We start from the raw sequence: 113,298 nt of genomic DNA, 5'->3' as shown, positions 1-113,298 counted from the left end.
GCCACGCGGATGGTGGTCGACGAGGGCAAGTACACCGGCGACATCGCCTTCTACTGCTACGGCGAGGGCAAGGTCGAGGCCATCCGCGCCCTCGCCGATCGAGAGGGTTACGCGCTCGAGCATTGCTACGCCTACTCGGATTCGATCACCGATCTGCCGATGCTCGAACTGGTCGGGCATCCGACCGTGGTGAACCCCGACCGGGCGCTGCGCAAAGAAGCGGCCGCCCGTGGGTGGCCGGTGCGCACGTTCTCCAAACCGGTGTCGCTGCGCGACCGGATCCCCGCGCCGTCCGGGGCGGCCGTCGCGACCACCGCCGCGGTAGGGGTGAGCGCACTGGCTGCGGGCGCCCTGACGTACTCGCTGTTGCGCCGATTCGCGTTCTGAGGCAAGCCACCTGCACCGACACACCGGTTGCTGGACCGGGAGAGTAACGATCCGGGTTCGCACCCTGATTGGCACTTGATGTGACCGTGGTCACGGAGTACAAAGGAACGCAAGGCAGCCGGGTGAGGCCAAGGCCGAGCCGGAAGAGAAGGCTCGATCTCCCGATCTCGGCTCCTAGCACGGGTCCCGGAACCCACGCGGCGCACGCACCGCGGGAGAGGTGAAGGCGTTGCGGGCCTGCGTGATTGCGAAGATCTGACGGCCATTGCAGCCCTTTGGGTTGGGCTGCAGCCGTAGCGGAGCGCAATTACGCCGAGGCCACCCACGCAACCCGATATTGCACGCTTGGTAACCGGTGACCCGTGCTAGCGGGCGGTGAGCCGACTCGGTCGCAAGACCGATCGGAGCACCGCCCGCTTCGTGTTGCTGGAGGGTGCGGACGGCGGGGTCAGGACGTCGCGGCCTGCGCGATCGAGAGCGCTTCGCGCGCGCCCGCGTGCAGCGCCTCGCTGCTGAGCACCAGCCATGCCGCCAGACCATCCGGCGTTCCGGAGGCGAATCCCCGTGCCGCAGCGCGGTAGTCACCGGATCGCCGCATCCAGTGCACCTCGGGCACACCGAGCCCGTGCGGGTCCAGACCGGTGGCGATCGTGATGAGCCGCGAGACCGCCCGGGCGACCACACCGTCGGCGGTGCCGAACGGTTCCAGCGTCAGCAGTTCCCCGTGCGCGACCGCGGCCAGCACGGTCGCAGGCACCCGGGTTCCGCCGGTGGCGAGGTCGGCGAGCAGCTCCAGCCGGCGCCCCACCCCTTCCCGCGGGCGGCCCAGCGCCTCGTCGCCGACCAGGTCGGCCGCGGCCAACGCGTGCAGTCTGGCGATGGCCTGCAGCGGGGCGCGCCGCCACACTCCGACCAGTGCCCCCTCACCGCCTTCGAGCGCCTCGGCGACCCGTAGCGCGCCGGCGAGCACCGGGTCGCGGTCTCCGTCCGGCGCGAACTGCAGTGGCCCGCCGTCGAGCACGGACGACGCGCGCGCGGCCCGCAGGGACGCCTCGGCGGCGTTCTTGGGCCAGCCGCGCAGGTTCGTACGGTGCCGGTGAGCCCTGCCCAGCGCTTCCCGGGCCTCGTCGCCGGCCTGCGCGACCCCGGGTAACGTCGTCAGCGGCGCCAACGGATCGCCGGCGGTCGGGCTCATCGAAGGGCACCAGGGGTCACGCGTGGACACGGTAGTCGACCAGTGACCGCGTGCGCCGTGACGCTCGTCGCGGCGAAAGCGCCGCCCACAGCCGCAGAAGTGAGTTGCCAACCTCTTTGCAACGTTGGGTGACTACCCTCACACACATGACCGAGACGCATGTGGACGCGATTGCGTCCTACCCCCCGGCTCCTGAGTTCGCCGCGAACGCCAACGCCACCGAGGCGCTCTACGAGGAGGCCGAGGCCGACCGCTTGGCGTTCTGGGCGAAGCAGGCCGACCGGCTGAGTTGGGAGACCCCGTTCACCGAGGTGCTGGACTGGTCGGACGCGCCGTTCGCGAAGTGGTTCGTCGGCGGCAAGCTCAACGTCGCCTACAACTGCGTCGACCGCCACGTCGAGGCCGGCAACGGCGACCGCGTCGCGATCCACTGGGAGGGCGAGCCGGTCGGCGACGCCCGCGACATCACCTACGCACAGCTCAAGGACGAGGTGTGCCAGGCCGCGAACGCGTTCGCCGAACTCGGCCTGCGGGCCGGCGACCGCGTTGCCATCTACATGCCGATGGTGCCGGAGGCGATCATCGCGATGCTGGCGTGCGCGCGTCTGGGCGCGATGCACAGCGTGGTCTTCGCGGGCTTCTCCGCCAGCGCCCTCAAGGCCCGCATCGATGATGCGCAGGCCAAGCTGGTCATCACGACCGACGGACAATATCGCCGCGGGAAGGCGGTTTCGCTGAAGGAGGGTGTCGACGAGGCCATCGACGGGCTCGGTGACGACAGCCCGGTCGAGCACGTCGTGGTGGTGCGCCGCACCGGCATCGACACCCCGTGGACCGAGGGCCGCGACCTGTGGTGGGACGAGGTCGTCCCGAAGGCCTCGACCGAGCACACGCCTGAGGCTTTCGACTCCGAGCAACCGCTGTTCCTGCTGTACACCTCGGGCACCACCGGCAAGCCCAAGGGCATCATGCACACCTCGGGGGGCTACCTCACCCAGGCCGCCTACACGCACTTCAACGTGTTCGATCTCAAACCCGAGAGCGACGTGTACTGGTGCACCGCCGACATCGGCTGGGTCACCGGGCACACCTACATCGTGTACGGCCCGCTGGCCAACGGCGCCACTCAGGTGGTCTACGAGGGCACCCCGGCCTCGCCCGATGAGCATCGCCACTACCAGGTCATCGAAAAGTACGGCGTCACCATCTATTACACCGCTCCGACGCTGGTCCGCACGTTCATGAAGTGGGGCCGTCAGCTGCCCGCCGAGCACGACCTGTCGAGTCTGCGTCTGCTCGGGTCAGTCGGCGAGCCGATCAACCCGGAGGCGTGGCGCTGGTACCGGATGGCGTTCGGCGGGGACAAGACCCCGGTCGTGGACACCTGGTGGCAGACCGAGACCGGCGCGATCATGATCTCGCCGCTGCCCGGCGTGACGGCGTGCAAGCCGGGATCGGCGATGCGCGCGCTGCCCGGCATCTCGGCCAAGATCGTCGACGATGACGGCAACGAGCTCGAGCCGTCCGCTGACTTCGGCGAGCACGTCACCGGCTACCTGGTGCTCGACAAGCCGTGGCCGGCGATGCTGCGCGGCATCTGGGGCGATGAGGAGCGGTTCAAGGAGACCTACTGGTCTCGCTTCGCCGAGCAGGGCTGGTACTTCGCCGGCGACGGCGCCCGGTACGGCAGCGACGGCGAGATCTGGGTGCTGGGCCGCATCGACGACGTCATGAACATCTCCGGGCACCGGATCTCCACCGCCGAGGTGGAATCCGCGCTCGTCGGGCACTCGGGAGTGGCCGAGGCGGCGGTCGTCGGCGCCACCGACGAGCACACCGGCCAGGCCATCTGCGCGTTCGTCATCCTCAAGTCCAGCGCGCACGGCGGGCAGGAGGACATGATCGACGAGCTGCGCGCCGAGGTGGCCCGGGAGATCTCCCCGATAGCGAAACCGCGAGAGATCCACGTCGTGCCGGAGCTGCCCAAGACCCGCAGCGGCAAGATCATGCGGCGCCTGCTGCGTGACGTCGCCGAGGGCCGCGAGCTCGGCGACACCTCGACGCTGGTGGATCCGAGCGTGTTCGAGGCGATCCGGGCGAGCAAGTAGGCCGGGGCTAACCCGCCCCGACGGGTACGAAACCGCTGCCGGGCCGGCCCTTGGCGGTGATGTCGGCCAGCTGCGTGTTGAACGACATGGTCACCGCCGGGGTGTGCAGCGGGATGAACTTGATCACGCACGTCGGCAGGTCCTCGGAGAACGCGCCGTGGATCATGCCGACGAGCCGGTTGTTGACGGTGACGGGTGCGCCGGAGTCACCCGGCTGCCCGCACACCTGGTTGACGATGGTCCCCGGCTGTTCTCCGGGGCCCCAGGTGACTCCGCACGAATATCCGGTGGTGCGACCGAGTTTGCAGGCCACGTCGCCGAAGCGGGGATCTGGCGCCAGGCCGTCGATGCGGAAGCCGTTGACCGTGTTGACGGGTGTGACCTTGGCCGGGTCGAACTTGATGACGGCGTAGTCGAGGATGTCGTTGCCCGCGACCATCGTCCCGACGGGGCCCGCGTCCTGATCGGCCTCCGCGGCGACGACGGCGCCCGGGCCGCCGCAGTGCGCCGAGGTGAACCCGATCAGGCTGCCCTGGCTGTCGGTGCCGATGGCGGTCAGCGTGCACAGCGTCTCGCCGTCGACGACGAGCCCGGAGCCGCCACCGAGGGCCACCGGCGGTGCGGCGTGGGCGGGAACGGTGGCGAGGGTCAGCAGGGCGACCAGAGCCAGGAGCGCCGCGCGGACCGGCACAAAGCGCCCGCTCGTGTTCAAATGTCAATCCCCTATCGAGGTGCCCGACCCGCCCAGCAAGGAACTCGCGCAGTCTATCCTCGGGCGGAATCGTTTAGTGGGACGCCACGTGGCAACATGAACGCGACCGAGAAGAGTGGCCGGAAGGAAGCCCCGCGTGAGCGATCGCAGAAACGGCGTGCCGAACACCGTGACGTCGATACCGCTGGTGGACCCTCACGCACCGAAACCCGACCCGTCGATCGGGGATCTGGTCAAGGACGCGACCGCGCAGGTGTCGACGCTGGTGCGGGCCGAGGTCGAGCTGGCCAAGGCCGAGATCACCCGGGACGTCAAGAAAGGGCTCACCGGCAGCGTCTTCTTCATCGCCGCGCTGGTCGTGCTGTTCTATTCGACCTTCTTCTTCTTCTTCTTCCTGGCCGAGCTGCTCGACAACTGGCTGTGGAAATGGGCGGCCTATCTGATCGTCTTCGGCATCATGGTCGTTCTCACCGGGCTGCTCGCGCTGTTCGGTTACCTGAAGGTGCGCCGTATTCGGGGCCCCCAGAAGACCATCGAGACGGTCAAGGAGATCCCGGAGGCGTTCACCCCCGGCCCGGACAAGAGGACCGTAGCGACCACCAACGGCGATCCGTCGACGCAAAAAGACCCCTCAGGCTGGTAATGAACCCACCCGATCCGTCGGTGGTGCGCATCGGCGGGCCGTGGCGGCATCTGGACGTGCACGCCAACGGGATTCGTTTCCACGTGGTGGAAGCCCAGCGCCCAGCCGAGCTCGACGACCGGTCACGCCCGTTGACGGACCGCCCGCTGGTCATCCTGCTGCACGGATTCGGGTCATTCTGGTGGTCGTGGCGCCATCAGCTCACCGGTCTGACCGGTGCCCGCGTCGTGGCCGTGGACCTGCGCGGCTACGGCGGCAGCGACAAGCCGCCGCGCGGATACGACGGGTGGACGCTGGCCGGGGACACCGCGGGCTTGGTCCGGGCACTGGGCCACAACAGCGCCACCCTGGTCGGCCACGCTGACGGCGGCCTGGTCTGCTGGGCCACCTCGGTGCTGCATCCACGAGCCGTGCGGGCGATCGCGGTGGTCAGCTCCCCGCACCCGGCCGCACTGCGCACCTCGACCCTGACCCGGCGCGATCAGGGTCGGGCCCTGCTGCCGTGGATGTTGCGCTATCAGCTGCCGATGTGGCCCGAGCGCGCGCTGACCCGCCACGACGGCGCCGAAATCGAGCGGCTGGTGCGCAGCCGGTCCACGGCGAAATGGCACGCCAGCGAGGATTTCGCGGAGACCGTCGGCCATCTTCGGCGCGCCATCCAGATCCCGTCGGCGGCGCACTGCGCCCTGGAGTACCAGCGCTGGGCGGTGCGCAGCCAGCTGCGCGGTGAGGGGCGCCGCTTCATGGGTTCGATGAAGCGGCCGCTGGGGGTGCCGGTGTTGCACCTGCGTGGGGACGCCGACCCGTATGTGCTGGCCGATCCGGTGCAGCGCACCCAGCGCTACGCCCCGCACGGCCGGTACGTCTCGATCGACGGCGCCGGTCACTACAGCCATGAGGAAGCACCGGAAGCGGTCAACGAACAGCTGCGCCGCTTCCTGGGCCAGGTGTACGGCTGACGGGTCAGCCCGCGTTGATGCAGGTGCCGGTCGGGACGCGTTCGACGTTGCCGACCTTGGCCATCTGCCGGGCCACCTCGTCGGCGGTGAGCACGAACCCGGTGTCGACGTCGTCGACGGCCGCGCCGAACACCACACCGAGCACCTTGCCCTGCCGGTTGATCATCGGCCCGCCGGAGTTGCCCTGGCGCACAGTGCCTCTGATGGTGTAGACCTCGCGGGTGACGGTGGTGGACCGGTAGATGTCCGGCCCGTTGAGCTCGATGACCTCGCGCACCCGCGCCGGGGTCGCGGTGAAGGCGCCGCCGCCGGGATAGCCCATCACGATGCCGTCGGTGCCCGGCTGCGCCTCCGCGTCGACGAACTGCAGCGGGGCGGACGGCAGGTTGGGCACGTCGAGGATCGAGATGTCGGCGTTGGGGTCGTAGGAGACCACCCCCGCGTCGTAGGTCTGTCCGTCCACCTCGACGGTGACACTGTTCGACCCGGCCACCACGTGCGCGTTGGACATCACCCGGTTGGGGGCGATGACGAAACCGGTCCCCTCCAGCACTTTCTGGCAGCTCTGCGCGACTCCGCGCACCTTCACCACGCTCGACCGGGTCGTGTTGACCACCGGTGAGGTGGCCAGCGACGGGTCCGGCGGGTCGATCTCGGCGACCGGTGTCGGTCCGAACGGTTTGAGCACGTCGTGCAGTCCGGCGGTCTCCCACAGCGCCGAAAGCCGGTTGGGTACCGATCGCAGCCAGCTGGGAGCGACGGAGTCGACCTCGGCGATGACCTTGGAACCCTGCACCGCGGCGACCAGATTGGGTTGCGGCGAGGACACCAGCGCGGTGCCCAGCAGCCAGGCCGCCGTCAGCACCAGCACCAGCTGCAACGCGACCCCGACGACCGAGTCGACCACCCGCAGCCCGGGACTGCGGATCGCCCCGCGTACGGCTCTGCCGAGCACCACCCCCGCGATCTCGCCTATCACGACCAGCGCCAGAATCAGGAACAGGGTGACGAAGAGCTTGGTGCGCGGGCCGCTGATGTGGTCGACGACGTAGGGGGCCAGCAGGATTCCCGCCGCGGCGCCCAGCGCCACCCCGACAAGAGCCAGCAAGGAGCCCGGCGCGCCCGATCGCCAGCCGGAGATGGCGGCGATCAGGGCTAACGCCAGGATGCTGATATCAAGCCACTGAGACGAGTTCATCGTTGCGCATCACCGTAACTGCCCTGGGCGTCCAGCAACGCCATTGCGTCGTCGAGTTCGTACACGTTGTCGCTTTCCCACGGCACCGCCCAGCCCGCCACCTCCAGCAGAGCGGCGATCACCTGCCCGGTGAACCCCCACACCATCATCTCGTTGAGCAGGAATGCCGGGCCGGCCGTGCGGCGGGTGTTCTGCTTGCGGTACACCGAGATCCGATTCTGGGGATTGACGAAGGCGCGCACCGGGACCCGGGCCACGACGGCCGTCTCGGCCGCGTCGACCACCGCGACCGGTCCCGGATCCGGTGAGTACGCCAGCACCGGCACGACATGGAAGCCCGACGGCGGGATGAACATCTTGTCCAGCACGGCCAGCGGCTGCACTCGGCCGGTGTCGATGCCGGTCTCTTCGGTGGCCTCCCGCAGCGCGGTGTGCACCGGGCTGCGGTCCTGTGGGTCGGCGGCCCCGCCGGGGAAGGCAGCCTGGCCGGCGTGATGGCGCAGGGTGGAGGCCCGCACGGTCACCAGCAGGTCGGCGTCGTCGGGCAGGACACCCGGCGCCCCGTCCCGGGGGCCGGAGAACAGCACCAGCACCGCAGCGTCCCGGCGGGTGCCGGTCACCGCGGCCGTGGTGTTGGCCGCAGCGAGCCCCGCCAGCACCTCGGGCGCAACTCTGCGGCGGTAGGCGTTCTTGACCGCGCCGGGGTCTTCGACGAGCGGGACCAGCCAGGGCGGAGCGGCGGACGGGATCAGCTCGTCGTGTCTGCTGTCCCAGCTCACGCGACTCCAATCTTCGGGTCGACCGCGGCGGCGATCTCGTCAACGGTCGCAAATGACCGGGGCAGGATCTCGGCAACGCTACCGTCCGGGCGCAGCACCACCGTGGCCGGCATCACGTTGGGCACCTGCAGCGCTGCGGCGATGGTCCTGCGCCCGTCCTGCACGGTCGGCAGGTGCACCCCCAACTCAGCCAGCCGCAGCAACGCCGCGCTCTCGTTCTCGTCCTGGTGCACCGTCAGCACGGTGACCGCCGGGCCGGCGCGGCGCTGATACTCGGCCATCGCGGGCAGCTCGTCGGCGCAGGGTCCGCACCAGTACGCCCACAGGTTGAGCACGACGGCCTTGCCGGCCAGCGCTTTCGCGACGTCGACACGCGATCCGTCCCCGGCGCACTCGAGCACGATGCCGCGCAGCGCCTCCGGGCCGGGACCGGGACCCGGCGACGGGCACGGCGCCAGATCGGCGCGGGCACGCGGACCGGTCAGCGCCTCCGGGGTGTCGGCGTCGCGCCGGTCCCGCGCAGACGGCACGTCGCGTCGCGCGCCCGGTTCGGAGTCGCCGGCACCTAGTTCGGTCCACAGCGCGACACCGAGGGCGATCAGGATGACCAGCGCCACGATGCTCCACCGGGTCGACGCACTGACGGACAAGACCTGCGCCTACAGCCCCGCCAGCGCCAGCAGGTGCTCGGTCTCGGGCCCCTTGACCAGCGGCGCGGCGATGAGCGGGTCGGTGGGGCCGGTCCCGTAAGACGGGCAGTCGTTGGCGAGCACGCACACCCCGCAGGCGGGCTTACGGGCGTGGCACACGCGCCGGCCGTGGAAGATCACCCGGTGGCTGAGCAGTGTCCACTCGCGGCGCTCGATGAGCTCGCCGACGGCGTGCTCGACCTTGACGGGGTCCTCCTCGGCGGTCCAGCGCCACCGACGGACCAACCGCCCGAAGTGGGTGTCGACGGTGATTCCCGGGACGTCGAACGCGTTGCCCAGGATGACGTTGGCGGTCTTGCGGCCGACGCCGGGCAGCGTGACCAGTTCGTCGAGGGTGGCCGGAACCTTCCCATCGAAGCGTTCCACCAACGCCTGGCCCAGCCCGATCAGCGAGTTGGCCTTGTTGCGGTAGAACCCGGTGGGCCGGATCAGCTCCTCGAGCTCGGTACGGTCGGCGGTCGCGTAGTCCACGGCAGTCCGGTACTTCTTGAACAGGGCCGGGGTGGTGAGGTTGACGCGCTTGTCGGTGCTCTGCGCGGACAGAATGGTTGCGACGGTGAGCTCCAGCGGATTGGTGAAGTCCAATTCGCAGTACACGTGCGGAAACGCTTCTGCCAGAGCGCGGTTCATCCGGCGGGCGCGGCGGACCAGGCCGAGCCGGGTCTCTTTGTCCCATTTCGCGGCGCGCGGGGCCCTGCCGGCCGGTTTCACGGTCACCAGGCCAGGGTACTGACGACGACCGACACACCCGGTGGTGGATAGGTCCTTAACGTGGACTTTTCGTGATCCCGCCGAGACCTTCACCGTGTTTACTTCTGCGTTGTGTCGTGGTTGCTCGTCGCGCTGATCCCTGGGTTGCTGATGTTGGCGACCTTCGGTCTGGAGCGCGTCGAGGCCGGCCTGCGTCGCGACGCGTTCTCCCCGGCCGACGTCGACGAGTTCCTGCGCCGGGCCGACACCGACCGCGCCGAGACTCCGGCATCGGCGAACGCCGACAGGGCGCCGCGCACACCGCCCCGGCGCGTCGAGCAGCGGGACACTCCGACGGACGGGTTTCTCGAACCTGTGTCGGCGCCGGGACTGACCGCCGGCGGGTACTTCGCTACGCTCGCGAATACTGAGTTTCGGCAGACCCGACATGCCGATCGTGTGTAGCGTGGGCAGGTCACACAGGGCTTGCCTCTAGACTGACGTCACGACTTTCGAGGTCGGCTCGCGCATTTTTTGATCATCGAACGCACAAACATCGAACGCACAAAGGGGCAACGTGGACGAGATCCTGGCCAGGGCCGGAATCTTCCAGGGTGTAGAACCGAGCGCCGTTTCCGCGCTGACCAAGCAGTTGCAGCCCGTCGACTTCCCGCGCGGACACACGGTGTTCGCCGAGGGTGAGCCCGGCGACCGCCTGTACATCATCATCTCCGGGAAGGTGAAGATCGGTCGCCGTTCCCCGGACGGTCGCGAGAACCTGCTGACGATCATGGGCCCGTCGGACATGTTCGGTGAGCTGTCGATCTTCGACCCGGGTCCGCGGACCTCGAGCGCCACCACCATCACCGAGGTGCGCGCGGTGTCGATGGACCGTGAAGCGCTGAGGGCGTGGATCGCCGACCGGCCCGAGATCGCCGAGCAGCTGCTGCGCGTGCTGGCCCGCCGTCTTCGCCGCACCAACAACAACCTCGCCGACCTGATCTTCACCGACGTCCCCGGCCGCGTCGCCAAGCAGCTGCTGCAGCTTGCGCAGCGCTTCGGCACGCAGGAGGGCGGCGCGCTGCGCGTCACGCACGATCTGACCCAGGAGGAGATCGCCCAGCTGGTCGGCGCGTCCCGCGAGACCGTCAACAAGGCGCTCGCAGACTTCGCCCACCGCGGCTGGATCCGCCTGGAGGGCAAGAGTGTGCTGATCAGCGACTCGGAGCGGCTGGCCCGCCGAGCGAGGTAGACCCTTTCCGCGGTTACTTCCGCAGGAAGTTCAGCTGCGCTTGCACCGACCATTCGGCGGCGTCCCACAGCTTCTCATCGACATCGGTGTACACGTGCTCGACGATTTGCCGGGCCGTGGCGTCCTCCCCCAATGCGCGTAGCGCGGCCCGGACCTGGTCGAGTCGCTCTTCGCGATGCGTCAGATACATCTGGCTGACGGCGACCATGTCGTCGAGTTCGGGTCCGTGCCCGGGCAGCACCCTACGGTGCCCGAGACCGCGCAGCCGGCGCAGCGACTCCAGGTAGTCCCCGAGGTCGCCGTCCTCGTCGTCGATGACGGTGGTGCCCCGCCCCAGGATCGTGTCCGCGGTCAGCACCAAATCGTCATCGACGAGGAAGGACACGGAATCGGCGGTGTGGCCGGGGGTCGCCATCACGGTGATCTTGAGACCGGCCGCGTCGATCACCTCACCGTCGGTCAGCGAGCCGCCGAGACCGCGCTGGAAACCGCTGCCCACCGACCGCACCACCGCTCCGGTCAGGTCGACCAGTCGGTCGATGCCGCCCGTGTGGTCGCCGTGGCGGTGACTGATCAGCACCAGCGGAATCGGGCCGAGCGCGGCAAGCCGCTCGATGTGCTCGTCCTTGTCGTCGGGGCCGGGATCGATTACGACCATCTCGTCGCTGCCCGGTCCGCGCAGCACCCAGGTGTTGGTCCCGTCGAGCGTCATCAGCCCCGGGTTCTCGCACAGCAGCACCGACGCGGTGTCGGTCACCGGTCGCAGCACGTTGTACGCGGGGTGCTCCACCTACGCGACCTCAGCCCGATCGTCGCTCACGCGACCTCCACGATCACTTCCACTTCCACCGGCGCGTTTCGCGGCAGCTCGGACACCCCGACCGCGGAGCGGGCATGGGCGCCGGCCTCGCCGAATATCTCGCCGAACAACTCGGAGGCCCCGTTGATGACACCGGGCTGCCCGCCGAAGCCGGGCGCGGAGGCGACGAAGCCCACGACCTTGACCACCTTGACCACAGCGTCGATGCCGACCAGCGCGTCGACGGCGGCCAGCGCGTTGAGCGCGCACCGGCGGGCCAGCGCGTGCGCATCCTCGGCCGACACCTCGGCGCCCACCTTGCCGGTCACGGTCAGCTCACCGCCGGCGATCGGCAGCTGTCCGGCGGTGTAGACGAGGTTGCCGGTGCGCACCGCCGGGACGTAGGCCGCCAGCGGCGCGACCACCTCGGGCAGCGCGATGCCCAGCTCGTCCAGTCGGGCCGACCAGGCGCTCACTTGGGTCGCTTGAGGTAGGCCACGTGCTGCTCGCCGGTGGGTCCGGGCAGCACCGAGACCAGTTCCCAGCCGTCTTCACCCCACTGGTCGAGGATCTGTTTGGTGGCGTGCGTCAACAGCGGGACGGTCGCGTACTCCCATTTGGTCGCTTCGCTCACGCCGCCCACCTCTTCTGTTCGCTCATGCGGCTGAGCTTATCCGGGATCGGACAGGCCTTGGCTAGCATGCTTGGGTGGCTACCACCCCTTCCGGGTCTTCCGGTTCTTCCGGATCGTCCCGCACCAAGCAGCCCGGCTGGCCTTCGCGCCTGACCAAGGCGCGGCTGCACTTCGTCTCCGGCAAAGGCGGCACGGGCAAGTCGACCATCGCCGCGGCGCTGGCGCTGGCGCTGGCCGCGGGTGGCCGCAAGGTGCTCCTCGTCGAAGTCGAAGGGCGCCAAGGGATCGCGCAGCTCTTCGACGTCCCGCCACTGCCCTATGAAGAGGTCAAGATCGCGACCGCCGAAGGCGGGGGCCAGGTCAACGCGCTGGCCATCGACACCGAGGCGGCGTTCCTCGAATACCTGGACATGTTCTACAACCTCGGCCTGGCCGGACGGGCGATGCGCCGGATCGGCGCCGTCGAGTTCGCGACGACGATCGCTCCCGGCCTGCGGGACGTGTTGTTGACCGGCAAGATCAAAGAGATCGTCACGCGTAACGAGAAGGATCAGCCGCGGGGCAAGGGCGCCGTGTACGACGCGGTCGTCGTCGACTCGCCGCCCACCGGACGTATCGCACGCTTCCTCGACGTCACCAAGGCCGTGTCGGACCTGGCCAAGGGCGGGCCCGTGCATTCGCAGGCCGAAGGTGTGGTCAAGCTGCTGCACTCGGATCTGACGGCGATCCACCTCGTCACGCTGCTTGAAGCGCTGCCGATCCAGGAGACGCTGGAGGCGATCGAGGAGCTGCGGGAGATGGGTCTGCCCATCGGCAGCGTCATCGTCAACCGCAACATCCCCGCCTACCTCGCTCCCGACGACCTGGCCAAGGCCGCCGAGGGCGTCATCGACGCCGATGCGGTGCGGGCCGGTCTGGCGAACGCGGGCATCACGCTCTCCGACGACGATTTCGCCGGCCTGCTCACCGAAACCATCCAGCACGCCACCCGCATCGCGGCGCGCAACGAGAGTGCCGAGCAGCTCGCCGAACTCGATGTGGCCCGGCTGGACCTGCCCTCGCTGCCCGACGGGGTCGACCTCGGCAGCCTCTACGAACTAGCCGAAGAGCTCGCCCACCAGGGCGTGCGGTGAGCGGGAGAGACACGATGAGCCACACCCCACCGGCCCTCGACATGGCGTCGATTCTGCACGACACCTCCAACCGGGTCGTGGTCTGCTGCGGGGCGGGCGGCGTCGGCAAGACCACCACCGCGGCCGCGATGGCTCTACGGGCCGCCGAATACGGACGCACCGTGGTCGTGCTGACCATCGACCCGGCCAAGCGGCTGGCCCAGGCGCTCGGGATCCGGGATCTGGGCAACACCCCGCAGCGGGTGCCGCTCGCGCCGGAGGTGCCCGGCGAACTGCACGCGATGATGCTCGACATGCGTCGCACGTTCGACGAGATGGTGATTCAGTACTCCGGACCCGGCACGGCGGACGCCATACTGGACAACCAGTTCTACCAAACTGTGGCCACCTCGCTTGCCGGCACACAGGAGTACATGGCCATGGAGAAGTTGGGACAGCTTCTGGCAGAAGACAAGTGGGATCTGATCGTCGTCGACACCCCGCCGTCGCGCAATGCGCTGGACTTCCTCGACGCCCCCAAACGCCTGGGCAGCTTCATGGACAGCAGGTTGTGGCGGATGCTACTGGCACCGGGCCGCGGCATCGGCCGGTTGGTCACCGGCGCGGTCGGCCTGGCGATGAAGGGCATGTCGACGATTCTCGGTTCCCAAATGCTATCGGACGCAGCCTCTTTCGTGCAGTCCCTGGACGCGACGTTCGGCGGATTCCGGGAGAAGGCCGACCGTACCTACGATCTGCTCAAACGGCGGGGCACACAGTTCGTGGTGGTGTCGGCCGCCGAGCCCGACGCGCTACGGGAGGCGTCGTTCTTCGTCGACAGGCTCTCCTCCGAGCACATGCCGCTGGCCGGGCTGATCCTCAACCGGACCCATCCGACGTTGTGTCAACTGCACGCCGAGAAAGCGGCCGAGGCCGCCGACGATCTGGCCGAGACCGACCCGGACTCGGTGGCGGTGGCGGCGTTGCGTATTCATGCCGACCGGGCCTCGACGGCCAAGCGGGAGGTGAGGCTGCTGTCGCGTTTCACCGGCGCGAACCCGCACGTGGCGCTCGTGGGTGTGCCGTCACTGCCGTTCGACGTATCCGACCTCGAGGCGCTGCGAGCGATCGCCGATCAGATCACCGGCGGGCCAGCCGCGGCGTAGACCGCGAATTTCGCCCCAATGCAGTAGCCGCGCCCCGGAGGGCGCGGCTTCCGCGTGTCCGATCGGCTGGGCCGACCCGCGAATCAGGCAATCGCGGCTCAGCTGTGCGAGGTGTTAGCCAGCAGTACGGTGTTTGCGCTGAGCGGCAAAGAAGTCGGCCCAGGAGACGACCTCGGGATGCTGCTTGAGCAGGGCGCGGCGCTGACGCTCGGTCATGCCTCCCCAGACGCCGAACTCCACTCGATTGTCCAGCGCGTCAGCGCCGCACTCGGCGATGACGGGGCAATGCCGGCAGATCACCGCGGCTTTGCGCTGGGCAGCGCCGCGGACGAACAGTTCATCCGGATCCGTCTGGCGACACCGGGCTTGTGAGACCCAGGCAATGCGGGCCTCGGCCTCTGCGCTGTGCGGAATGGACTGGCCGGATGGGTCCACGGAGGTCTTACGAGCCGCAGGCTTGATTGTTGACACCGGCGATCCCCTTATCGTTCTGGCCGCGCCCCGACAACGCAGACGATGATTAACCCACGCGTCGATTGCTGATGCGATCTACGCCACACTGCGAGGACCAGGTGTGACCTGCATCGCACTGTCAGCTCAACTTAGGTGGTCAGGGACAGTTTGCGCAATACATCCGTGACCACTTTTTTGGGACGACCGTGCCGTCATCCGGGTATCGTGCTGGACCTCAGCGGGCTCGTCCGCACATAACCGCGTCCGAATGGCGTTTGACATGGCCTGTCACGACCGTATCCGGGCTGCTCGTGACCGGGGGCCCGGAATTCGTCGCTAGTCTGTACGCATGCCGGAGCACCCCTCGGGCCGTCCGCCGCGCGCGGTGACGGTCATCAAGCTCGCCTGGTGTGTGTTGCTCGCCAGTGTGGTGGCCGCCGGATTGATGTTCCCGATCGTCGGCGGTTTCGGGCTGGTGTCCAACCGCGCATCCGACGTCGTGGCCAACGGCTCGGCGCAGTTGGTCGAGGGCGAGGTCCCTCAGGTGTCGACCATGACGGACTCCAAGGGCAACATCATCGCGTGGCTGTATAACCAGCGGCGCTTCGAGGTGCCCAGCGATCAGATCGCCAACACGATGAAGCTGGCGATCGTTTCTATCGAAGACAAAAGGTTTGCCGACCACAACGGTGTCGATTGGCAGGGCACGCTCACGGGCCTGTCGGGTTACCTGTCGGGCAACCTCGACACCCGCGGTGGTTCGACGATCGAACAGCAGTATGTGAAGAACTACCAGCTGTTGGTGATCGCGCAGACCGACGCCGAGAAGCGGGCCGCGATCGAGACCACCCCGGCCCGCAAGCTGCGCGAGATCCGCATGGCGTTGACGCTGAACGAGACGCTCACCAAGCCGGAGATCCTGACCCGCTACCTGAACCTGGTGTCGTTCGGCAACAACGCGTTCGGCGTGCAGGACGCCGCGCAGACCTATTTCGGTGTCAACGCCTCGGAGCTGAATTGGCAGCAGGCCGCACTGCTGGCCGGCATGGTGCAGTCCACGAGCACGCTCAATCCGTACACCAACCCCGACGGTGCGCTGGCGCGCCGCAACGTGGTGCTCGACACCATGATCGACAACCTGCCCGAGTACGCCGACGAGCTGCGCGCGGCCCGGGAGGAGCCCCTCGGGATACTGCCCCAGCCGAAGGAACTGCCGCGCGGCTGCATCGCCGCAGGCGACCGCGCGTTCTTCTGCGACTACGTGCTGGAGTACCTGGCCCGCGCCGGGATCAGCAAGGATCAGGTGGCCAAGGGTGGCTACATGATCAAGACGACGCTGGATCCGGACGTGCAGGCCACCGTCAAGAACGCGATCACCCAGTACGCCAGCCCGGATCTACCCGGCGTCGCGAGTGTGATGAGCGTGATCCGGCCAGGTAAGGAGTCGCACCCGGTGCTGGCGATGGCCAGTAACCGTACCTACGGCCTGAATCTGGACGCCGGGGAGACGATGCAGCCGCAGCCGTTCTCGCTGGTGGGCAATGGCGCCGGGTCGGTGTTCAAGGTCTTCACCACGGCCGCGGCGATGGAGATGGGCATGGGCATCAACGCCCAGCTCGATGCGCCCAGCCGCTTCGAGGCCAAGGGGTTGGGCAGCGGCGGTGCGCGGGGCTGCCCGCCCGCGACCTGGTGCGTACAGAACGCCGGCAACTACCGCGGCCAGATGAGCGTCACCGATGCACTGGCCACCTCCCCCAACACGGCGTTCGCGAAGCTGATCGCCCAGGTCGGGGTGCAGCGCACCGTGGACATGGCGGTGCGGCTGGGCCTGCGCTCCTACGCGCTGCCGGGCACCGCGCGCGACTACGACCCGGAAAGCAACGAGAGCCTCGCCGACTTCGTGAAGCGGCAGAACATCGGTTCGTTCACCCTCGGCCCGATCGAGGTCAACGCACTCGAGCTGTCCAACGTGGCCGCGACGCTGGCCTCCGGCGGCACGTGGTGCCCGCCCAACCCGATCGCCGAGGTGTACGACCGCTACGGCGAGCCGGTGTCGGTGACGACCGAGACGTGTGAGCAGGTCGTCCCGGAGGGGCTGGCCAACACACTGGCCGTCGCGATGAGCAAGGACGACACCGGCGCGGGAACCGCCGCCGGTGCGGCGGGCTCGGCGGGCTGGACCCTGCCGATGTCCGGCAAGACGGGCACCACCGAGGCCAACCGTTCGTCGGCGTTCCTGGGCTTCACCAACCAGTACGCCGCGGCCAGCTACATCTACGACGACTCGACGGCGCCCACCGAGCTGTGCTCGTTCCCGTTGCGGCAGTGCGGCTCCGGCAACCTGTTCGGCGGCAATGAGCCGGCCCGCACCTGGTTCACCGCGATGACTCCCATCGCCACCGCGTTCGGTGACGTCACGCTCCCGCCCACGGATCCGCGCTACGTGGACGGGGCGCCGGGTTCGAAGGTGCCCAGCGTGGCGGGTCTGACCCAGGACGCCGCGCGGCAACGTCTGCGCGAGGCCGGATTCCAGGTCGCCGATCAGCCCTCGCCGGTCAACAGTTCGTCGTCGTACGGCACCGTGGTGGGCACGTCCCCCACCGGGCAGACGGTTCCGGGATCGATCATCACCATCCAGATCTCGAACGGCATCGCCCCCGCTCCGCCACCGCCGCCGGCCGGTGCGCCGCCGCCGGGCGGGCCGCCACCGCCGGTCGGCCAGCAGGTGATCCAGATTCCGGGCTTGCCGCCGATCACGGTGCCGGTCCTCGGCCCGCCGCCGCCACCGCCGCCGGGCTGACCCCCCGGGAACCTGTGAGGCACGGGAAGTAGCGATAGGCTGGGCGAATGCACGTCGCTTCACCGGGATCGATCCTGAAGACCACCGCCGCCGCGTCGGTCGGCACGCTCGTCGCCGGCATCGGGTACGCGTCGCTGATCGAGCGCAACGCCTTCGTGGTCCGCGAGGCGACGATGCCGGTGCTGACCCCCGGGTCGTCCCCGCTGAAGGTGCTGCATATCAGCGACATCCACATGCGGCCCACTCAGCGGCGCAAGCAGGCGTGGCTGCGCGAGCTCGCGGGCTGGGAACCCGATCTCGTCGTGAACACCGGCGACAACCTGGCGCACCCGAAAGCGGTGCCGGCCGTGGTGCAGGGCCTCGGCGACCTGCTGTCGGTACCCGGTGTTTTCGTGTTCGGCAGCAACGACTATTTCGCGCCGAAGCTGAAGAACCCCGCCAACTATCTGACCAAGCCCACCCACCGGATCCACGGTGAGCCGCTGCCCTGGCAGGACCTGCGGGCGGCGTTCACCGAGCGCGGCTGGCTGGACATGACCCATACCCGGCGCGAGTTCGAGGTGGCCGGCCTGCACGTCGCCGCGGCCGGCGTGGACGACCCGCACCTGACCCGGGACCGCTACGACACCATCGCCGGGCCGGCCAGCCCGTCGGCGAACCTGACGCTGGGGTTGACGCACTCCCCCGAGCCGCGGGTGCTGGACCGCTTCGCCGCCGACGGCTACCAACTGGTGATGGCCGGCCACACCCACGGCGGTCAGCTGTGCCTGCCGTTCTACGGTGCGATCGTCACCAACTGCGACCTCGACCGGTCGCGGGCCAAGGGCCCGTCGCGCTGGGGCGCCCGCACCCAGCTGCACGTGTCGGCCGGCATCGGCACCTCGCCGTTCGCGCCGCTGCGGTTCTGCTGCCGCCCCGAGGCGACATTGCTGACGCTGGTGGCGGCTCCGACCGGGGGTTCCGACGCGGGATCGAAGGCCGGACAGTCGAGCCCCTCCGTATCGGCGCGGTGAGCCCGCCGGGCCCGTGTCAGCGGCAATCGCGGGCATGGGTGGACAACGCGGTCCGGCTGATCGAGGCCGACGCGCACCGCAGCGCTGACACGCACCTGCTGCGCTACCCGTTGCCGTCGAGTTGGTCGGCGGGCGTCTCGCTGTATCTGAAGGACGAGACCACCCACATCACCGGAAGCCTCAAGCACCGGCTGGCGCGGTCGCTGTTCCTGTACGCGCTGTGCAACGGCTGGATCGGTGAGGATACGACGGTCATCGAGGCGTCGTCAGGCTCCACGGCGGTGTCGGAGGCGTACTTCGCGGCGATGCTGGGGTTGCCGTTCATCGCGGTGATGACGGCCTCGACGAGTGCCTCGAAGATCGCGCTGATCGAATCCCAGGGCGGGCGTTGCCATTTCGTCGAGGAGGCGGCGCAGGTGTACGAGGAGGCGCACCGGCTGGCCGACGAGACCGGCGGGCATTATCTCGACCAGTTCACCAACGCCGAGCGCGCGACGGACTGGCGGGGCAACAACAACATCGCCGAGTCGATCTTCTCGCAGATGGGTCAGGAGACCCACCCGGTGCCCGACTGGATCGTCGTCGGCGCCGGCACCGGCGGCACCAGCGCCACCATCGGGCGCTACATCCGCTACCGGCGCCACCCCACCCGGCTGTGCGTGGTGGACCCGGAGAACTCCGCGTTCTACCCGTCGTACATGAGTGGGGAGGATGTGGTCACCGGCGCGTCGTCACGCATCGAGGGGATCGGGCGTCCGCGGGTCGAGCCGTCGTTCGTGCCGGGAGTGGTGGACCGGATGATCTCGGTGCCCGACTGCGCGTCCGTGGCGGCGGCGCACCACGTGGGCCGGGTGCTCGGGCGGCGGGTGGGCCCCTCCACGGGGACCAACATCTGGGGGGCGTTCTGCCTGCTCGCCGAAATGGTGGCCGAGGGCTGCAGCGGGTCGGTGGTGACGTTGCTCGCCGACAGCGGCGACCGCTACTCCGACACCTACTTCTGCGACGAGTGGCTGACCAGCCACGGCATCGACCCGGCCGAATCGTCCGGGGTGCTGGCCGAGTTCGAGCGGTCCGGGCGCTGGCCCTGATCGTCGGCGCGCCGCGTTAGCGGGCCGTCGGAAGTCAGGAACAGCCACAGCGCGGCCAGCAAGAAGAAGCCCAGGTAGATCGATGCGCCCAACCCGGTCATGGCTCGCCTCGTTTCGTCGGTCTGTGTCTGTCAGTGTGCATAACGCCACCGACAGCTCCGTTCCTTCCCCGGGGTGTGTCGCGTCACGGATGGGCGTTTGGCGTCTTCGGCGCCCGGTGCGATACGCTGTCGTGGCTTCACTCGGGGTGTGGCGCAGCTTGGTAGCGTGCTTCGTTCGGGACGAAGAGGTCGTGGGTTCGAATCCCGCCACCCCGACTCGTGTGTTCGCAGGTGAGAGGCCCTGACTGGTTATCCAGTTCAGGGCCTTCTTGCTGTCGCACCAGGCCGTCCCCGGGCCCGGAAATTGGTGACCTGACCCCCTCTGAGCCGCAACTAATCTCCTAGCTGACCCTGCGTGTCGATCGGTCGGAGGGAGACTGCTGTGGAAGTTGACCCGGACGTGCTGCGTGCCTTCGCCGGGCAGGCGGACATCGCATCGGGCCGGATTCATGAAGCCGACGTCGGGGGCAAAGTCTCCTCGGCCGCCGACGGCCTGGACAGATCGACCACGCAGTGGGCGGCCGGACTCGTCGGCGCCCACGTCGACCAGCTCGCCGGCCAAATCGCGGCCAACGTCGCCGAGATGGGTACGGCGGTGCGCGGAGCAGGCAACACCTATGAGGTGACGGACCAGGGTCTGGCGGAACGCTTCGTCGGGATCTTCTGATCCGTGTTGCCCTCACGTTCCCGGCTGGAACGCTGGAACCCTGACACGCTGACGTTCGCCGGCCGGTCCATCACCGACACCGGCACGGCGATCGAAGACGCGGTGACGGCGGTCGGCACCAACATCGCCACGATGCCGGACACCAGGGCCTGGTCGGGCGACGCGCACACGGCAGCCGCGTCGATGTTCGAGCGGGCGGCGAAGCAGACGAGTGCGTTCTCGGCGTACACCACCGCCGTCGGTCAAGCCCTGACACACGGCGCCGGCACCATCGGCGCGGCCCGAACCTCGCTGTTGGACAAAGCCGATCACCTCGATATGAGCGGCGAGCTGCACGTCAGTGACCAGTGGGTGGTGCTGATCACCGGCGCTCAGCTTTCCGCCGAACAGACCGCGGCGCTGGAACGGCGGGCCCAGTCCGAGCAGGCCGCGGTCAACCGGCTGCTGCTGGCGGTCGGAGCCGCCGATGACGAGACCGCCGCCGCCGTCACCGACGCCGCACAGCCGTACGGATTCGAGGCGCCCAACCAGGCCGATCTCGGCGGCCTGCTGCTCCCGGGAACAGAGCGGCCCGGTGACGACGTGCCCGATCCGTCGACCGCCCTGGGTCTCCTTCAGCAGGCCACCATCCGGGACGCGGACATGGCGCAGACGATCCGGGATACCAAGGTGGACAAGCAGTTCCACTCTGAGGCCGGAGAAGAGATCGCCACCGTCACGACGATGTTCATGCAGGACGGTAGTAAACACGTCAGGACTGCCGATGCCGAACCGCAGTTCTCCGACCGTGGGCCGCTGACCACCGAAGTGCATTTCGACAAGGACGGCAACACGATCTCGGAGACGACCTCGGTCGTCTTCGAGGACTGGGCGCACCACAGCCTGGCCGGCTCGAAATCGACCACGACACAACTCGCCGACGGCACGGTCATCCTTTTCCTGGAGCGCCCCAACGGCCAGAAGGTCGGCACCATCACGACGCCGGACGGCCGCCAGGCCGATGTGCCGCTCGACCTCTACAACCATCCGATTCTGACCGCCGCCGGCGCTGCTCTGAGTGGACTGGAAAACCAAGCCGGACGAGGTATCCCGATGCTCACCGATGACGCTGCGGAGAAGGTGCGGTTCGGGGCGAAGTACGGCGGACCGGCACTGGGTATCGGCACTGCGTTGTGGGATATCGCAGTGGCGGACACAGGTTTCGAGAAGTGCGTCGCAGCGGCCGAAGGCGCCACCTCGGTGGCTGCGGGCACCCTCGGGGGCATCGCCACTGCTACGTTCAGCCCACCGATCACCGCTGTCGCAGTGTTCGGCGCGTCCGGTGCCGGTCAGGCGTTGGGCAACTGGATCGGCAACACGTTCTGTCCGCGATGAGATCCCCCGGCCGGCTGATCGTGGGCATCGTATGCGTGGCGGTCTTGTCCGTCTTCCTCGTGGGATGGTCTGTCACTTGGCTTCTACGCGGCAGTTACCTCACCGCGGTCATCATGCTCGGTGCCGGCATCATGTGCTCCACTGCGACTTTCCAGGCGGGGTACGCGCTGTCGGGAGCGGCCCGACCACGGACGGAATATGGTTCCGCCGGCACGGTGATCCGGCCGGCGAAGTGGCTCGACCCGGTGAGCATCGTCGGATTCACGTGCGGTGTCCTCGCGGCGGGCTTGTACCTGGTGTTCGCCCCTCAGGGCATGGTCGATTACGTTCCGAGAGGCACTCTCCGAGTGGGGATTTTCTCGCTGTGCATCTTCGTCCTGACGTTCGGGGTCGCGGTCCTCTACCGGATGTTCCAGCACGGCGACAGCCACCTGCGCCTCCACCCCGGCGGCTTTGAGATCTGGAACGGCCACTGGAACGTCTTCAAGCGCGGAGAATGGGACGAGATCGAACAGATCCTGGACCGTCAGCCCCGTGGCCGAAGCATCGGGCGCGAGATGATCGTTGTGAAGCTGCCCCGCCGCAGCGCAATGCTGGTGACCGACACCATGACAAACAACAGTGACGCGCTCCGCGAGTGGGTCCGCTTCTACTGGCAGCACCCCGAATACCGAGACGAGCTTGTCGACCGCCGCGCCCTGCAACGTCTGCACGACGAAAGGTTCATCCCCGAATGATCAGCTGATCCACGCAGGCATTGAGCAACTCGGCGTCCAGCGGTTCGGCGCAGCCGGTGTCGTCCGGTTCGTACAGGTAGTCGCCGTCGTCACGGACCTGCACCCACTGCAGGAGCGGACTGTCGGGATCGACGCCCCACTGCCGCGCCACGTCATGCCGCACCTGCACGGTCCCGGTCGCCACGACATCACGACCTTCGACGACGCACACCTCGGGTTCTTCGGCGGCGGGGGTCATCGTGAGGCCGAGGTCGTCGTACCGGTCCAACGTTTCCGGCGGCTCCGGCAACCGATCCTCCATGCCGGCCACCGCGATCCGTGGATGGGTCCCGGGACCGACCAGCCCGGCCGCGCCGGTGACCACCACAGCCAGGCTCTCCGGGGACACCGCGTAGATGTCGACGACGTCCACTCCGTCGCGATCTCGACGCTGCATCGCGACGAACCCGTCCCCGCCGGCCCGCAACCCGTGCAGCCGGAGGTCGGGGGTGTCCTCGTCGACGTGATGAACCCGGCATTCGACGCACACCTCCGCCCGCACAAGGGTTTCCACCCAGGGCCGGATACCGCGCAGATCCCCGTCGCTCAGCCGCTCCTCCGCCGGTCCCACCTCGCGGCAGGCCAGCCACACCGACCCCACCGGCCGGGTCCGTCCCAACGGGTACGGCAGCAGGTCACGGCCGTACAGTTCGCAGGCCGACTCCAGATCGACCACCGCGACCGTGCCCACCAGTTCCGACCACACCTTCTCCGAGAGACCGCCCGCCATGGCTCCATTCTGCTGCCCGCGCGTCATCACGAGTCACACGAACCCACTCTTTGCAGAGGTCTTCTCGCACTTTCACTGAGAAAAGCGGATACGTGAGGCCACCGGGACGAATGGGACCCGGGACAGAAAACCGTACTCCGCGTTGACGTCCGACGGGTGCACGGCCAGCGGCGTGACGTGGATCTTCATGTACGGAAACAGCGGCAGGCCCGAAAGAATGTGGTGCAGTTCGTCATTGGAGTCGACGTCGAAGATCGAGTAGTTGGCGTACTCGCCGACGATCCGCCAGATGTGCGGCCACTTGCCGTCCCGCTGCAACTGCTGCGAGTACAGCTTTTCGTGGTGCACCAAATCGGCCCGCTGCTGCGGGTCCATGTCCGGCGGGATCGCGTCGTCCATGCGGACGTGGAACATCATCGGCGGATCAGCTCGGGCTTCACCGCGCCGGCGATGTCGTCCTTATTGAGCGGGTCACCGAGGAAGTACAGCTGGGCGGTCAGCAGCTCGTGGCCGGGTGCGGACACCTTGACGTGCATGTGGGCCGGACGCCAGGCGTGCCAGCCCGCCGCGGCGATCAGCTTGCCGCAGGAGCCGTGGGTGGGGACCTGGTACGGCGGGGGAGGATCGTGCTGGTCTCGAACGCGCCGTCGGGACCGGTGCTGAAACTGCCGCGCAGGTTCCACTCGGGCAGGTTGGGCGCGAACTGCGAGTAGAAGCCGTCGGCATCGGCGTGCCACAGCTCGACCTTACCCTCCGGCGGGGTGCCGTCGGTGGAGGTGATGGCGCCCGCCCACACCAGTGGGCTGCCATGCTCTCCGTTGCGCATCGGATCGTGCCTCGTGCACCGCATTCCGGCGAGTCGGGCACGTGATAAGGGCCGGGAGCGGGGCGAGATGCTGGGCGGTCCAGCTGGCCGGCTCAGGACGCGCCGGCGACCTGGGTCATCGGCTGCCCACAGCAGACCTCCCGGTGTTCCATCTCGGGTGGACACGGGCACGGTTTCTCGTAGACGAGGGCCGCCCCGCACTCCGTGCACTCATACCGATCGCCGATGCTGCGTGCCATCGCTGTCCTCCTGCCGTGCCGATGTGGGCATGGTATTTCCGGCGGCGGGCCGCCGGGTACGGCCGAAAGTCCTCTCGTGGTCGGCACCGACCCATCCCTGAGCCCGTCCGCCGAGGTCGGCGGGTCAGCGGGGTTCTGTCGGTGCCCTGCGGCACGATATCGGCATGCTCATCGGTGACAGAGGAGACCACGCCTCGCTGCGCAAGGCGCGTGGGGCGTTCTTCACCCCTGTACCGGTGGCGCGTTTCCTGGTGGAGTGGGCGGTCCGCGATCCCGCGCACGCTGTACTCGAACCCTCCTGCGGCGAGGCCGTTTTCCTGCACGAGATCGGGCGGCGCGGTGGCCACACCGGCCCGCTGGTGGGCGTCGAGATTCACGCCGATTCGGCCGCCGAATCGCAGCGCGGGCTGCGCGCGCACGGCATCGACGCAGTCATTCACACGCAGGACTTCTTCTCCCACAACCAGTTCGGCCACTACGACGTGGTGGTCGGCAACCCGCCGTATGTCCGCTACCAGGACTTCGCCGGGGAGCCCCGGGCCCGAGCACGTCAGGCCGCGCTGCGCGCGGGCGTCACACTGTCCAACCTTGCGTCATCCTGGGCGGCCTTCACGGTGCACTCGGCGCTGCACCTGCGACCCGGCGGCCGGCTGGCGCTCGTGCTGCCCGCCGAGCTGCTGAGCGTGAACTACGCCGCGGGCGTGCGTCAGTACCTGATGGACCACTTCACCTCGGTCGGCCTGGTGCTGTTCGACGAACGCGTGTTCCCCGGCGTGCTCGAAGAGGTCGTGCTACTGCTGGCCGACGGCTACCACCCCGACGGCGGCACGGGCGCCGACCACATGCAGCTGTTCCAGGTCCGCGACGCCGACGGTCTGGCCCGGGTGCCGGTGCCCCGGCGGTGGAGTCCGCCAGGCAACGGCGCCAAGTGGTCGGCCGGGCTGATGTCGGCGGCGGGCCTTTCGGCGTTCGACACGGCGGTGCGCAGCGACGCCTTCACATTCCTGGAGACCTGGGGTGACACCACCCTGGGCATGGTGACCGGCAGCAACCGGTTCTTCACGCTGTCACCGGCCAAGGCCGACGCGCTCGGCTTGACCCCATCAGACCTGCTTGCGCTATCCCCGCCGGGATCGCGCCACCTGCGCGGTTTGGCGCTCACCCCGGGCGCGCTGCGCACCCTCGGCGCGGAAGGTCGCTCGACCTACCTGTTCCGACCCGCCGGACAACCCTCCCCCGCGGCCCGGCACTACATCGCCTCCGGCGAGGACCTCGACGTGCACCGGGCCTACAAGTGCCGGGTGCGCACGCCGTGGTGGCGGGTGCCCTACCTGCGCCCGGCGGACCTGTTCCTGACCTACATGAACGCCGACACCCCGCGCCTGTGCGGCAACCGGGCCCGCGCGCACCACCTCAACTCGGTGCACGGGGTGTATCTGCGCGACGAGCTGCGCCGGCTGGGCACGAGCCTGCTGCCGCTGGCGTCGCTGAACTCGGTGACCCTGCTCGGCGCCGAGACGGTGGGCCGCGCTTACGGTGGGGGGATGCTGAAGATCGAACCGCGGGAGGCCGACGTGCTGCCGGTGCCGTCACCGGAGCTGGTGCGCCGCAACGCCGACGACCTTCGCCGTATCCGTCCGGCGGTGGCCGCCTGCCTGCGCGACGGACGGTTGCTCGACGCGGTGGCCCTGGTCGACGACGTGCTGCTGCTCGGTTCCTCGACACTGTCCGAGCGCGGCCTGCGCGCAGTCCGCCGTGACCACGCGGCCCTCACCGCGCGTCGGGTCGCCCGCGGAAAAGGCAACGGTGGCAAGTAAACCCAGTGCCAAATCGCTGGCGTGGCCGTTGTTCGACGCCCTGGTCGAGAATTCCGAGTTCAAGACCGTCAACCCGTGGAAGGCCGACGGCACCTTCGCCCCCGACTACGGCACGCTGCGCAAGTTGCTCGCGGTGCCGATCATGCTGGGCGCCGAGAGCCGATCCGGGGTGCCCGCGCTGGCCCTCGATGTGTGGGTGGCCTACGAGCTGCGCCGCGCCGGCCTGGACCCGGACGCAGTGTGGCCGCGGGCCGAGGCCCCGCGGGTGGTGGACCGGGACGTGCTGAGCTTTCTGAAGTCGATCCCGAAGGCGGCGGGCCGCGACGAGTTGCTGGCGCGGCTGCGCACCGGCGCCGCCACCGGCGGTGCGGCCTCGGCCAACATCGCCGGCAAGAACTACTTCAAACAGGTCGACGTGATCATGTCGTCCTGGCAGACGGGGCCGGAGCTGCTGATCTCGACCAAGCGGATGGATTCGTCGTTCGGCAAGAATGCCGCCAACCGCGTCGAGGAGTCCTACGGCGACGCCAAGAACCTGGCGCTGCGTCATCCGCTGGCGGCGCTGGGGTTCATGTACTCGCTGCGGTCGACCGCCCACACCGAGGAGCGCAGGCAGTTCGACTGGATCGTCGATCTGCTGATCAAACTCGGCAGGGAGGCCGACGCCTACGACGCGTGTGCTCTCGTGGTGCCCGAGTGGGAAGGGGCCGGGCCGGTCGACGAGCCGCCCGGCGCCGACGACGCCGTGATCGAGCCGTACCTCTTCGAGCTCGACGACGACGCCGCGGAGCCGGCGCCGATCGACGTGGCCGCGCAGATCGCCGTGCTGCCCGAGGTGACCCTGCGCACCGACCTGGTGCCCGACGAGCTCAGCCCGGCCCGGTTCTTCGCGGTGATGCTGACGATCGTGCTGGAGAACTCGAACATCACCCAGCACGAGGAGGCGCGGCTGCGGCGCAGTCGAGCACGCGGCTGACCGGCATGAGAGGATCGTGGCCCCGTGCAGACCGATCTTCTCGCCCAGGACGAAACGCGTCGCCGACTCACGCGTGCGCACCGTCGGTGGACCGTGATCCTGCTGTGCGCCTTGCTGTTCCTCGCAGCCGTCTATTGGCTGGCGGTGCGCACCACCACCGGCCAGGAGGTCGAGAACGCCGCACTGTACGGCGCCGACCAGGTCGATCTGCGGGCGTTCCTGGCGGCCAGCAGACTGCTCGACACCATCACGGTGACGTCGCTGGCGTCGGCGACACTGCTGGTCGGCGCCATCGGGCTGCTGCGGCGTCAGGTCAACCTCGCCGTCGCCGCGATGGCGGTGATCCTGGGCAGCCAGGCCGTCACACAGGTCCTGAAGTTCTTTGTGCTGCAACGGCCCAACCTGACCGGCAACGAGGACTACCTGTCCAACACGCTGCCCAGCGGCCACACCACCGCGGCGATGTCGGTGTTGTTCGCCACCCTGATCGTGATGCCGTACCGGTTCCGCGGGGTGGCCATGTTCTTCGCGCTGACCTGGGCCGTGGGCATCGGCGCCTACACGGTGATCGCGCAGTGGCACCGGCTTTCGGACACGCTGGCCGCCGACGCGGTGACGCTCGCGGTGGCCTGCGCGGCTTCGCATTTCCTGGCCAGCACCGGACGGATCCGCGCCGTCGTCACCCCGGGGGCGGCGCGGTACACGCTGAGGACGGTGTTCGTCGCGATCGTCACCGTGGTCGGCGCGGTGAGCGCGGCGCTGGGCGCGGTGGCGCTGCTGGCCGCACTGCATCAGGACATTGACACCGCCGCCGAGTGGCGGCTCTTCCTCAGCGCCCAATGGCTTGCGGCGGCCGGGTCGATCGCCGCCGCGCTGCTGTTCTGGTGGTCGTGGCACCGATTGGAGACCAAGCGCCGCGGGGACACCAGCGCGGTGCGCTGAATGAAACCGGGCCGCGGTGCGCTGAATGAATCCGGGCCGCGGTGCGCTAAGCCGTCGGCTCCTCGGTGTCCTTGTCCACGTCCGGGGTGTCCCGGTCCGGGTCCTTCTCGGAGTCGACGGATTTCGACGCCGCCGAGTCGTCTTCGTCGTCGTAGATCCCTTTACCGCGGGTCATCGAGAGCCTCTCAGTGGGATGCGGAACGGAGCTTGTCCAGCAGCGGCGCCGCTGCCTCCTTCAAGAACGCTTCCTGACTGTCGCCGCCGATCTGGATCAGCGCGATGTCGGTGAAGCCCGCTTCCCAGTATTCACGCACCGATTCGACGATGGCGTCGAGGTCCGGCCCGCAGGGAATGGACCCGGCGACGTCTTCCTTGCGCACGAACTGTGTGGCGCCTTCGAAGCCGGCGGTCGTCGGCAGATCGGAGTTCACCGCCCACCCGCCGGCGAACCAGCGGAACTGGTCATGGGCGCGGTCGATCGCCGCGTCGCGGTCGGGGTCCCAGCAGATCGGGATCTGGCCGATCACCCGCACGTCGCCGGGCAGCCCGGTAGCCCGTCGTGCCTCATGCCACGAGTCGACGAGATGCTTGTCGGGCTGGACCGCGACGAGGTGGTCGGCCAGCGGCGCGAACTGCCGCACCGACCGGTCTCCGGAAACCGCCGTCGCGATCGGCACCGGCACCTCGGGCACGTCCCAGAGTCGCGCCGAGTCGACCTCGAAGTACTCCCCCTTCCAGTCGACCATGTCGCCGGTGAACAGCTCACGGATGATCTGGATGGCTTCGGAGAGCATGTCCTGGCGGCGCGCCACCGTGGGCCAGCCCTTGCCTACGACGTGCTCGTTGAGGTTCTCCCCGCTACCCAGGCCCAGTGTGAACCGGCCGTCGGCGAGCAACTGCAGGGTCGCGGCTTTCTGCGCGACGATCGCGGGGTGGTAGCGCAGGGTCGGGCAGGTCACGTACGTCATCAGCTCGACGCGTTCGGTGGCGTGGGCGACGGCGCCCAGCACCGACCAGGCGTATGGCGCGTGGCCCTGGGAGGACAGCCAGGGAAAGTAGTGGTCGCTGGACACCTCGAAGTCGAAACCGACCTGCTCTGCCGACACCGCATAGCTCACAAGGTCTTTGGGTCCACTCTGCTCGGTCATCAGGGTGTAGCCGAAACGAGTCATGCGCCCCGGAGTACCCCGACGTGCGTATGCAAAACGATCACCGACTCTGGCCCTCGCCTGAACGGGCCTATACCGTCTTGACCAGCATCAACCACCCAGTTACCCGAGCCGGGAGGCCAAGGTGGAGCTCATCGGCCGCCGCGCGGAGCTGAGCGCCCTCGATGCTCTGCTGTCCGCGGTACGAGACGGACACAGCAGGGTGCTGGTGCTCAGCGGTGAGGCGGGGATCGGCAAGACCGCGCTGCTCGACGTCGTGACTTCGCGCGTACCGGACTGGCAGATCACCCGCGTCGCCGGAATCGAGGCGGAGATGGATTTCGCCTACGCCGCGCTGCACCAACTCTGTCTGCCGCTTTCGGAACACGTCGACCGTCTCCCGGCGCCCCAACAGACCGCGTTGGCAACGGCGTTCGGACAGCAACCGGGCGCCACATGCGATCCGTTTCTCGTGGGTCTGGCCATGCTGAACGTCGTGTCCGAATCGGCCCAGCACGGACCCGTGTTGTTAGTTATCGACGACCAGCAGTGGCTCGACCGCGCCTCGTCCCTGGCCGCCGCCTTCGTCGCCCGCCGCCTCGCCGCGGAGCCGGTGGGGGTGGTGTTCGCAGCACGCACGACCGGCCCGGAACTGCGAGGGCTCGCCGAACTGCCGATCAGCCGGTTGCCCGAAACAGCACTCACGGACTCTGCTGGCTCGCAGCCTGGACGGCCCGCTCGACGTCCGGGTCCGCGACCGGATCGTCGCCGAAGCCCGCGGCAACCCGCTGGCCTTGCTCGAAATCCCTCGGGCTCTGGCCCGAACCGCGCTGGCAGGCGGCTTCGGTGAGCCCACGATGCCGTTGACGCACAGTCTGGAGGGCGCGCTGCGGAAGCGCCTGCACGACCTGCCCCTGCCCACGCGCAGACTCCTGGCACTGGCGGCGGCGGAACCGGCCGGCGACGCATTGGTGCTGTGGCGCGCCGCCGAGGTGCTCGGCATCCACTCCGAGGCGGCGGTGTCTGCGTCGGAAGCTCGACTGGCCGAGTTCGGTAGTCGAATCACTTTCCGGCACCCACTGTTTCGATCCACGGCGTACCGGTCTGTACCGCTGTCCGATCGCCAGAAGATCCACAGCGCGCTGGCGGCGGTGATCGATCCTGCGCTGGACCCCTACCGTCACGCCTGGCACCTCGGCCATGCGGCCGTCGGCCCCGACGAGGAGGTGGCCAACGAACTGGAACGCTGCGCGAGGGGCGTCCGTACGCGAGGCGGGATCTCCGCCGCGGCGGCGTTCCTCGAGCGCGCCTATGCGTTGACAGCTGATCCGGCCCACCGCGGGGGCCGCGCTGTCGCCGCCGCTGCCGCGAAAGCCCAGGCGGGCGTGTTGGACGAGGCCACGGACCTGCTCCGGCTCGCCGACGCCGGCCCGCTGACCGAAAGGCAGCGCGCCGAGGCAGATCTCGTTCGCGCTGAACTCGCCTACATCAGGAGCCACGGCAGTGACGCCGCGCCACTGCTGCTGGCAGCCGCGCGTCGGTGGGAAGCCATCGACGCCTGTCGCGCCCGCGAGACATATCTCGATGCCATGTCCGCGGCGCTCTTCGCGGGACGGCTCGCCACCGAGGGCGACATGCTGGAGGTGTCCGAGGCCGCCTGCGCTGCTCTGCGGGCGCAGCGCTTGTCCACACCGGCCGACCTGTTGCTCGACGGACTGGCCACCCAGTACAGCAGCGGATTCCAGAAGGGCCTGCGCGCCGTGAAGAAGGCGCTCTCATGCTACGGCCGCGGGATGACCGTCGATCAGGAGCTCCGGTGGATGCTCGTGGCGTGTCTGGCGGCGTCTCGCGTGTGGGATATCGATCGTCTTGAATCGCTATCGCTCCGCTACCTCGGGCTGGCCCGCGAAACCGGAGCCGTCAGCCACCTCCCGCTGGCCTTGAGTAGCCGATTCCTCCCGCTGCTGTATACCGGCGACTTCGAGTCCGCCGATCAGGTGACCCAGGAAATGTGCGTCGCCATCGAAGCCATGGGCAACAATCTCAGCCCCTACTGCGCCATCGTGCTGGCGGCATGGCGAGGGCGACGGGATGAGCTGCGATCGCTGTGCACGGTAACGCGCCGGGACGCCGAGGGCCGCGGCGAAGGACACGGACTCACCGTCATCGCCTGGGCGCAGGCCGTCATGGCGGTCGGCGGATGCGACTATCGGGCCGCGCGCGACGCAGCTGCCTACGCGTCTTCCTACCGCGGCGACGGCGGAGCGTCATGGTGGGCTCTCGCCGAGCTGGTGGAGTCGTGTGCACGCCTCGACGACCTCGCGACCGCGGGCGCCGCCCTCGACCGGCTGACGGAGATGACCACTCCGAGCGCCACCGACTGGAGCCTCGGTATCGAAGCCCGCTGCCGCGCACTGGTCAGCGGCGGCCCAACTGCCGAAAAGCTGTACTGCGAGGCCATCGACCGCCTGGACGCGGCCGGATTGCGTCCCGACGCCGCCAGGGCTCGGCTGCTCTACGGTGAATGGCTGCGCAGGCAGAGGCGGCGGCTGGACGCCCGCGGCCAGTTGCGGGCCGCCCGCGAGAACTTCGACGCCATCGGAATGCACGCGTTCGCCCAGCGCGACGGTCGGGAGCTGCTCGCGACCGGAGAAACCGCGCGGCGACGCACTGCTGCCCCGGCCGTTGCCGCCCTCACCCCGCAGGAAACTCAGATCGCCCGCCTGGCGCGCGAAGGTCTGTCCAACCCCGAAATCGGTGCGCGACTGTTCATCAGTGCGCGGACGGTGCAGTACACCTGGGGAAGGTCTTCACCAAGCTCGGGATCCGCTCCCGTAGCCAGCTCGACAGCGTCCTCGCCGAACGTGAGAACCGCTGATCCGGACTGGCCACTGGCCGATGCGAACGGCCCCGCGTCCCGGTGACGATTCCTTGTGCCCACCGACGCAAGGAGTGTCCATGAAGATGCGGGCCGCGCGAATGTACGGCTACAAGCAACCGCTGCGTCTCGAAGAAGTCGAGGTGCCCGCCCCCGGCCCCGAGGAGGTACTCGTCCGGGTGGGCGGCGCGGGTATGTGCCGCACCGACTTCCAGCTGGTCGACGGCTACTTCGACAACGGTCTGGCGATGGACTTCCCCATCACCCCGGGGCATGAGGTGGCGGGCTGGGTCGATGGTGTCGGTTCGGGGGTGCCGAGAGCAGCCGGCCTGGCCGAAGGGGATCAGGTGGTGGTGTTCGGCAGCTGGGGTGACGGCGCCTGCCGGCAGTGCCACGAAGGCAACGAGCAACTGTGCGCGCACGGCGTCTGGGCGGGGTTCGGCCGCCACGGGGGGTATCAGGAGTACCTTCCGGTCAACTACCGGTATCTGATCCGGATCCCGAGCCGGGGCGAACTGTCGCCGGACAACCTGGCGCCGTTGACCGATGCGGGATTGACGCCCTACCGGGGCTTGAAGAAACTTTGTCGCGCCGGGCATCTCGGGCCGGGACGCACGGTGGCGGTGTCCGGTGTCGGCGGGCTGGGCAGCTATGCCACCCAGTACGCGAAGTTGTTGGGCGGCGGGGCGCAGGTGGTCGCGTTCGCACGCAGCGACGAGAAGCTCAAAATCGCGCACGACAACGGCGCCGACCACGTCATCAACGTCCGGGACAAGGACACCGATGCCGTCCGCACCGAACTCGAATCTGCCACTGGGCGAGCAGAACTGGATGCGATCATCGAATGCGCCGGCGCCGAGGAATCGATCCGTCTCGCGTTCGCATTGCTCGCGTCCGGGGGCGCCGTCGCGTCCGTCGGACTCATCGGTAACCGCATCGACATTCCTTTGTTTCCCTTGGTAGCAAGGGAATACACGTATTTCGGGTCGTTCTGGGGTAACTACAACGACCTCACCGAGGTGCTGGCGTTGGCGCAGGAAGGACAGATCAAGCACTCGGTCACCAGGGTCCGCTTCGACGACGTCAACGAGACCTTGGAGGCGATCGCCCGCGGTGACGTTCTCGGGCGCGCGGTCATCGTCTACGACTGACGGGGCCGAGGATGCTGACCCGATTGACGGCTGCCGCGCTGTTGACGACGACATTGTTCATGGCACACCCGGGAGCCGCGATGGCACAACCCCATGATCGGACCGAGGCCCACAATCTGGCCACGGTACGCGCGGGTTTCGAAGCATGGGCTGCCGGCACCGGCAGCCCCTACGACATGCTCGCCGAGAACGCGACTTGGGAAATCGTCGGCAACTCCGCGGCGTCGCGGGTCTACCACGGTAGAGAGGACTTCCTGGCCAATGTGATACGGCCGTTCAACGTGCGCATGGCCCAACCCCTTATCCCGGACGTCCGCGACATCTACGCCGACGGCGGCACAGTCATAGTGTTCTTCGACGCCGAAGGGACAGCACGCGACGGCGTCCCCTACCGGAACACCTATGCCTGGATACTGACCCTCACCGACGGCGAGATCGAGAAGGGCACCGCGTTCTTCGACGCGATCGCGTTCGACGACCTCTGGCGGCGCGTACCTGCCTGACGGCGCGCCCGGACAGCCCACATTGTCAATTTCGCCGGTGATCGACAGGATGGTGGGCATGACCTACAACGCCGGCGGATACGGTCCCCCCGGACCACCGGCCCCCGGCGCGGCAGGCCCCGGTTATCCCCCACCTGGATACCAGGGGTATCCGCCGCCACCCCACTGGCAATCCCCTGGCTACCCGTCCGGCTACGCACCGGGTTACCCCGGCCCGCACTACGGCGCCCCCGGGTATCCCCCGCCGTACGGGCCGCCGGTTCTCAAACCCGGCGTGGTACCGCTGCGCCCGTTGACGCTGTCGGACATCTTCAACGGCGCGGTGGCCTATATCCGGGCCAACCCCAAAGCCACGTTGGGTCTGACGACGATCGTGGTGGTCGCCTCCCAGGTGATCGCGCTGCTGCTGTCGCTGTGGCCGTTCGCGCTGACCGGGCAGTTCGCTGAGTCCCTCGACGGTGACGAGGCCTCCACCGAGGTGCTGGTCAGCTGGATGGCCTCCAGCCTGGCCGCCGCGATCACCACTGCCCTGTCGACGACGCTGCTCAGCGGGCTGCTCACGGTGGTGATCGGCCGTTCGGTGTTCGGCTCCGGTATCACGATCGGCGAGGCGTGGCGTCGACTGCGGCCCAGGCTGTGGACGCTGATCGGGTTCACCGTGCTCAAGACCCTCGCGCTGATCGTGTGGTTCGGTGTGGTGTTGCTGGTGGTCGTGCTGGCGGTGGCCGTGGTGGACGGACCGGCCGCGTTCCTGATCGCCGCTCCGCTGGTGCTGGCAGCCGTTCTCGCCGCGGTCTGGGCGTCGGTGATGCTCACGTTCGCGCCGGCGGCCATCGTGCTGGAACGCCGCGACATACTGACCGCCGTCAAACGGTCCTTCGCGTTGATCAAGGGTGACTTCTGGCGCGTGTTCGGCATCTGGCTGCTCGCCGCGATCGTGGCTCAGTTCATCGCCGCAGCGGTGTCGATCCCGTTCAGCATCGGCGGACAGGTGGTGTTGACCGCGTCCGCCACCACCACCGCGGCGATGATCGCGATGGTGCTGTTCTCGGTCGGCGGCGCCGTCGGGCAGATCATCACCGGGCCGTTCAGCGCCGGTGTGACGGTGCTGCAGTACACCGACCGCAGAATCCGCGCCGAGGCGTTCGACCTGGTGCTGCAGACCGGCGCCGCGGCGGGGCCGCAGGCCGCGGCCGACTCCACCGACCATCTCTGGCTGACCGGCGGCCCACGCTGACGTGTCGACCATAGACATCGACCGCGACGCGGCGCGTGAGGCGGCACAGAACGAGCTCGCCAAGAACATCTATCCCAAACCCTCGGCGACGGACATGCTGCTCGACTGGATCGAGGAGTTGTTGTACCGGTTGACCGCGTCGGCGTCGCAGTTCCCCGGCGGCTGGTACACCGTGACCGTGCTGGCGGCGCTGCTCATCGTCGCGGTGGTGGTCGCGGTTCGCATCGCTCGCCGGGCCATGCGCAGCGACCGCAGCGCCGCGCCGCCGCTGTTCGGGGATCGGGTGCTCAGCGCTGCCGAGCACCGCGCCACCGCCGAACGGTATGCGGCCGAGGGTGATTGGGGGCCCGCCATCAGGCATCGGGTCCGCGCGCTGGCCCGCCGGCTGGAGGAGGACGGCGTCCTGGATCCGGTGCCGGGCCGCACCGCCACCGAACTCGCCGGCGCCGCCGGCCGCGCGCTGCCCGCGTTGGCCGGTGAACTCTTCACCGCCGCAGAGATTTTCAACGACGTCACCTACGGTGAGCGACCCAGCAGCGAGCCGCAATACCGGACCATCGCGGCGCTCGACGACCGGCTGGGCAGCCGGATGCCGAGTGCGGTTGCCGCCCAGAGCGAATTGACCCACCAGCCGTGGGCCGAGGTGCGATGAGCACCGCAGTCGGGTCCACCTTCACCCAGCGGTGGTCGGTGCTGCGCTGGGTGCTGCTGGGGCTGGCCGCGATCGTCGGCGTCGCCGCGCTGACGACCTGGCTGACCGCGCCGCGCCCCGGTGGGCACCTCGACCCGGCGTCCACCTCCGCCGACGGTGTGCACGCGCTGATCACCCTGCTGCGTGAGCGCGGCATCACCGTCGTGGAGGCCGCCTCGGTCGCCGACGTCGAACGCGAGGCACGCGCCGACACCCTGGTGGTCGCCGCGCAGACCTACCACCTGTTCGACGACGAACAGCTGCGCCGTCTCTCCGAGGTGCCGGGCGACCGGCTGCTCATCGCGCCTCTCGGCAAGACCCGCGAGGCACTGGCTCCCGAGTTGGGCAAGGCCGAAAGCACGGAGTTCGGCGGTCGCTCTCCGGATTGCGACCTGCGCGAGGCCACCCGCGCCGGCGCCGTGCAATTCGGCATCGCCGAGACGTTCGAGGCCGAGGGCTCGCTGCCGGTGACCCGCTGCTACGACGGCGTGTTGGCCCGCTACAGCAAGGAGGGCCGCACCGTCACGGCGGTCGGCAGCGACCAGTTCGTGATGAACGGCGGACTGGCCGAAGAGGGCAACGCGGCGCTGGCCATGAACTTGACCGGATCCCACCCGCGGATGATCTGGTACGCGCCGCAAAGCAGTGAGGGCGACGACTCCGACGGCGCTGCCTCGCTCACCGATCTCATTCCGCCACAGGTCGATTGGCTGGTGCTTCAGCTGATCGTGGCGGTCGCGCTGCTGGCCTGGTGGAAGGGGCGCCGTGTCGGACCGCTGGTCGCCGAGCAGTTGCCGGTGGTGGTGCGGGCCTCCGAGACCGTCGAGGGCCGCGGCCGGCTGTACCGGTCCCGCCGCACCCGCGACGTCGCCGCCGAGTCGCTGCGCACGGCGGCGCGCCAGCGCATGCTGCCCCGACTCGGCCTCACCGCGGCGGCGGCACCGCACGACCTCAGCCTGGCCGTCGCCGCCCGGTGCGGGCTGGATTCGGCATCGGTCGCCCATATTCTGTACGGGCCGGCGCCGGCCACCGACGCCGAACTGGTCAACCTCGTTCGCGCACTCGACGACATCGAAAGGCAGGTCGCACAGTCGTGACACAGCCCACCCAGCACGAGGGTGCCCGCAATGCGCTGATGGCTCTGCGCAGCGAGATCGGCAAGGTGGTGGTCGGGCAGGACGCCGTCGTCAGTGGCCTGGTGATCGCGCTGCTGTGCCGGGGGCACGTGCTGCTCGAGGGTGTTCCCGGTGTCGCCAAGACACTGCTGGTGCGCACGCTGGCCGCGGCGCTGCAGCTGGACTTCAAGCGGGTGCAGTTCACCCCCGACCTGATGCCGGGCGACGTGACGGGATCGCTGGTGTACGACGCACGCACCGCCGAGTTCGAGTTCCGGGCCGGGCCCGTGTTCACGAATCTGATGCTGGCCGACGAGATCAACCGCACCCCGCCCAAGACGCAGGCCGCGCTGCTGGAGGCGATGGAGGAACGTCAGGTCAGCGTGGACGGGAAGCCACGGGCCCTGCCCGACCCGTTCATCGTCGCCGCCACCCAGAACCCGATCGAGTACGAGGGCACCTACCAGCTGCCGGAGGCGCAGCTGGACCGTTTCCTGCTGAAGCTGAATGTGCCACTGCCGCCGCGGGATCAGGAGATCGCGATCCTGAACCGGCACGCCCACGGATTCGACCCCCGCGATCTGTCGTTCGTGAGGCCGGTCGCCGGACCCGCCGAACTGGCCGCGGGCCGCGACGCGGTCCGTCAGGTGCTCGTCGCCGACGAGGTGCTCGGATACATCGTCGACATCGTCGGCGCCACAAGGAATTCCCCGTCGCTGCAGTTGGGCGTGTCTCCGCGTGGCGCGACGGCGCTGCTGTCCACCGCGAGGTCGTGGGCGTGGCTGTCGGGCCGCGGCTATGTCACCCCCGACGATGTCAAGGCGATGGCCCGGCCCACCCTGCGGCACCGGGTGGCGCTGCGGCCCGAAGCCGAGCTCGAAGGCGCCACCGCCGACGGGGTGATCGAGGGCATCCTGTCCGCGGTGCCTGTGCCGAGATAGCCGGCGTTTCGTGGTTCTCACCGGTCGCGTCGGGCTGATCGCGCTGTTGTGCGCGCTCCCGGTTGTGCTGTCGCCCTACCCCGCAGCGACTTTCGCGGTTCTGGCGGCGCTGCTCGCGGCCGCGGTGGTGCTCGACGCGGTGCTCGCGGGCAGTCCCCGCGCACTCGAACTGAGCCGCGGGGGTCCGACGTCGGCGCGGCTCGGTCAGCCGGTGACCGCGGAGTTGACGGTGCGCAACACCGGCCGCGCGCGGTTCCGCGGCGTGATCCGCGACGCGTGGGCTCCCAGCGCGCGGGCCGAACCGCGAGTGCAGCCGGTGAACATCGCTGCCGGGCAACGGGTCACGCTGCGATCGGAGTTACGGCCGGTCCGTCGCGGGGACCAGGTGTCGGCGCTGGTGACCGCCCGGTCGATCGGCCCGCTCGGGCTGGCCGGCCGCCAAGGTTCGCATCGGGTGCCGTGGCGGATCCGCATCCTGCCTCCGTTCCTGTCCCGCAAGCATCTGCCGTCGCGGCTGGCCCGGCTGCGGGAGCTGGAGGGCATGACGCCGGCGCTGATCCGCGGCCAGGGCACCGAATTCGACTCGCTGCGGGAGTACGTGGTCGGCGACGACGTGCGTTCGATCGACTGGCGGGCCACCGCCCGGCGCGCCGACGTCGTGGTGCGCACCTGGCGACCCGAACGCGACCGGCGGGTGCTGATCGTGCTCGACACCGGACGCACGTCGGCGGGCCGGGTCGGGGTGGACCCCACCGGATCAGACCCCGCCACGGGCTGGCCCCGCCTGGATTGGTCCATGGACGCCGCGCTGTTGCTGGCCGCGCTGGCCGCGCGTGCGGGCGATCACGTCGACTTCCTGGCGCATGACCGCGAGACCCGCGCGGCCGTGGTCAATGCGTCCCGCACCGACCTGCTGGCCCAGCTGGTCGCCGCGATGGCGCCGCTGGAACCCGCGCTCGTGGAATCCGACGCGCGCGCGATGGTCTCTGCGGTGCAGCGCCGGGTGCGGCGCCAGGCGCTGGTGGTGCTGCTGACCGACCTCAACGCGTCAGCGATCGACGAGGGCCTGCTGAGCGTGCTCCCGCAACTGACCGCCAGGCACCGCGTGATCGTCGCCGCGGTGGCCGACCCGCGGGTGGACAGGCTCGCCGCGGGGCGGGCCGACGCGGTCGAGGTGTACGACGCCGCCGCTGCCGAACGGTCCCGCAACGACCGCCGCGCGGTGGCCTCCCGGCTGCGCGGGATGGGCGTGGAGGTGGTCGACGCGCCGCCGGAGGACCTCGCGCCGGAGCTGGCCGACCACTACCTGGCGATGAAGGCCGCCGGCCGCCTGTAGCCCCCTGCCCGGTTCTCACCGCGAGCAGACACAAACTCGCACGGATTCGACCCTTTCAGTGCGAGTTTGTGTCTGCTCGACGGAATATCCCCGTCCACAATCCGAGTTTCATCCACAGCGACGCAGGTGAGTCGGCTGCCCGGTGGGCTGCACGGTATGAGGATTCGGGGGTGCAGGATGCCGTTCGACAACTCTTCCTGACCGGTGGCGGGTATGCGACGACGGCGGCGCTGCTGCAGGTGCTGACCCGGCAGCAGCTCGACGTACAGGTGCGGCGCGGCACCTTGATCCGCGTATGGCACGGGGTCTACGCACCTGCCGAGCCTGATCGCTTCGGCAGGCTGGTGTCCCTGGACAAATACCTCGGCCTGCCCGCGGTCGCCTGTATGGGCACTGCAGCCGCACTGTACGGATTCGACACCGAGGGCACTGCCGCGGTGCACATCCTCGACCCCGGCCGCCGGATTCGTCCCGCCCCGGGTCTAGTGGTGCACCAGCGCCTCGGTGCGCCACTGCAGCGTGTGAATGGCCGGTTGGCGACATCACCCGCATGGACCGCAGTCGAGATCGCGCGCACCTTGCGGCGGCCTCGCGCGCTCGCGACGCTCGACGCGGCCCTGCACGCCGGGTCGTGCACGCCGACCGATCTCGGTGAGGCGATCGCGGAGCAGCGCGGTCGGCGGGGCATCGTGGCCGTACGTGAACTTCTCCCCCTCGCCGACGACCGCGCCGAATCTCCGATGGAGAGCGAGGCAAGACTGGCAATGCACGAGCACGACGTGCCCCGCCCCGAACTTCAGTATCTGATTCACGGCCGGTGGGAAAGCTGGCGCGTGGACTTCGCCTGGCCCGATTACCAGGTTGCGGCCGAGTACGAGAGCGTCGACTGGCACGCCGGCCGTGACGCGATGCTGAGGGACAAGGCGCGATTCGCGGGCATCCAGCACGCGCGTTGGACGGTCATTCCCATCACCGTCACCGACGTTCGCTTCCATCCGGAGCGGATGGCTGAACGGATTCGGGAGCACCTATGGCGAGCTGCCGCGGCCAGCTGAGACCGCGACTGTGGACCGCGAGCAGGCGCAAACTCGCACGGTTGACCCCAGATTCGTGCGAGTTTCTGTCTGCTCGCCGAAACCCGGAACGCTCAGCTGGTCGGCACCACGTCCGGCACATCCTCGATATCGCCGGTCTCGCCGGCCAGCGCGGCCTTGCGGCCGAAGTGGAACACATAGCCGAAGAAGCCCACCACCGCGGCCACCCCGATCGCGACCCGCTCGAACGTCGGCAGCGACGACGGCGTCACGAATCCCTCGATCGCGCCGGCGAGCATCAGCACCACCGCCAGGCCGATCGCGACGGCGACCACGGCGCGGCCTTGTTCGGCCAGCACCTGCCCGCGGGGACGGTCCCCCGGCGAGATCACCGACCAGCCCAGCCGCATACCGACCCCGGCCGCGACGAACACCGCGGTCAGCTCGATGAGTCCGTGCGGGGTGATCAGGCCGAGGAAGACGTCACCCTTGCCTGCCTGAAACATCAGTCCGGCGTTGACCCCGAGGTTCGCCGAGTTCTGGAACAGGATGTACGGAATCGGGATTCCCAGCAGCACCGACATGCCGATGCACTGGGCGGTCACCCACGCGTTGTTCACCCACACCTGCAGCGCGAACGACCCGGCCGGGTGCTCGCTGTAATAGTTCGCGAACTCGTGGTTGACCAGCTGCTCGATCTCGCCGGGCGTGCCGATCGAGGCCTGCACCTCCGGCGAGTGCGCCACCCACACCGCGATCACGGCCGCGACCGCGTAGAACACCACCCCCGAGGCCACCCACCACCGCCACGACCGGTAGACGACGACGGGGAAGGACACCGTCCAGAACCGGACGAACTCGCGCCACAGCGGCGCGTGAGCGCCGGTGACCACCGCCCGCGCCCGGGCGACTAGGCCGGAGAGTTTGCCGATCAGCACCGCATCCGAGGACGCCGAGCGCACGATCGACAGGTGGGTCGACACCCGCTGGTACAGGTCGACCAGCTCGTCGACCTCCGCACCGGTGAGTGTGCGGCGCTTTTTCACCAGATGTTCGAGGCGCTCCCACGTCGGCCGGTTCGCCAGGACAAACGCATCGACATCCACTCCAGGGATTTTAGTAGCGTGGCTGATTATGGTTGGCCAGCAACAGCCCGTGGTGACCGGTGACGCCGTCGTCCTCGACGTGCAGATCGCCCAGCTGCCGGTCCGCGCGCTGTCGGCGCTGATCGACGTCGTCGTCGTCTTCGTCGTGTACGTGCTCGGTGTGATCCTGTGGGCGGTGACGCTGTCGCAGTTCGATTCGGCGTTCTCGGGTGCGGTGCTGATCATCTTCACCGTGCTGGCGCTGGTCGGTTATCCGACGATCTTCGAGACCGCCACCCGCGGCAAGACGCTGGGCAAGATGGCGCTGGGGCTGCGCGTGGTGTCCGAGGACGGCAGTCCGGAGCGCTTCCGTCAGGCGCTGTTCCGTGCGCTGGCCGGGTCGATCGAACTGTGGATGCTCACCGGCGGCCCCGCCGTGCTGTGCAGCATGCTGTCGCCCAAAGGCAAGCGCATCGGCGACGTCTTCGCCGGCACCGTGGTCATCAGCGAGCGTGCGCCCCGCCAGGCCCCGCCACCGGCGATGCCGCCGCAGCTGGCCTGGTGGGCCACCACGCTGCAGCTGTCGGGCCTGAACCCGGCGCAGACCGAGATGGCACGCCAGTTCCTTTCTCGCGCAGCACAGTTGGATCCACAGGTGCGCGATCAAATGGCCTACCGGATCGCCACTGATGTCGCCGCACAGATCTCGCCGCCGCCACCACCGGGCACCCCGCCGGCGATGGTACTGGCCGCCGTCCTTGCCGAGCGGCACCGCCGTGAACTGGGTCGCATGCAGCACGCGCCGGCACCGACGCCCACCTGGACCGCCCCGCCCCCGCCGAGTGCACCGGCACCGCAGCCCCCTGCGGGCAACGGGTTCGCACCGCCGTCGTAGACGGCAATCGAGCAGAAGCCGTCGTAGACGGCAATCGAGCAGAAGCCGTCGTGAGGGCTACCCGGCGATCCAGTTCCCGTGGAAGCCATACGGAACTCGCTGCGGGAGTTTGATCCTCGCCACCGGTGCGCCGGAGAAGTCCGAGGCGTCGATGATCACCAGATCGCTGCCGTCGCGTGCAGGGTCGTACACGTAACCCAGATACCATCCGCTGCTCTCGTCTGCGGGCCCGGACGTCGACGGCACGAAGACCGCTTCTCCCGGTCCACCCGGCGAAGTGTCGGTGCCGAACCGGTGCTCGACGGCCGAGCCGGTGACCAGATCGTGGCGGATCAGGCTGGCCTCGCCGACCGAGACCGCATACCGGGCCGGCAGCGTGGCCAGCCGGTCGTCGATCCGCGGGAACTCGACCACCCGGTCGTCGAGCTGGCTTTCGTGCACCGCCCCGGTCGTCAGGTCGATCGTCCAGGTCCACATCACCCCGTCGGCGTCGAATCCACCGTTGCCACGCCATAATTCGGGATAGCGAACGCCCTGCACCACAAGCGTCCGGCCGTCATCGTGTGCGTTGGCGACGTGGAAGACGTAGCAGGGGTCGATGTCGAACCAGCGCACCTCGCCGAACGGGTCGTCGCGGCGCAGCACCCCGAACCGGGCGCCGTAGGTGTCGTCCCAGCGGTAGGGCATGTCCCGGCCGCCACCGACCGCGATGTCGATGTTGAACACGATCGGCAGGTCCATGAACACCACGTAGTTCGCCGTCAGCGCGAAGTCGTGCATCATCGTCAACGCGGGCACGTCGAGCGGACGGTCGATCACCAACTCGCCGTTGGCATCTGCGCGGTGGTAGGTGACGTGGGGGGTGAAGATGTTGCCGTAGCCGAAGAAGTGAAGTTCACCGGTGGTCGGGCAGATCTTCGGATGCGCGGTCATCGAGTCCGCCAGCCTGCCGCCGAAGTCAAAGGCCCCTACAGTCTCCAGGTCGTCGGTGATCTCATACGGCAGAGATGATTCGACCAGTGCCAGGGTCCTGCCGGCGTGATTGACCACGTGGGTGTTGGCGACGCTGGCGCGCAGGTTGCGGGTGCCGTCGGAGTTGTACAGCGGGAACGGGTCGATGAAGCTGTCCGTGCGCACCCAGCGGTTGCGGTACCAGGCGGCGCGGCCGTTCTCGATGCGGACGCCGTGGATCATGCCGTCGCCGGTGAACCAGTGCCCGGTCGCCTGCCGTGGGTTGGGGCCGTTGCGCAGGTACCAGCCTTCCAGCTCGGCGGGAATCGCGCCCTCCACCGGCAGGTCGAACGCGGTCAGCTCGTCGGGAATCGGCGCGTAGTTGCCGACCTTGAAGATCTCGTCGGCGTCGACCGGAGTGGGCTTCGAGGTGGTCTCGGTCATGGGGCGCAACCTCCTGTCACGGTCGCTCCACACTGACACCCCACTAATGACCTGTCAATAGTGGAATGTGTTTGTGTCGCGAACCCCCCGTATGCGGAGGAGGATCACAGGATGCCTGATCGCCGACACTCCGCGGCGCTGTTCAAGGCGGTCGTGGGCCGCGCCGGCACGCCGGCGCCGAACATCGTCGACGAACTGCGCCGGGTGATCCTCGACGGCGCGGTGCCGCCCGGCACCCCGATCCCGGTGGGCGAGGTCGCCGACCTGTTCGGAGTCAGCCACATCCCGGTCCGGGAAAGCCTCAAAACCCTGACCGGGGAAGGACTGGTGCAGCACCGGCCGAACGCCGGCTACGCCGTCGCGCAGCTGACGGTCAGCGAACTCGCCGAGATGTACCTCGTGCGTGAGACCCTCGAGTCGGCCGCGATGGCCGCCGCCGTGCACAGGGCCACCGCCGCCGACCGCGCCCACCTGACCGAGACACACGAAAACATGGCACAGACACTGAAGTTCGACGACGCCCAGACCTACCACCGCTACAGCAGGCAGTTCCACATGGCGCTCAGTCGCCCGTCCTGCATGCTGCGGCTGGTGCGCATGCTCGAAAACGCCTGGAACATCACCGAACCCGTGCAGCTGATGGTGCACGTCGGCCGCGACCAGCGCACGATGCTGCACGAGGACCACCGCGTGATGCTCGACGCGTTCCTGGACCGGGATCCCGACGCGCTGCTGGCGGCCGCGGCGACGCACAACAAGCGCCTCAACGGGGTGGTGGCCTCGCTGCCCGCCGACACCGGACTGGTGATCGACGGCGCCTGAGCGGCGAGCCGGCGAAATATATTCTCGGCGCAACGGTGGAGAAACACACCGAAACTAGCTTCCGTGCATCGACGTTCTTCGCCTTCGAGCAGGGAGCTGATCCATGACAGACATCCGAGACCTGCCTCCGGGCGCCCGAGTCGACGCCGACGACATGGTCGAAGCCTCCGGGCATCCCGTCGGCGCAGGCCTCATCAAGGCCGGCTACGACCCGCGGCTGACCAACGAGGATCTGGCACCGCTGGCCAAGCAGCGCTGGACGTCCTACAACATCTTCGCGTTCTGGATGTCGGACGTGCACAGCGTCGGCGGGTACGTCACCGCGGGCAGCCTGTTCGCGCTCGGCCTGGCCAGCTGGCAGGTGCTGATCGCGCTGCTCGTCGGCATCGTGATCGTCAACATCTTCTGCAATCTGGTGGCCAAACCCAGCCAGCGGGCCGGCGTGCCTTACCCGGTGGTGTGCCGCAGCTCGTTCGGCGTGCTGGGCGCCAACATCCCGGCGATCATCCGCGGCCTGATCGCGGTGGCCTGGTATGGCATTCAGACCTACCTGGCCTCGGCGGCGCTGGATGTGGTGCTGCTCAAGCTGTTTCCCGGACTGATGCCCTACGCCGAGGTTGAGAACTACGGCTTTGCCGGGCTTTCCCTGCTCGGCTGGGGCAGCTTCCTGCTGCTGTGGGTCCTGCAGGCATGCGTGTTCTGGCGCGGCATGGAGTCGATCCGCAAGTTCATCGACTTCTGCGGACCGGCCGTCTACGTCGTGATGTTCATCCTCTGCGGTTACCTGCTGTACCGCTCCGGCTGGCATGTCAGCCTCACCCTCGGCGGCGAGAAGAACGGCAGCACGCTGGCGGTCATGCTGGGTGCGATCGCATTGGTCGTCTCGTACTTCTCGGGCCCGATGCTGAACTTCGGCGACTTCTCCCGGTACGGCAAGTCGTTCGAGGCGGTCAAGAAGGGGAACTTCCTCGGCCTGCCGGTCAACTTCCTGGTCTTCTCGCTGCTGGTGGTGATGACCGCCGCCGCGACGGTCCCGGTGTTCGGCGAGCTGCTTACCGATCCCGTCGAAACGGTGGCCCGCATCGACAACACGATGGCGATCATCCTGGGCGCGTTGACATTCAGCATCGCCACCATCGGCATCAACATCGTCGCGAACTTCATCTCGCCGGCGTTCGACTTCTCCAACGTCAGCCCGCAGCGGATCAGCTGGCGGATGGGCGGCATGATCGCCGCGGTCGGCTCGGTGCTGATCACGCCGTGGAACCTGTACAGCAACCCGGAGGTCATCCACTACACGCTGGAGACCCTCGGCGCGTTCATCGGGCCGCTGTTCGGTGTGCTGATCGCCGACTACTACCTGGTGCGCAAGCAGAAGATCGTGGTCGATGACATGTTCACGATGAGCCCGAAGGCCAACTACTGGTACGCCAAGGGCTACAACCCGGTCGCGGTCGCGGCGACGCTCGTCGGTGCGACGCTCGCGGTGATTCCGGTGCTGCTCGGGGGATCGGTCACCGGCATGTCCGCGGCGGCGCAGTACAGCTGGTTCATCGGGTGTGGCGTCGGGTTCGCCCTGTACTACCTGCTGGCCACCCGTGGGCCGTGGCGGATGTCGCCGCTGCGGGATGCTGTCGCCGACACCGCGGCCGAAGCCGTGGCCTGACTGCCCGCCCGGCACGGCCCCGATAGTCCACTTCTGGAATATCGGGGCCGTACTATGCCGCCATGAGCCTTCGGATAGCCGCCCTCGGCCTGTTGGCCGAGGGCCCGGCCAGCGGTTACGACCTGCTCAAGCAGTTCGAGAACTCGATGGCCAACGTGTGGCCCGCCACCCAGAGCCAGCTGTACTCCGAGCTCAACAAGCTTGCGGCCGCAGGGTTGATCGAGGTGTGCGCCGTGGGCCCGCGCGGCCGCAAGGAGCACCAGATCACCGATGCCGGACGCGCCGAGCTGCAGCGCTGGGTCACCAGCCCCCAGGACGATCCGCCGTTCCGCAGCGCGGCTCTGTTGCGGGTCTTCCTGCTCGGCCTGATTCCGCCGGAGCAGGCGCGCGCCCATCTGCACGCCATGGCCGAGCACGCCGAGGCCGAGATCCGGCGGCTGACGGCGCTGCGCGACTCGCTGACGGCAGGACAGACCGACGGGGCGTTCTTCGGGTTGGCGGCGCTGGACTACGGCCTGCGGCTGCATGCGATGCAGGCCGCATGGGCCAAGTCGGTGGAGGACCGGCTGCCAGACTGATCACATCGTCGTTGCATCGCGATAGTTTCCGATATATCGTCAACGTATCGGAAGCGCAGTCAGTGCTTCGTTCGACAGAAATGAGCACCCCATGAACACCCCTTTCACCCCGCCTGGCAGCCCGTTCGAGGGCCGCGGTTTCGGATTCGGCCCGGTCGATCCCCGCGTCCTGCACGGACGTCGTCGCGCGTCCCGGCGCGAATTCCGCGAGCACGTCCGTGAGCATCGCGGCGACGCGGGCTTCGGCCCCGGCGGTTTCGGCCCCGGCGGTTTCGGTCCCGGTTTCGGCCCCGGCTTCGGTTTCGGGCCGGGCGGCCCCGGTGCACGGCGCGGCGGACCCCGCGGCGGCCGAGGGCGGCGCGGTGACGTGCGCGCGGCGATCCTCAAACTATTGATCGACCGCCCGATGCACGGCTACGAGATGATCCAGGAGATCCACGAGCGCAGCCAGCAACTGTGGAAGCCCAGTCCCGGCTCGATCTACCCGACCCTGCAGCTGCTCGTCGACGAAGGTCTGCTCACTGCCACCGAGACCGAGGGCAGCAAGAAGCTCTTCGAGCTGACCGACGACGGTCGCGCCGCGGCCGAGAAGATCGAGACCGCGCCGTGGGACGAGATCGCAGGTGAGGCCGACCCCGGAGCGGTGAGCCTCCGCAACGCCGTTGGGCAGCTGATGGGCGCGGTCGCCCAGTCCGCGCACGCGGCCACCCCCGAGCAGCAGCAGCGCATCGTCGACATCGTGAACAACGCGCGCCGCGAGATCTACCACATTCTCGGCGAGGACTGATCCGGGCGGATCGGGCGCGATTACGGTTTCTCGGCCGCGGTCCATAAAATCGGCGGCATAATGACGAACTCCACCGAGGCGGCGACGGCGGCCGGCCCTCGATCCGACCGCGTCTCAACCGAGGCCCGACGCCGCCGAACCTTCGCAGTCATCAGCCACCCGGACGCCGGCAAGTCCACGTTGACCGAAGCCCTGGTGCTGCACGCCAAGGCCATCACCGAGGCCGGCGCCATTCACGGCAAGGCCGGCCGCCGCGCCACCGTGTCCGACTGGATGGAGATGGAGAAGGCGCGCGGCATCTCGATCACTTCGACGGCGCTGCAGTTCCCCTACATCACGCACGCCGGCGACACCTGCGTCATCAACCTGCTCGACACCCCCGGCCACGCGGATTTCTCCGAGGACACCTACCGGGTGCTGACCGCTGTCGACTCGGCGGTAATGCTGATCGACGCGGCCAAGGGCCTGGAACCGCAGACGCTCAAGCTCTTCCAGGTGTGCCGGCACCGCCGGATCCCGATCATCACCGTGGTCAACAAGTGGGACCGTCCGGGCCGCCATGCGCTGGAGCTGATGGACGAGATCCAGTCGGAGATCGGGTTGCGGCCGACACCACTGACGTGGCCGGTCGGCATCGCCGGCGATTTCAAGGGCGTACTCGACCGCCGCACCGGGAAGTTCATCCGCTTCACCCGCACCGCCGGTGGCGCGACCGCCGCCCCCGAGGAGCACATCGACCCGTCGAAGGCGCATGACGCGGCCGGGGTGGACTGGGACACCGCGGTCGAGGAGTCGGAGCTGTTGAGCGCCGACGGCGCCGACTTCGATCCAGAGACGTTCCTCGACTGCACCTCGACACCGGTGCTGTTCACTTCCGCGGCACTGAATTTCGGAGTGAACCAGCTTCTCGACGTGCTCGCCCAGCTGGCGCCGCCGCCGAGCGGGCAGCTCGACGTCGACGGCAACCGGCGCGACGCGGCGGCGCCGTTCAGCGCGTTCGTGTTCAAGGTGCAGGCGGGCATGGATTCCGCGCACCGCGACCGCATCGCCTATGCCCGGGTGTGCTCGGGCACGTTCGAACGCGGCGACGTCCTGACCCACGCGTCCACCGGCAAGCCGTTCGTGACCAAGTACGCCCAGTCGGTCTTCGGCCGGGAGCGGTCGACTCTCGACACCGCGTGGCCGGGTGACGTGATCGGGCTGGCCAACGCCGCCGCGCTGCGGCCGGGTGACACGCTCTACCAGGACGTCGCGGTGCAATACCCTCCGATCCCGAGCTTTTCGCCTGAACACTTCTCCGTCGCGCGGGGCACCGACCCGAGCAAGCACAAGCAGTTCCGCAAAGGCATCGAGCAGCTCGACCAGGAAGGCGTCGTCCAGGTGCTGCGCTCGGACCGGCGCGGCGACCAGGCACCCGTTCTGGCGGCCGTCGGGCCGATGCAGTTCGAGGTGGCCGCCCACCGGATGGCGTCGGAGTTCAGCGCCCCGATCGCACTCGAAGCCCTGCCCTATACGGTGGCCCGCATCTGCGAACCCGAGGACGCCGAAGCGCTGGGCAAGATGGCCGCGGTGGAGGTCTTCACCCGCACCGACGGCGTCATGCTCGTGGTGTTCTCCACGAGGTGGCGGTTGGAGACGGTGCAGCGGGAGAACCCCACCATGCAGTTGCGGGAACTGGTCGCGGCGGGCCAGTAGGAACAAGCTCGCCAAGGTTGGCACGGTCGCAGCCAAAGCCGCCACGTATGTGGGCCTTATGCACGCCAGATCGCTGAAATTCGTACATAACACCCACATTCGCGGCCACGCCGACGTTGACCGACGTCACCGGTGATCAGTCGACGTCGACCCAGTCCAGGGTGCGCTGCACGGCTTTGCGCCAACCCGTGTAGCCGTCTTCGCGCTGTTCGTCCGACCAGTCGGGTGACCAGCGTTTGCCCTCCTGCCAGTTGGCGCGCAGATCGTCCGGGCCGTCCCAGAATCCGGTGGCCAGTCCCGCAGCGTACGCGGCGCCGAGCGCAGTGGTCTCGGCGACGACGGGCTTGACGACGTCGACGCCGAGCACGTCGGCCTGGATCTGCATACACAGGTCGTTGGCGGTGATGCCGCCGTCGACCTTCAGCACCTCAAGGCGCACACCGGAATCGGCGGCCATCGCATCGACGACGTCGCGGCTCTGGTAACAGATCGCCTCCAACGTCGCCCGCGCCACGTGGGCGTTGGTGTTGAACCGGGACAGTCCGACGATCGCCCCGCGCGCATCCGAGCGCCAGTACGGGGCGAACAGGCCGGAGAACGCCGGCACGAAGTACACCCCGCCGTTGTCCTCGACCTGACGGGCCAGCGCCTCGCTCTGTGACGCGCCGCTGATGATGCCCAGCTGGTCGCGCAGCCACTGCACCGCCGAGCCCGTCACCGCAATCGAACCCTCAAGGGCGTAAACGGGTTTCGCGTCACCGAACTGGTAACACACCGTGGTCAGCAGTCCGTTCTTCGACCGCACGATGTCCTCGCCGGTGTTGAGCAGCAGGAAATTGCCTGTGCCGTAAGTGTTTTTCGCCTCTCCGACGGACAGGCAGACCTGCCCCACCATGGCGGCCTGCTGATCGCCGAGGATCCCGGTGACCGGGATTTCGCCGTCGGCGGGCCCGGTCTCGACGGTGACCCCGTATGGCTGCGGAGACGACGACGGCCGGATCTCGGGCAGCATCTGGCGCGGGATCCCGAAGAACCCGAGCAGTTCGTCGTCCCAGTCCAGGGTCTCCAGATTCATCAGCATGGTGCGGCTGGCGTTCGTGACGTCGGTGACGTGCACCCCGCCGCGATGCCCGCCGGTCAGATTCCACAGCACCCAGGTGTCGGTGGTGCCGAAGAGCGCGTCACCCTTCTCGGCGTCGGCGCGCAGACCGTCGACGTTCTCCAGCAGCCACTGCAGCTTGCCGCCGGAGAAATAGGTGGCCGGTGGCAACCCGGCCTTCTGCCGGATCACGTCACCGCGACCGTCACGGTCGAGTGCGGACGCGATCCGGTCGGTGCGGGTGTCCTGCCAGACGATCGCGTTGTAGTACGGCCGGCCGGTGTGCCGGTTCCACACCAGCGACGTCTCGCGCTGGTTGGTGATGCCCAGCGCCACCAGGTCGGTGGTGGCGAGCTTGGTCTTGTTCAGCGCCGTCGCCAGCACTGAGCCGGTGCGCTCCCAGATCTCGACGGGATTGTGCTCGACCCAGCCCGCCCTGGGTAGGATCTGTTCGTGTTCGAGCTGGTGACGGCCCACCTCGGCGCCGTCATGGTCGAAGATCATGCAGCGGGTGCTGGTGGTGCCCTGGTCGATTGCAGCGACGAAGTCGGCCATTCGTCCATGATGGACTACGTGAACACACGGGCCGTGCAATCGGCGGCAGACATCGGCTCCATGCCGCGCGGTGGGCCGGATGCGTCCTGCCTGGACCGCCTGCTGGAAACCGACCGTCGCGAATACCTGGACCGGGACTCAGCCGGAGATGCTGGGCTCGAGCGGACCAAGCGCAGCGTGATCCGGGCCCTGGACTGGACCGGGGAGCTGTTCGGCAACCACGACAAGTTCGCGAAGCTGGCGCTCGACGAGGTCGCCGACGTGGCCGACCCCGCAATTCTGGAGCTCGGCGCAGGGCACGGCGGGCTGTCCCGCAAGCTGCTGGAGTGGCACCCCACGGCCCGGCTCACCGTGACCGACGTCGAGCCGGCGTCCGTCGCGGCGATCGCGGCCGGGGACCTCGGGGCCCATCCGCGGGCGACGGTCCGGCAGATGGACGCGACGGCGCTGGACGCGGCCGACGGCAAGTTCGACCTGGCGGTGTTCGCGTTGTCGTTCCACCATCTGCCGCCGAAGGCCGCGGCCCGGGTGATCGCCGAGGGCACCCGCGCGGCGCACAAGCTGCTCATCATCGATCTGCCTCGCCCGCCGGCGCCGCTGCATCTGCTGCGGTTGGCGACGATGCTGCCGTGGGCGCCGCTGGTGCCGTTCGTGCACGACGGGGTGATCAGCTCGTTGCGCGCCTACAGTCCGTCGGCGCTGCGCGCGCTGGCCGCCTGCGCCGACCCGCCGGTGCACCTGGAGTTGCGTGGCGGGTTGCTCAGTCCTCAGGTCGCGGTGGCGTGGCGCCGATAGTCTTGGGTCCGTGGGCGAGGAACTGAAGCAGACGGAGTTCAGTCGCGCGCACCGCCGCGAGTACCGCCGCAAGGTGCAGCTGTGCCTCGACGTTTTCGAGACGATGCTGGCTCAGTCCAGCTTCGACTTCGAGAAGCCGCTGACGGGTATGGAGATCGAATGCAACCTGGTCGACTCCGCATATCAACCCGCGATGAACAACTCCGAAGTGCTCGAGGCGATCGCCGATCCCGCGTATCAGACTGAACTGGGCGCCTACAACATCGAGTTCAACGTGCCCCCGCGCCGGCTTCCGGGCCGCGCGGCCCTCGACCTCGAAGCCGACGTGCGCGCCAGCCTGAACGCCGCGGAATCCAAGGCCAACACCGACGGTTCGCACATCGTGATGATCGGCATCCTGCCGACGCTGATGCCGGAGCATCTGTCGGGAAGCTGGATGAGCGAGTCCACCCGCTACCAGGCGCTCAACGACTCGATCTTCACCGCGCGCGGCGAAGACATCATGATCGACATCGCCGGCCCGGAGCGGCTGAGCCTGCAGACCGCCACCATCGCCCCGGAATCCGCCTGCACCAGCATGCAATTGCACCTGCAGGTGTCGCCCGCCGACTTCGCCGCCAACTGGAACGCCGCGCAGGTGCTGGCCGGCCCCCAGCTCGCGCTGGGCGCGAACTCGCCGTTCTTCTTCGGCCACCACCTGTGGGCAGAGACCCGCATCGAGCTGTTCACCCAGGCCACCGACACCCGCCCCGACGAACTCAAGACCCAGGGGGTGCGACCTCGCGTCTGGTTCGGGGAACGCTGGATCACGTCGATCTTCGACCTGTTCGAGGAGAACGTGCGCTACTTCCCGTCGCTGCTGCCCGAACTCTCCGACGAGGACCCGGTCGCCGAACTGGCCGCCGGCCGCACGCCGAAGCTGTCGGAGCTGCGCCTGCACAACGGCACGATCTACCGGTGGAACCGGCCCGTCTACGACATCGTGAACGGGCGCCCGCACCTGCGGGTGGAGAACAGGGTGCTGCCCGCGGGACCGACGGTGCTCGACATGATGGCCAACGCGGCCTTCTACTACGGGGCGCTGCGGACGTTGTCCGAGGAGGACCGTCCGCTGTGGACGAAGGTGAGTTTCGCTGCCGCAGAGGCGAATTTCGTCGCCGCCGCCCACCAGGGGATGGACGCTCGGCTGTACTGGCCCGGGGTCGGAGAGGTGACCCCGGACGAGTTGATCCTGCGGCAGCTGCTGCCGATGGCCGACGAAGGACTGCGCCGGTGGGAGGTCGCCGCCGACGTGCGCGACCGCTACCTCGGTGTGATCGAGGGCCGCGCCAAGACCGGACGCAACGGGGCGGCATGGCAATCCAGTACCGTCACCGCGCTGCAGGACCGGGGCATGAGCCGCCCGGACGCGCTGGCCGAGATGCTGCGGTTGTACTGCGAGCGCATGCACACCAACGAACCGGTGCACACCTGGGATCTGCCGGCCTGACGCGGCGAGGGTAGGTTGGCGGACATGGCCGACGTCATGGACTGGGACGGCGTATACCGGGGCGAAGCCGACTTCGACGGTGAGCCGCCGTGGAACATCGGCGAACCGCAGCCCGAGCTGGCCGCGCTGTGGCGCGACGGCAAGTTTCGCAGCGAGGTGCTCGACGCCGGTTGCGGCCACGCGGAACTGTCCCTGGCACTGGCCGCCGACGGCTACACGGTGACCGGGATCGACATCAGCCCGACGGCGGTCGCCGCGGCCACCGCGGCGGCCGCCGAGCGTGGGTTGTCGGAACGGGCGTCGTTCGTCGCCGCCGACATCACCGCGCTGAGCGGATTCGACGGCCGGTTCGCCACGGTGGTGGACAGCACACTGTTTCACTCTCTGCCGGTCGAGTCCCGCGACGCCTACCTGCAGTCGGTGCACCGGGCCGCCGCACCCGGGGCGGGCTTCTTCGTGCTGGTCTTCGCCAAGGGCGCGTTCCCGGCGGAGATGGAAGGTGGCCCCAACGAGGTCACCGAACTCGAACTGCGCGAGGCGGTTTCCCGGTACTGGGTCATCGACGACATCCGGCCATCGCTGATCCACACGAACGTGCCGAAACTTCCCGGCATGCCGCCCCCGCCGCTGGATATGCTCGACGAGCACGGTCGGCTGCGGATGCAGGCGTTCGTGCTGTCGGCCCACAAAGACGGCTAGACACCCAGGTCCCGGCGGAAGCCGTCCGGGATCACAAGGTCGGCCGGGGTCAGCTCATGGATCGAGGACAGCCCGAGACCCAGCAGCGCCGAGTCGATTCCGCCACGCAGGATGTCGAGGACATTCTCGACGCCGGCCTGCCCTCCCGTTGCCAGGCCCCACAGGTATGCGCGGCCGATCATCACGGCGCGGGCGCCGAGCGCGACGGCCTTGACGACGTCACTGCCGCGCCGGATCCCACCGTCGAGCACAATCTCGATCTGGTCACCGACAGCGGTGGCGATGGCCGGTAGGGCACGGACCGGAGCCGGGGTGCCGTCGAGGTTGTTGCCGCCGTGATTGGACACCGAGATCGCGGTGACGCCGGCATCGACGGCGCGCCGGGCGTCGTCGACGCGCATGACCCCCTTCAGCATGAACGGGCCGCCCCACTGCTCCCGCAGCCAGGCGATGTCCTCCCAGGTGGGCAGCGGCGTCTGCATCCATTCGCCGTATGCGCCGAAGAACGTCGGGGCGGTGCCGCCGTCGGCCAGGTTCGGGGCGGTGAGGTCCGGCACGCGTCCGGACCTGGCGAAGTCGAGGAGCCACCGCGGCCGCCGCACCGCCTCGGGCGCGAAGCGCAGCATCGCCTTGAGGTCCATCTTCTCCGGTATGGCCGGACTGCCCCAGTCCCGGCCGTTGGAGAAGGACCAGTCGGTGGTGATGATCAGGCCGACGGCGCCGGCTCGGCGCGCCCGCTCCATCCGGCCGACCAGCTTGTCCCGGCTACCGGTCCAGTACATCTGGAAGAATGTCTGCGGATTGGCCGCGGCGACCTCTTCGATCGGCTTGCTGGCGAACGAGGACAGACCGATCGCGGTGCCGCGGGCCGCGGCGGCGCGCGCCACCGCGACCTCACCGTCGGGATGGACGGCCTGCACCCCGGTCGGTGAGATGAGCACCGGGAGCGAAATGTCCTGTCCCATCACGGTGGTGGCTTGATCCCGCTTGCCCGACAGCCCGGCGACATGCGGAGCGAAGCCGAGTTCGCTGAACGCCGACAGATTATCTCCGACGGTGACGCCCTTTTCCGAGCCGGCGACCAGCGCACTGTAGACACTGGCCGGCAACCGCTTCTGCGCGCGTCGCTGCGCCTCGGCGACGGTCTCGAACCAACCGGTGGCGGCCATGGGCGTCTCCTCTGCTTTTCCGCCGTCGACGCTATGGCATCTCGCTGCGCACGGGAACTCACCGGATGGGTAGGCACCTACCCATCCGGACGGGTGCCGCATTGCGCCCTTTCGGGGCGCGCGCCGGCGCCCTGTCGGTCAATAGCGTTGGCGGACATGGACTCCACCACGATGAACCCGCTTGCCCCGTCGCCACGCGGGATGTGGAGCGGCCACGGCGTCCGTGTCCGTCGGCGGTGTGGGCCGCATCGTCGGCACCTCGACCCCGGCACAGTCTGCACGCCGCGGTTCTGCGCCGCGCGCCACGGCAGGCTCCTCACGGTTGATCATGACCTGCGCCCCGCCGAACTGTCCGACGAGCTCGCCGTGCTGCTGGCCGATCAACTCGTCGACAGCGGTGCGCTGCGGGGACAGTCGGAGTTCGAGTTGGTGTTCACCGGGGTGGTGCGCTCCACTGTCGACGGCGGCTTGCCGGCGTGGCTGCGCTTCTACCGCAACTCGCTGGCCAAACTGGAGACCGGTTCGACGGCGTTCGCGCCGATCCACTCCCACGCCGCGGACCTCGTCCGGGGCGGTTGCCTCATCGACCTCGGGGCGTGCTTCGGATTCTTCCCGCTGCGGATGGCGCAGCACGGAATGGACGTGCTGGCAACCGATCTCAACGAGAATGCGATGCGGTTACTGAAGCAGGTCAGCTCGCGGTTGCACCGCCCGCTCACGACGATGGCCTGCGATGCCGCCGACGTAGGGCTGCCCGACGGCAGCGCCGACACCGTGACAGCGCTGCATCTGATCGAACACCTGCCGGACCACATGGTGGCCTCCATCGTCGACGAAGCGGTGCGACTGGCGCGGCGCCGGGTGATCATCGCGGTGCCCTTCGAGGACCGGCCACGCGAATGCTATGGACACGTGCAGCGCTTCGACATCGAGCGCCTGCGGAAGATGGCCGTCGAGCTGGCGCGGCGTCACCCCGGGCTGCGCGCCGAGGCCCACGAATTCCATGGCGGCTGGCTGGTTCTCGACCTGTGATCGCCCGCCGGAGGCGCTAGATCAGCCCCCGCTTGCTGGCGGCGTAGACGGCCTCGGCCCGCCGGCTCACCTCCAGCTTGCGCATGATGTTGCTGACGTGAAATTTGGCCGTGGTCGCCGAGATGTACAGCTTCTCGCCGATCTTGTTGTTCGACAAGCCCGCTGCAAGCAGCCGCAGCACCTCGACCTCGCGATCGGTGAGCTGTGCGCGCGGCTCCGCGCGGCCCGACAACGACCGCACCACCGCAGCCGCGCTGCGTGAGTCGAACGCGCTGTCGCCGGCCGAGATCGCCCTGATCGCCCGGACCAGCTCGGTGGTGTCGACGTCCTTGACCACGTAGCCGCGGGCTCCGGCGTGCACCGCGCGCACCACCAGGTCCTCGTCCAGGAACGTCGTCAGGACCAGCAGCCCCAGCGTCGGGTAGGCCGCGGAGAGCTTGGCGCACAAGGTGAGTCCCTCGAACTCCGAGCCGGCCGAGAGCTTCAGATCCAGCAGCACCACATCCGGCGCGGTGGCACCGACGACGGCCTCGGCCTCGCTCTCCGAGGCCGCCTCGCCGACCACGATGAGGTCGTCGGCGCGCTCGAGAACCGAGCGCAGGCCCTGCCGCAGGATCGCGTGGTCGTCGACGAGAACGAGCCGGATGGGTTTCATGAGGTCACGCTTTCTGACACACGCGGGATACGGGCCACCACCCGGACCCCGCCGATGCGGGAGCGGTACACGTCGAAGGTGCCGCCGTGTTCGCGGGCCCGGGCCCGCATGTTGGCCAGTCCGCGGTGCCGGCCGTCGACGTCGGTGGCTTCGGCCATCCGCAGCATCAACCGCAGTTTCGCCGGGTCCCCGGTCCCGTCGTCGGCGATGGACAGGCTGACCGCGTCGTCACGATAGGACAATCGCACGATCGCGCGGGTCGCGTTGCCGTGCATGGCGGTGTTGAACAGTGCCTCACCGGCGATGCGCAGCAGCGCGTGTTCGATGTCGCCCGGCAGTTCGGCCACGCCCCCCTCCACCCGCAAGGTCACCCGCAGATCCTCGGGCATGTGCACGGTCGCCAGCTGTCCGAGCATCTCGGTGAGGCTGGACCGGTAGGCGTCCCCGGGCTGGTTGAGCGCGTAGATCGCCGACCGCAGCTGCTCGGTGGCCGAGCGGGTCAGATCCTTGGCCAGATCGAGCCGGTCGACCAGCTCACGGCCCCGGCCCGAGGCGTCGATCTCGCTGCGGCACACCTCGATCTGCATTCCGGCCGACAGCACCGTCTGCGCGACGCTGTCGTGCAGTTCGCGGGCGATCCGGTGCCGCTCGGAGTTGAGAACCTGATGCCGTTGGGCCGCACCGAGTTCGCGTTGAGTGGCCAGCAGCTCGGCGTTGCGGGCCTCCGACTGCGCCAGCAGCGTCACCGACTTGGAGAACAGCGCCGAATTCTGCAACGCCACCGCGGTCTGCCCGGCCAGGATGCGCATCACCATGCCGTCGGTGGCGTCGAGGGTGCGGCGCGGCGGCGTCCACGCGGCGAACGCACCGATCACCTCGCCGTCGAGTTCGATCGGGACGTGGGCGTGCCGGCTCTCGATCACCGGCAGCCGGAACTGCGCGAGCTGTCCCCGCAGAATGTCGTTGAGCCGGTTGAGCACCGCGTCGGGCAGCGACGGGCCGGGATCCCTGGCTCCGGACAGTCCCTCGAACGCGTAGGCCGCTGCGCCGGAATCCAGGATCAGGTGGCGCACACTGGCTTCGGGCAGGGCGCCGTCAGCCAACGCCAGCAGCACCCAGTCCGCGTCCAAATGAGCCCGCGCGGCCTCGGCCACCGCGCGCACCAGGTTCTCCGGCCCTTCGATGGTCTGCACCAGCGCACGCGAGATCGTGTCGAGCGCGGCCAGCACACGGTCCAATCGCTGTGCGGTGACCCGGAATTCGGGATAGAAGCGCCCCTTTCCCGAACGCAGGCCGGTGAGCCGGGCCAGGTCCGGTGGTCTGGGGTCGGCGGCGGTCACGATGTCCGCTTCACAGTGCCGCCCGGAACAGGGCGTGCATCTGCGTCTCGTCGGCGGGGCGCGGATTCGTGCTCATGCACGCGTCCTGCAGCGCGGTCTTGGCCAGCCGAGGCAGATCCTGCTCGCCCACCCCGAGTTCGGCCAGGCCGCGCGGCACCCCGACGTCGCGGGCCAGCCGGTCGATCCGGTCGGCCAGCTCCAGAGCCGCCTCAGCGGCCGGGGCGCCAGGATCGGACACTCCCAGGCAGGTGGCGATCACCTTGTAAGGCTCGGGGTCGGCTTCGGCGTTGAAGCGGATGACGTGCGGCAGCAGCACACCGTTGATGACGCCGTGCGGCAGGTCGAGCAGCCCGCCGACCTGGTGGCTCATCGCGTGCGCGGCGCCGAGGATCGCGTTGGTGAACGCCAGCCCGGCCTCCAGCGCGGCCTGGGCCATCAGCACGCGCGCCGGCATCTCCTTGGGCCGTTCGATGGTGTGCACCAGGTTGTCGGTCACCATCTGGACCGCCCGCAGCGCATGGTGGTCGGTGAGCTGGTTGTGCCCCAGCGACACGAACGCCTCGATGCCGTGGGTCAGCGCGTCCAGACCGGTCGCGGCGTTGAGCCATTCGGGCATCGTGGTCAGCAGCCGCGGGTCGATGACGGTGATGTCGGGTACCAGCGCGCGGCCCAGAATCGTGATCTTGGTGTTGCGGGTGGTGTCGGTGACGATGCAGAACTGGGACACGTCGGCGCCGGTACCCGACGTCGACGGCACCACCACCATCGGCGGGATCGGCATCTGCGCCTTGTCGACGCCCTCGTAGTCGAGGATGTCGCCGCCGTTGGCGGCCAGGATCGCCACCCCTTTGGCCGCGTCGATCACCGATCCCCCGCCCACCGCCACGATGACGTCGCAGCCGTGCTCGGCGTACTTCTGGTAGCCCGCAGCGACCTCGTGGTCCTTCGGGTTGGGCGTCAGGTCGCTCCAGAGCGCACCGTGGACGCCCATGTCGGCGAGGTGGGTGACCATCTCTCCGGACCAGCCGGCCTCGATGAGGCCGGGGTCGGTGACGAGCATGGGCCGCTGAGCGCCGAGGCGCACCGCGGCGTGCGCCGCCTCGACCATCGAGCCGACCCCGAACACGATCTCGGGGGCGTGGAACTTCAGCAGCCGGGGCGTCGTCGCCGCACAGCGGCGGTCGAGTTCCGGGGTCAGGGTGGGATACCGCGCTCCCATGCGGTCCAGCGTACGACCCCGGCGGTTCACGGCGTTACCGCCCGACCGCTTCGGCGGCGAAGTCGTGCGCCGCGCTTTCCAGCCCCGTCAGGTCGCGCACGACCCGGACACGGTCGCAGAACTCCGCGTACGCGGGAAGATCGCAGCTGCCCAACCCCCACGAGTACCGCGGCTCGGGGGTCAGCCACACGGTCTCGCGGGCGCGGCGGGTGATCTCCTCGAACGCGGCCAGGTTGGGGTCCTTGGCGTTGGTGCGGCCGTCGCCGAGCACCAGTACCGTGGTGCGCCGGGTGACCGCCGACGAGTGTTCGGCGAGGAATTCTCCGAACACGGCGCCGTAGTCGGAGTTTGCTGCCAGGTCGATGACGTCCCCGCCGAAGATCAGACCCAACGCCTTCTCACCGGGGTGGTCGCGGAACAGCTCGGTGGTCTCGGCGACGTCGGCGACGAACACGAACGAGCGCACCTGGGTGAACAGGTCCTGCAGCCCATGCACCAGGTTCAGCGTGAACCGCGAGGTGGCCCGCACCGACAGGCTCACATCGGCGAGCACCACCAGCCGCGGCCGGTCCTCGGCCCGCCGCACGGTGACCGGCACGAACGGGACGCCGTCGAAGCGCATGTTGCGCCGCATCGTCTGCCCGGGATCGACGCGGCCCGCGGCGGACGCGCGGCGCCGGTGGGTCAGCGCCCCGTGCAGCGTGCGGGCGAGCCGGCGCAGCGAGTCTTCGAGCTCGGCCCGCTCCCGCTCCCCGATCCGGTCGACGTGTGTCTCCCGTCGTTCCCGGCTTTCGACGATCTTGGTCTCCAGCGCCAGCAGCGCCTCCAGATGCCGTTTGAGGGCCTGCGGCAGGTTTTCCAGCACCCCCGCCAGCCGCCTGCGCAGCTCGGCCGCGGCCGCCAAATCGTCGTCACCGCCGTAACCGCTTTCGTCGTCCAGCCAGCCCAGCAGCGCCTCCTGTTCGGCGATGGTCAGCTCGGCGGCGCCGGGTGTGCCCGCGGCGGTCGCCAGATCCCCGGCCGCACCCGCCCCACCGAGGCGGTCGGTGGCGAGCTGGATCCGGTAGGAGTCGTCGGTGCCGTTGCGGCTGTCCTTGGAGAACGCGATCTCGTCGGTCAGCGCGGCCAGATCGATCTTGTTGGCTTCCTGGTGCAGGTTGTAGCGCTGCGCCAGGTCCTCCTGTTTGAAGTAGTCGCGGATGCTGGCCGGCTTGCCGTGCTCGTGGCCGGGTTCGGGTGTCTGGCTGGGCTCCTCGGACAGCGTGAAGGACTCCAGCTCACCGGTGTCGACGAGGTCGTCGTGGGCGTGGGAGTGCCCGTGGCCGTTCTGCTCGCCGCCGACGCGGACCAGGGAGAAGAACGCGTCGAAGATCTCGTCGAAGATCGGTTCGTCGCGCTGGTCCTTGACCAGGGCGACGCGCAGTGCGGTGCGCAACACGGCCCGGGACGACAACACCCCGGGCTGCCCCGCGCACCGCATCGCGTCCAGCGCCTCGGGTATCGAGACGCGCACCCCGCCCAGGCGCAGCAGCCTGACGAACCGGTGCAGGGTCGCCTCCATCGGCTACAGCGCCCGCCGCCGGCCCAGCGCCGCCGTCGTCGACTCCTTCTTCGGCGTGCCGTAATACCCGTCGGTGAACCGGCCGGGCTTGTCCTTCGCGGCGCGCACCGCACGTCCATCATCGCCATGGTGATGCTCGTGAGCATGGTCGTGATCGTGGCTGTGGCCATGAGGGTGGCCGCCATCGTGTGAATGCCCCAGAGAAGCAGGCACTTTGGCGTTCGGATCCACCAGCCGGGGCAGCGCGTCCAGCGCCTTGCGGACGTCCTTGTCGTACTTGACCACCACCGACACCGTGTCCGACAGTACCCGGGCGTCGAGTTCGTCGACGCCGAGCACGGCCAGCGTACGGGCCCAGTCGATGGTCTCGGAGATACTGGGCGCCTTCCGCAGTTCCAGCTCGCGGAGCCCGCGGACGATGTCGACGAGCTGCGCGGCCAGCGCATCGGTGAGCCCGGTGTTCTTGGACCGCACGATCTCCAGCTCGCGTTCGGCGGCCGGGTAGTCCAGGAACAGGTGCAGGCACCGGCGCTTCAACGCCGCCGCCAGATCACGGGTGTTGTTCGACGTCAGGATCACGTACGGGGCGTGCACGGCACGGAAGGTGCCGATCTCCGGTACCGAAACCTGGTATTCACCAAGCAGTTCCAGCAGTACCGCTTCCAGCGCCTCGTCCGCTCGGTCGATCTCATCGACCAACAGCACCACCGGCTCGGGTGAGCGCACCGCCTCCAGCAGCGGACGCGGCGCCAGGAACCGGTCGGAGAAGAACACGCTCTCCTGAGCGCCGATCCGGTCGACGGCCTCACCCAGATCGGCTGCATCCGAGACGATCTGGCCGATTTTCTCGCGCAGAATCTGGGTGTAGAGCAACTGTTTGCCGTAGTCCCACTCATAGAGCGCCTTGGTCTCGTCCTGGCCCTCGTAGCACTGCAACCGCAGCAGCCGGCGCCCGGTCGCCGCCGCCAGCACCTTGGCCAGCTCGGTCTTGCCGACCCCGGCCGGGCCCTCGATCAGCAGGGGCTTGTCGAGCCGGGTCTGCAGAAACACCGTGGTGGCCAGGCGCTCGTCGGCGATGTAGCCTTCACCGGCGAGCGCCTCGCGCACGCTCTCCACTGAGTGAAACATGTCAGGGCAGCAGTTCGTCGAGATCGCCGTTCATGCAGTGCTCGACCACCGGGCGCACGGTGTCGAACGTGCACTCCTTGGCGTTCCCCGGGGTGCATGCGTCGCCGAGGACGTGGTTGGTGATGCGGTCCACGTCGGCCTTGTCGCCTTTGATCACCGGGGAGTTCTCGTAGTACTTGGTCGGGCCCAGGCCCAGCCGGTTCTTCGAGTAGCTGTCCTGCTTGACGTCGGTGAACTTCTCGATGATGTTCACGTCGCGCAGCAACCGGATCGCCGCGGCCAGCGCCGCGTCGGCGGCCTGCACATCGGTCATGCCGTAGGTGTCCACACCCATCGCCGCCGCGATGTCGGCGAACCGCTTGTAGGCCACCGGCATGTTGAACGCCCACACCCTGGGCAGGGCGATCGCATTGTTGAGCCCGTGGTGGGTGTCGTAGAACGCGCTGACCGCGTGCGAGATCGAGTGGATGATCCCCAGCCCGCCGGAGTTGAACGCCTGCGCGGCGATGTACTGCGCGTACATCATTCCTTCGCGGCCCTTGAGATCGGTTCCGTTCCAGGTGGCTTCGCGCAGGTTCTCGGCGGTCAGCTTGATCGCGCGGATCGCGTTGCCCAGCGACGGTTCGAAGTTCAGCCGTGAGACGTAGGGCTCCGAGGCGTGCGCGAGCACATCGAATCCGCACTGAGCGGTGTAGTCCATCGGGCACTCGTAGTACAGCACCGGGTCGTCGATGGCCAGGGTGGCCACCGACGCGTCGTCGAACGCGACGTACTTGTGCGGATTGTCCGGGTCGGTGGTGGTGTCGGTGATGACGTAGGCCCAGGACGTCTCCGATCCGGTGCCCGCGGTGGTCGAGATCGCGATGTGCGGGGGGTTCTTCGGGTTCTCGCTCTTGTTGAAGCCCTCGAAGTCGTTGACGTTTCGGCCGTCGTGCGCGATCGAGATCCGGGCGCCCTTACACGCGTCGTGGGTGGACCCGCCGCCGATGGAGACGAAGCTGTCGCATTCGTTGTCCTGGTAGAGCTTCACCGCGTCCATGACGTTGTAGTCCTTGGGATTGGACTCGACCTGGTCGTAGACGACGACCTCGAGGCCGTGCCACTTCAGCGACTCCGCCATGTTGTGCACGATGTCGGTGCCGCGCAGACCCGACGACATCAGCAGGACGCGCTTGAAGCCCATCTTGAGCGCTTCCGGTCCGACCATCTCGTGGGCTCCAGGGCCCATCATGGCGCGGGGGAACGGGTGAAACTCCTTGATGGGGAAGGGCTTGAGGAGGTCTTCGACCTTCATGGCTGGTCCTCTCTGGCGATGCAGCACGTGTCGGCCACCAAAGTAGGCACGCAACTGTGAGCCACGGAACAGCTCGAGAGCAAGACCGAATCCTCGGACAGTCCAAGTGCGAACGACCGGGCAGTGCCCGGCCTACCCGGTCGGAGAGGTTCCGGCGCGCTTCGGTTTCCGGACGGTGTCGCGTGCGTCGCCCGGGTCCTCGTCGGACTCGTCGTCGTCGAGCATCGTCGCCTCGTCGAACGGACGGTCACCGTCGAGCACCTGGTTGAGTCGCTCGCTGTCCACCGTTGCGGTCCACGATCCGACGAGCAGGGTGGCCACGGCGTTGCCGGAGAAGTTGGTGAGCGCGCGCGCCTCGGACATGAAGCGGTCGATGCCGACGATGATGCCGACGCCGTCGAGCAGTTCGGGCCGGTGGCTCTGCAGCCCGGCGGCCAGGGTGGCCAGGCCGGCGCCGCTGACGCCCGCCGCGCCCTTGGACGCGATGATCATGAACGCCAGCAGGCCCACCTGTTCGGGAATCGACAGCGGGTCGCCGAGCGCGTCGGCGATGAACAGCGAGGCCATCGTCAAGTAGATCGCGGTGCCGTCGAGGTTGAACGAGTACCCCGTCGGCACCACGATGCCGACGGTAGCGGGCTTCACCCCGGCGTGCTCCATCTTGGCGATCAGCCGCGGCAGCGCCGATTCCGACGACGACGTCGCGACGATCAGCAGGTATTCCCGGGCCAGGTAGCGGACCAGCTTGAAGATCGAGACCCGGGCCACCGTCCACAGCAGCGCGCCGAGCACCCCGAAGATGAAGATCACACAGGTGAGGTAGAACGCCGCCATGAGCACGCCGAGTTGGATCACGGCGTCGAAGCCGGTGTCGCCCACGACTTCGGCGATAGCGCCGAACGCGCCGATCGGCGCCAGCCACAGCACCCCGATCAGAATCCGGAACACCAGCTTCTGCAGTGCCTCGACCCCGCGCAGCAGGCCCTCCCCGGCCGCGCCCATGCCCTGGATGGCGAACCCGACGAGCAGCGCGACGAACAGCGCCTGCAGCACGTTGCCCTCGGTGACGGCGGAGAACAGCGTGGACGGGATGATGTCGGAAATGAAGTCCATTGTGCCGCCGGATGATTCGGCCTCACCGGCGAGTTCTGCGCCCTTACCGGGATCGTGGGGTACGTTGAGTCCGGTGCCGGGGCTGATCAGGTTGCCGACCACCAACCCGATGGCCAGCGCGACCGTCGACATGATCAGGAAGTAGGTGATCGCCAGGCCGCCGACCTTGCCCACCGAGGCGGCGGCCCGGACCTTGCCGATACCGATCACGACAGTGCAGAAGATGACCGGGACGATCATCATCTTGATCAGCTTGACGAACAGTTCGCCGAGCACGCCCAGCGAGGCCGCCGTCTCGGGGGCGAGCAGCCCGACGACGATGCCGGCGACGACCGCGACGATCACCAGGATGTAGAGCCAGTGGGTGCGGTCGCGCTTGGCCTTCTTCGGCGTTTTCCCGGATCCCGGTTCGTCGGCCCTGGTGGCAGTCATGGTCGTGATCCCCTCCGCGCGTGGTGAGGCTGGGATAACCAGATGCGCGGCGGATCACACACGCCCTTGACCACCGGGTGCGCCGGTGCTTGAATCCGAACAACGTTCGAAACAGAACAGTGTTCGAAAGGCGCATGGTGGCACGGACCCGCAGAACTGGCGCGTCGCTGCCCTACGGCGCGCTCGACCGCGACCACCTGGTCAAGCACCTGCTCGAGCTGGCGCGCCGGGTCGGGGTCGAGAACGTCACGATGCGCGCGCTGGCCGCCGAGGCGGGCACCTCTGCGTCGTCGGTGTACTACCACGTCAAGGACAAGGCCGCGCTGCTCGATCTGCTCGCCGAATCGGTGATCGAGAGCATCGCCGTTCCTGTCGACGGCGACTGGGAGCAGCGCACCCGGATGCTCTACACCAACGCGTGGAAGGTCATGATCGACATCCCGGGGGTGGCCGCCATGCTGCAGCAGCGTCCGCTGACCGGGGCCGCCGACGCGATGGACCGCACCGTGCGCCAGATCATGGCCGAATCCGGTTGGCCCGCAGACGAGGTCGCAGCCGCCCACGTGGTGCTCTACATCCACCTGCTCGGATCGGTGCAGCTGGAGCATCACCTGCGCCACCGCGGGTTGGGGGTCACCCCCGCCGACGGTGCGGAGTCGGTGTTCCAGCACGGGCTGCAGGTCATCCTCGCCGGGCTGCGCAGCCGTCACACCGAGACATCCCGCGCCGCACCATGACCGAGGAGAGCTGATGCCGCAGACGTCCCACCCGCTGCATTCACCGGCGTTCTACGCGGGTGACCCGTTCCCCGCCTACCGCGAGCTGCGCGCCACCGACCCGGTGTGCTGGAACGACGAACACCAATTCTGGGCCCTGCTCAAATACGAGGACATCCGTTACGTCTCGACGAATCCGGCGCTGTTCTCGTCGGCCCGAGGCATCACCGTCCCTGACCCGGCGATCGAGAATCCGGTGCTGGACGGCAGCCTGATCTTCACCGATCCGCCGCGGCACCGCCAGCTGCGCAAGCTGATCAACTCGGGCTTCACCCGCCGCCAGGTGGCGATCCTGGAACCCAAGCTGCGCAGGTTCGCCCGACACGCGCTCGACGCGATCGACCCGTCGGGCACCGAGTTCGCCGAACAGGTGGCCGCACCGCTGCCGACCCGGATGATCGCCGAACTGCTCGGCGCTCCCGACGAGGACTGGGAGCAGTTCCGCACCTGGTCGGACGCGACGGTCGGCATGGACGACCCGGACGTCGAGCTGGACACCTTCGCCGCGCTGGGCGAGCTGTACCAGTATTTCGAAGTGCAGATCGCGCGCCGCCGCGACGGCTCCCTGCGCGACTCCGACGACCTGCTGTCGGTGCTGGTGGCCGCCGAGGTCGACGGGGTGCGGCTCACCGATCAGGACCTCCTGCAGTTCTGCCTGCTGCTTTTGGTGGCGGGCAACGAGACCACCCGCAACCTGATCGCGCTCGGCACGCTGGCGCTCATCGAGCACCCCGACCAGTTCCAGCTGCTGCGGGATCGGCGCGAGCTGGTGCCGACGGCGGTCGAAGAGCTGCTGCGTTACACCTCGCCGGTGGCGAACATGACGCGGTGCGCCACCCGTGACGTCGAGATCCGGGGGCGCCTGATCCGCGAGGGTCAGTACGTGACCATGCTGTACGGGTCGGCGAATCGTGACGAAGACGTGTTCGGGCCCACCGCAGAGCAGCTCGACATCACCCGAAACCCGAACCCGCACCTGGCTTTCGGCTGCGGCGAACACTCCTGCCTGGGCGCGCAGCTGGCGCGCCTGGAGGCCCGCGTGCTGTTCGACGAACTGCTGGACCGGTTCGACCACATCGAACTGGACGGCGCGGTACTGCGGATGCAGGCCACCATGGTGCCGGGAGTGCGACAGATGCCGGTGCGGTTGCGTACTTCCGCGGCCGAGCCGGACACCGTCAGCGTGTGACCGCGGTGAGCGCCTTGGCCACGGCGTCCAGGTCGGCGTCGGTGACGTCGACGTGCGGCGAGATCCGCAGCGCCGGGTGGCGCATCTCGCGAGGCGCACGTTCGGTGCCCAGATAAGTCGTCACGATCTGGTGCTCGGCGATCAGCTGGGCACGCACCGTCATCGGGTCGGCGCCGTCGGTCGCCTCCAAGGTGGTGATCGCACTGGGCTCATCGACATGCTCGACGACCCGCCAGCCCGGCACGTCGGCCAATGCCGCGCGGGTGAGCGCGCCGACCTCCCGCAGCCGGGCCTGCACCGCAGCGGGACCGGCCGCGACGTGCTCGCCCACCGCAACCGAAAAGCTCACGTGCAGGCCGACGTTCGTCTCGGCACGCTCCAGCCTGGTCACCGTGTCCTCCGACAGCAGGCCCGGACGGGTGGCCAGCACGCCGACCCCGCGGGGACCGGCCGTCCACTTCCGCGACGACGAATACACCGCGTCGGCACCGATCCCGGTGAGGTCGAGGTGCGCGAAACCCTGAGCCGCATCGACAATCAGCGGGATGCCGTGCCCCCGGCATGCCAGCGCCATGTCGTGCACCGGTTGCACGATGCCGCGGTGACTGCCCAGCACGGTGAAGTGCACCAGTGCCGGCAGGTGCGACGACAACGCGGCTCCGACCGCGTTGACATCGAGCCGGCCGAACTCGTCGACCGGAAGCACCTCGACACGGAACCCGTTGCGCGCCATGATCGCCAGGTTCGGACCGAACTCACCGGGCAGGCAGGCCAGCGTGCGTTCCCCCGGCCAGTCCCTGAGCAGGACATCGAGCGCGTGGTGGGACCCGGTGGTGAAATGGACTGCGGCGTCGGCCATCCCGGTCAGTGCCCGCACCGCCGTGCGGCTGGCGTCCAGTACCGGCGCGGCCGCCTCGGCGGCGACGTACCCGCCGACCTCGGCCTCGTGGCGGGCATGCTGGGCCGCAGCGTCGATGGCGGCCGTGCTCTGGCGGGAACAGGCCGCGCTGTCGACGTGGACACCCGCCATCGGCGGCCGTGCCGCGCGCCAGGTGTCGGCGAGACTCACTTGACCGCCAGCGACAGGCCGAAGTCCCCGGCCTCGTCGGTCCACCACCGGGTCCGGCGCAGGCCGGCGGCGGCGAGTTCCCGCTCGACGCCGGACGGCCGGAACTTGCACGACACCTCGGTCAGCATCTGCTCACCGGCCGCGAACTCGACGTCCAGATCCAGCATCGGAATGCGCACGCTCTGTGGGCGCGTCGACCGCAGCCACATCTCGATGCGTTCCTCCTGTCCATTCCAGAGCGCGACGTGTTCGAACGCGTCGAGGTCGAAGTCGGCGCCCAGCTCGCGGTTCACCACAGCGAGCACATTGCGGTTGAAACGTGCTGTCACGCCGGCACTGTCGTCGTAGGCACGCACCAACCGGCCGGTGTCCTTGACCAGGTCGGTGCCCAGCAGCAGCGTGTCGCCGGGCCGCATGAACGCGGCCACCGCGGTCAGGAACGCCGCGCGCGGTTCCGGGGTGAGGTTGCCGATCGTCGAACCCAGGAACGCCACCAGGCGCCGGCCCACCGCCGGGATCTCACCCAGGTGCTCCTCGAAGTCGCCGCACACGGCGTCGACCTCGACGCCGGGATATTCGCGCTGGATCGCCGCGCCCGCCTCCTGAAGCACGGAGGCGTCCACGTCGAACGGGATGAAGCGGTGCAGCGCCCCGCGGTCGCGCAGCGCGTCGAGCAGGGTGCGCGTCTTCTCCGACGTTCCGCTGCCGAGCTCCACCAGGGTGTCCGCCCCGGAGACCTCGGCGATCTCGGCGGCGCGGGCCCGCAGGATCTGTGCCTCCGCGCGGGTCGGGTAGTACTCCGGCAGCCGGGTGATCTGATCGAACAGGTCGCTGCCCACGGCGTCGTAAAACCATTTCGGCGGAAGCGTTTTCGGGTACCGGGTCAGGCCGTGCCGCACGTCGCGGCGCAACGCCTCCTCGGCGGCGTCGGCGGCGAGATGGTTGGTCAGTGACAAGGACGGAGGCGACATCACGATCCTTTCAGCGGGGTCAGGTGCACGTGTGTGCCTTCGACTTCGACGAGGTGACGATCCGGAACCTCCTGCCAGGCCGGGTTGTCGTCGTAGGGTTCGCTGGCGAGCACCACGCCGTCGTCGCGGCGCAGGACCGACAACGTGTCACCCCAGGTGGTGGCCAGCAGCCGGGAACCGTTGCCGGCCAGGATGTTCAGGCGTGCGTTCGGGTCGTGGGCGGCCACCTCTGCCACGGTGTCGCCGAGTGCGTCCATGCCGCGGTCGAAGATCAGTGCCGCGAGCAGCGCGCTGTCGTTGACCGACTCGGCGTGCGGCGAGGCCGGCAGCACCGACCGGTCGACGAGCCCGTTGTGGGACAGCAGCCAGGCGCCGTCGGTGAACGGCGCCGACGCCGAGGCCTCGATGGGCATGCCCACGCTGGCGGACCGCACGGCGGCGACTACGCAGCCGCTGCGCAGCGCCGGGGCCACGGACGCGAACGACGTGTCACCCCACAGCGGTGCGGCGCTGCGCCAGCGTCGTGCCACCGGGCCGTCGAAGAAGCCCACGCCCCATCCGTCGGCGTTCATCAACCCGTGCTTCTGTCGGCGCGGCGAATACGACTGCACCAGTAGTCCCGAGGGTGGCTCGAGCACCAATGACGCGATCGAGACGGGATCACCGAGCCAGCCCAGGTGCCTACACATCCCACACCAGCCGCACGCCGGAGAAGATCTGCCTGCGGATCGGGTGATCCCAGTTACGGAAACTGGGGCGCAGGATGTTCGGCGCCACCGCCCACGACCCACCGCGCAGCACCCGGTACTCGCCGGACGCGGTGCCGTCGAAGAACGGCTGCGAATACTGCTCGTAGATCATCGGCGTGAAGCCGGGCCACGGCCGCAGCGACGACGTCGTCCACTCCCACACGTCGCCGAGCATCTGCTCGGCTCCGTAGGCCGACGCGCCGTGCGGGTAGGCGCCGACGGGCGCCGGGCGCAGCGCTGCACCGCCGAGGTTGGCGATGTCGGTGGTGGGTTCGGTTGTCCCCCAGGGATATCGCCGCTTGGTCCCGCTCACCGGGTCCCAGGCGCAGGCTTTCTCCCACTCGATCTCGGTGGGCAGTCGGGCGCCGGCCCACGCCGCGTACGCCTCGGCCTCGTAGTAGGTGACGTGCTGGACGGGCTCATCCCCCGGGATGTCCTCGACGTGCCCGAAGCGGGTGCGGGTACCCGCCAGGGTTCCGGCGTTCCAGAACAGCGGGGCGGTCAGGCCGGCCTGCCGGCAGTGCGCCCAGCCCGCGTCCGACCACCACCGCGGCTGCTGATAGCCGCCGTCGTCGACGAACTGCTGCCACTCGGCGTTGGTGACCGGCACGCGGCCGATGCGGAAGGCGGGCACGTCGACGATGTGTGCGGGCCGCTCGTTGTCCAGCGAGAAGGGTTCGGTCAGTGCGTCGACGCCCAGCACGAACTCACCGGCCGGAACCAGGACCGAGCTCCCGGCCACCCCGGCCCGGCCGGCCGGCAGCTCGGCTCCCCGATCGAGGATCGGCGCACCGGACCGCAGGCTCAGGGCCTGCAGCATGGTCTCGTCGTGCTGATTCTCGTGGCTGACCACCAATCCGAACGTGAAGGCGTCGGGGTGGTCCTCGGGCAGCGCGTCCAGCGCGTCGAGCACCTTGCCGCGCACCGTCGCGCAGTAGCTTCGTGCGTCGGTCGGCGGCAGCAGCGGCAGGTCGACGCGGCTGGCGCGGGAGTGCACAAAGGCGTCGTAGAGATCGTTGACCTGCGGGGAAAGCAGCCCGGGTCGGTTCGGGTCACCGCCGCGCAGCAGCCACAGCTCCTCTTGCTGGCCGATGTGGGCGAGGTCCCAGACCAGCGGGCTCATCAGCGGGTCGTACTGGCGCCGCAATTCGGCATCGTCGAAGTCGACCAGCCGCAGCGTGCGGTCCCTGGCCCTGGTCAGTTCGCCGGCGAGTACCTCGCGTGTCGTCACAACTCCCCTTGTGCCAGTGCGGTGACCGCGGGCGCGATCCCGTACGCCACCACACGGTCGGCGAAATCGTCGGCCGGGCAGCGACCCTGTTCCACCGAACGTACGAGCATCGCCATCGATTCCTCGAGTCGGGTGGGTGCGCGTTCGGCCGCGGCCTGCACGCACCGCACGGCGGCGCGTCGCAGCCGGCGGTCTTGCAGTCCGAGTTGGGCGGCACGGTCCCATGCGGTGGCCACCGGCTCGGTGGCCTCGGCGGCGATGTCGGCCGCCGCCGGATCGTCCAGCAGCGTGGTCAGCGTGAACACCACGGCGGGCCACACCGGATCCGGGACGCTGTCGAGGTAGCGCACCTCCAGAAAGCCACGGGGCCGCACCGGCGGAAACAGCGTGGTGAGGTGATAGTCGAGGTCGGCGGCGGTCGGCCTGCGGTTCCCGAGCAGCACCCGCCCGTCGGCCCAGTCGGCGAACGGCACCCAGTCGGTGACCGGCACCGGATCCGGGTTGTGCACCAGCATCACCGGCGCGCGCAGCGCGTAGCGCGCCCAGTCGCTGGCAGGGTCGGCACCGCTGGCCCCGAGGATCGGCCCGCACCGGGCGGAATCCAGGCGGCTCCAGACCAGTTGCCGAGTGGACTGCCAACCGGTGAAGTCGTGGCCGAGGATCGGCGAGTTCGCGGTGACCGCGATCATCGTGGGCCCGAGCGCGTGCGCCAGCCGCACCCGGTCGGCCCAGCCCGGCTGCGGGCCCGCCTCGACGTTCACCTGCACCGAGGCGGTCGAGGTCATCATCGCCGCTCCGGCGGCCGGGGTGCCGCTGGCCCGGAAGAACGTCTCCATCGCCGCGTACCGGGCGCCGGGGTTGACCCGCACGGCAGGCCGCAGCGGGTCCGCGCCCAGCAGCGCCAGCCCGAGCCCGTTCCGGCCGAACGCGTCCCGAAGCACCGCCCGGTCCGCGGCCATCGCCGCCACCGCGGCGGCCACGCCGCCGGCGGGGGGACCCGACAACTCCACCGCCCCGCCGGGTTCGACAGTGACCAGGCTGCCGCCCGGCAGTGGGGGCAGCGCGGCGATGATCGCCGTGAGTTCATCCCAGCCGGGCCTGCGTCGGAGATCGGCCAGGTCGTAGCAGTGGGCCTCGATCTCCAGGCCCACCGGCCCCACCGGACTGTCCGTCAGGCACCGGTCGACGATGCGGTGTGCCGCCATTTCCGCGCTGGTCAGTGAATCCACGCGTGCTCCGGCGACCTCGCCGGACGCCATGGTGCTTGCCATCAGCCACCCCCTCCGGGTGTGGAACGGTCGCTGCCCTCTCCTATCTTCCAGAGCGGACCGACAAAGTCCCGCGATTTCACCGGTGACGCCTGGATGACATCTGCGCGACTTATTGCCCCAGTGTGTTCTGCATCGCGCCGGCCAGCACGTTGACCGCCGGGCCGCCGTTGCCCGATTGGCACACCTTTGCTTGCAGCAGCACGTTCTCCCGCAGCCGGGTGGTGACGAAGCACCGGCGGTCGGTGCCGGCCTCCTGCTTGACCCAGTTCGCGTCGGTGGCGGTGGTCGGGCCGCCGGTGAACGTCCACACCTGGGTGGTGACGTTGTCCAGGTGCATCGCCGTGGTCTGGCCGTCGCAGCCGACCGTGCGGTCCACGAGCCGGTAGAACGCGCGGTCGGCGGCCTCGGCGGTCGCGAAGACCCCGACCGCCTGCTTGACGAAATGTGCCATGTCGGTGGGCGACTCGTGGGTGGTGGCGCCGTTGAACGCCGCGAGGTCGGGGTCGTTGTACACCTCGGGCAGTCCGATGTCAGCCCAGTTGTTGCAGACCGGGTTGTCCACCCAGAACGCCTGGAAGGGGCGGGTGAACACGGACTCGAACCGCAGGCGGGCGCCGACGATGTTGCCGACCGCGCCCTTGCCCATCACCGCGTAGTTCACGACGCCGGGATCCGACGGACGCGCCTGTGCGGGGGCTGCCGACGCCACCGACATCGCCATGACGGCCGCGGCGACCGCCGCGGCCGACACGTCAGTCCTTCCGATGCTCATTCACCCGATCATGCCAGCCGGCCCTCGCCGGCATGCCCGTCGAGGAATATGCCGAACGGATCCTCGTAGCGGCGCCAGTCCTGTGGCTGCTGCATCTCGTCGTCCGTGAGCAGCGCTGCGCCGAGCGCGTCGCGGATCTCGGCGGGCTGCGCTCCGCACACCAGCACGGTCATCGAGGTATGCCGATCCCCGTGCCGGTAGTCCCAGATCAGGTCCGCCATCGCGCGTCGCTCCGGGGCCACATAGGCGACCTCACGAGAAGTCATGGCCGCCAGCCACTTTCCCGCCGGTGTGACACGCAGTCCGCCGCCGGCCGACTCCAGCCACACCACCTGCTCGGGTCGCGTGGCCAGCCACAGCCGCCCCTTGGTGCGGACCACCCCTTCAAGGAGGAGATCGACCGGCGTATGGAGCCGGGCAGGATGGAAGGGACGCCGGGACTGGAACTCCATGAGGCCGACGCCGCCTGCCGGAGCGAGCGGGGGCTGACCCGACAGCAGCGACCCGTGAGGATCGTCGATACGGCCGCGTCGTGCCTGCGGCTCCAGGTGCGCCAGCGCCTGGTTCAGCCGCTCGGTGCCGACAGTGACGCGGGCTGCCGGGGTCAGCCGCCGGACGACGGCGAGGGTCTCCGGTTCGGGCCGGTTCAGGACGACCACGTCGGAGAACTCGACCTGTCCGACGACCACCTGGGCCACGGTGCGGCCGTCGTCGAGTTCGGCGTCGCCGAGGGCTTGCGGGAGCCAGGTCGCGGTGTCCACCGTGGTCACGACGGCCGCCACCGTCACGTCCCGCGCCGCCCGGGAGTGGCCGAGGACGAAGCACACCGGTTCCGGCTCCATCCACGGCGCCAGACGCACGGCGATTCGGTCCACGCCAGGTGTGCGGTGCAACCGGGTGAGGTGCGCGATCAGATCTTCACGCACGGTGCAGTGCACGCAGCACCTGGTGAGCTCGAGCACCGCGTCCTCGACGACAGTCACCCCGTCGGAGACGACGGTGGTGCTGCGGTGCACCACGTGCCCGTCGAACCGGTGCTCCACCCACGCCGTTCCGGCGTCACCCAGGAGCACATCGGCGACCCCGTCGGTGTCGCTCTGTCCCGTCACGACGACGACCGGCGTGCGCATCCGCATCTGACCTCCTCTAATGGGAATGATTTTCAATAAGCTCTCGATCACGGTACAGTCTGGGCACGAGCTTGTCGAAAATGATTTCCATTAAGAAGGGAGTGTCGTGTCCGCCCATTGCCAGGTCACCGGCCGAGCGCCGGGGTTCGGCAACGCGGTGTCGCATTCGCACCGCCGCACCCGCCGTCGCTGGAACCCCAACATCCAAACCAAGACCTACTTCCTGCCGTCCGAGGGGCGTCGGGTCACACTGCGCGTCAGCGCCAAGGGCATCAAGGTGATCGACCGCAACGGCATCGAATCGGTGGTGGCGCGCCTGCGCCGCGAAGGGCAGAAAATCTGATGGCACGCAACGATATTCGCCCTCTGGTCAAATTGCGCTCCACAGCGGGCACCGGGTACACCTACATCACCCGCAAGAACCGCCGCAACGACCCCGACCGGATCACCTTGCGCAAGTACGACCCCGTGGCGCGTCGGCACGTCGACTTCCGCGAGGAGCGCTGATGGCCAAGAAATCCAAGATCGTTGCGAACGAGCGGCGCCGCGAGCTGGTGGCACGCCACGCCGGGCGCCGAGCCGAGCTGAAGGCGATCATCAAATGCCCCAGCACGTCACCGGAGGCCCGGCGCGCCGCGCAGTCCGAATTGAACCGTCAACCCCGCGACGCCAGCCCGGTACGAGTCCGTAACCGCGACTCGATCGACGGCCGGCCCCGCGGGCATCTGCGCAAGTTCGGGCTGTCCCGCGTGCGGGTGAGAGAGCTCGCGCACGACGGCCAACTACCCGGTGTCCGGAAGTCGAGCTGGTGACGGCGAAGCGGCGAGCGGCCGCGCCCGTGAAGAAGCGGCGAAACCTGTTGACGAGCCTGGGAATCGAGCACGTCGACTACAAGGACACGGCGACACTGCGGCAGTTCGTCTCCGAGCGCGGCAAGATACGGTCACGGGCGGTGGCCGGCCTGACAGTGCAGCAGCAGCGCCAGGTCACCACCGCGGTCAAGAACGCCCGCGAGATGGCGCTCCTGCCGTACCCGGGTCAGAATCCCGCAGGTCGCTAGCACGCGGCAGTGGTCAGCCGCCGCGCACACCCTCCTCGACCTTCTTGCCCAGATCGGGGTCGACGTTGCGCCAATATTCGAACACGCGTGACAGTACCGGCTCTTTCACGCCGTCGGACACGTGGCCGATAATGTTGTGCGCCAGGCGTTCCCGCGCTGCATCGTCGAGGACGTCGCGAACCAGGGTGCCGGCCTGACCCCAGTCGGAGTCCTCGGCGCGCAGGGCATACGCCGAGCGCACCATGTCCCCGTCGGAGGCCCAGTGCACTTCCGAGGCCCTCCGCGGGTCGGCCTCGGGGCCGCCCATCGAGTTCGGCGCGTACACCGGGTCGGTCGCGTTGCGGATCCGCATCGCACCGTCCTTGCTGTAGGCGCGGACCTCGGTGTGCGGTTCGTTGACCGGGATCTGCTTGTAGTTCACACCCAGCCGGGCACGGTGGGCATCCGAGTAGGAGAAGCCGCGCGCCAGCAGCATCTTGTCGGGACTCAGTCCGGTGCCCGGCACGATGTTGTTCGGCTCGAACGCCGCCTGCTCCATCTGGGTGTGGTAGTCCACGACATTGCGGTTCAACGTCATCTTTCCGACCTCGTGCAGCGGGTAGTCACCGTGCGGCCACACCTTGGTCAGATCGAAGGGGTTGAAGCGATAGGTCTTGGCATCCTCGAACGGCATGATCTGCACGTGCAGCGTCCAGCTCGGGAAGTTGCCGTCCTCGATCGCGGTGTACAGGTCGCGCTGGTGGTAGTCCGCGTCCTCTCCGGCCAGCCGGTCCGCGTCCTCCTGGGTGAGGAAGTCGATGCCCTGGTCGGTCTTGAAGTGGTACTTCACCCAGAACAGCTCCCCGGAGTCGTTGAGCCAGCTGTAGGTGTGGCTGGAGTAGCCGTTCATGTGCCGCCACGTCTTCGGGATGCCGCGGTCGCCCATCAGCCAGGTCACCTGGTGCGCGGACTCCGGCGAGAGCGTCCAGAAGTCCCACTGCATGTGGTGGTCGCGCAGGTTGTTGGCGGCCAGCCGCTTCTGGCTGCGGATGAAGTTCTGAAACTTCATCGGGTCACGCACGAAGAACACCGGGGTGTTGTTGCCGACCATGTCGAAGTTGCCGTCAGAGGTGTAGAACTTCAGCGCGAACCCGCGCGGGTCACGCCAGGTGTCCGGGCTGCCGCGCTCCCCCGCCACGGTCGAGAAGCGGGCGAGCATCTCGGTTTTCGTACCGGGCTGCAGAAACGCCGCCTTGGTGTACGCGGACACGTCGTGGGTGACCTCGAACTGTCCGAACGCGCCGCCACCCTTGGCATGCGGCTGCCGTTCCGGGATGCGTTCCCGGTTGAAATTGGCCATCTGCTCGATCAGGTAGTGGTCCTGAAGCACGATGGGGCCGTCCGGACCGACGGTCAGCGAATGTTCGAGGCTGGGAATCGGGGCACCGGAGTCGGTGGTGGCGAACTTGTCAGTCATGTCGTCTCCTCGGGAGTGGCGGCATCGGGCTGAGCCGTCCTCGGTGGCCCGGGTACCCAAATGCCGCTCAAAACATCCCGAGAGAAACGATCAGGGTCGCGGTGGCGCGGCCGTCGTCGGAGCCCCCGGCCCGCCGGGCTGACGGGGCACGTCGATCACCGGGCCGCCCGATCCGAACGGTCCGCCGTTCCCGGGCCCCCGGTCGAACCCGCCGTGCGGGCCCATCGGGAACATCGCCGGGCCGGGGCGGCCCACCATGTCGGATCCGCGGTGGTGATAGCGCGGCCCGCCGTCGAGGTTCTTGCCGACGAATACTCCGGAAAAGAAGATGACGGCCACGATGAACACCGCGCCGGCAGCGATGCCGACCCACAGCGCCGCCTTGGTGAGCCGGCCCGGCGGCGGCTGGCCCGGCGGCGGCTGGACATAGGCCGGCTGGGGTGGCACCGGCGGGACGGGCGGCTGCGCCCGAGGTGGAGTCGAGACCGGCCCGGTCACAGGTTCGGGCTCGCCCGGAGGTGGTGTCACTTCGTTCATGACGGTGATCATGCGCCGCCACCGTCAGCGCCGGTTAGGTGCCGGCTGTGAATCCGCTATGAGGACGGGTCGACCGAGCAGTCGGTGTCCATGTGCCTGCGCGGTGCGCGACAAACCCGGCGCACCGTCAGTCGGGCTTCATCGGGTTCACCGCGTACTGAATGACGCGGTAGGGCGAACCTCCGCGGGGTGTGGTGTTCCACTGGCTGACGAACACCCGAACCGTGTCCGGGGTGGACCTCGGCGAGATGTAGCCGCCGTAGGGCTGGGCGAGCCGATTGTCCTGCGGCGGCGGCAGATCCTCGACGCGTTCCGGCCATGGTGCGGCCACCACGACCGTCGTGACCGGCGCGGCGCCCAGCTGCGTCGGAGCGTTCGCCACCCGGATCTCCATGTTGCCGGTGGTAGCGTTAAAGTACGACAGCACCGTCTTGCCGTCGATCAGGCGCACGCTCATCTCGCCGACCCGGTCCCCCCACAGCGGCGCCGGCTCACCGCCCCACGCGGTGCCGGTCCATCCCTGCCAGGAGGCGCGATCGGTGAACGACTGCGGCGCGGCCCGGTACAGCACCACCGGTCCGGTGCGGTCGAAGTTGTTGGCCACGATGTACACCCAGCCGCGCGGCGACTCCTCGGTCGGGATCGGGTCGTAGTAGCCGCTGATCTGTGACTGCAGTCCGCCCGCGTACGCCGCGTCGCGTTCAGACCCGGGAATCGTCTTCCAGTTCCCCTGTCCGGCAATGGCTTTGACCAGACGCGAGGTCCGCGGGCGCAGCCCCTCGGTGGTGGTCACCATCATCCAGTTCTCGCGGTTGATCTCGATGACACCGGCGGGCAGCTGCGAGGCCCCAGGCGGCGTCGGGTCGGCCAGCAAGGGCACCGACACGCCGGTCACCCCGTCGTAGCGCACCCCGGCCGGATCGTCGAGCGACTCGCCGACCACATGCAGCGCGATCGGCGAGTACCAGCCCCCGAAGCCCACTCCCTGCCCGGCGAAGCTGTCGCCGCACACCTGCAGGATCCCGCTCGGGAACTCCATGAACTCACACAGGTCTGTCGCACCGATCCCGTAATCGGCTGTCGGAGTTCCCGTTCCCGCGGCCGGGCCGACACGCAGCACCTGGCCGGGCAGCAGCGGCGGAAGCTCAGCCGGCATGGCGTACGCCCCCGGCACCGCCGAAATCGCATTCCACGCGCAGATTGCGGCAAGAACGCCGCGTGGAATGCGATTTCGGCGCAATTCAGGATCGAGCCAGCAACTCAGCGATCTGAATGGTGTTAAGTGCAGCACCTTTTCGTAGGTTGTCCCCCGAGACGAACAGGGCCAGCCCGCGACCGTCCGGCACGCCTGGGTCCTGGCGGATCCGGCCGACCAGCGAGTCGTCGGCGCCGGCTGCGGCCAGCGGTGTCGGGACATCCACCAGCGTCACACCAGCAGCGGCGGCGAGAAGTTCCTCGGCACGCGCCACCGAAATCGGCTGGCTGAACTCGGCGTTGATCGACAGCGAGTGCCCGGTGAACACCGGAACCCGCACGCAGGTGCCGCTGACGGCCAGCTCCGGGATACCGAGGATCTTGCGGCTCTCGTTGCGCAGCTTCTGATCCTCGTCGGTCTCACCGGAGCCGTCGTCGACCAGCGAGCCGGCCAGCGGGACGACGTTGAACGCGATCGGCGCCACATACTTGTTCGGCGGCGGGAACTGCAGCGCCGACCCGTCGTGCACCAGCTGCTCGACACCGTCGATCACCGCGCGCGCCTGTCCGGCGAGTTCCTCGACACCGGCCAGCCCGCTACCGGACACCGCCTGGTAGCTCGACACGATCAAGCGGGTCAGACCTGCCTCGTCGTGCAGCGGCTTGAGCACCGGCATCGCGGCCATGGTGGTGCAGTTCGGGTTCGCGATGATGCCTTTGGGACGGTTCTTCGCGTCACGCTCGAAGTTCACCTCGGAGACGACGAGCGGGACGTCGGGGTCCTTGCGCCATGCCGACGAGTTGTCGATCACCACCGCGCCGGCGGCCGCGAACCGCGGCGCCTGCACCCGCGACATCGTGGCGCCGGCGGAGAACAGCGCGATGTCCAGACCCGACGGATCGGCCGTCTCGGAGTCCTCGACCTCGATTTCGCGGCCGCGGAACTCCAGCTTCTTGCCCGCCGACCGCGACGAGGCGAAGAAACGGACCTCGTCCGCCGGGAAGTCCCGCTCGGCCAGCAGGTTTCGCATCACCTGGCCTACCTGGCCGGTCGCGCCGACGACACCGATGTTGACCATTCTCAGCGCCCCGTCCCCGCGTACACGACCGCTTCCTCGTCACCGCCGAGACCGAACGCCTCGTGCAGCGCGGCGACGGCCCGGTCGAGCTCGGTGTCCTTGATCAGCACCGAGATCCGGATCTCGGAGGTGGAGATCAGGTCGATGTTGATGCCCGCGTTGGCCAGCGCCTCACAGAATGTCGCCGTCACACCGGGGTGCGACCGCATCCCGGCACCGATCAGCGACACCTTGCCGATGAGGTCGTCGTAGAGCACGCGGGTGAAGCCGATCTCGTCCTGCAGCGCGGTGAGCTTCTCCACCGCACCCGGCCCGCTCTCGCGCGAGCAGGTGAACGTGATGTCGGTCTTGCCGTCTTCGACCTTCGAGATGTTCTGCAGCACCATGTCGATGTTGACGTCGACTTCGGCCAGTGCGCGGAACACCCGGGCGGCGTAGCCCGGCACGTCGGGCAGCCCGACGACCGTCACCTTCGCCTCGCCGCGGTCATGTGCAACTCCGGTGAGGATGGCGTCTTCCATCGGGATGTCCTCCATCGATCCTTTGACGAGCGTGCCCGGCCTGTCGGTGTACGACGACCGGACGTGAATGGGCAGGTTGTACCGGCGCGCGTACTCGACGCAGCGCAGCATCAGCACCTTGGCTCCGGCGGCGGCCATCTCCAGCATTTCCTCGAACGACACGGTGTCGAGGCGCTTGGCGTTCGACACGATGCGCGGATCGGCGGTGAAGATGCCGTCGACGTCGGTGTAGATCTCGCACACGTCGGCGTTCAGCGCCGCGGCTACCGCCACCGCCGTGGTGTCCGACCCGCCGCGGCCCAGCGTGGTGACATCCTTGGTGTCCTGGCTGACGCCCTGGAAACCTGCGACCAGCACGATCTTGCCTTCGTCCAGCGCGGCGCGGAGCCGGCCCGGGTTGACGTCGATGATCTTGGCGTTGCCGTGGATGCCGGTGGTGATGACGCCCGCCTGCGATCCGGTGAACGAGCGCGCCTCCGCACCGAGCGACTCGATCGCCATCGCGACCAGCGCATTCGAGATGCGCTCACCCGCGGTGAGCAGCATGTCCAGCTCGCGCGCGGGCGGGGCCGGGGACACCTGCTTGGCCAGGTCGAGCAGCTCGTCGGTGGTGTCGCCCATCGCCGAGACGACCACCACGACGTCGTTGCCGGCCTTCTTGGTCTCGACGATGCGCTCGGCCACACGGCGGATCCGCTCGGCGTCGGACACCGAGGATCCGCCGTATTTCTGTACGACGAGCGCCACTGCTTGCACCTTCCGAAAGCTGGGGAGATCTCATAAAGGATAAGGGCTGCGCGCACCTGGTTTTCCCCGCCGGTAGCGTGCAGGGCGTGCCCGCCGCACCCAGCGACCGGTCGGCCGTCACCTCGGTGCCGATCCATCCCCCTATCGCCGAGCGCTGGAGCCCCCGCGCTTTCGACCCCACCGACCAGCTCACCCGTGACGAGCTGGCGGCATTGCTGGAGGCCGCGCGATGGGCTCCGACGTGGGGACGACGGCAACCGGTGCGGTTCGTGGTCGGGCTGCGTGCGGATACGACGTTCACCGCGATCGCCGCGCTGCTGAGGCGCGGAAACAGCTACGCCCGGGCCGCGAGCGCGCTGATCCTGCTCTGCGCCGACGACGGCGAGGACGACAAGACGCAGCGCTACGCCGCGGTGGACGCGGGCGCCGCTATGGCCAACATCACCATCGAGGCCGTCTCCCGGAGGCTGATCGCGCACCCGATGGCCGGGTTCGACGCGGCGGGAGCAGCCGAAGCCTTCGCGCTGCCGGACGGTCTGCGCCCGCTGGTGGTGATCGCAGTGGGCAGGCTCGGTGACTACGCCGACGCTGCGCCGGAGATCACGGAGCGGGACCGGCTGCCCCGGCACCGGCTCCCGCTGAGCGAAATCGTCCTCAACTGGACTCCTTAAGGCCGCAGGTTTACCGCGTTGCAACACGGCATGACCGTCCACGTAACAGAAACGTCGGTAACTGACGTTGAACGGCTCCGCTCGGAGCCGCGGTTGCGAGGAGATCGGCCTTATGGATACAGGGACGACCGCGTTCATGCTCTGTTGCATCATCGGCCTCACGCTGATGATCCCCGGGCTCGCGTTGTTCTACGGCGGCATGGTGTCCGTCAAGAGCTCGACCAACATGATGATGATGACGTTCGGCGCCGCGGCGCTCGTCGGGGTGCTGTGGGTGCTGTTTGGATTCTCGATGACGTTCGGCACCAGCTACGGCGGGTTCGTCGGGAGCTTCACCGAGTTCGCCGGCATGAAGAACCTGATGGAGCCGATGACGACCGTCGACGGCCTGCCGGTGAGCTTGTTCTCGTTGTTCCAGGCGCTGTTCGCCGCGATCACCGTCGCGCTGATCTCCGGCGCGGTCGCCGACCGGATGAAGTTCGGCGCGTGGATGGGCTTCGCGACGTTGTGGGCCGTGCTGGTGTACTTTCCGGTCGCGCACTGGGTCTTCGCGTTCGACGGGGTGGTCACCGAGAACTCGGTCGGCGGCTGGATCGCCAACAAGCTCGGCGCCATCGACTTCGCCGGCGGCACCGCGGTGCACATCAACGCCGGCGCCGCGGCGCTGGCCGTGGCGATCGTGCTCGGCAAATCCAGGAACTGGGGGCAGCTGCGTAAACCACACAACGTTCCGCTGACCCTGCTCGGCGCCGGCCTGCTGTGGGCCGGCTGGTATGCGTTCAACGGCGGGTCGGCCCTGGCCGCGGGTAATTCGGCCGCGATCGTGATGGTGACGACGTTCGTCGCGACGTGCGCGGCGACGCTGGCGTGGATCGCCGTCGAGAAGTTCAGGGACGGACACGTCACCGGTGTCGGCGCGGCGTCCGGCGCGATCACCGGACTGGTCGCGATCACGCCCGCCTGCGGCGCGGTCACCCCGGTCGGCGCGATCGTCCTGGGCGCCATCGCCGGCGCGGTCTGCGTGTACGCGGTCGGCCTCAAAGAACGCTTCGGATACGACGATTCGCTCGACGTGGTCGGCGTGCACCTGGTCGGCGGGGTCATCGGCACGCTGCTCATCGGCCTGCTCGCCAGCGACAGCATGCCCAACGGCACCAACGGGCTGCTCTACGGCGGAGGCATCGATCAGCTGTGGAAGCAGGCGATCGCCGCAGGCGCGGTGATGGCGTATTCGTTCGCCGTCGCTTTCGCTATCGCGTTCGTCCTTAAAAAGACTGTCGGCATTCGGATTTCGCCCGAAGACGAAGAGACGGGCATCGACGCGGCGTTCCACCGGGAAGCGTCCTACGAGATCCAGCCGGCCTGAGCCGAGCAACCGGCCGGTGCGGGCCCCCGCGGTCCGCGCCGGCCGTTTCGCCGTGCGGGAGGTTTCCCACGGTGATACTTTGATTCATAACACGAGACAAGGAACGCACATGGCAGAAGATCTCGCCACCCTGGCCGAGCAACATGGAACGAAGTTCATCCTCGCGCTGTTCGTGGACCTGCGCGGAAAGCCCTGCGCCAAGCTGGTGCCCGTAGAGGCGGTCGACCTTCTCGCGACCGAAGGGGTGGGCTTCGCCGGCTACGCCGTCGGCGCGATGGGCCAGGAACCCAAGGATCCGGACCTGATGGCCCTCCCGGATCCGGCGTCGTTCACTCCGATCCCGTTCATCAAGGAGGGGCTGGCGATCGTGCACTGCGACCCCCACGTGAACGGCGAGCCATGGCCCTACGCGCCCCGCGTCATCCTGAAATCCGTCATCGAGCGCTGCTCGGACGCCGGTTTCGAGCCGTGGGTGGGCGCGGAGGTCGAGTACTTCCTGTTGTCCCGCAACGACGATGGCAGCATCTCGGTGGCCGACACCGCCGACACCGCCGCGCAGCCGTGCTACGACGCCCGCGGCGTCACCCGGATGTATGACCACCTGACCGCGGTGTCGACCGCGATGAACCAGCTGGGGTGGTCCAACTACGCCAACGACCACGAGGACGGCAACGGGCAGTTCGAGCAGAACTTCAAGTTCGCCGACGCGCTGACCACCGCCGACCGGGTGATCACGCTGCGCTACCTGTTGTCCATGATCGCCGCGGAGCGCGGCATGATCGCCACCTTCATGCCCAAGCCGTTCGGTGACAAGACCGGCAACGGGCTGCATTTGCACCTGTCGCTGACCAGCGGCGGCACCCCGGTCTTCCCGGCCGACCACGACCAGCGCGGCCTCGGCCTATCCGACACCGCCTACGGATTCATCGGCGGCATCCTCGAGCACGCCTGCGCGCTGCAGGCCGTGGTCGCACCGACGGTCAACTCCTACAAGCGAACCGGTGCCGTCGCGACGGCCTCGGGGGCGTCCTGGGCGCCGCGACTGCCCACCTACGGCGGCAACGACCGCACCCACTACATCCGGGTGCCCGACGCCGACCGGATCGAGATGCGCGGTGGGGACGGTTCGGCCAACCCGTACCTGGCCATCGCCGCCGCGCTCGGCGCCGGCCTCGACGGCATCAAACGCAGCACCGATCCCGGCGCCGTCGGTCAGGGCGTCAACACCCGGACCCTGCCACTCACTCTGCTGCACGCGGTGGAGGACTTCGAGTCCGACCCGGTCGTGACCGGGGTACTCGACGCGGCCGGCGAAGGCGTCGCGGCCTATTTCGCCAACGTCAAGCGTGAGGAGTTCTTCTCCTACCACAGCACGGTCGGTGCGTGGGAGCTGGACCACTATCTGACGGCCTTCTGAGCCGTATCCGTCTCGACACGAAAGGGATTGCGCTATGTGCGGGATCGTCGGGTTGCATCTGCGAACACCCGAGCTCTACCCCCGGCTCGGTGAGTTGCTCACCGGCATGCTCTGTGAGATGGGAGACCGCGGCAGCGATTCGGCCGGGGTCGCCGTCTACGGCGACCCGGCGTGGTCCCCGCCCGGTCGCGGGTGCGTCTCGGTGGCCGACCTGGGGACCGGCGGTGCGGAAGACGCCGACCAGGTCGCTGCCGCAGTGGCCGTGGCCCTCGGTGCCGAGGTGTCAGGGGTCGCCGTCGACGTCAGCTATGTGTTGTCGGCTGACGTCGACTCCGAGGTCCTGCTGACCGCGGTGCGGTCGGCCTACCCCGAGGCCCTCGTCGCCGGATTCGGTCCGGACGTCGCGGTGCTCAAGGGTGTCGGACATCCGCGCGCCCTGACCGACGGATGGGATCTCGCGACGGCGCAGGGCTGGCAGGGTGTCGGGCACACCCGGATGGCCACCGAATCGGCGGTGACGCCCGCGGGGTGCCACCCGTATGCGGTCGGCCCGGCGCAGTGCTTGGTGCACAACGGCTCGTTCGCCAACCACGCGACGATCCGCCGGGAGTTGCGTGCCTCCGGTGTCTGCTTCGACAGCGAGAACGACACCGAGGTCGGTGCCCGCTTCATCGCCAAACTGCTCGCACAAGGACGCGACGTCGAAGGCGCGCTGAAGGAACTCTGTGCGACGTTCGACGGCTTCTACACGCTGCTGGTGTCCAACCGGGACTCGTTCGCGGTGGTGCGCGACGCGATCGCGTGCAAGCCGGCGGTGATCGCCGAGACCGACGAGTGGGTGGCGATGGCAAGTGAATACCGGGCGCTGGCAGCGCTTCCCGGTGTCGACAAGGCTCGCATCTGGGAGCCCGAGCCCGAGGTGGTGTACGCGTGGAGCAGATAGGTACGACGCGCTTCGATCTGCGCACCACCACGCTGCGCGAGGTCAACACCGCGCTGCACGCACCGGATCTGGCCGGTGACTTCGTCATCGAGAACCCGGCCGGCGCCCACAATGTCGCGGTCGGGCTCGACGCACCCGTGACCGTCACGATCGACGGACACGTCGGCTACTACGCCGCGGGCATGAACCAGCACGCCGACGTGATCATCAACGGCAACGCCGGAACCGGTGTCGCCGAGAACATGATGAGCGGATCGGTGTGGGTCAAGGGCGACGCGTCGCAATCGGCCGGCGCCACGGCGCACGGCGGCCTGCTGGTCGTCGAGGGCAATGCGGCCGCGCGGTGCGGCATCTCGATGAAGGGCATCGACATCGTCGTCGGCGGCAGCGTCGGGCACATGAGCGCGTTCATGGCCCAGGCCGGGCGGCTGGTGGTCCGCGGCGACGCGGGCGAGGCGCTGGGCGATTCGATCTACGAGGCCCGCATCTATGTGCGCGGCGACGTCGCGTCACTCGGCGCCGACTGCGTGTCCAAGCCGATGCGTGAGGAGCATCATCAGGAGCTCGAAATATTGCTCAAAGCAGCAGGATTCGAGGGTGACGACACCCACACCTACACCCGGTACGGGTCCGCCCGATCCCTGTACCACTTCCATATCGACAATGCGAGTGCCTACTGATGAGCCACAGTCCTGACGACCGCGCGCGGCTCGGCCTGCGTGAATCGGCCACCTTCGACCGAGCCACCATCGCGGCCATCCAACGAGCCGCCGACACCGGCATCTACGACATCCGCGGCTGGGGCGCCAAGCGCCCGCTTCCTCACTTCGACGACCTGCTGTTCCTCGGCGCGTCGATGTCGCGGTACCCGCTGGAGGGTTACCGGGAACGCTGCTCCACCGATGTGGTGCTGGGCGACCGGTTCGCCAAACACCCTCTGCACCTGGATATCCCGGTCACCATCGCGGGCATGAGCTTCGGCGCGCTGTCGGGTCCGGCCAAGGAGGCCCTCGGTCGCGGCGCCAGCGAGGCCGGTACGTCCACCACCACCGGTGACGGCGGGATGACCCCGGAGGAACGTGGCCAGAGCAAGTACCTCGTGTACCAGTACCTGCCGTCGCGGTACGGGATGAACCCCGACGACCTGCGGAAGGCCGACGCCATCGAGATCGTGCTGGGCCAGGGTGCCAAACCGGGCGGCGGCGGGATGCTCCTCGGGCAGAAGATCTCCGAGCGCGTCGCCGGTATGCGCACGCTGCCTCAGAGCATCGACCAGCGTTCGGCGTGCCGTCATCCGGACTGGACCGGTCCCGACGACCTGACCATCAAGGTCAACGAGCTACGGGAGATCACCGACTGGGAGAAGCCGATCTATGTCAAGGTCGGCGCCACCCGCACGTACTACGACGTCAAGCTCGCGGTACACGCCGGTGCCGACGTGGTGGTGGTCGACGGTATGCAGGGTGGCACCGCCGCCACCCAGGAGGTGTTCATCGAGCACGTCGGGATCCCGACGCTGGCGGCGATCCCGCAGGCCGTGCAGGCGCTGCAGGAACTCGGGGTGCACCGCCGACCCGACGGTGTGCAGCTGATCGTCTCCGGCGGCATCCGCAACGGCGCGGACGTCGCCAAGGCGCTGGCGCTGGGCGCCGACGCCGTGGCGATCGGCACCGCGGCGCTGATCGCGCTGGGCGACAACCATCCGCGCTACGCCGCCGAGTACGAGAAGCTCGGCAGCGCAGCGGGTTTCTTCGACGACTTCCAGGACGGCAGGGACCCGGCGGGCATCAGCACCCAGGACCCCGAGCTCGCGGCCCGCTTCGATCCGATCGAGGGCGGGCGCCGGCTGGCCAACTATCTGCGGGTACTGACCATGGAGGCCCAGACCATCGCCCGGGCCTGCGGCAAGTCCCACGTGTGCCACCTTGAGCCCGACGATCTGGTCGCGGTCAGCATCGAGGCTGCGGCGATGGCCCGGATCCCGCTGGCCGGCACCGATTGGATTCCCGGTCGCAACGGAGGAGCCTGGTGAGCGAGACAGCCGACGTCGTCATCGTCGGTGGCGGCCTGGAGGGCACCGCGGCCGCGTGGGCGCTGAGCCGCCGCGGTGTCACCGATGTCGTTGTCGCCGAACGCAACACCGTCGCGTCCGGGATGACGGGCAAGTCCAGCGGCATCATCCGGTGCCACTACGGCGTGAGCTCGCTGGCCGCGATGGCCGCCGACGGGCTCGAGGTGTTCGAGAAAGCCGAGGAGATGTTCGGCAGCGACATCGGCTTCCGCCAGACCGGCTACGTGGTCGGGGTCGCGGACCAGAACGTGGAGTCGATGCGCAAAAGCCTTGCCGCGCAACGCGCCGTTGGGGTCGAGACCGAGGAGATCGACAAGGACGAGGTGGCGAAACTGTGGCCGTTCGCGGACCTGACGCCGTTTGCCGCGTTTGGCTGGGAGGCCCGCGGCGGCTACGGCGACGCCTATCAGACCGCGCAGGCGTTTTCGACGTCGGCGCGCGCGGCCGGGGTGCGGGTGCGACAGCACACCCCGGTGACCGAACTGCTCACCCAGGGTGAGCGGGTCACCGGTGTCCGGACCGCCGACGGCAGGCAGATCTCGGCGGGCGCCGTCGTCGTCGCCACCGGTGCGTGGACCCGGCCGTTCCTGGCGCCCTACGGCATCGACGTCCCGATCCGCGTGATCCGGGAGCAGATCGTGATGATCGACCCCGGCATCGAGGAAACGGCGGTCAGGCGGCTGCCCGTCTTCTCCGATCTGGTGTCACTGCAGTACGTGCGCCCGGAGGTCGGCGGGGAGATCCTGTTCGGCAACAGCGACCTGCCCGGCTATGACGCGATCGAGCCGGCAGACCCCGACGACCACCTCAACCGGGCTACCGACGACTTCGTCGACATCACCGTCGACAAGGTCGGCACGCGCTTTCCCGGCTTCCCCGACGCCGCGATCTCGGGTAGCTATGCCGGCTGCTACGACGTCACCCCGGACTGGAACCCGATCATCTCCACCGGGCCGCTCGATGGGCTCGTCATCGCGGCCGGGTTCAGCGGGCACGGCTTCAAGATCGCGCCTGCGGTCGGCCGGCTGGTCGCCGATCTCGTCGTCGACGGCCACAGCAGCGACTCCCGCATCCCCGCGTCGGACTTCCGGCTGTCCCGGTTCGCCGAGGGCGATCTGCTCAAGACCCCCTACCCGTACGTCGGCGCCGGGCAGATGCGCTAGACAGAGATCGTGGCCCTCCCCGAAGATCCGGCCGATCCCGGCCCGCTGCTGCGCAACACCTCCGGCACGGCCCGGGACCGCGATCCCGCCGCGCCGGTGGAGGAGCTGGAGATCGAGGCCGCGATCGGGCGCAACGTGCGCCTGCTGCGGCTGCAGCAGGGGCTGACCGTCGCCGAGACCGCGGCCCGGGTGGGCATCTCCAAGGCCATGATGAGCAAGATCGAGAACGCCCAGACCTCCTGCAGCCTGTCCACCCTCGCACTGCTCGCCAAAGGCTTCGACGTGCCGGTGACCAGCCTGTTCCGGGGCGCCGACGTGGAGCGGCCGGCCGCGTTCGTCAAGGCAGGCACCGGGGCGCGCATCGTGCGCGAGGGCACCCGCGAGGGCCACGAGTACCAGCTGCTCGGGTCGCTGCGCGGCGAGCACAAACGGCTGGAGTGCCTCGAGGTCACGCTGTCGGAGAAGAGCCAGACCTACCCGCTGTTCCAGCATCCCGGCACCGAGTTCATCTACATGCTCGAAGGTGTCATGGACTACAGCCACAGCCGCTCGGTGTACCGCCTGCACCCCGGGGACTCGCTGCAGATCGACGGCGAGGGTGCGCACGGCCCCGTCGACCTCGTCGAGGTGCCGATCCGCTTCCTGTCGGTGATCGCGTTCCCTGACGCGCAGGTGTGAGCCGCGCGGGTTTTGGCCCGCGGAGGTCGCGGAGTACAGTGGCTCGCGTGCAGCGGGTGCTCCTTCTCGGACGCCGCGACGGGGTCTGATCCAGACTGGCCTCCCGTCGCGGGTGTTTCGCGATGCGCCGGTCTGATGTCCCCCCTCAACCCGGAGCACCGAAAATGACTGAGAACTACAATCCGAGCGCCGACGCCTTCAGCTCGGTACGCACCATCAGCACCCCGTCGGGTGCGCCTCACCCCGGCCAGCCCGCCTGGAACACCCAGCGCGGCTCGCAGATGCCCGTCAGCCGCTACCGCAGCTTCGCCGACGAGGTCGAACCCATCCGGCTGCCCGACCGCACCTGGCCCGACAAGGTCATCGACACCGCACCGATGTGGGCGGCGGTGGACCTGCGCGACGGCAACCAGGCCCTGATCGACCCGATGAGCCCGCAGCGCAAGCGCCGCATGTTCGACCTGCTGGTGCGGATGGGTTACAAGGAGATCGAGGTCGGCTTCCCGTCGGCGAGCCAGACCGACTACGACTTCGTCCGCGAGATCATCGAGCAGGGCGCCATCCCCGATGACGTGACCATCCAGGTGCTGACGCAGTGCCGGCCCGAACTGATCGAACGCACCTTCCAGGCCTGCCAGGGCGCGCCCCGCGCGATCGTGCACTTCTACAACTCGACGTCGATCCTGCAGCGCCGCGTGGTGTTCCGCGCCGACCGCGACGCGGTGCGCAAGATCGCTACCGACGGCGCCCGGATGTGCGTCGAGGAGGCCAAGAAGTACCCCGACACGCTCTGGCGCTTCGAGTACTCCCCCGAGTCCTACACGGGCACCGAGCTGGAGTACGCGGTCGAGGTGTGCAACGCCGTCGCCGAGGTGATCGCACCCACTCCGGAGTCGCCGCTGATCGTGAACCTGCCCGCCACCGTCGAGATGGCCACGCCGAACGTGTACGCCGACTCGATCGAGTGGATGCACCGGCATCTGACGCCGCGTGACTCGATCATCCTGAGCCTGCATCCGCACAATGACCGCGGAACCGCGGTCGCTGCAGCCGAATTGGGCTATGCGGCCGGCGCCGACCGCATCGAGGGCTGCCTGTTCGGCAACGGTGAGCGCACCGGCAACGTGTGCCTGGTGACGCTGGGTATGAACCTGTTCTCCCGCGGCGTGGATCCGCAGATCGACTTCTCCAACATCGACGAGATCCGCCGCACCGTCGAGTACTGCAACCAGTTGCCCGTCCACGAGCGGCACCCCTACGGCGGCGACCTGGTCTACACCGCGTTCTCCGGCAGCCACCAGGACGCCATCAACAAGGGTCTGGACGCGATGAAAGTCGCGGCCGACGAACAGGACTCCGACGTCGATGACCTGCTGTGGCAGGTGCCGTACCTGCCGATCGACCCGAAGGACGTCGGCCGCACGTACGAGGCCGTCATCCGGGTGAACTCGCAGTCCGGCAAGGGCGGTGTCGCCTACATCATGAAGGCCGACCACGGCCTGGTCCTGCCGCGCCGCCTGCAGATCGAGTTCTCCAGGGTGATCCAATTGATCGCAGAGGGCTCGGGCGGCGAGGGCGGAGAGGTCTCGCCCAAGGAGATGTGGGACGCGTTCTACGAGGAGTACCTGGCGCCGATCCGCCCGTTGGAGCGGATGCGGCAGAAGGTCGACGCGGCCGAGATCGACGGCGGCACCGACACCATCACCGCGGTGGTCAAGGTCGACGGCGAGGAGCGCGAGATCGTCGGCGCAGGCAACGGCCCACTCGCCGCATTCGTCGATGCGTTGGGCGCGATCGGTTTTCACGTGAACGTGCTGGACTACTCCGAGCACGCGATGTCGGCGGGCGAGGAAGCGCAGGCCGCGGCCTACGTGGAGGCCGCGATCGGCGGCAAGACCGTGTGGGGCGTCGGTATCGCCACCTCGATCACCACCGCGTCGCTGCGCGCGGTGGTCTCCGCGGTCAACCGTGCCGCACGATCCTGACGCGCGTTTACACAGTGTCATGTGATCACACCGTCTGTTGACGGTGTGCACAGGTTGACCGAGCGCTTTCCGCTGCAGACTCATAAGCCACACTGCCCGATCCCGGGCGTGTGGCCTGAGTCAGGAGGAAGCGGTGTCATCCCCAGTTTCGTTCTTCAGCGTCGAAGGGCTGAACTCGTTGGCAGGTGTCGAGATCGTCGTGGGTGTGCACCGCGACGATCCCGTTCGGCCCGGGTCCCACAGTCCACTGCGGTTCGTGCTGGCGTCGGCTCAGCCGGTGCCGCTGCGGCGGATGCTGCCCGCGTTGCAGAGCATGGACCTCGAGGTCATCAACGAACACACCACCACCTGGTCGCGCGAGGACGGGTCCCCGTGCCATCTTTATGAGCTCTTCCTCGACCCCTACACCGCTGGGGCACAAGGATTTGCGCGTAACTGGGCGCAGGCCGACGCACGGATCTGCGAGACGTTCCGCGCCATCTGGTCCGGCCGCATCGAGGCCGACCGGTTCAACGCGCTGATCCCCGCTGCCGGGCTGGACTGGAAACAGGTCGCAGTGCTGCGCAGCTACAGCCGCTATCTGCGCCAGCTCCCGCTGCCCTACGGCCAGAGCCGGATTCAGCAGGTGTTGCTCGACAATCCCGGCGCCACCATGGCTCTGGTGGCGCTGTTCGAGGCCCGCTTCGGCGCGGGCGCCGGCCGCAGCGCCGCACGGGCTGCCGGTATCGCGGCGGCCGATGAGCGGCTCACCACCGAGATCGACCGGCTGCTGCATATCGATGCGGATCGCATCCTGCGCGCGTACCGCAACCTCGTGAACTCGACGTTGCGGACCAACGCGTTCGCCCCCGAGACGCTGGGCCCGTCCGCCCCGTATCTCGTGCACAAGTTCGATGCACCGCAGATCCTCGAGCTGCCCCATCCGCGGCCGCTGTCCGAGATCTTCGTCTACTCACCGGAGTTCGAGGGGCTGCACCTGCGCTACGGGCTCGTCGCACGGGGCGGGCTGCGCTGGTCTGACCGGCACGACGACTACCGCACCGAGGTCCTGGGACTGGTCAAGGCGCAGGCGGTCAAGAACGCGATGATCGTGCCGGCCGGCGCCAAAGGCGTTTTCGTCGTGAAGTCGCCGTCGCCTTCACCGACCGACGGGATGCGCTCCTACAAGCAATTCGTGTCGGGCCTGCTCGACGTCGTCGACAACGCCGCAACCGACGGCGCTGCCCCACCGGAAGGGATCGTGTGCCACGACGGTGCGGACCCGTATCTCGTCGTGGCGGCCGACAAGGGAACGGCGAGCTTCTCCGACCTGGCCAACGGGGTCGCGCTGACCCGCGGCTACTGGCTGGGCGACGCGTTCGCCTCGGGAGGCTCGGCAGGGTACGACCACAAGGCCATGGCGATCACCGCCCGGGGCGCCTGGGTCAGCGGCGACAGCCACCTGGAAGAGCTCGGGATCGATTCCACCACAGATGAATTCCGTGTGGTGGGCGTCGGAGACATGAGCGGCGACGTGTTCGGCAACGGCATGTTGCTGCGGCGCGGAACCAGACTGGTCGCCGCATTCGACCACCGTCACATCTTCGTCGACCCCGATCCGTCCGGTGATCCCGCTCATCGCGAGCGTCAGCGTCTCTTCGCGCTGCCGCGGTCGTCCTGGGACGACTATGACCGTGCGTTGATCAGTGCCGGCGGGGGCGTGTGGCCGCGCACCGCCAAGACGATCCCGGTCTCGGCGCAGATGCGCCTGGCTCTGGGGATCGCGGACACCGTGTCCCGGCTGACACCGAACGAGTTGATCGGCGCCATCCTGCGCGCGCCGGTCGACCTGCTGTTCAACGGCGGTATCGGCACCTACATCAAGGCCTCCGACGAGCAGCACGGCGACGTCGGCGACAAGGTCAACGACGGCCTTCGCGTGGACGCCCGCGAGGTGCGCGCCCGGATCATCGTCGAGGGCGGCAATCTCGGTGTGTCCCCGCGCGGTCGGATCGAGTTCGCCCGTCACGGCGGATCCATCAACACCGACGCCATCGACAACGCGGCCGGTGTGGACTGCTCCGACCATGAGGTCAACCTGAAGATCCTGCTGGCCGGCCGGTATCCGGACGCGACCCGCAACGCGCTGCTCGCCGACATGACCGACGAGGTCGCCGCGCACGTGCTGGCCAACAACCGCGCGCACAACCGGCTGCTGCGCGACGCCCGATTCAACGCGGCCCAGATGGTCTCGGTGCACGCGCGCATGACCACCGCGCTGGAGCGCGAGCGTGGGCTGCACCGCGAGCGCGAACATCTGCCCGGCGCAGCCGAGTTCGCCGAGCTGGCGAAATCCGGAGAAGGATTGACCCGGCCTGCGCTGGCGACCTTGATGGCGCACACAAAGCTCGCGCTCAAGGCCGACCTGCTGGAGTCCGAGAGCTTCGACGACCCGTACTTCACCGCCGCGCTGCACCGGTACTTTCCCGCGATGTTGCGGCGGCGGCTGGGCCCGCAGCTCACCGAGCATCCGCTGCGGCGGGAGATCATCGCGACGTCGGTGAGCAACCACGTGCTGGCGACCTCGGGGCTGACCTTCGTGTTCCGCCTTGCCGAGGAGACCGGCGCCACCACAGCCGACATCGTGCGCGCCCACGCCATCGCCTCCGAGGTGTTCGAGCTCGACGCGCTGTGGTACGACATCCATGCCGCGCGCCTGTCGCCGGCGCTGACCGACGAACTCGTCGTCGAGGGACGCCGGCTGCTGGACCGGGCATCCCGATGGTTCCTCTTCAACCGGCCGCAGCCGCTGTCGATCGAGGACGAAGTGGCCCGGTTCCAGGCCGCGGCGACGCTGCGCGGCAAGCTGAGTGAGATGCTGCGCGGCAGTGAGCTCGCGACCGCCACCGCGATCCACGATCGGTACGCCGCGCAGGGGGTGCCGACCGACATCGCCCGCAGGATCAGCGAGTCGCTCTACGCCTACAGCCTTCTCGACATCATCGAGATGGCCTGCATGCACAACGAGGACGCGACGCGGCTGGCGCACATCTACTTCGAGCTGTCCGCTCATCTGGGGGTCGACCATCTGCTGCTGGCGGTGTCGGCGCTGCCGCGCGGCGACCGGTGGAACGCTTTGGCGCGGTTGGCGTTACGCGAGGACCTGTACCGCGCGCTGCGCGAGCTGGCGCGCGACGTCCACCGTATGGTCGGCCCTCACACCGACAACGTGGACGTCATCGAGGAGTTCGAGTCCCACAACCGTGCCCGCATCGGGCGCGCACGCCGCACCCTGCACGAGTTCCTGAGCACGGAGAGTCCGGACCTGGCGGTCCTGTCGGTGGCGACCGCGCAGCTGCGCCGGCTCACCCCGAATCGCTGAAGCCGAGGCGCTGCGTCAGAACAAGGTGAACTGGTCGCCGGCCGGCGACCGCTCGGTGAACTCCTCGATCGCCGAACCGCCGATCACCGAGTCGAGGCGGTGCAGGAACTCCGCACTGCCGAGCAGCGGTACGCCGTGTTCGCCGGCCTGGTACCCCTTGCCCTGCTCCGGGGCCGGGTCGTCACAGACCACCAGCGACGTGTGCCCGTCGACGGCCTCGGTGTACCCGAGCCCGGCGTGCAGCATGCGCTCGACGAGCTCCTCGTGGGTGTGACCGACCTCGGCCGCAAGCGCCACCCGCATGCCCTGCACCAGGGGTCTGCCGGCCACGAAACGTCCCGGGTTGGCGAACGGGCACGGCATCCGCGCCGCCAGCGCCTTGAGCGGCCGGAACTCGTCGTGGGTGACCCGGCCGTTGGGCCAGGTGCGGCGCGTGACCGGATGCACCGGGAGCCACTTACGGCGCTCCTGCGCGCGCACCAGCACGGGTTTGAGGATCTGCGCCAACACCATCGCGTCGTCGAGCGCGTCGTGCGGCTTCATCTGGGTCACGCCCCAGTGCGCGGCCAGCGTCTCCAGCCGGAGGTTGTCCAGGCCGAGGTCGAGGCGCCGGGCCAGCTCGACGGTGCACATGACCGTGTCCACCGGCAGCTCCGCGCGCACCATCTCGGCTTCGGCGGCCAGAAACGAGTAGTCGAACCCGACGTTGTGGGCGACGAGCGTGCGGCCGCGCAGCACTTCGCACAGGTCACCGACGACGTCACCGAACGTCGGTTGCCCGGCCAGCATCTCGGCGGTCAGCCCGTGCACATGCGTGGGACCGGGGTCCACCCCCGGATCGAGCAGGCTGTAGAGGCTCTTCTCGACGTTGCCGTCGTCACTGAGCGCGAGCGCCGCGACACTGACGATCCGCGCCTGGCCCGGCCGGAAACCCGAGGTCTCGACATCGACCACGGCCCAGCCGGCGCCCGCCTCGTCGGCGGGTCTGCCCCATCGACTTCCGGCGGTTGAACTCACCCTTCGAGAATGGCACGCGGCTCTGACAAGCCCCGCTCATCACCCCGCGTGTCGGCCGCTCTTCTAAACTGCCGGGAATGGTCATCACCCCACGCGGTCGTGTCGCGCTGGCCGCCGGAGCAGGCGCGCGCTGGGCGTCCCGCGTCACCGGACGCGGCGCCGGCGCGATGATCGGCGGGCTGGTCGCGATGACGCTGGACAAGTCGATCCTCGGCCAACTGGGCCGGGGCCGGCGCACGGTCGTCGTCACCGGCACGAACGGCAAGTCGACGACCACGCGGATGACCGCCGCCGCGTTGGGCACGGTCGGGCCGGTGGCCACCAACGCCGAGGGCGCCAACATGGACGCCGGCCTGGTCGCCGCACTGGCCGCCGCGCCCGACGCAGCGCTGGCCGCCCTCGAGGTCGACGAGATGCACGTCCCGCACGTCTTGGATGCAGTGCCGGCCGCGGTCACCATACTGCTCAACCTCTCGCGTGATCAGCTCGACCGGGTCGGTGAGATCAACCACATCGAGCGCACCCTGCGCGCCGGCCTGGCCCGGCATCCGTCGACGGTGGTCGTGGCCAACTGCGACGACGTGCTGATGACCTCGGCTGCCTACGACAGCCCGAACGTGGTGTGGGTGGCCGCAGGCGGTGGCTGGGCCAGCGACTCGGTCAGCTGTCCCCGCTCGGGCGAGGTCATCGTCCGCGACGGGGCGCATTGGCATTCGACCGGATGTGACTTCACGCGCCCGGACCCCGACTGGTGGTTCGACGATACGCACATCCACGGGCCCGACGGGCTGTCGCTGCCGATGGCGCTGACCCTGCCGGGCACCGTGAACCGCGGCAACGCAACCCAGGCCGTCGCCGCCGCCGTGACCCTCGGTGCGGATCCGGTGGCCGCGGTGGCCGCGGTGTCCGCGGTCGACGAGGTCGCGGGTCGCTACCGCACCGTGCAGGTCGGCGCGCACACCGCCCGGATCCTGCTCGCCAAGAATCCCGCCGGCTGGCAGGAGGCGCTGGCGATGGTGAACCGTGACGCGGCCGGGGTGGTGATCGCGGTCAACGGCCAGGTCCCCGACGGCGAGGACCTGTCATGGCTGTGGGACGTGCGCTTCGAGCATTTCGAGTCGGTGCCGGTGGTGGCCGCCGGCGAGCGCGGCACCGACCTCGCGGTGCGGCTCGGGTACGCGGGCGTCGAACACGCCCTGGTGCACGACACGCTGGCGGCGATCGCGTCGTGCCCGCCGGGTCACGTGGAAGTGCTGGCGAACTACACCGCGTTCCTGCAACTGAACAGGCGTCTGCCATGACCGAATCTGCGGTGCGGATCGGGCTGGTGCTGCCTGACGTCATGGGCACCTACGGCGACGGCGGCAACTCGGTGGTGCTGCGACAACGTCTGCGGCTGCGGGGCATCGACGCCGAGATCATCGAGATCACGCTCGACGATCCGGTGCCCGCGGAGCTGGACCTCTACACCCTCGGCGGCGCCGAAGACTACGCCCAACGGCTGGCGACCAAACACCTCGCCCGTTATCCCGGTCTGCAGCAGGCGATTTCACGGGGCGCTCCCGTGCTGGCGATCTGCGCGGCAATCCAGGTGCTGGGCCACTGGTACGAGACCTCGGCCGGGGAACGCGTCGACGGGGTCGGTGTGCTGGACGTGACGACGTCCCCGCAACCCGAGCGCACGATCGGCGAGGTGGCAGCGACACCGCTGATCGACGGGCTCACCGAGCCGCTGACCGGTTTCGAGAACCACAGGGGTGGAACAGTTCTGGGCCCGCAGGCCCGACCGCTGGCGAAGGTGACGAAGGGGGCGGGCAACCGGGCCGGGGGCGGTATCGACGGCGCAGTACAGGGCAGTATCGTCGCGACCTACCTGCACGGGTGCTGCCTGGCCCGGAATCCGGAACTCGCCGACTATCTTCTCGCCAAGGTGGTCGGGCCCCTTGCCCCGCTCGATCTGCCGGAGGTCCACCAGTTGCGCCGCGAGCGGCTGGCGGCACCGCGCCGGGTGTGATCCTGCAGGGCCACCGTCGGCTCCCCGCTCGAGTGAGGCAGGTGGCCACGGCTACGCCGCGAGCGTCCTGATGAACTTCTGCATCTCGGTGGCGGCCAACCGGCATCCCCTCTTCTGCAGTGCGGCCTCGGTTCTGGCGAGCCAGTGCGCCGGCCGGTCCTCGGCGATCACCCGGATGACGAGCCAGCCTCGCTCCTCGAGCATCCGCAGGCGCGCGATGTCCTTGACGTACTGCTCGCGGTTCTTGCGGTGGTGGTCACCGTCGTATTCCACCGCGACCTTGAACTGTCGCCAACCCAGGTCCAGGAATGCAACCGGCCGACTGTCCTCCAGGATGGGAATCTGCGTCTGCGGGCGCGGAAAACCGCAGTCCAGCAACCACAGTCGGATTCTGCTCTCCTTGGGTGAGGCGGCTCCGCCGTCGACGAGCGGCAACAGGTCACGCAGCTGGCCTACGCCGTGTGCGCGGGGGCGCCGGTCGGCGAGCCGGGCGACCTCGTCGATGGAGAAGGCTTGGTTCCACATCAAAGCGTCCAGCCGCGCCAACGCCTCGCTGCGGTCGAGCAGACGTCCGAGGTCGAAGGCCGTCCTGGTGCGTGAGGTGACCGGAAGACCGGAGCGCCGGACGATCTCATCGTCGGCGAGCATGTCCGTCCGGATGATCAGTCCGTCTTGGGTGCGACGCTTCACCCCGGTCACTTCGATCGGGATATCGGCATCGATCCACGGCGCTCCGTGCAGTGCGGCCGCCGCGAGCCCGGCAATCACTCCTTTGCGTCCAGTCGCCAACCACGCGCCGATGGCACGATCGCGCAACGAGACGTCGACTCCTTTAGGGACGAATACGCCGCGGTACAACGGCGTGTACCAGCGTGCGAGCTCGTGCCGGGTCACGACACCGGCTCGGACGGCCTCCCCGCCCAGAATGACTTCACCCATGTCAGGAATGGTGCCAATACCCACCGACAGATTCGGGCGACCACCTTACGTATCACGCTGTCCCGCCGATCCCGACACTCCCCCCGGTCACGCGAGCCACAGCTATCCACGTTTCTCAGCCGTCCACTCGCACTTCGGCTGCACAACGTCGAATCCTGTGACGAAAGTGGTTATGGGACTAGGCCACCCGACCCCGACACTCCCCCCGGTCACGCGAGCCACAGCTATCCACGTTTCTCAGCCGCCCACTCGCACTTCCGCTGCACAACGTCGAATCCTGTGACGAAAGTGGTTGGCAGCGACGGCGAGCCGCGAACTACGCCATCGCCCGGCGGCCTGCCAGCGCGCGCCCCAGCGTCAACTCGTCGGCGAACTCCAGATCCCCGCCCATCGGCAGGCCCGACGCGATCCGCGTGACCGTCAGCCCGGGGATGTCCCGCAGCATCCGCACCAGGTACGTCGCCGTCGCCTCGCCCTCGGTGTTGGGGTCGGTCGCGATGATGACCTCTGCGACCTCCACCCCGTCGACGCGCTCACCGATCCGGTTGAGTAGTTCGCGGATTCGCAGCTGGTCGGGTCCGACACCGGACAACGGGTCCAGCGCTCCGCCGAGCACGTGGTAGCGGCCACGGAATTCCCGGGTCCGCTCGACGGCCTGGACGTCTTTGGGCTCTTCGACGACACACACCAGCGACGCGTCCCGGCGCGGGTCGGAGCAGATGCGGCAGCGCTCGTCGTCGCTGACGTTGCCGCACACCGCGCAGAACGTCACGCCGTCGCGGACTCGGTTCAGGACAGCAGTCAACCGGTCGATGTCGGGCGGCTCGACCGAGAGCAGATGGAACGCGATCCGCTGGGCGCTCTTCGGTCCGATCCCGGGCAGCTTGCCGAGCTCGTCGATCAGATCCTGGACAGGTCCTTCGAACAAGTCACATACCCGGCAAACCGAGACCGCCCATGCCGCCTGCCAGCGGACCCAGCCGGTCATGGGCCAGCATGGTCACCTGCTTGGCGGCATCGGCGATGGCGCCGAGGACAAGGTCCTGCAACGTCTCCACATCGGACGGATCGACGACCTTGGGGTCGATCCGCACGGCCACCACCTCGCCGCTGCCGCGCATGGTGACCTGTACCAGCCCACCGCCGGCCTGTCCCTGCACCTCGGCGGCGGCCAGCGCCGCCTGCGCCTCCATCAGCTGCTGCTGGACCTGCTGAGCCTGAGCGAGAAGGGCTGACATATCGGGTTGGCCACCGGGCTGCATGACTGGTCCTCTTCGTACGTGTTCGGTAAGCAGATTGATCAAGTATCGGTCTCGACTTGGTTGCGCTCGTCCACAAGCGTCACTTCGGGCTTCCAGCGTAGTCGGCACGGGCGCTACCGTGTCGCCGTGCCCGTGCCAGCAATCCTGCGTGTCGGGGCCGCCGCGGTGGCCGCGATGCTCGTCGCCGCCTTGCCCGCCGGTCCCGCCCAAGCTGCGCCGACCAACCTTGCGGGCAAGATCGTCTTCCTCGACCCAGGCCACAACGGCTCCAACGACGCCTCGATCAGCAGGCAGGTGCCGACCGGTCGCGGCGGCACCAAGGACTGCCAGGCCAGCGGCACCTCCACCGAGGACGGCTTCCCCGAGCACACCTTCGCCTGGGACACCACGCTGCGCGTCCGCCAGGCCCTGCACGCGCTCGGGGTGCGCACCGCGATGTCCCGCGGCGACGACACCGGGCTGGGCCCGTGCGTCGACGAGCGCGCCGCGATGGCGAACTCGCTGACGCCCGACGCGGTGGTGTCGATCCACGCCGACGGCGGCCCGCCCACCGGCCGCGGGTTCCACGTGCTGTATTCGTCACCGCCGCTCAATGCCGCGCAGGCCGGCCCGTCGGTGCAGTTCGCCAGGGCGATGCGTGATCAGCTGGCCGGGTCCGGGATCCCGCCGGCCACCTACATCGGCCAGCAAGGCCTGAACCCGCGGTCCGACATCGCCGGACTCAACCTTGCGCAGTACCCGTCCATCCTGGTCGAGCTGGGCAACATGAAGAATCCGGTCGACTCCGGGCTGATGAAATCCCCGGAGGGACGGCAGCGCTACGCCGACGCCGTCGTGCGCGGCGTCGTGGCGTTCCTGGGCCAGTCCTAGCCCTGGACCCCTTCGACACCGACGGTCCCCTCCACCTCGCGCTTGAGGTTGCCGAGCACCTCGGCCTGGATCTTGCGGAGCCCGATCGGGGCGAACGTCTTCTCGAAGAAACCGCCGACTCCACCGGCGCCCTGCCACGACGTCTTCACGGTCACCGATGATCCCGGGCCCGCGGGGGCGACGGTCCAGTTGGTCACCATCGACGAGTTCGCGTCTTTTTCGATCACGGTGCGCCCCGCGACGTCAACGCTGGCCTTGACATCGCGGGAGCGCGACTTGGTGGCCTGCAGTTTCCACTCAGCGACGGTGCCCGCGCCCTGCCCGCCTTCGAGCACCCGGTAACCGCTGTAGTGCGCGGAGAGGATCTTCGGCCGCATGGCCTGGTAGTCGGCGACGGCTCCCAGTACCGTCGCGGGATCGGCGTCGATCAGGACCGTGCTGGTCGCGCTGACCTGTCCCATCAGAGCAATCTCCTTGTCAAGAGCGGGTCACGAAAGTCGAGTGCGGTCGCACAGGTGTCGACCTCGGACTAGCGTATATCTGTGCCTGTTGCCTCGACCGACGCACGGGCCGCTCACGCCGACGGCGTGCAGCGGTTGTTGGCCAGTTACCGGGACATTCCGGCCAACGCCACCGTCCGCCTCGCCAAACCCACGTCGAACCTGTTCCGCGCGCGGGCGCGCAACACCAGCAAGGGGCTGGACACTTCGGGACTCACAGGCGTCGTCGCGGTGGATCCGGACGCCGGCACCGCCGAGGTCGCCGGAATGTGCACCTATGAGGACCTGGTCGCCGCGACGCTGCCCTACGGGCTCTCCCCGCTGGTGGTGCCTCAGCTCAAGACCATCACGCTCGGCGGCGCGGTCACCGGGCTCGGCATCGAATCCGCGTCGTTCCGCAACGGTCTGCCGCACGAGTCCGTGCTCGAGATGGACGTCCTGACCGGCACCGGCGACATCCTGCGCGCCTCGCCCGACGAGAACCCCGAGCTGTTCCGGGCGTTCCCGAACTCCTATGGGACACTGGGTTATTCGGTGCGATTGACGATCGAACTGGAGCCGGTGAAGCCGTTCGTTACGTTGCGCCATCTGCGTTTTCATTCACTGCCGGCCCTGCTCGAGGCGATGGACCGCATCGTCGAGACCGGCGGCTGGAACGGCGAAGTCGTGGACTACCTCGACGGCGTGGTGTTCAGCACCGACGAGAGCTACCTGTGCCTCGGTCACCGCTCCGCGACACCGGGTCCGGTCAGCGACTACACCGGCCAGGACATCTACTACCGCTCCATCCAGCATGACGGTGCCGCCGACGGAGCCGAGAAGCACGACCGGCTGACCATAAATGACTACCTGTGGCGCTGGGACACCGACTGGTTCTGGTGCTCAAGGGCTTTCGGCGCGCAGAACCCCCGGATCCGGCGCTGGTGGCCACGGCGGTACCGGCGCAGCAGCTTCTACTGGAAGCTCATCGGCTACGACCAGCGCTACGACATCGCCGATCGCATCGAGAAACGCAACGGCAGGCCCCCGCGCGAGCGGGTGGTGCAGGACGTCGAGGTGCCGATCGAGCGGACCGTCGCGTTCCTGCAGTGGTTTCTCGACACCGTGCCGATCGAGCCGATCTGGTTGTGCCCGTTGCGGCTCCGCGACAGCCGGGACTGGCCGCTGTACCCGATCCGGCCGAACCACACCTATGTGAACGTGGGGTTCTGGTCGTCGGTGCCGGTGGGCCCCGAAGAGGGCCACACCAACAGGATGATCGAACGCAAGGTCAGCGAGCTCGACGGTCACAAATCGCTGTATTCGGACGCGTACTACTCGCCGGAAGAGTTTGATTCCCTCTACGGAGGGGAGATGTACAAAACAGTGAAGAAAACCTACGACCCAGACTCCCGTTTCCTCGATCTGTATGCGAAGGCGGTGCGGAGACAATGACCACTTTCCGGGAACGTACCCATGAACCGGCGGCGCCCGGGGATCACAAACTGACCCTGGCCGAGGTGCTGGCGATCTTCGCCGCGGGCCGGCGACCCCTGAAGTTCACCGCCTATGACGGCAGCAGCGTGGGTCCCGAAGATGCGACGCTCGGCCTGGATCTGCTGAGCCCGAGGGGAACCACCTACCTCGCCACCGCTCCCGGCGATCTCGGGCTGGCGCGCGCCTACGTCGCCGGAGATCTGCGGCTCAACGGTGTGCATCCGGGCGACCCTTATGAACTGCTTACCGCGCTGACCGATCGGCTCGAATACAAGCGGCCCCCCGCACGGGTGCTGGCCAACATCGTCAGGTCGATCGGGATCGAGCATCTCAAGCCGATCGCGCCGCCGCCCCAGGAGGCACTGCCGCGGTGGCGGCGTATCGCAGAGGGGTTGCGGCACAGCAAGACCCGTGACGCCGAAGCGATCCAGCACCACTACGACGTCTCGAACAATTTCTACGAGTGGGTGCTCGGGCCGTCGATGACCTACACCTGTGCGTGCTATCCGCACCCCGACGCCACCATGGAGGAGGCGCAGGAGAACAAGTACCGGTTGGTGTTCGAGAAGCTGCGGCTCAAGCCGGGCGACCGGTTGCTCGACGTCGGCTGCGGCTGGGGCGGGATGGTGCGCTACGCGGCCCGGCACGGCGTCAGGGCGGTCGGGGTGACGTTGTCGAAGGAACAGGCTCAGTGGGCCGCGGCCGCGATCGAGCGGGACGGCCTCGGTGACCTGGCCGAGGTCCGCCACGGTGACTATCGCGACGTGCGCGAGTCCCATTTCGACGCGGTGTCCTCGATCGGGCTCACCGAGCACATCGGCGTCGCCAACTACCCGTCGTACTTCCGGTTCCTGAAGTCCAAGCTGCGCCCCGGCGGCCTGCTGCTCAATCACTGCATCACCCGTAACAACAACCGCAGCCACGCCACGGCGGGCGGCTTCATCGACCGGTACGTGTTCCCCGACGGGGAGCTGACCGGCTCGGGCCGGATCATCACCGAGGTGCAGGACGTCGGCCTGGAGGTGGTGCACGAGGAGAATCTGCGCCACCACTACGCGATGACGCTGCGGGACTGGAGCCGCAACCTGGTGGAGCACTGGGACGACGCGGTGGCCGAGGTCGGTCTGCCCACCGCCAAGGTGTGGGGGCTGTATATCGCTGCCTCGCGGGTCGGGTTCGAGCAGAACGCCATTCAGCTGCACCAGGTGCTCGCGGTCAAGCTGGACGAACGCGGCGGCGACGGCGGATTGCCGTTACGGCCGTGGTGGAGCGCGTAGCGCGCCTGACCGCTAACCGTCGATGCGGCGGGCGCCGAGCTCGTTCTGCAGCAGTTCCAGCGCCGCCTCCTCCGGATCGCGGCGCGGGGCGGCCGGGTCGGAGTTGCCGGCCTCGGCCAGCATGCTCTCCTCGTCGTCCATGTCGGGCGGCGGCGGGGCCTCGGACGGGGCCCGCTGCTCCCGCGCGGGTGGCGCGGCGGCTGCGGCCGGGGCGCCGGTCTCACAGACCACCTTCCAATTCACCCCGAGCGCATCCTTGAGCGCCTCCCGGATCACGTCGGCGTTGCGCTGTTCGCACAGCCGTCTGGCCAGCGGCGCCGATTCGTGGCTCAGGATCAGGGTGTCACCTTCGACGGCACGCACGATCGCACCGGCGAGCATCACCTCGGTGGTCCGGCTGCGTTCACGCACCTTCTCCCGCACCGTGGTCCACATGCCGCGCACCGCGGCCGCGCCCGGTTCACCCGCGGCGACGGCCGCCGCCGGGGTGGTCGGCGGCGCCTGCACAGCCGGCGCGGCAGGCGGCCGCACCGGGGGCGGCACCGGAACGGGCTCGGGCGCAACGGCTTCAGGCTCCGGCCGGGGTGGCACCGGCGCCGCCGGCGGAGCGGGCGGAGCAGGGGCCGGCTCGGTGGGCGGCTGAGCGGATGCGGAAGGAGCCGCGGACGGGGCCGCCTCGCTCTTGCGGACGAACTGTTTGCGCGGCACAGCCGGCGTGGCGTCGATCTCGTCGCTGGCCGGAATCGACATGTCCAGCCGGGTCTCGATCCGCTCGACCCGCTGCAGCAGCGCGGCCTCGGTGTCACTGGCAGACGGCAACAGCAGCCGCGCGCACGCCACCTCCAGCAGCAGCCGCGGCGCCGTGGCGCCGCGCATCTCGCCGAGCCCGGCGTGCATGACTTCGGCGTAGCGGGTCAGCGTGGCGGTGCCGAGCCGGGCGGCCTGATCGCGCATGCGCTCCAGCTCGTCCTCGGGGCCGTCGACCACGCCGCGGGCCACTGCGTCGGGCACGGCCTGCAGCACGATCAGGTCGCGGAATCGCTCGAGCAGATCGCTGGCGAAGCGGCGCGGATCGTGGCCGGCGTCGACGACACCCTCGACCGCGCCGAACAGCGCGGCGGCGTCACCGGCCGCCAGCGCGTCGATGGCGTCGTCGATCAGCGCGACGTCGGTGGCGCCGAGCAGGGCCAGCGCGCGCTGGTAGGCGACGTGATTACCGTCGGCGCCGGCCAGCAGCTGATCCAGCACGCTCAGGGTGTCGCGGGGGGAACCGCCGCCGGCGCGGATGACCAGCGGGTACACCGCATCGTCGACCTGCACGCTCTCGGAGGCGACGATCTTCTCGATCAGCGTGCGCATGGTGCGCGGCGCCAGCAGCCGGAACGGATAGTGGTGGGTGCGCGACCGGATGGTCGGCAGCACCTTCTCCGGCTCGGTGGTGGCGAACACGAAGATCAGGTGCTCGGGTGGCTCCTCGACGATCTTGAGCAGCGCGTTGAAGCCGGCCGTGGTGACCATGTGCGCCTCGTCGACGATGAAGATGCGGTAGCGCGACTGGGCGGGGGCGTAGAACGCGCGGTCGCGGAGCTCCCTGGTGTCGTCGACGCCGCCGTGGCTGGCCGCGTCGAGTTCGGTGACGTCCATGTTGCCGGGCCCGTTGGGGGCCAGCGCCACGCACGAGTCGCACACTCCGCACGGTGTGGCTGTCGGCCCCTCGGCGCAGTTGAGGGAGCGGGCGAGGATGCGCGCCGACGAGGTCTTGCCGCAGCCGCGCGGACCCGAGAACAGATAGGCGTGGTTGATGCGGCCGGAGTTGAGCGCCGTCGACAGCGGCTCGGTGACGTGTTCCTGGCCGACGACCTCTGCAAACGTCGCCGGTCGGTACTTGCGGTAGAGAGCCACGGAAGCAGGCTACCGACCCGGTCCGACTACTTCTCGGGGGGCAGCGCCAGCAGCTGCTCGGTCGCAGACAGCAGCGCGCACGTGGCCAGCCCGTCGATGGCCTCGCGCAGGTCCGACAGCGCGGGGAACGTCGGTGCGATGCGGATGTTCTTGTCGTCCGGGTCTTTTCGGTACGGGAAAGACGCACCCGCCTCGGTGACCGCGATGCCCGCGTCCTTGGCCAGCGCGACCGTGCGTTTGGCGGTGCCGGGCAGCACGTCGAGGCTGATGAAGTAGCCGCCCTTCGGCTCGGTCCAGGACGCGATCTTGGAGTCGCCGAACCGGTCCGCAAGGATCTCCAGCGCGAGCGCGAACTTCGGTGCGAGCAGCTCACGGTGGCGCCGCATGTGCGACCGGACCCCATCGGCGTCGCCGAAGAACCGGGCGTGCCGCAACTGGTTCACCTTGTCGGGGCCGATCGACTTCTTGCCGGCGTGCTTCAGATACCAGGCGATGGTGTCCGACGAGCCCCCGAAAAAGCTGACACCCGCGCCGGCGAAGGTGATCTTCGACGTCGACGCGAACACCAGCGGGCGGTCGGGGTGGCCGGCAGCCGCGGCCAGTCCGAGGATGTCCACCGGGTCGACGAAGTCGTCGGTGAGAGTGTGCACGGCGTAGGCGTTGTCCCACATCAAGCGGAAATCCGTTGCTGCCGTTTTCATCTGGACGAGCCGGCGGACCGCGTCGTCGGAGTAGGTGGTGCCGGTGGGGTTCGAGTAGACCGGCACGGACCACATGCCCTTGATCGCCGGGTCCGCGGCGACGAGCTCCTCGACCATGTCGAGGTCGGGGCCGTCCTCGCGCAGCGGCACCGTGATCATCTCGATGCCGAGGCTCTCGGTGATCGCGAAGTGGCGGTCGTAGCCAGGGGCCGGGCACAGGAACTTCACGCCGGCACCGCCACGCAGCTCGTCGATCCACGGCAGGGGCGAGTCGACGCCGCCGTGCAGCAGTGAGAAGACCACCGCGTCGTGCATGAACTCCAGGCTGGCGTTGTTGCCCGCGATCAGGTTGGGCACCGGGATTCCGAGCAGCTCGCCGAAGATCGCGCGCAGCTCGGGCAGCCCGTGCAGGCCTCCGTAGTTTCGGCTGTCGGTGCCCTCCCGGTCCAGGTATGCGCCGCGGTCATTCCCCGGCAGCCCCAGCAGCCCGTTCGACAGGTCGAGTTGGTCCGGGGAGGGCTTCCCGCGGGTCAGGTCGAGGCGGAGATTCTTGGCCTGCAGGTCCGCGTAGTTGCGCTGCTGCAGTTCGTGCTGTGCACGCAGGTCGTCGCGGCCCAGCGAATGAAACGACACCGCTCGCCTTTCACCGTCTTGCGGATGAACGTAAGGGGACCCCGCGCACCCGCCAGAGCCCGTTGACCCTTGCTGCCTTCCGGCCCTGGGGGAGTTCACAGGATGGACGCCGCGCGGGGTCCACGGCGAGTGTAGTACGCCGGGTTCGTGCCGCGCCTACGAGGAGCTCGCGGGCGGATTTGTGGGACCGGCGAGCGGGTCGGTTACCATTGCCGACGGAGGATTCGCCTAGTGGCCTATGGCGCTCGCCTGGAACGCGGGTTGGGTTAATAGCCCTCGCGGGTTCAAATCCCGCATCCTCCGCACTCGCCCGAGGTGCGACCGGCTGTCGACTCGCCGGTCGCACCTCGGGCAACACGATCGAGGAGGAGTATGGGCCGCACCGTCGCGGTGATCTGGCACACGTCGTTCTCCATCGCTGCCGGGGTCCTTTACTTCTTCTTCGTCCTGCCCCGCATGCCCGAGCTGCTGGGCGACACTTCGCACACGCTGGGCACGGTGCTGCGCATCGTGGTCGGAGCGCTGATCGGGCTGGCGGCGCTGCCCGTGGTGTTCACGCTGCTGCGCACCCGTCGGCCCGAGTTCGGCACACCGCAGCTGGCGCTGAACCTGCGGACCACGTCGATCGCGCTGCACGTGCTGGCCGCGGCGCTGATCATCGGGGTCGCGGTCACCGAGATCTGGGTGTCGCTCGACTCGGCCGGCCAGTGGTTCTTCGGTATCTACGGTGCGGCCGCCGCGCTCGCTCTGCTGGGTGTGCTCGCGTTCTACCTGGCGTTCGCCGCCGAGCTTCCCCCTCCGCCGCCGAAGCCGCTCAAGGCCAAGGAGCGCAAGAGCCGCCGCGGCAAGGACACTGTCGCCGACACCGGCGACGAATCCGCGGCTGAGACGGTCGAGACCAGCGACGAATCCGAGGCCGAGACGGTCGAGGCCCAGGAGGAGTCCGAGGACGAAGACCTGGCCGAACCTGCTTCCGAATCGGCCTCGGAGGCTGGGGACGAGTCCGACGGCAAACTGCGGAATCGCCGACCGACCGGCAAGGCAACGGTGCCCGGTCGGCGCAAACGTACCCGCGGCGGCGTCGCCGTCGAGGACTGAGAAAACCGGCCCACGTCGACAGCAGCCGGCGTCGCCGCCACTATTGATGGGTATGGGCCTGATTCGCCGACACCGGACACTGATGATCGCGCTGGCTGCGATCCTGGCTCTCGCGGCTCCGGTGACCCCCGCCGTCGCCGCGCCCGGTGATCCGGTCGCCGCGGCGGCCCAAGTCGAACCGTCCGTGGTACGCATCGACACCGAGGTCGACTATCAGGGTGTCATCGGCCTCGGTACGGGCGTCGTGCTCGACCCGGGCGGGCAGGTGCTGACGAACTTCCACGTCGTGCAGGGCGCCGACCGCATCACCGGCACCGTCGGGGGACGCGCCTACCCCGCCCAGATCGTCGGATACGACCGGGGACGCGACATCGCCGTGCTGCAACTGCTCGGCGCCGCCGGGCTGCCGGCGGCGCCCATCGGGGACGCCTACGTGCTGGCCCCTGGTCAGCCCGTCATCGCGCTCGGCAACGCGATGGGCACCGACGCGCCGCTGACCCGCGAGGTCGGCACCCTGACCGCATTCGGCCGCACCGTGCAGGCCGAGGACACGCTCACCGGTACCAAGGACGAGCTGACCGGGCTGTTCGAGTTCGCCGCGCCCGTGCGCGCCGGCGATTCCGGAGGCCCGGTGGTCGACGGCGCGGGCCGTGTCGTGGGCATCACGACTGCGGCGTCGGTGAACTTCCGCATGGGTCCCGGCGGCAAGGGCTTCGCGATCCCGATCAACGACGCCATGACCGTCGCACGCCAGATCCAGGCCGGGGTGCCGTCCGACACCGTGCACATCGGCCCGCCCGTCCTCCTCGGCGTCGGGGTCCGGACCGCTCCGCGGGACACGCCGGGCGTGCTGATCCAGGAAGTGATGAACGGCGGTCCGGCCCAGCTGGCCGGACTGATGCCCGGCGACGTCATCGTCGTGCTCGACGGCGTCCAGCTCGACTCGACCAACACCTTGACGTCCGTGCTGGATCGCCACTACGTGGGCGACGTGCTGGACCTGACGTGGATCGACCGGTCGGGCCAGACCCGCACCGGCAAGGCGGTCCTGACACCCGTCGTCTGATTTCGCCGAATCCCGGCCGGGGGCGGCTGGGCCGAACCTATGCTGAGCGAGTGCCCAACAATGTGTCGTATCGGGTCGTTCAGTGGACGACGGGAAACGTAGGAAAGTCCTCGGTGGCCGCGATCGCCGGCAATCCCAATCTCGAACTGGTCGGCCTCTATGCATGGTCTGAGGACAAGGTCGGCCGTGACGCGGGCGAGCTGGCGGGCATCGAGCCGCTGGGCATCGCCGCCACCAACGACGTCGACGCGCTGCTGGCGCTGAAACCGGACGTCGTGGTCTACAACCCGATGTGGATCGACGTCGACGAGCTGGTGCAGATCCTCGAAGCCGGAATCAACGTCGTGGCCTCCGCGTCATTCATCACCGGGCGCAACCTCGGCGCCGACCGGGACCGGCTGGCCAACGCCTGCCAGCGCGGCGGGTCGACACTGTTCGGGTCCGGGGTCAGCCCCGGTTTCGCCGAACTGCTCGCCATCGTCGCCGGCACCGCGTGCGACCGCATCGACAAGGTCACGATCGCCGAGTCGGCCGACACCACGCTCTACGACTCCCCCGACACCGAGCGGCCCGTCGGTTTCGGCACCGCGATCGACGACCCGGATCTGCAACCGATGGCCTCCAAGGGCACGGCCGTGTTCGCCGAAGCGGTGCAGTTGGTCGCCGACGCGCTCGGCATCGAGCTCGACGAGATCACGTGCGTGCCGGAGTACGCGCAGACCACCGAGGACCTCGTGATGGCGTCGTGGACGATCCCCGCCGGTCATGTGGCCGGCGTGTATGCCAGCTGGCAGGGCATCTACCAGGGACGGACCGTCATCGACATCAACGTCCGCTGGAAGAAAGGCCAGACCCTCGAACCGGACTGGCAGCTCGACGGCGACGGCTGGAAGATCACGATCGAGGGCCGGCCCACGGTCAACATGGCGGTCGGCTTCCTGCCCCCGCCGGACATGATCGAGAACGCCAAGACCATCGAGGACTTCTTCGTGCTCGGCCACATCATGACCGCGATGCCGCCGATCCACGCGATCCCGGCCGTCGTCGCGGCAGCGCCGGGCATCGCGACCTATAACGATCTGCCACTGCCGATGCCGCGCGGGGTGGTTCCGGCCGGGGCCTGACTCAGCGGCCGGGCGTCAACTGATGTCGCGCAGGGTCCTGACGACGATCTCGACAACTTTGTGCGGTTGTTTCTCCAGGTAGAAATGACCGCCGGCGAACGTGTGCACCTGGCCGCCGCCGGTGGTGTGCTGGTGCCACGCGCGGGCGTCAGCCTCGCTGGTCTTCGGGTCGTCGGTCGCGGTCATCACCACCACCGGTGCGTGGATCCCGACGTCGGGGCTGCGGTGGTAGTCCTGCAGCGCGCGGTAGTCGTTGCGGAACGCGGGTAGGAACGTGTCCAGCAGCTCGGGGTTGGCCAGGACGCGCGGATCTGTGCCGCCGAGTTCGCGCATCACGCCGACGAGGTCGGTGTCGGTCTTGGCCTGGCGTTCGTCGCCGTAACGGCTCGGCGCCCGCGACCCGGACGCGAACACCGTCACCACCTGCCGGTTTCCCGCTGCCTCACAGCGCCGCGCCACCTCGAAGGCGAGCACCGCGCCCATGCTGTGCCCGAAGAACGCCAGCGGCGCGTCGGGCACCGCGCTGAGCGCGGCATAGGCCTGGTCGGCGAGGTCGTCGATGGTCTCGATGAAGGGCTCGCTGTACCGGTCCTGACGGCCGGGGTACTGCACGCCGTAGACGTCGAATTCAGGCGACAGCGCCGACGACATCGGAAAGTAGTAGCTCGCCGAACCGCCGGCGTGCGGGAAGCACACCAGGCGGATTCGAGCCGTCGGCGACGGATGGAAGTTGCGCATCCAGCGGCTGCGCGGAAGCGGTGGGGTCATGGCGCAGGCACCGGCTCGCCGGCGGCGGGGGCCGGTGGCGGTTCGGGGGCGGCCGGCGGCACCTCGAAGACCCGCACCACCCGCGCCGACAGCTGTGCGCCCGGCGGACCCTCGACGACGACGTCTTTGAGGATCTGGGCCTGGTCGCCGGACACGGTGAACTGGCCGGGCTGCGGTTGGTGCCCGCCCAGCACCTCGTACTCCACTGTGAACGGGGATTCCGGGAATGGATGCAGCCCAACGTATTTGGGGTCGATCGTGTATGTATACGTACAGGGCCCGGCCGGATCGCAGTTCTGCGCGGTCACCACGACGCCGATCAGGAACTCCTTGTCGGTGGGTACCGACGGCGGCGGCGGGGTCGGGGGCCTGCGCTCCGGGGCGGCGACTTCCTGCTGGGAACCGCGGCTGCCGAAGATCATCATCGTCGCCACGCCGATACCGCTGACGAGTAGCCCGACGATCGCCAGTGCGGCGAGCAACTTCCGGAGGGTGGCGATCGGCATGCACAGCAGGGTATCGGGCCGGACTAGTCACCGACGCGGTTGCCGTCTTCATCCCAGTGCGCGGCGACCTTCTTGCTGGGCTGCACCCGCGGCGGTTCGCCCGGCATCTTCGGGGTGCCGACCACCCGAGCGTTGTACCGAACTGGGCTGATGCAGGTACATCCGTGGCGTTGTGCGTCTTGTTATCGGGCGAGTTCTCGCCCCACAGTCCGACGACGGAGGATGCAATGACCCCAACCCATCGCCGAGCACCGCTCGGTGACGTCACGCCCGACGCGCCGCCGGCGGCGCTCACCGTTGTCTGCCCGCTGTGCGAAGCCCAGCCCGGCCAGGCATGCCAGGACGCGGTCAAGGGGTGGGTCCGTAACGTCGACCCGCACCTGACCCGCATCGCCGCCGCTGTCGACCCGCAGGGAGCACGACACGGGGGAAAGACGCGATGACTACTCATAGCGACAATGTGACGACGTGGCGCGATCTTGCTGATGCGCTCACACCGGCTCAGGTGTCTTACCTCGAGCAGTGGGAGAGCCATCCCGAGGTCCCCCCCTTAGCTGACGGGGTGTCCGCTCCCCGGAAGACCACGCAGAGACCCTACTATTCTCGGCGCGCGAATACGTCAGCCAGAACGCTGCTGCGGCTTCTCTACGCCGACGTCGCGCCGCCGGCCGAAGACGGCACGTACTACCCATGGGAACACATCGGTGACGGCAGGTGGATCCGGTTCTTCACCGGCACGGAACGCGAAGTCGGCGAGACCACGGTGAGGATCACCGGAATGCAGTACGCAGACGGCACGATCATTCGGACCATAACCGGTCACTGCGAGGACGTCGACGCCGCGACCGCCCGCCTACTCGCTGCCGCGCTGATCGAGGCAGCTGACGAGCTGGAGCACCTGCAGTGACGATCTGGGCAACGATGATCGACGACTATCTCGACACCCTGCGGGCCGCAGGCCGCTCCGAGCGAACCATCGAGCTGCGAAACATCCAGCTCACCGCGATGGCGCGCGAACTCGGCGGCCGACCACAAGACGTCACGGGCGCCGATCTGATCCGCTGGCTCGCCCACCACACAGATTGGAAGATCGAAACCCGCCGCAGCAATCGCGCCGCAGCTCGGCTGTTCTTCCTGTGGGCATTCAAGGCCAAACGCATCCCCGCCCACATCGCAGACGACCTACCGACCGTCAAACCGAACCACGGACAACCCCGACCGCTGCCCGACGACGCCTGGCACACAGCACTAGCCGCCGCCGACGCCCGAACCACCCTGATCCTGCGCCTGGCCGCTGAGGCCGGGCTGCGCCGCGGTGAGATCGCCCAAGTCCGAACCCGAGACCTCATGGACGGGGCCGGCGGCTCGCAACTCCTCGTCCACGGCAAAGGCAGCAAGCAGCGGATCGTGCCGCTCAACGACTCACTGGCCAGCCTCATCCGCCAGGGACCGCCGGAGGGGACAGCCGCGACGGGCCGGCCGCGGCCAGGACCATCCGAGGACTACATGTTCCCGAACTACGAAGGCGGCCACGTCGCCCCCAAGTTCATCGGCCAGCTTGCCCAGCAAGCGCTTCCCCCGCCGTGGACACTCCATAGCGCCCGGCACCGCTTCGCAACGCGCGCCTACCGCGGCACCCGCAATCTACGAGCGGTGCAGCGGCTGCTCGGTCACGCCTCGATCGCAACGACTGAGCGGTACACCGCGGTCGACGACGACGAGATGAGAGCAGCGGCGATGGCGGCCGCGCTGGACGATGCGGGGACGGCCGCCGGAGTTTTCACGGTTGACCGTGAAAAGGGTCGGTGACATCCGTCTGGCGGTGTCCATCGAGCGGACCCCGCTACGAGAAAGGGGCAATCACGATTGATCAGTGAGGAGGTTGCTGACCACGGCCCCCGTGCGTCGCACCGCTTCGTCGTGACCCACTAGGAGTCTGCTGAATTAATCCGGCGTGGTGGCGGGGTTTGTGGCTGGGTTCTCGAGATGATTAATGGATGCAGGGGCATTCTGAGGATCAGCGTGAGCTGTTGGATGCGGAGTCGGTTGCCGGGC

At 68.7% G+C, this 113,298-nt stretch carries 110 protein-coding genes, 2 tRNA genes, 1 other RNA gene and 1 pseudogene (1 of these 114 only partly in view); 66 read left to right on the top strand and 48 right to left on the bottom strand.

Features of this window, described 5'->3' with window-relative positions; translation table 11 throughout:
- A protein-coding gene (locus tag ACXMYJ_RS02045) for an HAD-IB family hydrolase (protein WP_460353644.1) crosses the window boundary here: on the top strand, positions 1-387 show its 3' end. The gene continues 471 nt to the left of window position 1, outside the view; 387 of the gene's 858 nt are visible here — the last part of the coding sequence; its start codon lies off the left edge, out of view; its stop codon occupies positions 385-387.
- A gap of 448 nt (positions 388-835) precedes the next feature.
- Here ACXMYJ_RS02045 and ACXMYJ_RS02040 read toward each other — a convergent pair whose 3' ends face one another.
- Entirely contained in the window at positions 836-1,582 is a 747-nt protein-coding gene (locus ACXMYJ_RS02040) for a Fic family protein (RefSeq protein ID WP_460353642.1), read from the bottom strand.
- Positions 1,583-1,728: 146 nt separating this feature from the next.
- Here ACXMYJ_RS02040 and acs point away from each other — a divergent pair, with 146 nt between their 5' ends.
- Positions 1,729-3,690 (top strand): acetate--CoA ligase, encoded by a 1,962-nt coding sequence (gene acs / locus ACXMYJ_RS02035; protein ID WP_460353639.1) that lies wholly within the window; start codon positions 1,729-1,731, stop codon positions 3,688-3,690.
- Positions 3,691-3,697: 7 nt separating this feature from the next.
- On the opposite strand, the gene ACXMYJ_RS02030 is transcribed toward acs, so the two are convergent.
- Positions 3,698-4,402 carry a S1 family peptidase gene (locus tag ACXMYJ_RS02030; protein WP_443187217.1) on the bottom strand — a complete coding sequence of 235 codons (705 nt, stop codon included), beginning with the start codon at positions 4,400-4,402 and terminating at the stop codon, positions 3,698-3,700.
- 136 nt (positions 4,403-4,538) lie between these two features.
- Here ACXMYJ_RS02030 and ACXMYJ_RS02025 point away from each other — a divergent pair, with 136 nt between their 5' ends.
- Together ACXMYJ_RS02025 and ACXMYJ_RS02020 are read left to right on the top strand one after the other, a co-directional pair.
- Positions 4,539-5,045: a phage holin family protein gene (locus tag ACXMYJ_RS02025; RefSeq protein ID WP_260755631.1), complete on the top strand. Its 507-nt coding sequence runs from the start codon at positions 4,539-4,541 to the stop codon at positions 5,043-5,045.
- On the top strand, positions 5,045-6,004 hold the full coding sequence (locus ACXMYJ_RS02020) for an alpha/beta fold hydrolase (RefSeq protein WP_443187218.1): 960 nt from the start codon (positions 5,045-5,047) through the stop codon (positions 6,002-6,004). The genes ACXMYJ_RS02025 and ACXMYJ_RS02020 overlap by 1 nt, the downstream gene beginning before the upstream one ends.
- A 4-nt stretch (positions 6,005-6,008) precedes the next feature.
- Here the strand turns inward: ACXMYJ_RS02020 and marP are convergent, their stop codons facing one another.
- Genes marP through nth form a run of 4 tightly spaced genes read right to left on the bottom strand, consistent with a single transcriptional unit; the run spans position 6,009 to position 9,321 of the window.
- Positions 6,009-7,202: an acid resistance serine protease MarP gene (gene marP / locus ACXMYJ_RS02015; RefSeq protein WP_443187219.1), complete on the bottom strand. Its 1,194-nt coding sequence runs from the start codon at positions 7,200-7,202 to the stop codon at positions 6,009-6,011.
- Positions 7,199-7,981: an NUDIX hydrolase gene (locus tag ACXMYJ_RS02010; RefSeq protein WP_443187220.1), complete on the bottom strand. Its 783-nt coding sequence runs from the start codon at positions 7,979-7,981 to the stop codon at positions 7,199-7,201. Before ACXMYJ_RS02010 ends, marP begins: the two co-directional genes overlap by 4 nt.
- Complete coding sequence (locus tag ACXMYJ_RS02005; protein ID WP_260755635.1) at positions 7,978-8,631, bottom strand: TlpA disulfide reductase family protein; 654 nt, start codon at positions 8,629-8,631, stop codon at positions 7,978-7,980. The genes ACXMYJ_RS02010 and ACXMYJ_RS02005 overlap by 4 nt, the downstream gene beginning before the upstream one ends.
- 9 nt (positions 8,632-8,640) lie before the next feature.
- On the bottom strand, positions 8,641-9,321 hold the full coding sequence (gene nth / locus ACXMYJ_RS02000) for an endonuclease III (RefSeq protein ID WP_260757836.1): 681 nt from the start codon (positions 9,319-9,321) through the stop codon (positions 8,641-8,643).
- Between the two features lie 192 nt (positions 9,322-9,513).
- Between nth and ACXMYJ_RS01995 the strand changes: the two genes are divergently transcribed.
- Both ACXMYJ_RS01995 and crp read left to right on the top strand, forming a co-directional pair.
- On the top strand, positions 9,514-9,846 hold the full coding sequence (locus tag ACXMYJ_RS01995) for a hypothetical protein (RefSeq protein ID WP_260755636.1): 333 nt from the start codon (positions 9,514-9,516) through the stop codon (positions 9,844-9,846).
- Positions 9,847-9,958: 112 nt separating this feature from the next.
- Positions 9,959-10,633 carry a cAMP-activated global transcriptional regulator CRP gene (gene crp, locus ACXMYJ_RS01990; RefSeq protein WP_003931718.1) on the top strand — a complete coding sequence of 225 codons (675 nt, stop codon included), beginning with the start codon at positions 9,959-9,961 and terminating at the stop codon, positions 10,631-10,633.
- 13 nt (positions 10,634-10,646) lie between these two features.
- Here crp and ACXMYJ_RS01985 read toward each other — a convergent pair whose 3' ends face one another.
- The 3 genes from ACXMYJ_RS01985 to ACXMYJ_RS01975 are packed head-to-tail and all read right to left on the bottom strand — an operon-like array spanning position 10,647 to position 12,066.
- A complete protein-coding gene (locus tag ACXMYJ_RS01985; protein ID WP_443187221.1) occupies positions 10,647-11,423 on the bottom strand; it encodes an MBL fold metallo-hydrolase in 777 nt (258 codons plus the stop codon).
- A gap of 26 nt (positions 11,424-11,449) precedes the next feature.
- The gene (locus ACXMYJ_RS01980) at positions 11,450-11,908 is read right to left on the bottom strand and encodes a RidA family protein (RefSeq protein ID WP_260755639.1); all 459 of its coding nucleotides are present in this window, start codon (positions 11,906-11,908) and stop codon (positions 11,450-11,452) included.
- Positions 11,905-12,066 carry a DUF4177 domain-containing protein gene (locus tag ACXMYJ_RS01975; protein ID WP_157897640.1) on the bottom strand — a complete coding sequence of 54 codons (162 nt, stop codon included), beginning with the start codon at positions 12,064-12,066 and terminating at the stop codon, positions 11,905-11,907. The genes ACXMYJ_RS01980 and ACXMYJ_RS01975 overlap by 4 nt, the downstream gene beginning before the upstream one ends.
- A gap of 74 nt (positions 12,067-12,140) precedes the next feature.
- Between ACXMYJ_RS01975 and ACXMYJ_RS01970 the strand changes: the two genes are divergently transcribed.
- Complete coding sequence (locus ACXMYJ_RS01970) at positions 12,141-13,199, top strand: ArsA family ATPase (RefSeq protein WP_260755640.1); 1,059 nt, start codon at positions 12,141-12,143, stop codon at positions 13,197-13,199.
- 14 nt (positions 13,200-13,213) lie between these two features.
- A complete protein-coding gene (locus tag ACXMYJ_RS01965) occupies positions 13,214-14,344 on the top strand; it encodes an ArsA family ATPase (protein WP_460353631.1) in 1,131 nt (376 codons plus the stop codon).
- 114 nt (positions 14,345-14,458) lie between these two features.
- Here the strand turns inward: ACXMYJ_RS01965 and ACXMYJ_RS01960 are convergent, their stop codons facing one another.
- Positions 14,459-14,815 carry a WhiB family transcriptional regulator gene (locus ACXMYJ_RS01960; RefSeq protein WP_396884657.1) on the bottom strand — a complete coding sequence of 119 codons (357 nt, stop codon included), beginning with the start codon at positions 14,813-14,815 and terminating at the stop codon, positions 14,459-14,461.
- 331 nt (positions 14,816-15,146) lie between these two features.
- Here ACXMYJ_RS01960 and ponA2 point away from each other — a divergent pair, with 331 nt between their 5' ends.
- From ponA2 to ACXMYJ_RS01925, 7 genes are all read left to right on the top strand, one after another.
- Positions 15,147-17,597, top strand: coding sequence for a transglycosylase/D,D-transpeptidase PonA2 (gene ponA2 / locus ACXMYJ_RS01955; RefSeq protein ID WP_260755642.1), 2,451 nt, complete (start codon positions 15,147-15,149; stop codon positions 17,595-17,597).
- Between the two features lie 47 nt (positions 17,598-17,644).
- Positions 17,645-18,610: a metallophosphoesterase gene (locus tag ACXMYJ_RS01950; protein WP_260755643.1), complete on the top strand. Its 966-nt coding sequence runs from the start codon at positions 17,645-17,647 to the stop codon at positions 18,608-18,610.
- Positions 18,607-19,698 (top strand): L-cysteine desulfhydrase Cds1, encoded by a 1,092-nt coding sequence (gene cds1, locus ACXMYJ_RS01945; protein ID WP_460353628.1) that lies wholly within the window; start codon positions 18,607-18,609, stop codon positions 19,696-19,698. Before ACXMYJ_RS01950 ends, cds1 begins: the two co-directional genes overlap by 4 nt.
- 243 nt (positions 19,699-19,941) lie before the next feature.
- Positions 19,942-20,015 (top strand) — tRNA-Pro (locus ACXMYJ_RS01940).
- Positions 20,016-20,181: 166 nt separating this feature from the next.
- A complete protein-coding gene (locus ACXMYJ_RS01935) occupies positions 20,182-20,466 on the top strand; it encodes a type VII secretion target (protein ID WP_260755648.1) in 285 nt (94 codons plus the stop codon).
- A 3-nt stretch (positions 20,467-20,469) separates the two neighbouring features.
- On the top strand, positions 20,470-21,840 hold the full coding sequence (locus ACXMYJ_RS01930) for a hypothetical protein (RefSeq protein ID WP_443187225.1): 1,371 nt from the start codon (positions 20,470-20,472) through the stop codon (positions 21,838-21,840).
- Positions 21,841-21,875: 35 nt separating this feature from the next.
- Positions 21,876-22,577 (top strand): hypothetical protein, encoded by a 702-nt coding sequence (locus ACXMYJ_RS01925; RefSeq protein WP_460353624.1) that lies wholly within the window; start codon positions 21,876-21,878, stop codon positions 22,575-22,577.
- On the opposite strand, the gene ACXMYJ_RS01920 is transcribed toward ACXMYJ_RS01925, so the two are convergent.
- The 3 genes and pseudogenes from ACXMYJ_RS01920 to ACXMYJ_RS01910 form a co-directional block, all read right to left on the bottom strand.
- A complete protein-coding gene (locus tag ACXMYJ_RS01920) occupies positions 22,564-23,346 on the bottom strand; it encodes an ESX secretion-associated protein EspG (protein ID WP_260755652.1) in 783 nt (260 codons plus the stop codon). The genes ACXMYJ_RS01925 and ACXMYJ_RS01920 overlap by 14 nt on opposite strands.
- Positions 23,347-23,418: 72 nt before the next feature.
- Entirely contained in the window at positions 23,419-23,763 is a 345-nt protein-coding gene (gene catC, locus ACXMYJ_RS01915; RefSeq protein ID WP_260755653.1) for a muconolactone Delta-isomerase, read from the bottom strand.
- A 5-nt stretch (positions 23,764-23,768) separates the two neighbouring features.
- Positions 23,769-24,225: pseudogene (locus ACXMYJ_RS01910) on the bottom strand (dioxygenase family protein); the annotation flags it as partial.
- A 350-nt stretch (positions 24,226-24,575) separates the two neighbouring features.
- Here ACXMYJ_RS01910 and ACXMYJ_RS01905 point away from each other — a divergent pair.
- The 3 genes from ACXMYJ_RS01905 to ACXMYJ_RS01895 are packed head-to-tail and all read left to right on the top strand — an operon-like array spanning position 24,576 to position 28,146.
- A complete protein-coding gene (locus ACXMYJ_RS01905) occupies positions 24,576-26,228 on the top strand; it encodes an HsdM family class I SAM-dependent methyltransferase (RefSeq protein WP_443187227.1) in 1,653 nt (550 codons plus the stop codon).
- Positions 26,218-27,204, top strand: coding sequence for a hypothetical protein (locus ACXMYJ_RS01900; protein WP_260755655.1), 987 nt, complete (start codon positions 26,218-26,220; stop codon positions 27,202-27,204). The genes ACXMYJ_RS01905 and ACXMYJ_RS01900 overlap by 11 nt, the downstream gene beginning before the upstream one ends.
- 24 nt (positions 27,205-27,228) lie before the next feature.
- Entirely contained in the window at positions 27,229-28,146 is a 918-nt protein-coding gene (locus tag ACXMYJ_RS01895) for a phosphatase PAP2 family protein (protein WP_460353620.1), read from the top strand.
- A gap of 46 nt (positions 28,147-28,192) precedes the next feature.
- On the opposite strand, the gene ACXMYJ_RS01890 is transcribed toward ACXMYJ_RS01895, so the two are convergent.
- Together ACXMYJ_RS01890 and ACXMYJ_RS01885 are read right to left on the bottom strand one after the other, a co-directional pair.
- Positions 28,193-28,321 (bottom strand): hypothetical protein, encoded by a 129-nt coding sequence (locus tag ACXMYJ_RS01890; protein WP_260755657.1) that lies wholly within the window; start codon positions 28,319-28,321, stop codon positions 28,193-28,195.
- Between the two features lie 10 nt (positions 28,322-28,331).
- Positions 28,332-29,318 (bottom strand): LLM class F420-dependent oxidoreductase, encoded by a 987-nt coding sequence (locus tag ACXMYJ_RS01885; protein ID WP_443187228.1) that lies wholly within the window; start codon positions 29,316-29,318, stop codon positions 28,332-28,334.
- Between the two features lie 121 nt (positions 29,319-29,439).
- Between ACXMYJ_RS01885 and ACXMYJ_RS01880 the strand changes: the two genes are divergently transcribed.
- From ACXMYJ_RS01880 to ACXMYJ_RS01835, 10 genes are all read left to right on the top strand, one after another.
- Complete coding sequence (locus ACXMYJ_RS01880; protein ID WP_460353616.1) at positions 29,440-30,144, top strand: ATP-binding protein; 705 nt, start codon at positions 29,440-29,442, stop codon at positions 30,142-30,144.
- Positions 30,145-30,151: 7 nt separating this feature from the next.
- Complete coding sequence (locus ACXMYJ_RS01875) at positions 30,152-32,218, top strand: helix-turn-helix transcriptional regulator (RefSeq protein WP_460353613.1); 2,067 nt, start codon at positions 30,152-30,154, stop codon at positions 32,216-32,218.
- 34 nt (positions 32,219-32,252) lie between these two features.
- The gene (locus ACXMYJ_RS01870) at positions 32,253-33,323 is read left to right on the top strand and encodes an NAD(P)-dependent alcohol dehydrogenase (RefSeq protein ID WP_460353610.1); all 1,071 of its coding nucleotides are present in this window, start codon (positions 32,253-32,255) and stop codon (positions 33,321-33,323) included.
- Between the two features lie 11 nt (positions 33,324-33,334).
- Entirely contained in the window at positions 33,335-33,826 is a 492-nt protein-coding gene (locus ACXMYJ_RS01865; RefSeq protein ID WP_460353607.1) for a nuclear transport factor 2 family protein, read from the top strand.
- 58 nt (positions 33,827-33,884) lie between these two features.
- The gene (locus tag ACXMYJ_RS01860; protein WP_260755659.1) at positions 33,885-35,063 is read left to right on the top strand and encodes a hypothetical protein; all 1,179 of its coding nucleotides are present in this window, start codon (positions 33,885-33,887) and stop codon (positions 35,061-35,063) included.
- Between the two features lies 1 nt (position 35,064).
- Complete coding sequence (locus tag ACXMYJ_RS01855) at positions 35,065-35,715, top strand: DUF4129 domain-containing protein (RefSeq protein ID WP_260755660.1); 651 nt, start codon at positions 35,065-35,067, stop codon at positions 35,713-35,715.
- The gene (locus ACXMYJ_RS01850; protein WP_260755661.1) at positions 35,712-36,851 is read left to right on the top strand and encodes a DUF4350 domain-containing protein; all 1,140 of its coding nucleotides are present in this window, start codon (positions 35,712-35,714) and stop codon (positions 36,849-36,851) included. The genes ACXMYJ_RS01855 and ACXMYJ_RS01850 overlap by 4 nt, the downstream gene beginning before the upstream one ends.
- Positions 36,852-36,889: 38 nt before the next feature.
- A complete protein-coding gene (locus tag ACXMYJ_RS01845) occupies positions 36,890-37,810 on the top strand; it encodes an AAA family ATPase (RefSeq protein ID WP_260757838.1) in 921 nt (306 codons plus the stop codon).
- A gap of 10 nt (positions 37,811-37,820) precedes the next feature.
- A complete protein-coding gene (locus ACXMYJ_RS01840) occupies positions 37,821-39,146 on the top strand; it encodes a DUF58 domain-containing protein (RefSeq protein ID WP_260755662.1) in 1,326 nt (441 codons plus the stop codon).
- A gap of 170 nt (positions 39,147-39,316) precedes the next feature.
- Complete coding sequence (locus tag ACXMYJ_RS01835; protein ID WP_260755663.1) at positions 39,317-40,201, top strand: hypothetical protein; 885 nt, start codon at positions 39,317-39,319, stop codon at positions 40,199-40,201.
- Between the two features lie 92 nt (positions 40,202-40,293).
- Here ACXMYJ_RS01835 and ACXMYJ_RS01830 read toward each other — a convergent pair whose 3' ends face one another.
- Positions 40,294-41,286, bottom strand: coding sequence for a stage II sporulation protein M (locus ACXMYJ_RS01830; protein ID WP_260755664.1), 993 nt, complete (start codon positions 41,284-41,286; stop codon positions 40,294-40,296).
- 28 nt (positions 41,287-41,314) lie between these two features.
- Between ACXMYJ_RS01830 and ACXMYJ_RS01825 the strand changes: the two genes are divergently transcribed.
- On the top strand, positions 41,315-42,160 hold the full coding sequence (locus tag ACXMYJ_RS01825; RefSeq protein ID WP_460353602.1) for an RDD family protein: 846 nt from the start codon (positions 41,315-41,317) through the stop codon (positions 42,158-42,160).
- A 57-nt stretch (positions 42,161-42,217) separates the two neighbouring features.
- On the opposite strand, the gene ACXMYJ_RS01820 is transcribed toward ACXMYJ_RS01825, so the two are convergent.
- Positions 42,218-43,555, bottom strand: a complete 1,338-nt coding sequence (locus ACXMYJ_RS01820) for a carotenoid oxygenase family protein (RefSeq protein ID WP_460353598.1) — start codon at positions 43,553-43,555, stop codon at positions 42,218-42,220.
- Positions 43,556-43,666: 111 nt separating this feature from the next.
- On the opposite strand from ACXMYJ_RS01820, the gene ACXMYJ_RS01815 reads away from it, so the two are divergent.
- The 5 genes from ACXMYJ_RS01815 to ACXMYJ_RS01795 all read left to right on the top strand — a co-directional run bounded on the left by ACXMYJ_RS01815 (position 43,667) and on the right by ACXMYJ_RS01795 (position 49,103).
- Positions 43,667-44,377 (top strand): GntR family transcriptional regulator, encoded by a 711-nt coding sequence (locus ACXMYJ_RS01815; protein ID WP_460353596.1) that lies wholly within the window; start codon positions 43,667-43,669, stop codon positions 44,375-44,377.
- Positions 44,378-44,480: 103 nt separating this feature from the next.
- Positions 44,481-46,043: an NCS1 family nucleobase:cation symporter-1 gene (locus tag ACXMYJ_RS01810; RefSeq protein WP_260755668.1), complete on the top strand. Its 1,563-nt coding sequence runs from the start codon at positions 44,481-44,483 to the stop codon at positions 46,041-46,043.
- A 62-nt stretch (positions 46,044-46,105) separates the two neighbouring features.
- Positions 46,106-46,621, top strand: a complete 516-nt coding sequence (locus tag ACXMYJ_RS01805; RefSeq protein WP_460353590.1) for a PadR family transcriptional regulator — start codon at positions 46,106-46,108, stop codon at positions 46,619-46,621.
- A gap of 91 nt (positions 46,622-46,712) precedes the next feature.
- On the top strand, positions 46,713-47,408 hold the full coding sequence (locus ACXMYJ_RS01800) for a PadR family transcriptional regulator (protein ID WP_260755670.1): 696 nt from the start codon (positions 46,713-46,715) through the stop codon (positions 47,406-47,408).
- 60 nt (positions 47,409-47,468) lie between these two features.
- Positions 47,469-49,103, top strand: a complete 1,635-nt coding sequence (locus ACXMYJ_RS01795) for a peptide chain release factor 3 (RefSeq protein ID WP_260755671.1) — start codon at positions 47,469-47,471, stop codon at positions 49,101-49,103.
- Between the two features lie 136 nt (positions 49,104-49,239).
- Here the strand turns inward: ACXMYJ_RS01795 and glpK are convergent, their stop codons facing one another.
- A complete protein-coding gene (gene glpK, locus ACXMYJ_RS01790) occupies positions 49,240-50,757 on the bottom strand; it encodes a glycerol kinase GlpK (RefSeq protein WP_443187230.1) in 1,518 nt (505 codons plus the stop codon).
- Between the two features lie 60 nt (positions 50,758-50,817).
- Here glpK and ACXMYJ_RS01785 point away from each other — a divergent pair, with 60 nt between their 5' ends.
- Genes ACXMYJ_RS01785 through ACXMYJ_RS01775 form a run of 3 tightly spaced genes read left to right on the top strand, consistent with a single transcriptional unit; the run spans position 50,818 to position 53,740 of the window.
- Complete coding sequence (locus tag ACXMYJ_RS01785) at positions 50,818-51,552, top strand: class I SAM-dependent methyltransferase (protein ID WP_396885340.1); 735 nt, start codon at positions 50,818-50,820, stop codon at positions 51,550-51,552.
- A 10-nt stretch (positions 51,553-51,562) separates the two neighbouring features.
- On the top strand, positions 51,563-53,041 hold the full coding sequence (locus ACXMYJ_RS01780) for a glutamate--cysteine ligase (protein ID WP_260755673.1): 1,479 nt from the start codon (positions 51,563-51,565) through the stop codon (positions 53,039-53,041).
- A gap of 24 nt (positions 53,042-53,065) precedes the next feature.
- On the top strand, positions 53,066-53,740 hold the full coding sequence (locus ACXMYJ_RS01775; RefSeq protein ID WP_313901348.1) for an SAM-dependent methyltransferase: 675 nt from the start codon (positions 53,066-53,068) through the stop codon (positions 53,738-53,740).
- Here the strand turns inward: ACXMYJ_RS01775 and mftD are convergent.
- Positions 53,737-54,909: a pre-mycofactocin synthase MftD gene (gene mftD / locus ACXMYJ_RS01770; protein ID WP_260755675.1), complete on the bottom strand. Its 1,173-nt coding sequence runs from the start codon at positions 54,907-54,909 to the stop codon at positions 53,737-53,739. The genes ACXMYJ_RS01775 and mftD overlap by 4 nt on opposite strands.
- Positions 54,910-55,065: 156 nt before the next feature.
- On the opposite strand from mftD, the gene mftM reads away from it, so the two are divergent.
- Entirely contained in the window at positions 55,066-55,941 is an 876-nt protein-coding gene (mftM, locus tag ACXMYJ_RS01765) for a mycofactocin oligosaccharide methyltransferase MftM (RefSeq protein ID WP_260755676.1), read from the top strand.
- Between the two features lie 16 nt (positions 55,942-55,957).
- On the opposite strand, the gene ACXMYJ_RS01760 is transcribed toward mftM, so the two are convergent.
- From ACXMYJ_RS01760 to ACXMYJ_RS01730, 7 genes are all read right to left on the bottom strand, one after another.
- Positions 55,958-56,596 (bottom strand): MadR family response regulator transcription factor, encoded by a 639-nt coding sequence (locus tag ACXMYJ_RS01760; RefSeq protein ID WP_260755677.1) that lies wholly within the window; start codon positions 56,594-56,596, stop codon positions 55,958-55,960.
- On the bottom strand, positions 56,593-57,936 hold the full coding sequence (locus ACXMYJ_RS01755; protein ID WP_313901349.1) for a MadS family sensor histidine kinase: 1,344 nt from the start codon (positions 57,934-57,936) through the stop codon (positions 56,593-56,595). Before ACXMYJ_RS01755 ends, ACXMYJ_RS01760 begins: the two co-directional genes overlap by 4 nt.
- 10 nt (positions 57,937-57,946) lie before the next feature.
- Positions 57,947-59,155 carry an iron-containing alcohol dehydrogenase gene (locus ACXMYJ_RS01750; protein ID WP_443187235.1) on the bottom strand — a complete coding sequence of 403 codons (1,209 nt, stop codon included), beginning with the start codon at positions 59,153-59,155 and terminating at the stop codon, positions 57,947-57,949.
- 34 nt (positions 59,156-59,189) lie between these two features.
- Positions 59,190-60,716 (bottom strand): VWA domain-containing protein, encoded by a 1,527-nt coding sequence (locus tag ACXMYJ_RS01745; RefSeq protein ID WP_443187236.1) that lies wholly within the window; start codon positions 60,714-60,716, stop codon positions 59,190-59,192.
- Positions 60,717-60,719: 3 nt separating this feature from the next.
- Complete coding sequence (locus tag ACXMYJ_RS01740) at positions 60,720-61,844, bottom strand: AAA family ATPase (protein WP_460353582.1); 1,125 nt, start codon at positions 61,842-61,844, stop codon at positions 60,720-60,722.
- Between the two features lies 1 nt (position 61,845).
- The gene (mdo, locus tag ACXMYJ_RS01735; protein WP_443187238.1) at positions 61,846-63,138 is read right to left on the bottom strand and encodes an NDMA-dependent methanol dehydrogenase; all 1,293 of its coding nucleotides are present in this window, start codon (positions 63,136-63,138) and stop codon (positions 61,846-61,848) included.
- 132 nt (positions 63,139-63,270) lie between these two features.
- Positions 63,271-64,683 (bottom strand): cation:dicarboxylate symporter family transporter, encoded by a 1,413-nt coding sequence (locus ACXMYJ_RS01730; protein ID WP_443187239.1) that lies wholly within the window; start codon positions 64,681-64,683, stop codon positions 63,271-63,273.
- 134 nt (positions 64,684-64,817) lie between these two features.
- Between ACXMYJ_RS01730 and ACXMYJ_RS01725 the strand changes: the two genes are divergently transcribed.
- Both ACXMYJ_RS01725 and ACXMYJ_RS01720 read left to right on the top strand, forming a co-directional pair.
- Positions 64,818-65,420, top strand: coding sequence for a TetR family transcriptional regulator (locus ACXMYJ_RS01725; protein WP_443187240.1), 603 nt, complete (start codon positions 64,818-64,820; stop codon positions 65,418-65,420).
- Positions 65,421-65,433: 13 nt separating this feature from the next.
- Positions 65,434-66,648: a cytochrome P450 gene (locus ACXMYJ_RS01720; RefSeq protein ID WP_443187241.1), complete on the top strand. Its 1,215-nt coding sequence runs from the start codon at positions 65,434-65,436 to the stop codon at positions 66,646-66,648.
- Here the strand turns inward: ACXMYJ_RS01720 and egtE are convergent.
- From egtE to mrf, 7 genes are all read right to left on the bottom strand, one after another.
- On the bottom strand, positions 66,638-67,678 hold the full coding sequence (gene egtE, locus ACXMYJ_RS01715; RefSeq protein WP_260757841.1) for an ergothioneine biosynthesis PLP-dependent enzyme EgtE: 1,041 nt from the start codon (positions 67,676-67,678) through the stop codon (positions 66,638-66,640). The two genes, ACXMYJ_RS01720 and egtE, sit on opposite strands and share 11 nt — an antisense overlap.
- Positions 67,679-67,713: 35 nt before the next feature.
- Positions 67,714-68,688, bottom strand: a complete 975-nt coding sequence (gene egtD, locus ACXMYJ_RS01710) for an L-histidine N(alpha)-methyltransferase (protein ID WP_260755686.1) — start codon at positions 68,686-68,688, stop codon at positions 67,714-67,716.
- Positions 68,688-69,377, bottom strand: coding sequence for an ergothioneine biosynthesis protein EgtC (gene egtC, locus ACXMYJ_RS01705; protein WP_260755687.1), 690 nt, complete (start codon positions 69,375-69,377; stop codon positions 68,688-68,690). Before egtC ends, egtD begins: the two co-directional genes overlap by 1 nt.
- Complete coding sequence (gene egtB / locus ACXMYJ_RS01700) at positions 69,370-70,668, bottom strand: ergothioneine biosynthesis protein EgtB (RefSeq protein ID WP_460353576.1); 1,299 nt, start codon at positions 70,666-70,668, stop codon at positions 69,370-69,372. The genes egtC and egtB overlap by 8 nt, the downstream gene beginning before the upstream one ends.
- Positions 70,665-71,939 (bottom strand): ergothioneine biosynthesis glutamate--cysteine ligase EgtA, encoded by a 1,275-nt coding sequence (egtA, locus tag ACXMYJ_RS01695; RefSeq protein ID WP_460353574.1) that lies wholly within the window; start codon positions 71,937-71,939, stop codon positions 70,665-70,667. The genes egtB and egtA overlap by 4 nt, the downstream gene beginning before the upstream one ends.
- Before the next feature lie 109 nt (positions 71,940-72,048).
- A complete protein-coding gene (locus ACXMYJ_RS01690; protein ID WP_460353570.1) occupies positions 72,049-72,711 on the bottom strand; it encodes a sensor domain-containing protein in 663 nt (220 codons plus the stop codon).
- 8 nt (positions 72,712-72,719) lie between these two features.
- The gene (gene mrf / locus ACXMYJ_RS01685; RefSeq protein WP_460353790.1) at positions 72,720-73,841 is read right to left on the bottom strand and encodes a ribosome hibernation factor-recruiting GTPase MRF; all 1,122 of its coding nucleotides are present in this window, start codon (positions 73,839-73,841) and stop codon (positions 72,720-72,722) included.
- A 106-nt stretch (positions 73,842-73,947) separates the two neighbouring features.
- Here mrf and rpmB point away from each other — a divergent pair, with 106 nt between their 5' ends.
- The 4 genes from rpmB to rpsR are packed head-to-tail and all read left to right on the top strand — an operon-like array spanning position 73,948 to position 74,901.
- Complete coding sequence (gene rpmB / locus ACXMYJ_RS01680; RefSeq protein WP_260755691.1) at positions 73,948-74,184, top strand: 50S ribosomal protein L28; 237 nt, start codon at positions 73,948-73,950, stop codon at positions 74,182-74,184.
- Entirely contained in the window at positions 74,184-74,348 is a 165-nt protein-coding gene (gene rpmG / locus ACXMYJ_RS01675) for a 50S ribosomal protein L33 (protein ID WP_260755692.1), read from the top strand. Before rpmB ends, rpmG begins: the two co-directional genes overlap by 1 nt.
- Positions 74,348-74,653 (top strand): 30S ribosomal protein S14, encoded by a 306-nt coding sequence (gene rpsN / locus ACXMYJ_RS01670; protein ID WP_443187246.1) that lies wholly within the window; start codon positions 74,348-74,350, stop codon positions 74,651-74,653. Before rpmG ends, rpsN begins: the two co-directional genes overlap by 1 nt.
- Complete coding sequence (gene rpsR / locus ACXMYJ_RS01665; protein WP_260755694.1) at positions 74,650-74,901, top strand: 30S ribosomal protein S18; 252 nt, start codon at positions 74,650-74,652, stop codon at positions 74,899-74,901. Before rpsN ends, rpsR begins: the two co-directional genes overlap by 4 nt.
- A 13-nt stretch (positions 74,902-74,914) precedes the next feature.
- On the opposite strand, the gene ACXMYJ_RS01660 is transcribed toward rpsR, so the two are convergent.
- The 5 genes from ACXMYJ_RS01660 to ACXMYJ_RS01640 all read right to left on the bottom strand — a co-directional run bounded on the left by ACXMYJ_RS01660 (position 74,915) and on the right by ACXMYJ_RS01640 (position 80,435).
- Positions 74,915-76,357: a catalase gene (locus tag ACXMYJ_RS01660; protein ID WP_260755695.1), complete on the bottom strand. Its 1,443-nt coding sequence runs from the start codon at positions 76,355-76,357 to the stop codon at positions 74,915-74,917.
- Positions 76,358-76,447: 90 nt separating this feature from the next.
- Entirely contained in the window at positions 76,448-76,894 is a 447-nt protein-coding gene (locus ACXMYJ_RS01655) for a hypothetical protein (protein WP_460353565.1), read from the bottom strand.
- Between the two features lie 127 nt (positions 76,895-77,021).
- Positions 77,022-78,050, bottom strand: coding sequence for a DUF4185 domain-containing protein (locus ACXMYJ_RS01650; protein WP_460353562.1), 1,029 nt, complete (start codon positions 78,048-78,050; stop codon positions 77,022-77,024).
- 85 nt (positions 78,051-78,135) lie between these two features.
- The gene (locus ACXMYJ_RS01645; RefSeq protein ID WP_443187249.1) at positions 78,136-79,167 is read right to left on the bottom strand and encodes an aspartate-semialdehyde dehydrogenase; all 1,032 of its coding nucleotides are present in this window, start codon (positions 79,165-79,167) and stop codon (positions 78,136-78,138) included.
- Between the two features lie 2 nt (positions 79,168-79,169).
- A complete protein-coding gene (locus ACXMYJ_RS01640) occupies positions 79,170-80,435 on the bottom strand; it encodes an aspartate kinase (protein WP_443187250.1) in 1,266 nt (421 codons plus the stop codon).
- Positions 80,436-80,521: 86 nt separating this feature from the next.
- Between ACXMYJ_RS01640 and ACXMYJ_RS01635 the strand changes: the two genes are divergently transcribed.
- From ACXMYJ_RS01635 to ACXMYJ_RS01590, 10 genes are all read left to right on the top strand, one after another.
- On the top strand, positions 80,522-81,106 hold the full coding sequence (locus tag ACXMYJ_RS01635) for a nitroreductase family protein (RefSeq protein ID WP_443187251.1): 585 nt from the start codon (positions 80,522-80,524) through the stop codon (positions 81,104-81,106).
- A gap of 112 nt (positions 81,107-81,218) precedes the next feature.
- Entirely contained in the window at positions 81,219-82,472 is a 1,254-nt protein-coding gene (locus ACXMYJ_RS01630; RefSeq protein WP_260755701.1) for an ammonium transporter, read from the top strand.
- Positions 82,473-82,581: 109 nt separating this feature from the next.
- Entirely contained in the window at positions 82,582-83,889 is a 1,308-nt protein-coding gene (glnT, locus tag ACXMYJ_RS01625) for a type III glutamate--ammonia ligase (RefSeq protein ID WP_443187252.1), read from the top strand.
- A gap of 34 nt (positions 83,890-83,923) precedes the next feature.
- A complete protein-coding gene (locus ACXMYJ_RS01620; RefSeq protein ID WP_260755703.1) occupies positions 83,924-84,832 on the top strand; it encodes a class II glutamine amidotransferase domain-containing protein in 909 nt (302 codons plus the stop codon).
- The gene (locus ACXMYJ_RS01615) at positions 84,820-85,512 is read left to right on the top strand and encodes a GltB/FmdC/FwdC-like GXGXG domain-containing protein (RefSeq protein WP_260755704.1); all 693 of its coding nucleotides are present in this window, start codon (positions 84,820-84,822) and stop codon (positions 85,510-85,512) included. The genes ACXMYJ_RS01620 and ACXMYJ_RS01615 overlap by 13 nt, the downstream gene beginning before the upstream one ends.
- A complete protein-coding gene (locus tag ACXMYJ_RS01610; RefSeq protein WP_260755705.1) occupies positions 85,512-86,864 on the top strand; it encodes an FMN-binding glutamate synthase family protein in 1,353 nt (450 codons plus the stop codon). Before ACXMYJ_RS01615 ends, ACXMYJ_RS01610 begins: the two co-directional genes overlap by 1 nt.
- Complete coding sequence (locus ACXMYJ_RS01605) at positions 86,861-88,066, top strand: NAD(P)/FAD-dependent oxidoreductase (RefSeq protein ID WP_260755706.1); 1,206 nt, start codon at positions 86,861-86,863, stop codon at positions 88,064-88,066. Before ACXMYJ_RS01610 ends, ACXMYJ_RS01605 begins: the two co-directional genes overlap by 4 nt.
- Before the next feature lie 9 nt (positions 88,067-88,075).
- Positions 88,076-88,744, top strand: a complete 669-nt coding sequence (locus ACXMYJ_RS01600) for a helix-turn-helix domain-containing protein (protein ID WP_260755707.1) — start codon at positions 88,076-88,078, stop codon at positions 88,742-88,744.
- A gap of 164 nt (positions 88,745-88,908) precedes the next feature.
- Positions 88,909-90,729: a 2-isopropylmalate synthase gene (leuA, locus tag ACXMYJ_RS01595; RefSeq protein ID WP_260755708.1), complete on the top strand. Its 1,821-nt coding sequence runs from the start codon at positions 88,909-88,911 to the stop codon at positions 90,727-90,729.
- A 133-nt stretch (positions 90,730-90,862) separates the two neighbouring features.
- A complete protein-coding gene (locus ACXMYJ_RS01590; protein ID WP_260755709.1) occupies positions 90,863-94,090 on the top strand; it encodes an NAD-glutamate dehydrogenase in 3,228 nt (1,075 codons plus the stop codon).
- 15 nt (positions 94,091-94,105) lie between these two features.
- Here the strand turns inward: ACXMYJ_RS01590 and ACXMYJ_RS01585 are convergent, their stop codons facing one another.
- Complete coding sequence (locus ACXMYJ_RS01585) at positions 94,106-95,107, bottom strand: DEDDh family exonuclease (protein ID WP_260755710.1); 1,002 nt, start codon at positions 95,105-95,107, stop codon at positions 94,106-94,108.
- A 77-nt stretch (positions 95,108-95,184) separates the two neighbouring features.
- Here ACXMYJ_RS01585 and ACXMYJ_RS01580 point away from each other — a divergent pair, with 77 nt between their 5' ends.
- Both ACXMYJ_RS01580 and ACXMYJ_RS01575 read left to right on the top strand, forming a co-directional pair.
- Positions 95,185-96,408: a MurT ligase domain-containing protein gene (locus ACXMYJ_RS01580; RefSeq protein ID WP_460353553.1), complete on the top strand. Its 1,224-nt coding sequence runs from the start codon at positions 95,185-95,187 to the stop codon at positions 96,406-96,408.
- On the top strand, positions 96,405-97,121 hold the full coding sequence (locus ACXMYJ_RS01575) for a type 1 glutamine amidotransferase (RefSeq protein WP_260755712.1): 717 nt from the start codon (positions 96,405-96,407) through the stop codon (positions 97,119-97,121). Before ACXMYJ_RS01580 ends, ACXMYJ_RS01575 begins: the two co-directional genes overlap by 4 nt.
- A gap of 51 nt (positions 97,122-97,172) precedes the next feature.
- Here ACXMYJ_RS01575 and ACXMYJ_RS01570 read toward each other — a convergent pair whose 3' ends face one another.
- The 3 genes from ACXMYJ_RS01570 to ACXMYJ_RS01560 all read right to left on the bottom strand — a co-directional run bounded on the left by ACXMYJ_RS01570 (position 97,173) and on the right by ACXMYJ_RS01560 (position 99,322).
- Positions 97,173-98,060, bottom strand: a complete 888-nt coding sequence (locus ACXMYJ_RS01570; RefSeq protein WP_260755713.1) for a DUF559 domain-containing protein — start codon at positions 98,058-98,060, stop codon at positions 97,173-97,175.
- A 316-nt stretch (positions 98,061-98,376) separates the two neighbouring features.
- A complete protein-coding gene (gene recR / locus ACXMYJ_RS01565; protein ID WP_443187264.1) occupies positions 98,377-98,988 on the bottom strand; it encodes a recombination mediator RecR in 612 nt (203 codons plus the stop codon).
- A gap of 1 nt (position 98,989) precedes the next feature.
- Entirely contained in the window at positions 98,990-99,322 is a 333-nt protein-coding gene (locus tag ACXMYJ_RS01560; RefSeq protein ID WP_260755714.1) for a YbaB/EbfC family nucleoid-associated protein, read from the bottom strand.
- A 132-nt stretch (positions 99,323-99,454) separates the two neighbouring features.
- Here ACXMYJ_RS01560 and ACXMYJ_RS01555 point away from each other — a divergent pair, with 132 nt between their 5' ends.
- Positions 99,455-100,192 (top strand): Rv3717 family N-acetylmuramoyl-L-alanine amidase, encoded by a 738-nt coding sequence (locus ACXMYJ_RS01555; RefSeq protein ID WP_260757844.1) that lies wholly within the window; start codon positions 99,455-99,457, stop codon positions 100,190-100,192.
- Here the strand turns inward: ACXMYJ_RS01555 and ACXMYJ_RS01550 are convergent.
- Positions 100,189-100,653, bottom strand: a complete 465-nt coding sequence (locus ACXMYJ_RS01550; protein WP_260755715.1) for an SRPBCC family protein — start codon at positions 100,651-100,653, stop codon at positions 100,189-100,191. The two genes, ACXMYJ_RS01555 and ACXMYJ_RS01550, sit on opposite strands and share 4 nt — an antisense overlap.
- Positions 100,654-100,734: 81 nt before the next feature.
- On the opposite strand from ACXMYJ_RS01550, the gene ACXMYJ_RS01545 reads away from it, so the two are divergent.
- The gene (locus tag ACXMYJ_RS01545) at positions 100,735-102,126 is read left to right on the top strand and encodes an FAD-binding oxidoreductase (protein ID WP_460353550.1); all 1,392 of its coding nucleotides are present in this window, start codon (positions 100,735-100,737) and stop codon (positions 102,124-102,126) included.
- Positions 102,123-103,445 carry a class I SAM-dependent methyltransferase gene (locus ACXMYJ_RS01540; protein ID WP_460353548.1) on the top strand — a complete coding sequence of 441 codons (1,323 nt, stop codon included), beginning with the start codon at positions 102,123-102,125 and terminating at the stop codon, positions 103,443-103,445. The genes ACXMYJ_RS01545 and ACXMYJ_RS01540 overlap by 4 nt, the downstream gene beginning before the upstream one ends.
- 12 nt (positions 103,446-103,457) lie before the next feature.
- Here ACXMYJ_RS01540 and ACXMYJ_RS01535 read toward each other — a convergent pair whose 3' ends face one another.
- The 3 genes from ACXMYJ_RS01535 to ffs all read right to left on the bottom strand — a co-directional run bounded on the left by ACXMYJ_RS01535 (position 103,458) and on the right by ffs (position 106,806).
- Entirely contained in the window at positions 103,458-105,347 is a 1,890-nt protein-coding gene (locus tag ACXMYJ_RS01535) for a DNA polymerase III subunits gamma/tau (protein WP_460353546.1), read from the bottom strand.
- A 26-nt stretch (positions 105,348-105,373) separates the two neighbouring features.
- Positions 105,374-106,681 (bottom strand): aminotransferase class I/II-fold pyridoxal phosphate-dependent enzyme, encoded by a 1,308-nt coding sequence (locus ACXMYJ_RS01530; protein ID WP_260755719.1) that lies wholly within the window; start codon positions 106,679-106,681, stop codon positions 105,374-105,376.
- 30 nt (positions 106,682-106,711) lie between these two features.
- Positions 106,712-106,806, bottom strand: an RNA gene (gene ffs / locus ACXMYJ_RS01525) — signal recognition particle sRNA small type.
- A 92-nt stretch (positions 106,807-106,898) separates the two neighbouring features.
- Between ffs and ACXMYJ_RS01520 the strand changes: the two genes are divergently transcribed.
- The 4 genes from ACXMYJ_RS01520 (at position 106,899) to ACXMYJ_RS01505 (ending at position 109,969) form a co-directional block, all read left to right on the top strand.
- Positions 106,899-106,984 (top strand) — tRNA-Ser (locus ACXMYJ_RS01520).
- A gap of 69 nt (positions 106,985-107,053) precedes the next feature.
- A complete protein-coding gene (locus ACXMYJ_RS01515) occupies positions 107,054-107,779 on the top strand; it encodes a hypothetical protein (protein WP_260755720.1) in 726 nt (241 codons plus the stop codon).
- Between the two features lie 46 nt (positions 107,780-107,825).
- Complete coding sequence (locus ACXMYJ_RS01510) at positions 107,826-108,845, top strand: S1C family serine protease (RefSeq protein WP_443187256.1); 1,020 nt, start codon at positions 107,826-107,828, stop codon at positions 108,843-108,845.
- 50 nt (positions 108,846-108,895) lie between these two features.
- Positions 108,896-109,969: an NAD(P)H-dependent amine dehydrogenase family protein gene (locus tag ACXMYJ_RS01505; protein WP_443187257.1), complete on the top strand. Its 1,074-nt coding sequence runs from the start codon at positions 108,896-108,898 to the stop codon at positions 109,967-109,969.
- 15 nt (positions 109,970-109,984) lie between these two features.
- Here the strand turns inward: ACXMYJ_RS01505 and ACXMYJ_RS01500 are convergent, their stop codons facing one another.
- Both ACXMYJ_RS01500 and ACXMYJ_RS01495 read right to left on the bottom strand, forming a co-directional pair.
- A complete protein-coding gene (locus ACXMYJ_RS01500; RefSeq protein WP_260755724.1) occupies positions 109,985-110,737 on the bottom strand; it encodes a thioesterase II family protein in 753 nt (250 codons plus the stop codon).
- The gene (locus ACXMYJ_RS01495; RefSeq protein WP_260755725.1) at positions 110,734-111,243 is read right to left on the bottom strand and encodes a hypothetical protein; all 510 of its coding nucleotides are present in this window, start codon (positions 111,241-111,243) and stop codon (positions 110,734-110,736) included. The genes ACXMYJ_RS01500 and ACXMYJ_RS01495 overlap by 4 nt, the downstream gene beginning before the upstream one ends.
- Before the next feature lie 227 nt (positions 111,244-111,470).
- Between ACXMYJ_RS01495 and ACXMYJ_RS01490 the strand changes: the two genes are divergently transcribed.
- The 3 genes from ACXMYJ_RS01490 to ACXMYJ_RS01480 are packed head-to-tail and all read left to right on the top strand — an operon-like array spanning position 111,471 to position 113,052.
- Positions 111,471-111,686 carry a zinc finger domain-containing protein gene (locus ACXMYJ_RS01490; protein WP_460353541.1) on the top strand — a complete coding sequence of 72 codons (216 nt, stop codon included), beginning with the start codon at positions 111,471-111,473 and terminating at the stop codon, positions 111,684-111,686.
- Positions 111,683-112,150, top strand: a complete 468-nt coding sequence (locus tag ACXMYJ_RS01485) for a hypothetical protein (RefSeq protein ID WP_460353538.1) — start codon at positions 111,683-111,685, stop codon at positions 112,148-112,150. Before ACXMYJ_RS01490 ends, ACXMYJ_RS01485 begins: the two co-directional genes overlap by 4 nt.
- Entirely contained in the window at positions 112,147-113,052 is a 906-nt protein-coding gene (locus tag ACXMYJ_RS01480) for a tyrosine-type recombinase/integrase (protein WP_460353536.1), read from the top strand. The genes ACXMYJ_RS01485 and ACXMYJ_RS01480 overlap by 4 nt, the downstream gene beginning before the upstream one ends.
- Positions 113,053-113,298 lie beyond the last annotated feature (246 nt).

The sequence above is a fragment of the Mycobacterium sp. ZZG genome (assembly GCF_054786995.1).
This window is presented reverse-complemented; position numbering and strand designations above follow the sequence as displayed.

Bases quoted from the DNA above. Each gene is read 5' to 3' on its own strand.
- ACXMYJ_RS02040 (WP_460353642.1), bottom strand. From the start codon at position 1,582: ATGAGCCCGACCGCCGGCGATCCGTTGGCGCCGCTGACGACGTTACCC.
- acs (WP_460353639.1), top strand. From the start codon at position 1,729: ATGACCGAGACGCATGTGGACGCGATTGCGTCCTACCCCCCGGCTCCT.
- ACXMYJ_RS02020 (WP_443187218.1), top strand. From the start codon at position 5,045: ATGAACCCACCCGATCCGTCGGTGGTGCGCATCGGCGGGCCGTGGCGG.
- marP (WP_443187219.1), bottom strand. From the start codon at position 7,202: ATGAACTCGTCTCAGTGGCTTGATATCAGCATCCTGGCGTTAGCCCTG.
- nth (WP_260757836.1), bottom strand. From the start codon at position 9,321: ATGAACCGCGCTCTGGCAGAAGCGTTTCCGCACGTGTACTGCGAATTG.
- ACXMYJ_RS01965 (WP_460353631.1), top strand. From the start codon at position 13,214: ATGAGCCACACCCCACCGGCCCTCGACATGGCGTCGATTCTGCACGAC.
- ponA2 (WP_260755642.1), top strand. From the start codon at position 15,147: ATGCCGGAGCACCCCTCGGGCCGTCCGCCGCGCGCGGTGACGGTCATC.
- ACXMYJ_RS01950 (WP_260755643.1), top strand. From the start codon at position 17,645: ATGCACGTCGCTTCACCGGGATCGATCCTGAAGACCACCGCCGCCGCG.
- ACXMYJ_RS01920 (WP_260755652.1), bottom strand. From the start codon at position 23,346: ATGGCGGGCGGTCTCTCGGAGAAGGTGTGGTCGGAACTGGTGGGCACG.
- catC (WP_260755653.1), bottom strand. From the start codon at position 23,763: ATGATGTTCCACGTCCGCATGGACGACGCGATCCCGCCGGACATGGAC.
- ACXMYJ_RS01905 (WP_443187227.1), top strand. From the start codon at position 24,576: ATGCTCATCGGTGACAGAGGAGACCACGCCTCGCTGCGCAAGGCGCGT.
- ACXMYJ_RS01890 (WP_260755657.1), bottom strand. From the start codon at position 28,321: ATGACCCGCGGTAAAGGGATCTACGACGACGAAGACGACTCGGCGGCG.
- ACXMYJ_RS01885 (WP_443187228.1), bottom strand. From the start codon at position 29,318: ATGACTCGTTTCGGCTACACCCTGATGACCGAGCAGAGTGGACCCAAA.
- ACXMYJ_RS01875 (WP_460353613.1), top strand. From the start codon at position 30,152: ATGCCGTTGACGCACAGTCTGGAGGGCGCGCTGCGGAAGCGCCTGCAC.
- ACXMYJ_RS01870 (WP_460353610.1), top strand. From the start codon at position 32,253: ATGAAGATGCGGGCCGCGCGAATGTACGGCTACAAGCAACCGCTGCGT.
- ACXMYJ_RS01865 (WP_460353607.1), top strand. From the start codon at position 33,335: ATGCTGACCCGATTGACGGCTGCCGCGCTGTTGACGACGACATTGTTC.
- ACXMYJ_RS01860 (WP_260755659.1), top strand. From the start codon at position 33,885: ATGACCTACAACGCCGGCGGATACGGTCCCCCCGGACCACCGGCCCCC.
- ACXMYJ_RS01850 (WP_260755661.1), top strand. From the start codon at position 35,712: ATGAGCACCGCAGTCGGGTCCACCTTCACCCAGCGGTGGTCGGTGCTG.
- ACXMYJ_RS01845 (WP_260757838.1), top strand. From the start codon at position 36,890: ATGGCTCTGCGCAGCGAGATCGGCAAGGTGGTGGTCGGGCAGGACGCC.
- ACXMYJ_RS01825 (WP_460353602.1), top strand. From the start codon at position 41,315: ATGGTTGGCCAGCAACAGCCCGTGGTGACCGGTGACGCCGTCGTCCTC.
- ACXMYJ_RS01820 (WP_460353598.1), bottom strand. From the start codon at position 43,555: ATGACCGAGACCACCTCGAAGCCCACTCCGGTCGACGCCGACGAGATC.
- ACXMYJ_RS01815 (WP_460353596.1), top strand. From the start codon at position 43,667: ATGCCTGATCGCCGACACTCCGCGGCGCTGTTCAAGGCGGTCGTGGGC.
- ACXMYJ_RS01810 (WP_260755668.1), top strand. From the start codon at position 44,481: ATGACAGACATCCGAGACCTGCCTCCGGGCGCCCGAGTCGACGCCGAC.
- ACXMYJ_RS01805 (WP_460353590.1), top strand. From the start codon at position 46,106: ATGAGCCTTCGGATAGCCGCCCTCGGCCTGTTGGCCGAGGGCCCGGCC.
- ACXMYJ_RS01800 (WP_260755670.1), top strand. From the start codon at position 46,713: ATGAACACCCCTTTCACCCCGCCTGGCAGCCCGTTCGAGGGCCGCGGT.
- ACXMYJ_RS01795 (WP_260755671.1), top strand. From the start codon at position 47,469: ATGACGAACTCCACCGAGGCGGCGACGGCGGCCGGCCCTCGATCCGAC.
- glpK (WP_443187230.1), bottom strand. From the start codon at position 50,757: ATGGCCGACTTCGTCGCTGCAATCGACCAGGGCACCACCAGCACCCGC.
- ACXMYJ_RS01785 (WP_396885340.1), top strand. From the start codon at position 50,818: ATGCCGCGCGGTGGGCCGGATGCGTCCTGCCTGGACCGCCTGCTGGAA.
- ACXMYJ_RS01775 (WP_313901348.1), top strand. From the start codon at position 53,066: ATGGCCGACGTCATGGACTGGGACGGCGTATACCGGGGCGAAGCCGAC.
- mftD (WP_260755675.1), bottom strand. From the start codon at position 54,909: ATGGCCGCCACCGGTTGGTTCGAGACCGTCGCCGAGGCGCAGCGACGC.
- mftM (WP_260755676.1), top strand. From the start codon at position 55,066: ATGGACTCCACCACGATGAACCCGCTTGCCCCGTCGCCACGCGGGATG.
- ACXMYJ_RS01760 (WP_260755677.1), bottom strand. From the start codon at position 56,596: ATGAAACCCATCCGGCTCGTTCTCGTCGACGACCACGCGATCCTGCGG.
- ACXMYJ_RS01750 (WP_443187235.1), bottom strand. From the start codon at position 59,155: ATGGGAGCGCGGTATCCCACCCTGACCCCGGAACTCGACCGCCGCTGT.
- ACXMYJ_RS01745 (WP_443187236.1), bottom strand. From the start codon at position 60,716: ATGGAGGCGACCCTGCACCGGTTCGTCAGGCTGCTGCGCCTGGGCGGG.
- ACXMYJ_RS01740 (WP_460353582.1), bottom strand. From the start codon at position 61,844: ATGTTTCACTCAGTGGAGAGCGTGCGCGAGGCGCTCGCCGGTGAAGGC.
- mdo (WP_443187238.1), bottom strand. From the start codon at position 63,138: ATGAAGGTCGAAGACCTCCTCAAGCCCTTCCCCATCAAGGAGTTTCAC.
- ACXMYJ_RS01730 (WP_443187239.1), bottom strand. From the start codon at position 64,683: ATGACTGCCACCAGGGCCGACGAACCGGGATCCGGGAAAACGCCGAAG.
- ACXMYJ_RS01725 (WP_443187240.1), top strand. From the start codon at position 64,818: ATGGTGGCACGGACCCGCAGAACTGGCGCGTCGCTGCCCTACGGCGCG.
- ACXMYJ_RS01720 (WP_443187241.1), top strand. From the start codon at position 65,434: ATGCCGCAGACGTCCCACCCGCTGCATTCACCGGCGTTCTACGCGGGT.
- egtE (WP_260757841.1), bottom strand. From the start codon at position 67,678: ATGGCGGGTGTCCACGTCGACAGCGCGGCCTGTTCCCGCCAGAGCACG.
- egtD (WP_260755686.1), bottom strand. From the start codon at position 68,688: ATGTCGCCTCCGTCCTTGTCACTGACCAACCATCTCGCCGCCGACGCC.
- egtC (WP_260755687.1), bottom strand. From the start codon at position 69,377: ATGTGTAGGCACCTGGGCTGGCTCGGTGATCCCGTCTCGATCGCGTCA.
- egtA (WP_460353574.1), bottom strand. From the start codon at position 71,939: ATGGCAAGCACCATGGCGTCCGGCGAGGTCGCCGGAGCACGCGTGGAT.
- ACXMYJ_RS01690 (WP_460353570.1), bottom strand. From the start codon at position 72,711: ATGAGCATCGGAAGGACTGACGTGTCGGCCGCGGCGGTCGCCGCGGCC.
- mrf (WP_460353790.1), bottom strand. From the start codon at position 73,841: ATGCGCACGCCGGTCGTCGTCGTGACGGGACAGAGCGACACCGACGGG.
- rpmG (WP_260755692.1), top strand. From the start codon at position 74,184: ATGGCACGCAACGATATTCGCCCTCTGGTCAAATTGCGCTCCACAGCG.
- rpsN (WP_443187246.1), top strand. From the start codon at position 74,348: ATGGCCAAGAAATCCAAGATCGTTGCGAACGAGCGGCGCCGCGAGCTG.
- ACXMYJ_RS01660 (WP_260755695.1), bottom strand. From the start codon at position 76,357: ATGACTGACAAGTTCGCCACCACCGACTCCGGTGCCCCGATTCCCAGC.
- ACXMYJ_RS01655 (WP_460353565.1), bottom strand. From the start codon at position 76,894: ATGAACGAAGTGACACCACCTCCGGGCGAGCCCGAACCTGTGACCGGG.
- ACXMYJ_RS01650 (WP_460353562.1), bottom strand. From the start codon at position 78,050: ATGCCGGCTGAGCTTCCGCCGCTGCTGCCCGGCCAGGTGCTGCGTGTC.
- ACXMYJ_RS01645 (WP_443187249.1), bottom strand. From the start codon at position 79,167: ATGGTCAACATCGGTGTCGTCGGCGCGACCGGCCAGGTAGGCCAGGTG.
- ACXMYJ_RS01630 (WP_260755701.1), top strand. From the start codon at position 81,219: ATGGATACAGGGACGACCGCGTTCATGCTCTGTTGCATCATCGGCCTC.
- glnT (WP_443187252.1), top strand. From the start codon at position 82,582: ATGGCAGAAGATCTCGCCACCCTGGCCGAGCAACATGGAACGAAGTTC.
- ACXMYJ_RS01620 (WP_260755703.1), top strand. From the start codon at position 83,924: ATGTGCGGGATCGTCGGGTTGCATCTGCGAACACCCGAGCTCTACCCC.
- ACXMYJ_RS01610 (WP_260755705.1), top strand. From the start codon at position 85,512: ATGAGCCACAGTCCTGACGACCGCGCGCGGCTCGGCCTGCGTGAATCG.
- leuA (WP_260755708.1), top strand. From the start codon at position 88,909: ATGACTGAGAACTACAATCCGAGCGCCGACGCCTTCAGCTCGGTACGC.
- ACXMYJ_RS01580 (WP_460353553.1), top strand. From the start codon at position 95,185: ATGGTCATCACCCCACGCGGTCGTGTCGCGCTGGCCGCCGGAGCAGGC.
- ACXMYJ_RS01575 (WP_260755712.1), top strand. From the start codon at position 96,405: ATGACCGAATCTGCGGTGCGGATCGGGCTGGTGCTGCCTGACGTCATG.
- ACXMYJ_RS01570 (WP_260755713.1), bottom strand. From the start codon at position 98,060: ATGGGTGAAGTCATTCTGGGCGGGGAGGCCGTCCGAGCCGGTGTCGTG.
- ACXMYJ_RS01560 (WP_260755714.1), bottom strand. From the start codon at position 99,322: ATGCAGCCCGGTGGCCAACCCGATATGTCAGCCCTTCTCGCTCAGGCT.
- ACXMYJ_RS01550 (WP_260755715.1), bottom strand. From the start codon at position 100,653: ATGGGACAGGTCAGCGCGACCAGCACGGTCCTGATCGACGCCGATCCC.
- ACXMYJ_RS01540 (WP_460353548.1), top strand. From the start codon at position 102,123: ATGACCACTTTCCGGGAACGTACCCATGAACCGGCGGCGCCCGGGGAT.
- ACXMYJ_RS01515 (WP_260755720.1), top strand. From the start codon at position 107,054: ATGGGCCGCACCGTCGCGGTGATCTGGCACACGTCGTTCTCCATCGCT.
- ACXMYJ_RS01510 (WP_443187256.1), top strand. From the start codon at position 107,826: ATGGGTATGGGCCTGATTCGCCGACACCGGACACTGATGATCGCGCTG.
- ACXMYJ_RS01500 (WP_260755724.1), bottom strand. From the start codon at position 110,737: ATGACCCCACCGCTTCCGCGCAGCCGCTGGATGCGCAACTTCCATCCG.
- ACXMYJ_RS01495 (WP_260755725.1), bottom strand. From the start codon at position 111,243: ATGCCGATCGCCACCCTCCGGAAGTTGCTCGCCGCACTGGCGATCGTC.
- ACXMYJ_RS01490 (WP_460353541.1), top strand. From the start codon at position 111,471: ATGACCCCAACCCATCGCCGAGCACCGCTCGGTGACGTCACGCCCGAC.
- ACXMYJ_RS01485 (WP_460353538.1), top strand. From the start codon at position 111,683: ATGACTACTCATAGCGACAATGTGACGACGTGGCGCGATCTTGCTGAT.